The organism is Streptomyces sp. Pv4-95 (assembly GCF_045782725.1).
Taxonomy (GTDB): Bacteria; Actinomycetota; Actinomycetes; order Streptomycetales; family Streptomycetaceae; genus Streptomyces.
Window position 1 is genome coordinate 5,785,541 of sequence record NZ_CP127172.1, and the last position, 113,162, is coordinate 5,898,702.

The 113,162-nt window shown below is 72.4% G+C and carries 100 protein-coding genes, 1 tRNA gene, 2 pseudogenes and 1 riboswitch (2 of these 104 running past the window's edge); of the genes and pseudogenes, 42 read left to right on the top strand and 61 right to left on the bottom strand.

Features of this window, described 5'->3' with window-relative positions; all coding sequences use genetic code 11:
• From QOM21_RS25330 to QOM21_RS25345, 4 genes and pseudogenes are all read left to right on the top strand, one after another.
• Nucleotides 1-210 carry the 3' portion of a LacI family DNA-binding transcriptional regulator gene (locus tag QOM21_RS25330; protein ID WP_407555802.1) on the top strand. 792 nt of this gene lie to the left of the window's left edge, so only the last 210 of its 1,002 coding nucleotides appear in the window; the start codon falls outside the window, past its left edge; its stop codon occupies nt 208-210.
• Nucleotides 211-277: 67 nt separating this feature from the next.
• Nucleotides 278-1,957, top strand: coding sequence for a sugar ABC transporter ATP-binding protein (locus QOM21_RS25335; RefSeq protein ID WP_407553323.1), 1,680 nt, complete (start codon nt 278-280; stop codon nt 1,955-1,957).
• Nucleotides 1,950-3,871, top strand: a pseudogene (locus QOM21_RS25340) (substrate-binding domain-containing protein). The gene QOM21_RS25335 and the pseudogene QOM21_RS25340 overlap by 8 nt, the downstream one beginning before the upstream one ends.
• Nucleotides 3,872-3,939: 68 nt before the next feature.
• A complete protein-coding gene (locus QOM21_RS25345) occupies nt 3,940-4,848 on the top strand; it encodes a ribokinase (protein ID WP_407555804.1) in 909 nt (302 codons plus the stop codon).
• Nucleotides 4,849-4,914: 66 nt separating this feature from the next.
• Here the strand turns inward: QOM21_RS25345 and QOM21_RS25350 are convergent, their stop codons facing one another.
• From QOM21_RS25350 to QOM21_RS25365, 4 genes are all read right to left on the bottom strand, one after another.
• The gene (locus QOM21_RS25350; RefSeq protein ID WP_407553324.1) at nt 4,915-5,826 is read right to left on the bottom strand and encodes an ornithine cyclodeaminase family protein; all 912 of its coding nucleotides are present in this window, start codon (nt 5,824-5,826) and stop codon (nt 4,915-4,917) included.
• A complete protein-coding gene (locus QOM21_RS25355; protein WP_407553325.1) occupies nt 5,826-7,256 on the bottom strand; it encodes a nitrilase-related carbon-nitrogen hydrolase in 1,431 nt (476 codons plus the stop codon). The genes QOM21_RS25350 and QOM21_RS25355 overlap by 1 nt, the downstream gene beginning before the upstream one ends.
• Before the next feature lie 79 nt (nt 7,257-7,335).
• A complete protein-coding gene (locus QOM21_RS25360) occupies nt 7,336-8,670 on the bottom strand; it encodes a pyroglutamyl peptidase (protein WP_407553326.1) in 1,335 nt (444 codons plus the stop codon).
• Between the two features lie 109 nt (nt 8,671-8,779).
• Entirely contained in the window at nt 8,780-9,436 is a 657-nt protein-coding gene (locus QOM21_RS25365) for a TetR/AcrR family transcriptional regulator (RefSeq protein WP_407553327.1), read from the bottom strand.
• 131 nt (nt 9,437-9,567) lie between these two features.
• On the opposite strand from QOM21_RS25365, the gene QOM21_RS25370 reads away from it, so the two are divergent.
• Entirely contained in the window at nt 9,568-12,084 is a 2,517-nt protein-coding gene (locus QOM21_RS25370) for a beta-glucosidase family protein (protein ID WP_407553328.1), read from the top strand.
• Between the two features lie 42 nt (nt 12,085-12,126).
• Here the strand turns inward: QOM21_RS25370 and QOM21_RS25375 are convergent, their stop codons facing one another.
• From QOM21_RS25375 to QOM21_RS25385, 3 genes are all read right to left on the bottom strand, one after another.
• Nucleotides 12,127-12,828 carry a DUF4097 family beta strand repeat-containing protein gene (locus QOM21_RS25375; RefSeq protein ID WP_407553329.1) on the bottom strand — a complete coding sequence of 234 codons (702 nt, stop codon included), beginning with the start codon at nt 12,826-12,828 and terminating at the stop codon, nt 12,127-12,129.
• 106 nt (nt 12,829-12,934) lie between these two features.
• On the bottom strand, nt 12,935-13,996 hold the full coding sequence (locus QOM21_RS25380) for an aldose epimerase family protein (RefSeq protein ID WP_407553330.1): 1,062 nt from the start codon (nt 13,994-13,996) through the stop codon (nt 12,935-12,937).
• 50 nt (nt 13,997-14,046) lie between these two features.
• Nucleotides 14,047-14,973 carry an SGNH/GDSL hydrolase family protein gene (locus QOM21_RS25385; protein WP_407553331.1) on the bottom strand — a complete coding sequence of 309 codons (927 nt, stop codon included), beginning with the start codon at nt 14,971-14,973 and terminating at the stop codon, nt 14,047-14,049.
• A gap of 325 nt (nt 14,974-15,298) precedes the next feature.
• Here QOM21_RS25385 and QOM21_RS25390 point away from each other — a divergent pair, with 325 nt between their 5' ends.
• Both QOM21_RS25390 and QOM21_RS25395 read left to right on the top strand, forming a co-directional pair.
• Nucleotides 15,299-15,793: a DUF3145 domain-containing protein gene (locus QOM21_RS25390; protein ID WP_393891995.1), complete on the top strand. Its 495-nt coding sequence runs from the start codon at nt 15,299-15,301 to the stop codon at nt 15,791-15,793.
• A 75-nt stretch (nt 15,794-15,868) separates the two neighbouring features.
• On the top strand, nt 15,869-16,744 hold the full coding sequence (locus QOM21_RS25395; RefSeq protein WP_407553332.1) for an NAD(P)-dependent oxidoreductase: 876 nt from the start codon (nt 15,869-15,871) through the stop codon (nt 16,742-16,744).
• 73 nt (nt 16,745-16,817) lie between these two features.
• Here QOM21_RS25395 and QOM21_RS25400 read toward each other — a convergent pair whose 3' ends face one another.
• The 5 genes from QOM21_RS25400 to QOM21_RS25420 form a co-directional block, all read right to left on the bottom strand.
• Nucleotides 16,818-18,083, bottom strand: coding sequence for a beta-ketoacyl-[acyl-carrier-protein] synthase family protein (locus tag QOM21_RS25400; RefSeq protein WP_407553333.1), 1,266 nt, complete (start codon nt 18,081-18,083; stop codon nt 16,818-16,820).
• Between the two features lie 77 nt (nt 18,084-18,160).
• A complete protein-coding gene (locus QOM21_RS25405; protein WP_018088056.1) occupies nt 18,161-18,409 on the bottom strand; it encodes an acyl carrier protein in 249 nt (82 codons plus the stop codon).
• A gap of 101 nt (nt 18,410-18,510) precedes the next feature.
• Nucleotides 18,511-19,557 (bottom strand): ketoacyl-ACP synthase III, encoded by a 1,047-nt coding sequence (locus QOM21_RS25410; RefSeq protein WP_407553334.1) that lies wholly within the window; start codon nt 19,555-19,557, stop codon nt 18,511-18,513.
• Nucleotides 19,558-19,570: 13 nt separating this feature from the next.
• Entirely contained in the window at nt 19,571-20,542 is a 972-nt protein-coding gene (locus QOM21_RS25415) for an ACP S-malonyltransferase (RefSeq protein ID WP_407553335.1), read from the bottom strand.
• 89 nt (nt 20,543-20,631) lie between these two features.
• Complete coding sequence (locus QOM21_RS25420) at nt 20,632-21,816, bottom strand: PucR family transcriptional regulator (protein ID WP_407553336.1); 1,185 nt, start codon at nt 21,814-21,816, stop codon at nt 20,632-20,634.
• Nucleotides 21,817-21,873: 57 nt separating this feature from the next.
• Here QOM21_RS25420 and QOM21_RS25425 point away from each other — a divergent pair, with 57 nt between their 5' ends.
• On the top strand, nt 21,874-22,545 hold the full coding sequence (locus QOM21_RS25425) for a pirin family protein (protein WP_407553337.1): 672 nt from the start codon (nt 21,874-21,876) through the stop codon (nt 22,543-22,545).
• Between the two features lie 79 nt (nt 22,546-22,624).
• Here the strand turns inward: QOM21_RS25425 and QOM21_RS25430 are convergent, their stop codons facing one another.
• Nucleotides 22,625-23,452 (bottom strand): serine hydrolase domain-containing protein, encoded by an 828-nt coding sequence (locus QOM21_RS25430; protein ID WP_407553338.1) that lies wholly within the window; start codon nt 23,450-23,452, stop codon nt 22,625-22,627.
• A gap of 176 nt (nt 23,453-23,628) precedes the next feature.
• On the opposite strand from QOM21_RS25430, the gene QOM21_RS25435 reads away from it, so the two are divergent.
• The gene (locus QOM21_RS25435; RefSeq protein WP_407553339.1) at nt 23,629-24,150 is read left to right on the top strand and encodes a MerR family transcriptional regulator; all 522 of its coding nucleotides are present in this window, start codon (nt 23,629-23,631) and stop codon (nt 24,148-24,150) included.
• Nucleotides 24,151-24,156: 6 nt separating this feature from the next.
• A complete protein-coding gene (locus QOM21_RS25440; RefSeq protein WP_407553340.1) occupies nt 24,157-25,173 on the top strand; it encodes an aldo/keto reductase in 1,017 nt (338 codons plus the stop codon).
• An 89-nt stretch (nt 25,174-25,262) separates the two neighbouring features.
• Here QOM21_RS25440 and QOM21_RS25445 read toward each other — a convergent pair whose 3' ends face one another.
• The 7 genes from QOM21_RS25445 to QOM21_RS25475 all read right to left on the bottom strand — a co-directional run bounded on the left by QOM21_RS25445 (nt 25,263) and on the right by QOM21_RS25475 (nt 33,306).
• On the bottom strand, nt 25,263-26,501 hold the full coding sequence (locus QOM21_RS25445) for an acyltransferase family protein (RefSeq protein ID WP_407553341.1): 1,239 nt from the start codon (nt 26,499-26,501) through the stop codon (nt 25,263-25,265).
• Nucleotides 26,502-26,558: 57 nt separating this feature from the next.
• Nucleotides 26,559-27,725, bottom strand: coding sequence for an alpha/beta hydrolase (locus tag QOM21_RS25450; RefSeq protein WP_407553342.1), 1,167 nt, complete (start codon nt 27,723-27,725; stop codon nt 26,559-26,561).
• Between the two features lie 187 nt (nt 27,726-27,912).
• Complete coding sequence (locus tag QOM21_RS25455; RefSeq protein WP_407553343.1) at nt 27,913-28,593, bottom strand: response regulator; 681 nt, start codon at nt 28,591-28,593, stop codon at nt 27,913-27,915.
• A 5-nt stretch (nt 28,594-28,598) separates the two neighbouring features.
• Nucleotides 28,599-29,987, bottom strand: coding sequence for a sensor histidine kinase (locus QOM21_RS25460; protein WP_407553344.1), 1,389 nt, complete (start codon nt 29,985-29,987; stop codon nt 28,599-28,601).
• A 125-nt stretch (nt 29,988-30,112) separates the two neighbouring features.
• Nucleotides 30,113-30,991 (bottom strand): DUF4429 domain-containing protein, encoded by an 879-nt coding sequence (locus QOM21_RS25465; RefSeq protein WP_407553345.1) that lies wholly within the window; start codon nt 30,989-30,991, stop codon nt 30,113-30,115.
• A gap of 189 nt (nt 30,992-31,180) precedes the next feature.
• Nucleotides 31,181-32,395, bottom strand: a complete 1,215-nt coding sequence (locus tag QOM21_RS25470; protein WP_407553346.1) for an alpha/beta hydrolase — start codon at nt 32,393-32,395, stop codon at nt 31,181-31,183.
• A 254-nt stretch (nt 32,396-32,649) separates the two neighbouring features.
• Complete coding sequence (locus QOM21_RS25475) at nt 32,650-33,306, bottom strand: TetR/AcrR family transcriptional regulator (protein WP_407553347.1); 657 nt, start codon at nt 33,304-33,306, stop codon at nt 32,650-32,652.
• A 115-nt stretch (nt 33,307-33,421) separates the two neighbouring features.
• Between QOM21_RS25475 and QOM21_RS25480 the strand changes: the two genes are divergently transcribed.
• Nucleotides 33,422-35,023: an MFS transporter gene (locus QOM21_RS25480; protein WP_407553348.1), complete on the top strand. Its 1,602-nt coding sequence runs from the start codon at nt 33,422-33,424 to the stop codon at nt 35,021-35,023.
• A gap of 583 nt (nt 35,024-35,606) precedes the next feature.
• A complete protein-coding gene (locus QOM21_RS25485; RefSeq protein ID WP_407553349.1) occupies nt 35,607-36,002 on the top strand; it encodes a peptidase inhibitor family I36 protein in 396 nt (131 codons plus the stop codon).
• A 133-nt stretch (nt 36,003-36,135) separates the two neighbouring features.
• On the opposite strand, the gene aceE is transcribed toward QOM21_RS25485, so the two are convergent.
• Nucleotides 36,136-38,868 (bottom strand): pyruvate dehydrogenase (acetyl-transferring), homodimeric type, encoded by a 2,733-nt coding sequence (gene aceE / locus QOM21_RS25490; RefSeq protein ID WP_407553350.1) that lies wholly within the window; start codon nt 38,866-38,868, stop codon nt 36,136-36,138.
• A 519-nt stretch (nt 38,869-39,387) separates the two neighbouring features.
• Here aceE and QOM21_RS25495 point away from each other — a divergent pair.
• The 6 genes from QOM21_RS25495 to QOM21_RS25520 all read left to right on the top strand — a co-directional run bounded on the left by QOM21_RS25495 (nt 39,388) and on the right by QOM21_RS25520 (nt 43,890).
• Complete coding sequence (locus QOM21_RS25495) at nt 39,388-39,828, top strand: DUF3052 domain-containing protein (RefSeq protein WP_398557800.1); 441 nt, start codon at nt 39,388-39,390, stop codon at nt 39,826-39,828.
• A 148-nt stretch (nt 39,829-39,976) separates the two neighbouring features.
• Nucleotides 39,977-40,435 carry a peroxiredoxin gene (locus QOM21_RS25500; protein ID WP_407553351.1) on the top strand — a complete coding sequence of 153 codons (459 nt, stop codon included), beginning with the start codon at nt 39,977-39,979 and terminating at the stop codon, nt 40,433-40,435.
• Nucleotides 40,436-40,600: 165 nt separating this feature from the next.
• On the top strand, nt 40,601-41,176 hold the full coding sequence (locus QOM21_RS25505; protein ID WP_393892015.1) for a TerD family protein: 576 nt from the start codon (nt 40,601-40,603) through the stop codon (nt 41,174-41,176).
• A gap of 125 nt (nt 41,177-41,301) precedes the next feature.
• Nucleotides 41,302-41,877: a TerD family protein gene (locus QOM21_RS25510; protein WP_407553352.1), complete on the top strand. Its 576-nt coding sequence runs from the start codon at nt 41,302-41,304 to the stop codon at nt 41,875-41,877.
• A gap of 55 nt (nt 41,878-41,932) precedes the next feature.
• Nucleotides 41,933-43,051, top strand: a complete 1,119-nt coding sequence (locus QOM21_RS25515) for a DUF475 domain-containing protein (protein ID WP_407553353.1) — start codon at nt 41,933-41,935, stop codon at nt 43,049-43,051.
• 89 nt (nt 43,052-43,140) lie between these two features.
• A complete protein-coding gene (locus QOM21_RS25520; protein WP_407553354.1) occupies nt 43,141-43,890 on the top strand; it encodes a Tellurium resistance in 750 nt (249 codons plus the stop codon).
• Between the two features lie 119 nt (nt 43,891-44,009).
• Here the strand turns inward: QOM21_RS25520 and QOM21_RS25525 are convergent, their stop codons facing one another.
• Nucleotides 44,010-45,182 (bottom strand): TerD family protein, encoded by a 1,173-nt coding sequence (locus QOM21_RS25525; protein ID WP_407553355.1) that lies wholly within the window; start codon nt 45,180-45,182, stop codon nt 44,010-44,012.
• A 253-nt stretch (nt 45,183-45,435) separates the two neighbouring features.
• Here QOM21_RS25525 and QOM21_RS25530 point away from each other — a divergent pair, with 253 nt between their 5' ends.
• The 4 genes from QOM21_RS25530 (at nt 45,436) to QOM21_RS25545 (ending at nt 50,970) form a co-directional block, all read left to right on the top strand.
• Nucleotides 45,436-46,602, top strand: coding sequence for an HpcH/HpaI aldolase/citrate lyase family protein (locus tag QOM21_RS25530; RefSeq protein WP_407553356.1), 1,167 nt, complete (start codon nt 45,436-45,438; stop codon nt 46,600-46,602).
• A 158-nt stretch (nt 46,603-46,760) separates the two neighbouring features.
• Nucleotides 46,761-49,322 carry a phosphoribosyltransferase gene (locus QOM21_RS25535; RefSeq protein WP_407553357.1) on the top strand — a complete coding sequence of 854 codons (2,562 nt, stop codon included), beginning with the start codon at nt 46,761-46,763 and terminating at the stop codon, nt 49,320-49,322.
• Nucleotides 49,322-50,143: an HAD family hydrolase gene (locus tag QOM21_RS25540; protein WP_407553358.1), complete on the top strand. Its 822-nt coding sequence runs from the start codon at nt 49,322-49,324 to the stop codon at nt 50,141-50,143. The genes QOM21_RS25535 and QOM21_RS25540 overlap by 1 nt, the downstream gene beginning before the upstream one ends.
• A gap of 203 nt (nt 50,144-50,346) precedes the next feature.
• Nucleotides 50,347-50,970 carry an O-methyltransferase gene (locus QOM21_RS25545; RefSeq protein ID WP_407555806.1) on the top strand — a complete coding sequence of 208 codons (624 nt, stop codon included), beginning with the start codon at nt 50,347-50,349 and terminating at the stop codon, nt 50,968-50,970.
• Between the two features lie 116 nt (nt 50,971-51,086).
• Here the strand turns inward: QOM21_RS25545 and QOM21_RS25550 are convergent, their stop codons facing one another.
• From QOM21_RS25550 to QOM21_RS25575, 6 genes are all read right to left on the bottom strand, one after another.
• A complete protein-coding gene (locus QOM21_RS25550; RefSeq protein WP_407553359.1) occupies nt 51,087-51,305 on the bottom strand; it encodes an FmdB family zinc ribbon protein in 219 nt (72 codons plus the stop codon).
• Nucleotides 51,306-51,330: 25 nt separating this feature from the next.
• A complete protein-coding gene (locus QOM21_RS25555) occupies nt 51,331-52,368 on the bottom strand; it encodes a sugar kinase (protein ID WP_407553360.1) in 1,038 nt (345 codons plus the stop codon).
• The gene (locus QOM21_RS25560; protein WP_407553361.1) at nt 52,365-53,000 is read right to left on the bottom strand and encodes a bifunctional 4-hydroxy-2-oxoglutarate aldolase/2-dehydro-3-deoxy-phosphogluconate aldolase; all 636 of its coding nucleotides are present in this window, start codon (nt 52,998-53,000) and stop codon (nt 52,365-52,367) included. Before QOM21_RS25560 ends, QOM21_RS25555 begins: the two co-directional genes overlap by 4 nt.
• Nucleotides 53,001-53,305: 305 nt before the next feature.
• On the bottom strand, nt 53,306-54,007 hold the full coding sequence (locus QOM21_RS25565) for a FadR/GntR family transcriptional regulator (protein WP_407553362.1): 702 nt from the start codon (nt 54,005-54,007) through the stop codon (nt 53,306-53,308).
• A 406-nt stretch (nt 54,008-54,413) separates the two neighbouring features.
• Nucleotides 54,414-55,148: a DUF4383 domain-containing protein gene (locus QOM21_RS25570; RefSeq protein ID WP_407553363.1), complete on the bottom strand. Its 735-nt coding sequence runs from the start codon at nt 55,146-55,148 to the stop codon at nt 54,414-54,416.
• A 638-nt stretch (nt 55,149-55,786) separates the two neighbouring features.
• Nucleotides 55,787-57,166 carry a hypothetical protein gene (locus QOM21_RS25575; protein ID WP_407553364.1) on the bottom strand — a complete coding sequence of 460 codons (1,380 nt, stop codon included), beginning with the start codon at nt 57,164-57,166 and terminating at the stop codon, nt 55,787-55,789.
• 142 nt (nt 57,167-57,308) lie between these two features.
• Between QOM21_RS25575 and QOM21_RS25580 the strand changes: the two genes are divergently transcribed.
• The 4 genes from QOM21_RS25580 to QOM21_RS25595 all read left to right on the top strand — a co-directional run bounded on the left by QOM21_RS25580 (nt 57,309) and on the right by QOM21_RS25595 (nt 60,105).
• Nucleotides 57,309-57,380 (top strand) — tRNA-Val (locus QOM21_RS25580).
• 267 nt (nt 57,381-57,647) lie between these two features.
• The gene (locus tag QOM21_RS25585; RefSeq protein WP_407555808.1) at nt 57,648-58,733 is read left to right on the top strand and encodes a DUF1152 domain-containing protein; all 1,086 of its coding nucleotides are present in this window, start codon (nt 57,648-57,650) and stop codon (nt 58,731-58,733) included.
• A gap of 264 nt (nt 58,734-58,997) precedes the next feature.
• Complete coding sequence (locus tag QOM21_RS25590; protein ID WP_407553365.1) at nt 58,998-59,549, top strand: DoxX family protein; 552 nt, start codon at nt 58,998-59,000, stop codon at nt 59,547-59,549.
• A 55-nt stretch (nt 59,550-59,604) separates the two neighbouring features.
• Nucleotides 59,605-60,105: a VOC family protein gene (locus QOM21_RS25595; RefSeq protein ID WP_407553366.1), complete on the top strand. Its 501-nt coding sequence runs from the start codon at nt 59,605-59,607 to the stop codon at nt 60,103-60,105.
• 292 nt (nt 60,106-60,397) lie between these two features.
• Here QOM21_RS25595 and QOM21_RS25600 read toward each other — a convergent pair whose 3' ends face one another.
• The gene (locus QOM21_RS25600) at nt 60,398-61,246 is read right to left on the bottom strand and encodes an alpha/beta fold hydrolase (RefSeq protein ID WP_407553367.1); all 849 of its coding nucleotides are present in this window, start codon (nt 61,244-61,246) and stop codon (nt 60,398-60,400) included.
• Entirely contained in the window at nt 61,243-61,842 is a 600-nt protein-coding gene (locus QOM21_RS25605) for a MarR family winged helix-turn-helix transcriptional regulator (protein ID WP_407553368.1), read from the bottom strand. The genes QOM21_RS25600 and QOM21_RS25605 overlap by 4 nt, the downstream gene beginning before the upstream one ends.
• Nucleotides 61,843-62,236: 394 nt before the next feature.
• On the opposite strand from QOM21_RS25605, the gene QOM21_RS25610 reads away from it, so the two are divergent.
• The gene (locus tag QOM21_RS25610; protein ID WP_407553369.1) at nt 62,237-62,632 is read left to right on the top strand and encodes a hypothetical protein; all 396 of its coding nucleotides are present in this window, start codon (nt 62,237-62,239) and stop codon (nt 62,630-62,632) included.
• A gap of 112 nt (nt 62,633-62,744) precedes the next feature.
• Here the strand turns inward: QOM21_RS25610 and QOM21_RS25615 are convergent, their stop codons facing one another.
• A complete protein-coding gene (locus tag QOM21_RS25615) occupies nt 62,745-63,401 on the bottom strand; it encodes a nucleoside/nucleotide kinase family protein (RefSeq protein WP_407553370.1) in 657 nt (218 codons plus the stop codon).
• 577 nt (nt 63,402-63,978) lie between these two features.
• A complete protein-coding gene (locus QOM21_RS25620) occupies nt 63,979-65,214 on the bottom strand; it encodes a methyltransferase (RefSeq protein WP_407553371.1) in 1,236 nt (411 codons plus the stop codon).
• Between the two features lie 237 nt (nt 65,215-65,451).
• Here QOM21_RS25620 and QOM21_RS25625 point away from each other — a divergent pair, with 237 nt between their 5' ends.
• The gene (locus QOM21_RS25625; RefSeq protein WP_407553372.1) at nt 65,452-66,402 is read left to right on the top strand and encodes a universal stress protein; all 951 of its coding nucleotides are present in this window, start codon (nt 65,452-65,454) and stop codon (nt 66,400-66,402) included.
• Between the two features lie 121 nt (nt 66,403-66,523).
• Here QOM21_RS25625 and QOM21_RS25630 read toward each other — a convergent pair whose 3' ends face one another.
• Nucleotides 66,524-67,156, bottom strand: coding sequence for a GNAT family N-acetyltransferase (locus tag QOM21_RS25630; RefSeq protein WP_407553373.1), 633 nt, complete (start codon nt 67,154-67,156; stop codon nt 66,524-66,526).
• A gap of 88 nt (nt 67,157-67,244) precedes the next feature.
• Nucleotides 67,245-67,859 carry a DedA family protein gene (locus QOM21_RS25635; protein ID WP_407553374.1) on the bottom strand — a complete coding sequence of 205 codons (615 nt, stop codon included), beginning with the start codon at nt 67,857-67,859 and terminating at the stop codon, nt 67,245-67,247.
• Nucleotides 67,860-68,412: 553 nt separating this feature from the next.
• Between QOM21_RS25635 and QOM21_RS25640 the strand changes: the two genes are divergently transcribed.
• Complete coding sequence (locus tag QOM21_RS25640) at nt 68,413-69,051, top strand: superoxide dismutase family protein (protein WP_407553375.1); 639 nt, start codon at nt 68,413-68,415, stop codon at nt 69,049-69,051.
• Between the two features lie 136 nt (nt 69,052-69,187).
• On the opposite strand, the gene QOM21_RS25645 is transcribed toward QOM21_RS25640, so the two are convergent.
• From QOM21_RS25645 to QOM21_RS25655, 3 genes are all read right to left on the bottom strand, one after another.
• Nucleotides 69,188-69,655 (bottom strand): DoxX family protein, encoded by a 468-nt coding sequence (locus tag QOM21_RS25645; RefSeq protein ID WP_407553376.1) that lies wholly within the window; start codon nt 69,653-69,655, stop codon nt 69,188-69,190.
• Between the two features lie 213 nt (nt 69,656-69,868).
• Nucleotides 69,869-71,698: an alkaline phosphatase D family protein gene (locus QOM21_RS25650; protein WP_407553377.1), complete on the bottom strand. Its 1,830-nt coding sequence runs from the start codon at nt 71,696-71,698 to the stop codon at nt 69,869-69,871.
• A gap of 195 nt (nt 71,699-71,893) precedes the next feature.
• A complete protein-coding gene (locus QOM21_RS25655; RefSeq protein WP_407553378.1) occupies nt 71,894-72,538 on the bottom strand; it encodes an HNH endonuclease family protein in 645 nt (214 codons plus the stop codon).
• Nucleotides 72,539-72,734: 196 nt separating this feature from the next.
• On the opposite strand from QOM21_RS25655, the gene QOM21_RS25660 reads away from it, so the two are divergent.
• Together QOM21_RS25660 and QOM21_RS25665 are read left to right on the top strand one after the other, a co-directional pair.
• Nucleotides 72,735-73,493: an ABC transporter permease gene (locus QOM21_RS25660; protein WP_407553379.1), complete on the top strand. Its 759-nt coding sequence runs from the start codon at nt 72,735-72,737 to the stop codon at nt 73,491-73,493.
• Nucleotides 73,494-73,681: 188 nt separating this feature from the next.
• Nucleotides 73,682-74,263, top strand: a complete 582-nt coding sequence (locus QOM21_RS25665; protein WP_407553380.1) for a TMEM165/GDT1 family protein — start codon at nt 73,682-73,684, stop codon at nt 74,261-74,263.
• A gap of 141 nt (nt 74,264-74,404) precedes the next feature.
• Here the strand turns inward: QOM21_RS25665 and QOM21_RS25670 are convergent, their stop codons facing one another.
• Both QOM21_RS25670 and QOM21_RS25675 read right to left on the bottom strand, forming a co-directional pair.
• Complete coding sequence (locus tag QOM21_RS25670) at nt 74,405-75,067, bottom strand: HAD-IA family hydrolase (RefSeq protein ID WP_407553381.1); 663 nt, start codon at nt 75,065-75,067, stop codon at nt 74,405-74,407.
• A 215-nt stretch (nt 75,068-75,282) separates the two neighbouring features.
• Nucleotides 75,283-76,164: a peptidoglycan-binding protein gene (locus tag QOM21_RS25675; RefSeq protein WP_407553382.1), complete on the bottom strand. Its 882-nt coding sequence runs from the start codon at nt 76,162-76,164 to the stop codon at nt 75,283-75,285.
• Between the two features lie 311 nt (nt 76,165-76,475).
• On the opposite strand from QOM21_RS25675, the gene QOM21_RS25680 reads away from it, so the two are divergent.
• Nucleotides 76,476-78,590 carry a DHA2 family efflux MFS transporter permease subunit gene (locus QOM21_RS25680; protein ID WP_407553383.1) on the top strand — a complete coding sequence of 705 codons (2,115 nt, stop codon included), beginning with the start codon at nt 76,476-76,478 and terminating at the stop codon, nt 78,588-78,590.
• Between the two features lie 34 nt (nt 78,591-78,624).
• Here the strand turns inward: QOM21_RS25680 and QOM21_RS25685 are convergent, their stop codons facing one another.
• The 6 genes from QOM21_RS25685 to QOM21_RS25710 form a co-directional block, all read right to left on the bottom strand.
• The gene (locus QOM21_RS25685) at nt 78,625-79,146 is read right to left on the bottom strand and encodes a GNAT family N-acetyltransferase (protein ID WP_407553384.1); all 522 of its coding nucleotides are present in this window, start codon (nt 79,144-79,146) and stop codon (nt 78,625-78,627) included.
• A 100-nt stretch (nt 79,147-79,246) separates the two neighbouring features.
• Complete coding sequence (locus tag QOM21_RS25690) at nt 79,247-79,576, bottom strand: antibiotic biosynthesis monooxygenase family protein (protein WP_407553385.1); 330 nt, start codon at nt 79,574-79,576, stop codon at nt 79,247-79,249.
• Nucleotides 79,577-79,653: 77 nt separating this feature from the next.
• Complete coding sequence (locus QOM21_RS25695; RefSeq protein ID WP_407553386.1) at nt 79,654-80,778, bottom strand: DUF2330 domain-containing protein; 1,125 nt, start codon at nt 80,776-80,778, stop codon at nt 79,654-79,656.
• A gap of 182 nt (nt 80,779-80,960) precedes the next feature.
• Nucleotides 80,961-82,316, bottom strand: coding sequence for a glycine betaine/L-proline transporter ProP (gene proP, locus QOM21_RS25700; RefSeq protein WP_407555809.1), 1,356 nt, complete (start codon nt 82,314-82,316; stop codon nt 80,961-80,963).
• A gap of 599 nt (nt 82,317-82,915) precedes the next feature.
• The gene (locus QOM21_RS25705; RefSeq protein ID WP_407553387.1) at nt 82,916-83,917 is read right to left on the bottom strand and encodes a CU044_5270 family protein; all 1,002 of its coding nucleotides are present in this window, start codon (nt 83,915-83,917) and stop codon (nt 82,916-82,918) included.
• Nucleotides 83,910-84,449 carry an RNA polymerase sigma factor gene (locus QOM21_RS25710; RefSeq protein WP_407553388.1) on the bottom strand — a complete coding sequence of 180 codons (540 nt, stop codon included), beginning with the start codon at nt 84,447-84,449 and terminating at the stop codon, nt 83,910-83,912. The genes QOM21_RS25705 and QOM21_RS25710 overlap by 8 nt, the downstream gene beginning before the upstream one ends.
• Before the next feature lie 137 nt (nt 84,450-84,586).
• Between QOM21_RS25710 and ctaD the strand changes: the two are divergent.
• Nucleotides 84,587-86,149: pseudogene (gene ctaD, locus QOM21_RS25715) on the top strand (cytochrome c oxidase subunit I); the annotation flags it as partial.
• 44 nt (nt 86,150-86,193) lie between these two features.
• Nucleotides 86,194-86,529 (top strand): hypothetical protein, encoded by a 336-nt coding sequence (locus QOM21_RS25720; protein ID WP_407555811.1) that lies wholly within the window; start codon nt 86,194-86,196, stop codon nt 86,527-86,529.
• Between the two features lie 84 nt (nt 86,530-86,613).
• Here QOM21_RS25720 and QOM21_RS25725 read toward each other — a convergent pair whose 3' ends face one another.
• From QOM21_RS25725 to QOM21_RS25745, 5 genes are all read right to left on the bottom strand, one after another.
• A complete protein-coding gene (locus QOM21_RS25725; protein WP_407553389.1) occupies nt 86,614-87,297 on the bottom strand; it encodes a hypothetical protein in 684 nt (227 codons plus the stop codon).
• Nucleotides 87,298-87,507: 210 nt separating this feature from the next.
• A complete protein-coding gene (locus tag QOM21_RS25730) occupies nt 87,508-88,029 on the bottom strand; it encodes a DUF6114 domain-containing protein (protein WP_407553390.1) in 522 nt (173 codons plus the stop codon).
• 1 nt (nt 88,030) lies between these two features.
• Complete coding sequence (locus tag QOM21_RS25735) at nt 88,031-88,651, bottom strand: DUF6230 family protein (RefSeq protein ID WP_407553391.1); 621 nt, start codon at nt 88,649-88,651, stop codon at nt 88,031-88,033.
• A 337-nt stretch (nt 88,652-88,988) separates the two neighbouring features.
• On the bottom strand, nt 88,989-89,744 hold the full coding sequence (locus QOM21_RS25740) for a MerR family transcriptional regulator (RefSeq protein WP_407555813.1): 756 nt from the start codon (nt 89,742-89,744) through the stop codon (nt 88,989-88,991).
• 143 nt (nt 89,745-89,887) lie between these two features.
• The gene (locus QOM21_RS25745; RefSeq protein WP_407553392.1) at nt 89,888-91,120 is read right to left on the bottom strand and encodes a cytochrome P450; all 1,233 of its coding nucleotides are present in this window, start codon (nt 91,118-91,120) and stop codon (nt 89,888-89,890) included.
• A 432-nt stretch (nt 91,121-91,552) separates the two neighbouring features.
• Between QOM21_RS25745 and QOM21_RS25750 the strand changes: the two genes are divergently transcribed.
• Nucleotides 91,553-92,722 (top strand): steroid 3-ketoacyl-CoA thiolase, encoded by a 1,170-nt coding sequence (locus tag QOM21_RS25750; RefSeq protein WP_407553393.1) that lies wholly within the window; start codon nt 91,553-91,555, stop codon nt 92,720-92,722.
• Between the two features lie 159 nt (nt 92,723-92,881).
• Nucleotides 92,882-94,030 carry a serine hydrolase domain-containing protein gene (locus tag QOM21_RS25755; protein ID WP_407553394.1) on the top strand — a complete coding sequence of 383 codons (1,149 nt, stop codon included), beginning with the start codon at nt 92,882-92,884 and terminating at the stop codon, nt 94,028-94,030.
• 248 nt (nt 94,031-94,278) lie between these two features.
• Here the strand turns inward: QOM21_RS25755 and QOM21_RS25760 are convergent, their stop codons facing one another.
• From QOM21_RS25760 to QOM21_RS25785, 6 genes are all read right to left on the bottom strand, one after another.
• Nucleotides 94,279-95,079: an ECF transporter S component gene (locus QOM21_RS25760; RefSeq protein ID WP_407555814.1), complete on the bottom strand. Its 801-nt coding sequence runs from the start codon at nt 95,077-95,079 to the stop codon at nt 94,279-94,281.
• 308 nt (nt 95,080-95,387) lie between these two features.
• Nucleotides 95,388-97,139 carry an ABC transporter ATP-binding protein gene (locus tag QOM21_RS25765; RefSeq protein ID WP_407553395.1) on the bottom strand — a complete coding sequence of 584 codons (1,752 nt, stop codon included), beginning with the start codon at nt 97,137-97,139 and terminating at the stop codon, nt 95,388-95,390.
• Nucleotides 97,136-98,389, bottom strand: coding sequence for a CbiQ family ECF transporter T component (locus QOM21_RS25770; protein WP_407555816.1), 1,254 nt, complete (start codon nt 98,387-98,389; stop codon nt 97,136-97,138). Before QOM21_RS25770 ends, QOM21_RS25765 begins: the two co-directional genes overlap by 4 nt.
• A complete protein-coding gene (locus tag QOM21_RS25775) occupies nt 98,386-99,135 on the bottom strand; it encodes an SCO2322 family protein (protein WP_407553396.1) in 750 nt (249 codons plus the stop codon). Before QOM21_RS25775 ends, QOM21_RS25770 begins: the two co-directional genes overlap by 4 nt.
• A complete protein-coding gene (locus QOM21_RS25780) occupies nt 99,135-100,454 on the bottom strand; it encodes a prenyltransferase/squalene oxidase repeat-containing protein (RefSeq protein WP_407553397.1) in 1,320 nt (439 codons plus the stop codon). Before QOM21_RS25780 ends, QOM21_RS25775 begins: the two co-directional genes overlap by 1 nt.
• Before the next feature lie 178 nt (nt 100,455-100,632).
• A riboswitch (cobalamin riboswitch) is annotated at nt 100,633-100,814 on the bottom strand.
• Between the two features lie 136 nt (nt 100,815-100,950).
• Entirely contained in the window at nt 100,951-102,093 is a 1,143-nt protein-coding gene (locus QOM21_RS25785) for an MBL fold metallo-hydrolase (RefSeq protein WP_407553398.1), read from the bottom strand.
• 265 nt (nt 102,094-102,358) lie between these two features.
• Here QOM21_RS25785 and QOM21_RS25790 point away from each other — a divergent pair, with 265 nt between their 5' ends.
• Nucleotides 102,359-103,810: an aldehyde dehydrogenase gene (locus QOM21_RS25790; RefSeq protein ID WP_407553399.1), complete on the top strand. Its 1,452-nt coding sequence runs from the start codon at nt 102,359-102,361 to the stop codon at nt 103,808-103,810.
• Nucleotides 103,810-104,043: a ferredoxin gene (locus QOM21_RS25795; protein WP_407553400.1), complete on the top strand. Its 234-nt coding sequence runs from the start codon at nt 103,810-103,812 to the stop codon at nt 104,041-104,043. The genes QOM21_RS25790 and QOM21_RS25795 overlap by 1 nt, the downstream gene beginning before the upstream one ends.
• On the opposite strand, the gene QOM21_RS25800 is transcribed toward QOM21_RS25795, so the two are convergent.
• The gene (locus QOM21_RS25800) at nt 104,016-104,714 is read right to left on the bottom strand and encodes a TetR family transcriptional regulator (RefSeq protein WP_407553401.1); all 699 of its coding nucleotides are present in this window, start codon (nt 104,712-104,714) and stop codon (nt 104,016-104,018) included. The two genes, QOM21_RS25795 and QOM21_RS25800, sit on opposite strands and share 28 nt — an antisense overlap.
• Before the next feature lie 239 nt (nt 104,715-104,953).
• Here QOM21_RS25800 and QOM21_RS25805 point away from each other — a divergent pair, with 239 nt between their 5' ends.
• The 4 genes from QOM21_RS25805 to QOM21_RS25820 all read left to right on the top strand — a co-directional run bounded on the left by QOM21_RS25805 (nt 104,954) and on the right by QOM21_RS25820 (nt 109,434).
• Nucleotides 104,954-106,366 carry a glycosyltransferase family 4 protein gene (locus QOM21_RS25805; RefSeq protein WP_407553402.1) on the top strand — a complete coding sequence of 471 codons (1,413 nt, stop codon included), beginning with the start codon at nt 104,954-104,956 and terminating at the stop codon, nt 106,364-106,366.
• 130 nt (nt 106,367-106,496) lie between these two features.
• Nucleotides 106,497-107,441 (top strand): class I SAM-dependent methyltransferase, encoded by a 945-nt coding sequence (locus QOM21_RS25810; RefSeq protein ID WP_407553403.1) that lies wholly within the window; start codon nt 106,497-106,499, stop codon nt 107,439-107,441.
• Nucleotides 107,438-108,511 carry a prenyltransferase gene (locus QOM21_RS25815; RefSeq protein WP_407553404.1) on the top strand — a complete coding sequence of 358 codons (1,074 nt, stop codon included), beginning with the start codon at nt 107,438-107,440 and terminating at the stop codon, nt 108,509-108,511. The genes QOM21_RS25810 and QOM21_RS25815 overlap by 4 nt, the downstream gene beginning before the upstream one ends.
• 119 nt (nt 108,512-108,630) lie before the next feature.
• The gene (locus QOM21_RS25820; RefSeq protein WP_407553405.1) at nt 108,631-109,434 is read left to right on the top strand and encodes a maleylpyruvate isomerase family mycothiol-dependent enzyme; all 804 of its coding nucleotides are present in this window, start codon (nt 108,631-108,633) and stop codon (nt 109,432-109,434) included.
• Between the two features lie 30 nt (nt 109,435-109,464).
• Here the strand turns inward: QOM21_RS25820 and QOM21_RS25825 are convergent, their stop codons facing one another.
• From QOM21_RS25825 to QOM21_RS25840, 4 genes are all read right to left on the bottom strand, one after another.
• A complete protein-coding gene (locus QOM21_RS25825) occupies nt 109,465-110,475 on the bottom strand; it encodes an LLM class F420-dependent oxidoreductase (protein ID WP_407553406.1) in 1,011 nt (336 codons plus the stop codon).
• 163 nt (nt 110,476-110,638) lie between these two features.
• Nucleotides 110,639-111,484 (bottom strand): hypothetical protein, encoded by an 846-nt coding sequence (locus QOM21_RS25830; RefSeq protein ID WP_407553407.1) that lies wholly within the window; start codon nt 111,482-111,484, stop codon nt 110,639-110,641.
• Nucleotides 111,485-111,678: 194 nt separating this feature from the next.
• Complete coding sequence (locus QOM21_RS25835; protein ID WP_407553408.1) at nt 111,679-112,653, bottom strand: N-acetylmuramoyl-L-alanine amidase; 975 nt, start codon at nt 112,651-112,653, stop codon at nt 111,679-111,681.
• A 19-nt stretch (nt 112,654-112,672) separates the two neighbouring features.
• On the bottom strand, nt 112,673-113,162 hold the 3' portion of the coding sequence (locus tag QOM21_RS25840) for a class I SAM-dependent methyltransferase (RefSeq protein ID WP_407553409.1). It continues 170 nt past the right edge of the window; only the last 490 of its 660 coding nucleotides appear in the window; the start codon falls outside the window, past its right edge; its stop codon occupies nt 112,673-112,675.

The window sequence follows — 113,162 nt, forward strand, 5'->3', positions numbered from 1 at the left end:
GACGACGTGGCGCTGGTGGTCTACGACGACGTGCCGTGGTTCACGCACACCGACCCGCCGCTGACCGCGATCGCCCAGCCCACCAGGGAACTGGGCAGGGCCGCCGTGCAGACCCTGCTGGAGCGCATCGAGGGCCGCCCCGGCGACTCGGTGCTGCTGCCGGCCCGGCTCGTGACGCGCCGCTCCTGCGGTGAGCCGCCCGCGCCGTGAACCGGGCACGGAAACCACCCGAGAACCACCCGAGAACGCACGACCGAGGAAGAGAGAGGGGCAGCGCATGACCGGCGTCAAGGACGACGTACCGGGCGGCCGCGAACTGCTGCGCGTGGAGGGGGTGACGAAGTCGTTCCCCGGGGTCCGTGCGCTGGACGGGGTGGACCTGAGCCTGCGCGCGGGCGAGGTGCACGTCCTGCTCGGCGAGAACGGGGCGGGCAAGAGCACGCTCATCAAGATGCTCTCCGGCGCCCACCGCCCCGACGCGGGCAGGATCCTCGCCGCCACCGGCGACCACGGCCCGGACGGCGCGGCGGACGGGCCGCGCGAGGTGCACATCCGCTCGGCGCAGGACGCGGAGCGCCTCGGTATCGCCACCATCTACCAGGAGTTCAACCTCGTCCCCGGCCTGACGGTCGCCGAGAACATCTTCCTCGGCCGGCAGCCGCGCACCGCGCTCGGCCTCGTCGACAGGAAGACCATGCGCACCCGCGCCGCCGCCCTGCTGCGGCGCGTACGCCTCGACGTCTCCCCGGACACACCGGTCGCCGCCCTCGGCATCGCCCGGCTCCAGATGGTGGAGATCGCCAAGGCCCTCAGTCTCGAAGCGCGCGTCCTGATCATGGACGAGCCGACCGCGGTGCTCACCTCCGAGGAGGTGGGGACGCTGTTCACCATCGTCCGGGAACTGCGCGCGTCCGGTGTCGGCGTCATCTTCATCACCCACCACCTCGACGAGATCGGCGTCCTCGGCGACCGGGTCACGGTGCTGCGCGACGGCCGCTCGGTCGGCGAGGTGCCCGCCGGCACCGACGAGGACGAGCTGATCCGGCTCATGGTCGGCCGGGACATCGCCGAGCAGTACCCGCGCGAGCGCCCGGAGGAGCCCGGAGCGCCGCTCCTGCGCGTGCGCGGCCTGACCCGGCACGGCGCGAAGGGTGCCAAGGGTGCACCGGCCCGGCCGGTCTTCGAGGACATCACCTTCGAGGTGCGGGCCGGCGAGGTCGTCGGCCTGGCCGGGCTGGTCGGTGCGGGCCGTACGGAGATCGCGCGGGCGATCTTCGGCGCGGACCGCTACGACGCCGGCACGGTCGAGGTCGACGGCAGGGAGCTGGCGCGCGGCGACGTCCGCGCCGCGATGCGCGCCGGGCTCGGCCTGGTGCCCGAGGACCGCAAGGGCCAGGGCCTGGTCCTTGACGCGTCGCTCCAGGACAACCTGACGCTGGCCAGGCTGGACCGCGATCTGCGGGGCGGTCTTGTGGACCGCGGGGGCCAGCGGCGTGCCGCGGCCGAGGTCGCACGGCAGCTGAAGGTCCGGATGAGCGGCCTGGGCCAGAGCACCCGCACGCTCTCCGGCGGCAACCAGCAGAAGATCGTCATCGGCAAATGGCTGCTGGCCGAGACCCGGCTGCTGATCCTCGACGAGCCGACCCGCGGTATCGACGTCGGCGCCAAGGTCGAGATCTACCAGCTCATCAACGAGTTGACGGCGGCGGGCTGCGCGGTGCTGATGATCTCCAGCGATCTGCCCGAGGTCCTCGGGATGAGCGACCGGGTGCTGGTGATGGCGCAGGGCCGGCTGGCCGGTGAACTCCCGGCCGGACAGGCCACCCAGGACGCGGTGATGGAACTGGCCGTCCAGTCCCCGAAGCCCGCCGTCCCCCGCCCGGCCGCCGCGTCCGCGGACGGCATACCCCACCCCGACGACCCACGTCAGAGCGCGATGGAGGGCTCCGATGACTGAGCTGCTGAAGACCCCCGAACGGACACCACCGCCCGCCGCCCGGGAGCCCGCGTTCGGGCAGTGGTTCAGCCGCGCCGTGCTGCGCAACGGACCGCTGGGCGGGCTGATCGCCCTGGTCGTGGTGATGGCGGTGCTGTCCAAGGACTTCCTCAACGGACAGAACCTCCTCAACGTCGGCGTGCAGGCGTCGGTCACCGCGATCCTCGCCTTCGGCGTCACGTTCGTGATCGTCTCGGCCGGTATCGACCTCTCCGTGGGCTCGGTCGCCGCGCTGTCCGCCACCGTGACCGCATGGGCGGCCTCCGGCGACGGCCTGCCCGTCGTCGTCGCGGTGCTGCTGGGCCTCGCGGTCGGCGCGGCGGCCGGACTGGTCTCCGGCGCGCTGGTCGCCTACGGCAAACTGCCCGCCTTCATCGCCACGTTGGCGATGCTCTCGGTGGGCCGCGGCCTGGCGCTGGTCATCTCCGGTGGCGCGCCGACCCCCTTCCCCACCTCCCTGAGTGCGCTCGGTGACACGCTCGGCGGCTGGCTGCCGGTGCCCGTCCTGGTGATGGCCGCCATGGGGCTGATCGCGGCCCTGGTGCTGGCCCGTACGTACTCCGGCCGCGCGATGTTCGCGATCGGCGGCAACGAGGAGGCGGCTCGCCTCTCCGGCATCAACGTCAAGCGCCGCAAGCTCGTCATCTACGCGCTGTCCGGCCTGTTCGCCGCGGTCGCCGGCATCGTCCTGGCGGCCCGGCTCACCTCCGCGCAGCCGCAGGCCGCCGGCGGCTACGAACTCGACGCCATCGCCGCCGTCGTCATCGGCGGGGCGAGCCTCTCCGGAGGCTCGGGCAAGGCGTCCGGCACGCTCATCGGCGCGCTGATCCTCGCCGTCCTGCGCAACGGCCTCAACCTGCTGAGCGTCTCGGCCTTCTGGCAGCAGGTGGCCACCGGGCTGGTCATCGCGCTCGCGGTGCTCCTGGACACGCTGCGGCGCCGGAGCGCCCGATGAGGGCCCGGATCATCAGGGCCCTCGCGGCGGGGTCGGCCGCGGTCGTCGCCCTCGGACTGGCCGGCTGTGACCGCGGTGGCGACACCGATCTGGGCCTCGCGCTCTCGACCCTGAACAACCCGTTCTTCGTGGGCATCAGGGAAGGCGCGCAGGCCGAGGCGGACGCCCGCGGACTGAAGATCAACATCACCGACGCGCAGAACGACCCCACCCAGCAGATCAACCAGATGGAGACGTTCACCAGCCAGGACGTCAAGGCGGCCATCATCAACCCGGTCGACTCCGACGCCGCCGTACCGGCCGTCGGGGTCGCCAACCGGGCCAAGGTGCCGGTGATCTCCATCGACCGCGGTGTCAACGGCGGCGAGGTCGGCTCGACCATCGCCTCCGACAACGTCGCCGGTGGCCGGCTCGCCGCCAGGACGCTGGCCGCGTCACTCGGCGGGAAGGGCAAGGTGGCCTTCCTGGAGGGCCAGCCCGGCACCTCCGCCGCACGGGAGCGCGGCCGGGGCTTCGAGGAGGCCATCAAGAAGTACCCCGGCATCGAGGTGGTCGCCCGGCAGCCCGCGGACTTCGACCGCACGAAGGGCATGGACGTGATGTCCAACATGCTCCAGGCGCACCGGGACATCGGCGGGGTGTTCGCCGCCAACGACGAGATGGCGCTGGGTGCGTCCAAGGCGCTCGGCGGCAGGTCCGGCAAGGACGTCAAGGTGGTGGCCTTCGACGGCACGCCGGACGGCATCACCGCCGTCCGCAAGGGCACCCTGACCGCGACCGTGGCCCAGCAGCCCGAACTCCTCGGCAAGCAGGCCGTGGACTGGGCGCTGAAGGCCGCTCACGGTGAGAAGCTGCCGACGTCGGTCAAGGTGCCTGTGGTGCTGGTGACGGCGGACAACGCCGCGAAGTTCGACGGCTGAGGACGGCGGTCCGGCACGGTTCCGGGCCGCCGGCGACAACGGGTGAGACGAAAATGGGAGAGCAGCACATGTACGACGTCCTGGTGGTCGGCTCGGCCAACGCGGACCTGACGGTACGGGTGGAGCGGCGGCCCGGCGCGGGCGAGACCGTGCTCGGCGCGGATCTGGTCGAATCGGCCGGCGGCAAGGGCGCCAACCAGGCCGCAGCGGCCGCCCGGCTCGGTGCCCGCACGGCGCTGCTGGCGCGGGTCGGCGGTGATGCCTACGGTGCGCTGCTGCTGGCCGCCCAGCGCTCGGCCGGCACGGACGTCGGACCGGTCATCGTGGACGAGACGGCGCGCACCGGCACCGCGATGATCATCGTGAGCCCCGACGGCGACAACAGCATCGTGGTCTCACCCGGTGCCAACGCCGCCCTCACCCCGCAGGACGTGGGCGCGGCCAAGGACATCATCGCCGGTTCCTCGGTGGTCTCGCTCCAGCTGGAGATCCCCATGGAGAGCGTGCGGGCGGCCGCAGCGCTGGCCGAGGAGGCAGGTACCCGCGTCGTCCTGAACCCCTCCCCGGCCCCGGACGACCTGGCCCCCGAACTGCTCGCGGCCGCCGACCCGTTGGTGGTCAACGAACACGAGGCACGGCGACTGTCCGGGCTCACCGACGGCAAGCCGTCGCAGTGGGCACAGGCCCTGCGGGAACGGGGTGCCCGCTCCGTCGTCATCACCCTCGGCGGCGACGGCGCGCTGGTGCTGGACGCCTCGGGAGTGAGCCGGGCGCCGGGCGTCGCGGTCAGGGCGGTCGACACCACCGGCGCGGGCGATGCCTTCACCGGCGCTCTGGCCACCCGCCTGGCCCGCGGCGACTCCCTGCCCGACGCGGCCCGCTTCGCGGTGCGCGTCGGCGCCGCCGCCGTCACCAAGCCGGGCGCCCAGCCCTCCTACCCGAGCCTGGCGGAGCTGGACGAACTCCCGGAAGGCTGAGCCGCGGTGGACCGGCGGCGGCGCGGGCCGGCCGCCGGCCCGCCTGCCGCAGGCACACGCATCGCGCTACGCCCCGCAGGCCCGCATCAGCGCGGCCGCCACCGCCACTTCCGTACCGGCCAGGCCGACGGACGAGAACAGCGTGATGTCCTCGTCAGCGGTACGGCCCGGGGCCGCCCCCGCCAGCACGCTGCCCAGTTCCGCCATCGGCGCGGGGCCCAGCAGGTGGTCGGCGCCGTAACGTCCGCACTGCGCAAGGGAGTCGGTGACGACGACCGCGGCGCGCCGGGCCAGCTCGGGCGGAATCTCGTAGCGGGTGGTCGTCTTGGGCCCCAGAGTGCTCAGGTGGGTGCCAGGGGCGATCCAGTCCGCGTCCAGGACCGGGGCCGGGCTGTTCGTCGCCACGATCACCACCTCACGGTCGCGCACCGCCTCGCGCGCCGAACCGGCCGCCCGCACCGCGAGCCCCAGTTCGGTGCGGGCCCGTTCCGCGAACCGTTCCGCACGCTCCGTCCGGCGCCCGAACACCGTCACCTCCGCGGGCCGGTGCGGGCCGGCGGACAGCGCCCACAGCTGCGTCCATGCCTGCGGTCCCGTCCCGATCAGCGCCAGCCGGGACGCGCCGGGGCGGGCCAGCGCCTCCACCGCCACCGCGCCGATCGCGCCGGTCCTGCGCGGCCCCAGCTCCCGGCCGTGCACCACCGCGGCCAGCTCCCCGCTCGCGCTGTCCCACACCGCCACCAGCTGGGCGCCGTGCCCCTGCGTGCCGTACGCCCGGAAGCCGTGCAGCCCGTCCCCGGCCAGCTCGCCGACGGTGAACACCAGTTCCGCGGAGCCGAGCGGGGCGTGCAGCCGCGGTGGCGCGGCCAGCCGGCCCGCGTGATGCTCCAGCAGTGCGTGCCGGACGGCCGCCACGGCGCTCGCCGGGTCGAGGCGGTCGCGGACCTCGGCGTCGCCGAGCAGCAGCGGCGCGGTCATCAGGCCGGCTCCTTCGGCCCGTACAGCGCGTGGTCGGCGCCGGTCATCAGGGCCCAGTAGCGGTCGCCGTAGGACCAGTGCCACCACTCGGTGGGGTAGTTGACCAGCCCTGCCGCGGCCAGGGCCGCGCTCAGCACCCGCCGGTTGGCGCGAGCGGCGGGCGACAGGCCGGGCGCGCCCGTGTAGCAGCCGCCGGCGCTCTCCTCGGGGGAGGCGTTGATCGGCGTCCCCATGTCGACCTCCCCGCCGTCGGCGGTCACGAGGGTGACGTCGACCGCGCCGCCCGCGCTGTGCGGCGCGATGTCCGGCGGGGAGACGTAGCGGCTCGCGGCCGAGTGCAGCCGGGCGGCGTCCCAGCCGGGGTGGGCGGCGCGCAGTTCGTGCGTGTACTCCTCGAAGTAGCGGCGCTGCAGGGCCGGTGGCCGGTAGCCCTCGACGAACTGCAGCCGCAGCCCGTCCGGCAGGGACGCCTGGGCCGCCAGCAGCCGTCGCAGCACCCCCTCGCGCAGCCGGGCGTAGGCACCGTCCTCCGGCGCCTCGTCCCCCTCGTCACCCGTGCCGCCCGCGTCGTCGGTCTCGGCCTTGAGGCCGGAGACGACGAGCGCGGGCGCCGCGGACCGTACGTCGAGCAGCGGTTCGCCGCACTCCTTGACGGGGATCGCGGCGACCGCCGGATCGGCCATCAACGTGATCCGGTCCCGCACATCGCTCAGCACCAGCTCCGCACCGCCGTCCGGGGCGGTCCGCGTTCCGCCGCCGGCCGCCGCCTCCCGCTCTCCGGTGGGCAGCCAGGTGCCGCTGAGCCCGCACCCCCGCCCGGCGCTGCCGACGCCGGCCCCGTTGGCGAGCACCACGTGCAGGCCGTGTTCGGCGGCCAGGTCCGCGTACCGCGCCACCCGGTCCGCCGAGCCGTGGAAGGAGGAGGCGAGGAACACCCGGCAGCCGTCCGCCGCGGCCCGCGCCGCCACCTCGGCACATCCCGTGTCGTAGCAGGTGGCGAGCGCGAACCGGATGCCGCCCAGGGTGAACCGGCCGTCGGCGGTGCCCGGGACGAAGAGGTCGTTCTCCGCCCCGAACAGATGGCGCTTGTCGTAGCGGGTGAGCAGTGCGCCGTCCGGTCCGAGGACGAACGAGGCGATGGTCGGCCCGGCACCGTCCGCGGCGGCGCGGCCCGGCGCGTTGACCACGGCGGCCACCCCCGCCGCCCGGCACGCCTGCCGCACAGGTTCCAGCCGCGGGTCGTCCGGCGCGACCGTGAGCCGCGGATCGGCGGCTATCGCCGGCAGGTCGTACTGCGTCAGGGCCAGTTCGGCGAAGACCACCAGACCGGCGCCGCGCGCCGCCGCCTCGGTGACGAGAGAGGCCATCCGTGCGGCGTTGGCCTCGATGTTGCCCGGGACCGGCGTGAACTGTGCGGCAGCAATGATCATCCGCCCATGATGCCCGGCACAGCGGGCGGGCGGGAGAGGCCGCGACCTCTGCAGGTTCCCGCCCGCCCGCGTTACCGGCCTACCGCCGTGCGCCTGCGTCCACCGCCGAGGCCGCCACCGTCACGATCTCCCGCACCTGCCCGGTGATCGCCGTCCGGTTGTGGACGAAGTCCGGGTCGGTCACCTCTCCGTCCGCCGGGTCGGTGTTGCCTGCGCCGAACGCCAGCACCGGCGTGTGCAGATGCCCGCCCGGGAGTGAAGGCCGCACCGCGTCCCGCAGCAGCGTCGCCCGGTAGGCGATCTCGTTGGACAGGTAGTTGCCGCCGCCCCCGGCGCGGGCGGCGGAACCCGGCGTCGGGCCGTCCGGCCGCTCGACCGGCGTGCTGCCACCGGCCGGTATCTCCGTGACGGTGGTGTGGTCGATCACCGGGAAGGGCCCGGTGCCCGCGGCGACGATCTGCCGGTAGGGCAGGCTGGTGGTCGTCCACTGCGGCTGCGGCCGCACCGTCGGCACGCCGTCCGGGATCGGGACGGTTTCGGTACGGGACACCCGCGCGTTGTCCGGATAGCCGCCGCGCCAGGCCCCGTTGGTCCGCTCGACGTCGAACCGGCCCGGCCCGCCCTGGCTGACGGTGGTGAACAGGTCCGCCTGCCGCGGCCCGCGCCGGACGTGCGGCAGCAGGGTGCGCTCCACGGTCTCCGCCAGGCCACTGTCCGAGGAGCGCGCGGGGCTCCCGGCGAAGTCCGCCCACCGCACGGGGAAGACTGCCGTCTCGATCCGTGCCGGGCGCCCGGACGCGGTGCGCACCGTCGTCCCGTCCAGGGCGAGCGCCGCGGCCCCCGACGGGTTGCTCCGGCGCGCGTCGGCGTCCAGCTGGAAGGGGTCGAAACCGGTCACGACCACCCGCAGAACGCGTCGGCCCGCGGGCAGGTCGATCGAGTCCTGACCGCGCGAGGTCCGCTCCAACGATCCCAGCAACGCGGCTCGTTGATCAGCCGACAGACCGAAGCCCGGCTGCCACGCCCGTAGTTCCCTGGTCATGGTGAGCCGGGCCCAGTACAGCGGCCGGTCGTCGTCCCGGCTCAGGTCCCCGCCCGCCGGACCGCGCCCCTGCACCCGGTCCACCGCCCGCTCCCACAGCGCGCGCCCTTCACCCGCGACGTACCGTTTCGCCTCCGGGTACGTCGTCACCTGTGCCAGTCCGCGGGCGAACTGCGGCTGCCACCGGTCGAATCCGCTGCGGCGCAGAATCTCCTGCGGGGCGGCCTGCGGCAGGCGTTCCTCCTCGACCGTGGCGGCGGAAGCACCCGTGGGGGAGCCAGGGGCCGCCGTGGCCGGGGCCGTCAGGGACAGGGGTGCGGCGGCGAGCAGCGCGACACCGAGCGCGCTCAGCCTGGTGCGTAGGGGTCTCATGGGGGTGAGTAAAGCCGGTGGGTGCCATGGGGCGGTAGGGGGCGGGGAGTTGGCGAACGGCCGCCGCTCCGGGCGGCCTCCCGGTGCCACCAGCCCGGCCGCCGACCGCTCAGGTGGCCTGCGGCGGGCCGTCGGGCTTCGCGGCCGGCTCCGCACCCGCACCGAGCAGCGCCAGGAAGTCCCGGAACGACGCCGGCATGTCGACGTTCTCCGGGTCCAGCAGCCACTGGAGCTGCAGTCCGTCCATCACGGCGACCAGCAGCGGCGCGGCCCGCTCCGGCGTCAGTCCCCCCGGCAGCACGTCGCCGAACTCCGACCGCAGCGCGTCCGCCAGTGCCTCCCGCACCGCCCGGAACCGGGACTCGAAGAACGCGCGGGCGGGGTGGCCCTCGGTGACGCTGTCGCCGGACAGGACCGTATAGGTGCGGACGAGGCCGGGGCGGGTGGCGTTGTAGTCGACGAGCTGCGCGAGGAGATCGGTGCTCCCGGCGCCGGAGGCCGCGGCGGCGGAGGCCAGGTCCCAGCGGTCGCGGGCCTCCAGGACGCCGACCAGCAGCAGCTCCTTGTTCGGGAAGTGGTGCAGCAGTCCTTGCTGGGTCAGCCCCGCACGCTCGGCGACGGCGGCCAGCGACGTGCTGCGGTAGCCCCGTTCGGCGATCAGCTCCATGGCGGCCCGCAGGATGGCCTCGCGCCGCTCGGCGCGCTGTGCCTCCCGCCCGCCGCCCCGCCGGGTGCCGCGGGGCGGGCTCTGCTCTCTCCCGGTCACCGGCCGAGCGTAACCCCGCAGAGGGACTGACCGGGGAGCACGGTAACGCTACGATAACGATGCCTACCACGCACTCGGTAGGTGCGGAAGGATGCGCCCGAGGGACCGCCCGCACACGCAGGGAGTGCCATATGTCCGACCAGCCCCACGCCGACCCCCGCGCCACCGCCGCGAACGGCCGCGCGGCCGCGCAGGCCGCGGCGGTGGAGAAGGCGCTCGCCGCGCTCGACCTCGACACCAAGGCCGCGCTGCTCTCCGGCCAGGACATGTGGACGCTGCCGGCCGTCCCCGCCATCGGGCTGCGGTCCATGGTGCTGTCCGACGGGCCCGTCGGGGTGCGCGGCCAGGAGTGGAGCGCGCGGGACCACTCGGTCGTGCTGCCCAGCCCCACGGCGCTGGCCGCGACCTGGGACCCCGCACTCGCCCGCCGCGCCGGACACCTCCTCGCCCAGGAAGCCCGCCGCAAGGGTGTCCACGTTCTGCTGGCCCCGACCGTCAACCTCCACCGCTCGCCCCTCGGCGGCCGCCACTTCGAGTGCTACTCCGAGGACCCGCTGCTCACCGGCGCGATCGGCAGCGGGTACGTCCGCGGCGTGCAGGAGGGCGGCGTCGGCACGACGGTCAAGCACTTCGTCGGCAACGACGCCGAGACCGACCGGCTCACCGTCGACAACCGCATCGCCCCGCGCCCCCTGCACGAGCTCTACCTCGCGCCCTTCGCGCACCTCGTCGAAAACGCCCGCCCCTGGGGCGTCATGACCGCCTACAACCAGGTCAACGGCTCGACGATGACCGAGCACCACCACCTCGTCAACGACGTCCTGCGCGGCGAATGGGGCTTCGACGGCTGCAACGTCTCCGACTGGACGGCCGCCCGCCACACCGTGCGCGCCCTGCGCGGGGGGCTCGACATCGCCATGCCCGGCCCCCGCACCGTCTTCGGGGCCCCGCTCGCCGCCGCCGTGCGCGCGGGGGAGGTGGCCGAGGCCGAGGTCGACGCCGCGGTCCGCCGGGTGCTGCTGCTCGCCGCCCGCACCGGCTGCCTGGCAGGAGTGCCCGCCGCGGTCGGCCCCGAGGACGTACCGCAGGGGATCGACGGCCCGGAGACGGCCCGCGAAATCGCCCGGCGCTCCTTCGTCCTGGTGCGGAACGAGCCGGTGGGCGTCGCGCGGCGGGCGCTGCCGATCGACGCGGCCGCCGTCCGCAAGGTCGCCGTCATCGGGGCGGCCGCCCGCGACGCCCGGGTGCTCGGCGGCGGCTCCGCCACGGTCTTCCCCGAGCGCGTCGTCTCCCCGCTGGCGGGGCTGTGCGCCGCGCTCCCCGACGACGTCGAGGTCACCTTCGCCGCCGGCGCGGACCCCCGCACCCGCGTCCCCCAGGCCCGCGACGGCTTCACGCTGCGCGTCCGCTACCTCACCGCGGACGGGCAGCTCCTCGTCGAGGAGCCCCGGTCCGACGGCGGGGTGATGGTGATGGGGAGCTTCCCCGAGGGCGTCACCCAGGAGACGCTCGGCGCGGTCGAACTGACCGGCAGCTTCACTCCCGAGGCCACCGGCAGCCACACCCTCGCCGTCTCCGGCACGGGCGCGCTGCGGCTGACCGTCGACGGCGCGGTCCTCTTCGACGACCGCTGCGCTCCCGAGGGCGGCGACCCCTTCGAAGCGTTCATGCATCCGGTCGAGCGGCGGGTGCGGGTGCCGCTGACGGCCGGTGAGCGGGTCGCGGTCACGCTGCGGTTCGTACCGGCCGGCCTGGGGCTCGGCTCGGACATCGACGCACTGAACTTCGCCCTCGGGCACCGCCCGCCGCGGGGCGACGCGGCGGACGGGATCGAGGAGGCGGTCCGCGCGGCGGCCGCCGCCGATGTCGCGGTGGTGGTCGTCGCGACCACCGAGGAGGTCGAGTCCGAGGGCTTCGACCGTACCCATCTGCGGCTGCCGGGCCGTCAGGACGAGCTGGTCACCCGGGTCGCGGCCGCCAACCCGCACACCGTCGTGGTGGTCAACTCCGGCTCCCCGGTGGAGCTTCCGTGGCGCGCGGCGGTCCCGGCGGTACTGCTGAGCTGGTTCCCCGGCCAGGAGGCCGGCGTGGCGCTGGCCGATGTCCTGCTCGGCGCCCACGAACCGGGCGGCCGCCTGCCCACCACCTGGCCGGCCCGCCTGGAGGACGCCCCGGTCACCCGCGTCACCCCCGAGGACGGCGCTCTCGCGTACTCCGAGGGCCTGTTCATCGGCTACCGGGCCTGGCAGCGGTCCGGGAAGGAACCCGCGTACGCCTTCGGCCACGGCCTGGGCTACACCGACTGGGAGTACGAAGCGCTGGAGGCCACCGCGGAGTCGGTCCGGGTCCGGCTGCGCAACACGGGGAGGCGGGCCGGCCGAGAGGTCGTGCAGATCTATCTGGCCCCGCTGGACAGCGGCATCCAGGAAGGCTTCGAACGGCCCGACCGCTGGCTGGCGGGCTTCGCCACCGTCGAGGCCGGCCCCGGAGAGAGCATCGAGACCGAGATCCCGCTGCCGCAGCGCGCCTTCGAGATCCGGCACCCGGAGGGCCGCTGGGTCCGGGTGCCGGGCGTCTACCGCGTCGAGGCGGCGCACAGCGTGGAGGACCCACGGCTGGCCGTGGAGATCACCGTCGGCGGGGAGTGAGGAGCGACGGCGTCGCCGGTCCCGCGGCGAACCACGCCCCGCTCAGGAGGGCACCACCGACACATCGCCGCCGCTGGTCTTCGCCTCCACGGTGTGCGCGGATCCGCCGTCGCTGGGGACGGCGACCTTGCGGCTGCCGCCGCTGGTGGAGGCGTCGACCGCGTAGGACCCCTTCGGCAGGCGGATGGTGACGTCCCCTCCGCTGCTCCTGCCCGACACCTCGTCGGGGACCGCCGTGAGGGCGACGTCGACGTGCCCGCCGCTGGTCTTCACCTTCGCCGTGCGGGCGGCGGAGTCCTCGACGGTGATGTCACCGCCGCTGGTCTCCGCCGCGATGCCGCCGGCGGCTCCCCGGACGGTGATGTCGCCGCCGCTGGTGTGCAGATCGACCGAGGCGCCGCGCGGCAGCAGCACCTTGTAACTCACCTCGCAGCGGCCCTCCGCGTCGTCACAGTCGTCGGCCGTCAGGGTGAGCCTGCCGCTCTTGAGCGAGTGCGTCGGGGCCGGCTTCCGCTCGTCGTAGACGTACTTCTCCGTCACCCTGACGGAGCCGCCGGCGTCCACCGGCACGATCTCGATGTCTCCGCCGTGCGTCGTCGTGGCCAGGGCGGTGACCGCGCCGTCCACACCGTAGGTACGCTCCGCCTTCGTGGCCGGGCCGAGGCTCGTCAGCGAGCAGCCGGTCATCAGGACGGCCGAGGCGGCGCACGGCAGGACGAGACGGAACGGGCGCAGGCGGGTCATGGCGAGAGGTCTCCCGGAGGCAGGCGGCTGAAGTGACCGCACCCATCCTTCAGCCCCCGCCCGCCCCGTTCGTCCCCGAAGCGGATGACCTTCACCGGCCCCACCCCTAGGGGTGGGCCGAGGCGTTCTCCGGGGTTCGGTGGTCCCGGGGCCGCGTCGAGAAGGTGTAGACGCTCTCCGAGCGGTAGGTCTCACCGGGGCGGAGGACGGTGCTGGGGTAGTCCGGGCGGTGCGGTGAGTCGGGGAAGTGCTGGGTCTCCAGCGCGAGCCCGGCCACCGGGCCGTACGGAGCCCCCGAGGCGCCGGTGAGGGAGCCGTCGAGATGGTCGGCGGTGTAGAGCTGGAGACCCGGTTCGGTGGTGGCCAGCTCCAACGCCCGGCCGGATACCGGGTCGTACAGCTCCGCGACGGTGCGGGGCGCGGCTGTCACCCCGCCGTCCAGGACGAAGTTGTGGTCGTAGGGGCGGCCGACCACGCGCGCCGCACGGAAGTCGAAGCGGGTACCGCCGACATCTGCCGGCTCGCCGCTCAGCGGGATGCCGGTGTCGTCGCCGGGCGTGTAGCGCGACGCGGCCAGGCGCAGCAGATGGCCCTCGGCGCTGTCACTGCCCTCACCCCCGAGGTTGAGGTAGGTGTGGTTGGTGAGGTTCACGACCGTCGGGGCATCGGTGCGCGCCCGGTAGGCGATGCGCAGCGCGTCGCCGCCGCTCACGGTGTACGTCACGCGTACGTCGAGACGGCCCGGGAAACCCTCCTCCCCGTCGGGGCTGACGCGGTGCAACTCCACGCCGTCCTCGACCGGCCGGGCGTCCCACACCTGGCGGGAGAAGCACCGCGGCCCGCCGTGCAGGCTGTGCGGCCCGGCGTTCGCGGCGAGCGAGTGGGTCCGGCCGTCGAGTGCGAAGGACGCCCCGGCGATCCGGTTCGCGTAGCGCCCGACCAGCGCGCCGAAGTACGAGCCGCCGTCCGCCGCGTAGGGCGCGAGACCGGCGAAACCCAGCGCCACCTGGCGGGACTTCCCGTCCCGGTCCGGGGTCTCGATGCTCTGCACGATGCCGCCGTACGTCAGGACCGCGACGCGCAGCCCGCCCGATTCCAGCGTCCAGCGGTGGACGGCGGTGCCGTCGTGCAGCGTGCCGAAGAGTTCCGTGCCGACCTGCGTGCTCATGGCCGCGAGCCTATGCCCGCCGGCGCGCCACCCGCTCTCCCGGGCCCGCTCTAGGCCGGCGCTTCCTCGCGGGTGATCGCGCGGTAGGCCAGCGCCGCCAGTTCCCGCTGGCCGTGCAGCCCCGGGTGGAACCAGTCCCAGGTGCTCAACTGCCGTCCGGTGAAGCGGTAGTCGAAGACGGAGGCGTCGAAGCGGCACAGCGGGTCCTCGCGGCACACGTCCCTGAGCGCGGTGTTGTACTCCATCACGCGGTCCCGGACCTCCAGGCGCCGGTCCTCCGCCGCCTTCGTCAGATCGTCCGGGTCACGCAGCATCGCCCCGCAGATCCCCAGCTTCCACACCTGCTTGCCCAGCTGGTTCTTGCGGCCCTCGGACCACAGCCGCAACAGGTCGGGTACCGCGGCGACATAGACCTGGGTGTGCGGCAGGGCGCGGCGCAGCTTCTTCATCGACGCCGCGAAGTCGGCGCGGAAGGAGGCCCGGGGCGTCATCGCGCGCACATCGTTGCGGCAGGCGTCGTTGGCACCGATGAGGACCGTGACGAGTTCGGGGTCGCGGCGGGCGGCCTGGTCCACCTGGTCCGGGAGGTCGCTCATCAGCGCGCCGGTCCTGGCGTAGTTCCAGCTGTGCTTGGCGGGGTTCTTCAGCAGCCGCCGGGCGAGGCTGTCGACCTTGGGGTCGGTACCCGTGGCCCAGGAGACCTCGGGGCAGTCGGAGAGCACCGTGCAGGCGTCGAAGCCGACCGTGATGGAGTCGCCGAGCGCGGCGATCGACCGGGGGGTGGTCTTCCAGACGGGCCCTGCCTTGACGGTCGGGTGTGTGACCGTCGAGCTGGCATGCGGAGAGGCGGAGTTGTCGTCGGAGGAGCAGCCGGCGAGGCTGACCAGCAGCGCGGCGCCGGTGGCGGCCGCGGTGAGGGGAACGCGGGCGGAGGGCCGGTCACGCCGAGGGCGAAAGCGCCGATCGATCTGCGTCATCCCCTGTCCCCTCAGGCGTGCGGGTGATATCTCTTCCGGTACCGACGGTACGTCACCCGGTCGATCGGCACCGCGCGGTAGCTTTGCCCCATGCCTGGCGGGCGGTGATCTGAAGGGCATGTGCAGTCGGCTCAGATAAATTACATCACGTCATTTCCTGTCCCTTTTGCGGCAAATTACGTCTCATGGTGTTTACTGTAGGTCACCTCGCATGCTGGTGCCGAAGTGATCACTGGGGCAGAATGTCAGCAGCTGTCCCGACCGCATCCGGAACGGGCACGAGGCCGCTGGGGAAGGCGAACCTCGAACCGCACTGGAGGTCCCGGTGACGACACGTGGAGTTCTGTACGTCCACTCCGCTCCGCGCGCGCTGTGCCCGCACGTCGAATGGGCCGTGGCGGGCGTCCTCGGCGTGCGCGTCAATCTCGACTGGATCCGCCAGCCGGCATCCCCCGGCACCTGGAGAGCGGAGTTCTCCTGGCAGGGCGAGGTGGGCACGGCCTCCAAGCTGGCCTCCGCGCTGCGCGGATGGCACCTGCTGCGCTTCGAGGTGACCGCGGAACCCTGCTCCACCGCCGAGGGCGAGCGCTACAGCGCCACCCCCGACCTGGGCATCTTCCACGCAGTCACGGGCATCCACGGCGACATCCTCATCCCCGAGGACCGGCTGCGGGCCGCCGTCGCCCGCTCGGCGCGCGGCGAAACCGAACTGGCCGCCGAGGTGTCCAAGCTGCTGGGCAAGCCCTGGGACGACGAGCTGGAGCCGTTCCGCTACGCCGGCGAGGGAGCCCCCGTCCGCTGGCTGCACCAGGTCGTCTGACGCCGCCTCCGGCGGGGCCGGCCCCGCCGGTGTCGCGCTTGCCTTCGAGCCCGCTCCACGCCATAGCGTGCGGCCATGGCTGACAACACCTCAGTGGCGGTGCTCGGCACCGGAATCATGGGCAGCGCGATGGCCCGTCACCTCGCCCGCGCCGGCCTGGACGTCCGCGCCTGGAACCGCACCCGCGCCAAGGCCGAACCGCTGGCCGCCGACGGGGTCCGCGTCACCGACACCCCGGGCGAGGCGGTGGACGGCGCTGCGGTCGTGCTCACGATGCTGCTCGACGGCCCCGCCGTGCTCGACGCCCTGCGGCAGGCCGTCCCCCGGCCGGCCGCCGGCACGCTGTGGCTCCAGATGAGCACGGTGGGGATCGACGGGATCGCCCCGCTCGCGACGTTCGCCCGGGAGCACGGGCTCGTGTTCGTGGACGCCCCCGTCCTGGGCACGAAAGCGCCCGCGGAGAAGGGTGAGTTGACGGTCCTGGCGGCCGGCCCCCCGGAGGTGCGGGTGCGGGCGGCGAAGATCTTCGACATCGTCGGGCGCGCCACGCAGTGGGTCGGCGAGGACGGTGCGGCCGGGGCCGCGAGCCGCCTCAAGCTGGTCCTCAACAGCTGGGTGCTGACCCTCATCAACGGCACCGGCGAGGCGCTCGCGCTCGCGGACGGGCTCGGCGTGAACCCGCGGGACTTCCTCGCCGCCGTCGCCGGCGGGCCGCTCGACGCGCCCTACCTGCACATGAAGGCCGAGCTGATCCTCTCCGGCGACTACCCGCCGAGCTTCACGGTGTCCGCGGCGCGCAAGGACGCCCGGCTGATCACCGAGGCGGCCCGGCAGGCCGGCGTACGGCTGGGGTTGGCGGAGGCGGCGGCGGAGCAGCTCCGGCGGTCGGAGGAACTCGGGCACGGCGAGGAGGACGGCGCGGCCGTGTACTTCGCCGCGGCCGGCGGCTGACCGGGGCGGCGGGACACGCCGAGGGCCCGCCCGGTCGGTGCGACCGGGCGGGCCCTCGGGACGTACTCAGCGATCAGATGGTGCGGAACGCCAGCACGACGTTGTGACCACCGAAGCCGAACGAGTCGTTCAGCGCGGCGATGCGGCCCTCGGCGGGGAGCTTGCGGGGCTCGTCGCGGACGATGTCCGCGTCGGCCTCCGGGTCGAGGTTCTCGATGTTGATCGTCGGCGGTGCCACCCGGTGGTACAGCGCCAGGATCGAGGCAACCGTCTCGACGCCGCCCGCGCCACCCAGGAGGTGGCCCGTCATCGACTTCGTACCGGAGATCGCCATGTGGTCGACGTCGTCGGCGAAGACCTTGCGCAGCGCCTTCAGCTCGGCCAGGTCGCCCTGCGGGGTCGAGGTGGCGTGCGCGTTGACGTGCACCAGCTCGGCCGGGTCCAGGTCACTGGAGTCGAGCAGGTTCTGCAGGGCGTGCGCGATGCCGTTGCCGGAGGGCTCGGGCTGCACGATGTCGTGGCTGTCGGCGGAGATGCCCTGGCCGACGGCCTCGGCGTAGACCCGGGCACCGCGCTTGGCGGCGTGCTCGGCCGACTCCAGCACGATGACGCCCGCGCCCTCACCGAGGACGAAGCCGTTGCGCGCCGAGTCGTAGGGGCGGGAGGCACCCTGCGGGTCGTCGTTGGACTTCGACATCGCCATCATGTTGCCGAACGCGGCGATCGGCAGCGGGTGGATGGCCGCTTCCGTACCACCCGCGACGACGATGTCGGCACGGCCCGTACGGATCATCTCGATGGCGTAGCCGATCGCCTCGGAACCGGACGCGCAGGCGCTGACCGGGGTGTGCACACCCGCGCGGGCGTTCACGTCCAGGCCGACGTTGGCGGACGGGCCGTTGGGCATCAGCATCGGCACGGTGTGCGGGGAGACGCGGCGTACGCCCTTCTCCTTCAGCACGTCGTACTGGCCGAGCAGGGTCGTCACGCCACCGATACCGGAGGCGATGACGGCGCCGAGCCGGTCGGGGTCGACGGAGGGGTCCTCACCGGCCCTGGCGGTGAAACCGGCGTCCGCCCACGCTTCGCGGGCCGCGATCAGCGCGAACTGCGCGGAGCGGTCCAGCTTGCGGGCCTGCGCCCGGGGGAGGACCTCCGACGGGTCCACGGCCGCCTGTGCGGCGATCTTGACGGGCAGGTCAGCGGCCCAGTCCTGATCGAGCGTGCCGACACCGGACTGACCGGCGAGCAGCGCCTCCCAGGTCGAAGCGCTGTCGCCACCCAGCGGTGTGGTTGCGCCGATACCGGTGACGACCACGGTGCGATTGGTCGCGTTCACGGGAATTCTTACTCCACGGGTAGAGGGGTCTGAATCGACGGCGCCACCGCGGGGTGGCGACATGCGCAGGGGCTGGATCAGCCCTGGTGCTTCAGGATGTACTCGGTCGCGTCGCCGACCGTCTTGAGGTTCTTGACGTCGTCGTCCGGGATCTTCACGTCGAAGCGCTCTTCGGCGGCGACGACGACCTCGACCATGGACAGCGAGTCGACATCCAGGTCATCGGTGAAGGACTTGTCCACCTGGACGTCCTCGGTGGGGATCCCGGCGATCTCGTTCACGATCTCGGCGAGACCGGCGACGATCTCTTCCTGGGTGGCGGCCATGATGGCGCTCCTTCATATAGGGGAAAAACTGCGGTTATGCGGTGAAGCCCTGTACAGCGGCCGAATCGTACGAAGACGTAGGGCGCTGCGCAGATCCTTGCCTAGGGGAGGGTAACGACCGTCGCGGCGTAGACGAGACCCGCCCCGAAGCCGATGACCAGCGCGGTGTCGCCGCTCTTGGCCTGTCCGGTCGCCAGCAGCCGCTCCATGGCGAGCGGAATCGAGGCGGCCGAGGTGTTGCCGGTGGTCTCCACGTCACGGGCGACCGTGACGCTCTCCGGCAGCTTGAGCGTCTTCACCATCGAGTCGATGATCCGCATGTTGGCCTGATGCGGAATGAAGACGTCCAGGTCTTCCGGGCTGACTCCGGCCGCGTCCAGCGCCTGCTGGGCGACCTTCGCCATCTCGAACACCGCCCACCGGAAGACGGCCTGCCCCTCCTGCGTGATGGCGGGGTAGCGGATGTCCTGCGGAGCGGTGCGCTGCTCCGGGCCCTCGCCGCCGGGCACCGGGGTGGTGCGGTAGGCGTCCCAGGCCACGGTCTGCTTGATCGTCTCGGACTTGTCGCCCTCCGAGCCCCAGACGGTCGGGCCGATCGCCGGCTCGCCGGCGGGGCCGACGATCACGGCGCCCGCGCCGTCACCGAAGAGGAAGGCCGTCGCGCGGTCCTCCAGGTCGGTCAGGTCCGAGAGCCGCTCCACGCCGATGACCAGGACGTACTCCGCCGAGCCGTCGGTGACCATGCCCTTGGCGAGCGTCAGGCCGTAGCCGAAGCCGGCGCAGCCCGCCGAGATGTCGAACGCGGCCGGCTTGCCCGCGCCGATGCGGTGGGCGATCTCGGTCGCGACGGCCGGGGTCTGCTTGAAGTGCGAGACCGTGGAGACGATCACGCCGCCGATCTGCTCGGGCGTGATGCCGGCGTCGGCGATGGCCTTGCCGGACGCCTCCACCGACATGGTGGCGACGGTCTCCTCCGGGCTCGCCCAGTGGCGGGTGGCGATGCCCGACCGCGAGCGGATCCACTCGTCGGAGGAGTCGATGTGCTTGAGGATCTCCTCGTTGGGCACCACGCGCGTCGGGCGGTAGCCGCCGACGCCCATGATCCGCGCGTACGGGGCACCCTTAGCGGGCTTGATCTTCGATGTCATGCGCGGGGCGCTCCTATTCGGCCGGTGCAGCGGTGTCGGCCCCTGCCTCAGCAGCGGATGTCACTTCGGCGATCAGCGCGCGCGCCGCGTCGAGGTCATCGGGCGTCTTGAGGGCGAGGGTCTGCACGCCGGGCAGGGCGCGCTTGGCGAGGCCCACGAGCGTGCCGCCCGGGCTCACCTCGATGAGCCCGGTGACGCCGAGCTCCTTGAAGGTCTCCATGCACAGATCCCAGCGCACGGGGTTGGCCACCTGGCCGACCAGCCGCGTCACCAGATCCTGGCCGGAGGTGACCACCTGCCCGTCCTTGTTGGAGACGTAGCGGGTGTGCGGATCGGCGACCGACACATCGGCGGTCGCGGATTCCAGGGTCGAGACAGCAGGCGCCATGTGGTGAGTATGGAACGCGCCGGCCACCTTCAACGGTACGACCCGACGGGTACCTTCCGGCTTGTCGTCGACCAGGGCGGCGATCTGCTCGGCCGTGCCCGCGGCGACGATCTGGCCCGCGCCGTTCATGTTGGCCGGGGTCAGCCCCAGCTTCTCCAGGTGCGGCAGGATCGCGGCCTCGTCGCCGCCGAGCAGCGCGGCCATGCCGGTCTCGGTGACGGCCGCGGCCTCGGCCATGGCCAGCCCGCGCTTGCGCACCAGCGACATCGCGGCGGCCTCGGAGAGCGTGCCGGCCAGCGCGGCGGCGGCGAGTTCGCCGACGCTGTGGCCGGCGGTGGCGCCGACCCGTGCGGTGAAGTCCTCGGCGGTGGCGAACAGCTGCCAGGAGGAGACCAGGGAGGCCGCCACCAGCAGCGGCTGGGCCACCGCGGTGTCGCGGATCTCGTCCGCGTCGGCCTTCGTGCCGTAGTGGACCAGGTCCAGGTCGATGGCGTCGGACCACTCACGGAGCCGGTCTTCGACACCGGGGAGGTCGAGCCAGGGGGTCAGGAAGCCGGGCGTCTGAGCGCCTTGGCCGGGAGCGACGAGTACGAGCACCCTCACACTCTCTCTTGCGGGAGGTCCCGCCCGCCCGTGGGGACAGGGACGAAGAACCATCGGGGTAATTGTTGGTGTCCGACAAAAGTCTAGAGTTGCGTCTCGCCGTCGGCCAGACGCCCCAGGATCAGGGCGATACGGAGGGTGAACGCGGAGCGCACATCCGATGGCGACCAGCCGGTGACGTCGGTCACACGTCGCAGCCGATAGCGCACGGTGTTGGGGTGCACGAACAACATCCGGGCGGCCCCCTCCAGGCTGCTCGCCTGCTCCAGGTAGACGCTCAGCGTCTCCAGGAGCGCCGACCCCGCCTCCTCCAGTGGTCTGTAGATCTCCTCCACCAGCTGGTCCCGCGCGACCGGGTCGGAGGCCATCGCGCGCTCGGGCAGCAGATCGTCGGCCAGGACCGGCCGCGGGGCGTCCGGCCAGGCGGCGCACGCCCGCAGTCCGGCGGCCGCGGCCTGCGCGGAGCGGGTCGCGGCCAGCAGGTCGGAGACCACCGGGCCGGCCACGACGGGGCCGGCGGCGTACGGGCCGATCAGTGACTTCGCGGCCTTGAGGGGGTTGTCCGAGCCGCCCGCGATCACCACCAGCCGGGTGCCGAGCACGCCGGTCAGCACCTGGAGCTTGGCGTGCCGGGCGGCCCGCCGGATCGCCTCGACGGTCAGTTCGCTGTCCCCGTCGGGGGCCGTGCCGAGCAGTACGCAGACGTGTTCGGGGGAGTTCCAGCCCAGTGCCGCCGCGCGGGAGACGGCGCCCTCGTCGGCCTCCCCGGACAGCACCGCGTTGACCACCAGGGACTCCAGCCGGGCGTCCCACGCGCCGCGCGCCTCGGCCGCCTGCGCGTAGACCTGGGCGGTGGCGAAGGCGATCTCCCGGGCGTAGACCAGCAGGGCCTCGCGCAGCACGGACTCATCGCCCGGCGCCGCGACCTCGTCGATCGCGGACTCCATGACCTCGATGGTGGTCCGCACCATCTCCACGGTCTGGCGCAGCGTGATCGCGCGGGTCAGCTCACGGGGCGCCGTGCCGAAGACGTCGGTGCTGATCGCCTGGGGCGTCTCGGGATGCCGGAACCACTCGGTGAACGCCGCGATACCGGCCTGCGCCACCAGTCCGATCCACGAGCGGTTCTCCGGTGGCATCGCGCGGTACCACGGCAGCGTGGCGTCCATGCGGGCGATGGCCGCGGCCGCCAGTTTGCCGGCCGACTGCTCCAGGCGGCGGAGGGTCGCGTAGTGCGGGTGCGCGTCGCGCGAAGCGGGTTCAGACACGGGACAAGCCTGCACTATCGGGGCGAGGGGGGTGTGCGGCGGGGCTACGGTGGCGGGATGATTCAGGTGCGCAGGGCCGAGGAACGCTACCGCGACAACGACACGGACGCCGGGATCGAGTCCCTGCACGCGTTCTCCTTCGGACCGCACTACGATCCCGACAATCTGCGCTTCGGCGCGTTGATCGCCTGCAACGAGGAGCGGCTGGCGCCCGGCGCCGGCTTCGACGAGCATCCGCACCGCGACACCGAGATCGTGACCTGGGTCGTCGAGGGCGAGCTGACGCACCGCGACTCCACGGGCAACGGGACGACGGTACGGCCCGGCGATCTCCAGCGGCTCAGCTCCGCGGGCGGTGTGCGGCACGTCGAGCGCAACGACGCGGACCGCCCGCTGCGCTTCGTCCAGATGTGGCTGACGCCGGACGCCGTCGGCGGGGACCCGTCGTACGAGGTGGTGCGCGGCATCGCCGACGGCACTCCCTACGCGGTTCCGGGCGCTGGCGCGATGCTGCACGTCCGGCGCCTCGCCGACGGTGAGCGCACCGCGGTCCCGGATGCCGCGCGGGCGTATGTGCACGTGGTGCGGGGCGGCGTACGCATCGGCGCGGAGCGGCTGGACGCCGGTGACGCGGCACGGATCACGGACGCGGACGGGCTGGAGCTGCGGGGCGTGGCCGAGGCCGAGTGCCTGATCTGGGAGATGGGTCCGGAGCCGAGCCACGGGTGAGGCGGGCCGGCGGATGCCGGTACGGCCGCGGGGCCCGGACGCCGTCAAAGGTGCGCGCGCCGGGCCCCGTGGCCGTCGCTCAGCCCAGTTCGGCGAGGACGGCGTCGGTCAGCGGCGGCCATGCCTCGACCGCCCACGGACCGAAGGCCCGGTCGGTCAGCGCGACGCAGGCCGCGCCGCGACCGTCCGCGCCCGCCTCCGGGTCGACCCACAGGAAGGTGCCGGACTGCCCGAAGTGGCCGAAGGTGCGCGGCGAGGAGAAGGCGCCCGTCCAGTGCGGTGCCTTGCCGTCGCGGATCTCGAACCCCAGGCCCCAGTCGTTGGGCCGCTGGTGGCCGTAGCCGGGCAGGACGCCGGTCACGCCGGGGAACGCCACCGACGTCGCCTCGGCGAGGGTCTGCGGGGCGAGCAGCCGCGGCGCCTGGAGCTCGGCGGCGAACCGGATCAGGTCGGCGACCGTGGAGACGCCGTCCTTGGCGGGCGAGCCGGGCAGCTCGGTGGCGGTCATGCCGAGCGGTTCGAGGACGGCTTCGTGGAGGTACTGCGCGAAGGGGATGTCGGTCGCCTTCGCGAGGTGGTCGCCCAGCACCTCGAAGCCGGAGTTGGAGTACAGCCTGCGGGTGCCCGGCTCGGCCGACGTGCGCTGCTCGTCGAAGGCCAGGCCGGAGGTGTGCGCGAGCAGATGACGCACCGTGGACCCCTCCGGTCCCGCCGGCTCGTCCAGCTCGACGGCGCCCTCCTCCACGGCCAGCAGCACGGCGTAGGCGGCGAGCGGCTTGGTGACGGACGCCAGCGGGAAGCGGTGGTCCAGGGGTCCGTAGGATCCGGCCACGGTGCCATCGGCACGTACGACGGCGGCCGCAGCGGTGGGCACCGGCCAGTTCTCGATCATCCGCAGGCTCAGCATGTGCCGAGCCTAACGCCCCCAATTCCCGGTCAAGTCTGCGCTTGCTTGGAGTGCACTCGAAGTCTCTAGCGTTGAAGACGTCGAGAGGATCCGGCGACCGGTGATCCGCACGCGGCAGCTCACAGGCGTCCCGGCGCGATGGGCGCGGGCGGAGGACCAGAAGGGGGAGACGCGGTATGACGGTGACACACAGCGAAACCGTGGTGAGCGGGGTGCCGGCGACCGAGGACCGGCAGGGGACGGCGCCCGGCCGCCCGGACGGACCGGGAGGCCCGGTGCGCGACTGCTCCGCACCTGCCGCCCATCCGCGGCCCGCCGGCCGTGACCAGTACACGATCAGCGAGGTGGCAGGCCACACCGGGCTGAGCGCCCACACCCTGCGCTGGTACGAGCGGATCGGCCTGATGCCGCACGTGGACCGCACGCACACCGGGCAGCGCCGCTTCACCAACCGTGACCTGGACTGGCTGAGCCTGGTGACCAAGCTGCGGCTGACCGGCATGCCGGTCGCGGACATGGTCCGCTACGCCGAGATGGTGCGGGCCGGCGAGTCCACCTTCGCCGCGCGTGAGCAGCTGCTGACCGCGCACCGCGAGGACGTACGGCAGCGCATCGCGGAGCTGCAGAGCACGCTGGACGTACTCGACTACAAGATCGACATCTATGCCGACGCCCGACGGGCGTCCGAGAGGTTCTGAGGCTCCATGGGTAGCGAGAAGATCGAGACGGTCGAGCTGGGGACCGGCGGCCCGCGGGTCGGGGTGCAGGGGCTCGGCTGCATGGGGATGAGCTTCGCCTACGGCCCGACCGACGCCGACGAGGCGCGGGCCACGCTGGAGCGCGCGCTGGAACTCGGCGTGACGCTCTACGACACCGCGGACGTGTACGGCATGGGGGAGAACGAGAAGTTCCTCGCCCCGTTCCTGAAGGAGCACCGCGACGAGGTGGTCCTCGCCACGAAGTTCGCACTGTCCTACGACCCAGACAACCCGGCGCAGCGCGTCATACGCAACGACCGCGCCTACATCCGGCAGTCCGTCGAGGCCAGCCTGCGGCGCCTCGGCGTGGACGCGATCGACCTGTACTACATGCACCGCCGCGATGCGCAGGTCCCGATCGAGGAGTCGGTCGGCGCGATGGCCGAGCTGGTCGCCGAGGGCAAGGTCAAGCACCTGGGGCTGAGCGAGGTGACCGGCTCCGAACTGCGTGCCGCGCAGGCGGTGCACCCGATCGCGGCCCTGCAGTCCGAGTGGTCGCTGTTCAGCCGTGACGTCGAGGACGGCGTGGTGGCGGCCGCGGCGGAGCTCGGCGTCGGCTTCGTCCCCTACTCGCCGCTCGGCCGCGGCTTTTTGACCGGCTCGTTCGTCAGCGCCGACAAGGAGCTGACCGAGGACGACTTCCGGCGTCAGCAGCCCCGCTTCACCGGCGACAACGCGACCGCCAACGCCGCCCTGCTGGAGCCGGTCCGCGAGGTCGCCAAGGCCCATGGCGCGACGCCCGGCCAGGTCGCGCTGGCATGGCTGCAGCAGCAGGCCGACGCCCGTGGGCCGGCCGTCGTGCCGATCCCCGGCACGCGCAAGCGCAGCCGGATCGAGGAGAACACCGCCGCCACGCGGATCGCGCTGAGCAAGGAGGACCTCGCGCTGCTGGAGCCGATCGCTGGACAGGTCGTCGGCGAGCGGTACGCGGACATGACGCACACCTCGGCCGGGCGGGAGTAACTCCGGCCCGCCGCCGGTACGTTCGGCTCTGCGCTCCGGCCTTCGCCGCCGTGACCCCCCGCCACCGCTGCCGCCCCGGTGGCGCGGGGTCACGCCAGCCCGAGGGCGAAGGCCCCGAAGCACGCGGCGAGGACGGCCGCCAGGGCCCGCCGGAAGCGGGTGGCACCCGTCCAGGGCGCCTCGAAACGCCGGGTGGCAGCGCCGATCAGGAGCAGCGCGGCGGCGAAGACCGGGAGCCAGGCGAGCCGGACGAGGACCCAGCCCGCGGTGTCGGGCGCCATCGTGAGGCCGGGCACCGTGCCGGCGAAGGACGCGGGCACCGCGGCCGAGAGCATCGCCGTCTGGTGCCAGCACAGAATCGTCATCGCCGAGAGGTTGATGACCACGACCGGGGCCCACAGGGCGGGCCTGCGCAGGAGCCGTGCGAGCCGGTCGCGGAGCAGGATCGCGGCGCCCGACTGCGCCGCGGCCAGCGCCAGGACCAGCAGCGACGGCGGGTGCGAATTGGTACGGGACGTACCGGGCACGCCGACCATGCTCGCCGGGTAGTGGAAGAACAGCAGCAGCGCGGCGAAGAGGGCGGCACCGCCGATCAGCAGCGACAGGGCGGTGCGTGCGCCGAGCCGCTTCTCTCCCCAGGAGACGCCGAGTTGGTAGGCGAACAGCCACCCGGGGAGCAGGTTGAGCAGGCTCAGCCAGGACGGCATCGCATCGGCGAGCGGTCCGTAGCGCAGCAGGTCGACGAGGGCGACCGCGGCGAGCAGCGGAGCCGCTGCCCAGGCGCCCCACCGCCCCGCGGCACGCAGGCAGTACGGCGTCAGTGCGGTGACCACCGCGTAGACCCCGACGAACCACAGGGGCTGGATGACCAGCGTCGCCCCGGTCCGCAGCGTCGGCTCCGGCACTCCCAGGGCGTACAGGACGGGGATCAGCATCGCCCAGAGGGCGGTGACCGCGAGCACCGGGCGGCCCAGCCGCAGCAGCCGGCCGCGCAGCCAGACACCGGTGGAGCCGCCCCGTTCCGTGTGGCGGCGCAGCGACAGCACCGAGGCGTGGCCGCCCACCAGGAAGAAGATCCCGAGCATCTGGAGCACCCAACTGGCGGGCGCGAGGAAGCCGGAGGCGGACAGCGGGCTCGCGTTGTGCAGCGCGCCCTGCGCGTCGAGGGTGAACCCGCCGAGCAGCCAGTGGCCGGTGGGCACGGCGAGCAGCGCCAGGGCGCGCAGGCCGTCGAGGGCGCGGTCGCGATGTGCGGGGGTGCGGTCCTCGATCGCGTGGACCGCGCCGCGGACCGTACGGCGCAATGGAGTACCAAGTGCGGTGGCCATGAGGCGTCCTCGGGTGAGAAGTGACGGCGGGCGGTCGGAGACCGGCGCCGGGCGGGCTCAGCGCACGTCGGCGTAGTGGCCCAGGGCGATGGCGGCGAAGCTGCGGAGGGAGTCCGTACCGGGTACGAGGTAGCCGGTGTGGCCCTCGGCCCGTGCGGCGGAGACGTGCCGGGCGCCGAAGCCGGGCCCGGTCGGGTCCGCGCCGTGGCCCAGGCCCAGCAGTTCGACGTTCGGGATGTCGTCGATCCAGTCGGACGCGTCGCGGGCCGCCCAGACGTGTGCGGTGGTGCGCAGGTCCGCGACGCTGTCCCGGCGCATGCCGGGGGAGGCGAAGACGACCAGGTCGGAGAGGTCGCCGCGATCGAGCCGCGGTACGGCCAGCCCGCAGAGCACCGAGCCGTAGCTGTGGCAGAACATCGCGGGGGCGGGCGCGCCGACCGCGGCCAGGCCGGACAGGAAGCGGGCCAGCCGCGGCGCACCGGCCTCCGCGAGCCGACCGGTCGCGGCGTCCGGACCGACGCCGACCGGTGTGGTGTAGCCGACCCAGGCGATGACGGCGGTACGGGTGCGGGGGGCATCGGCCGTCATCCGCGCGCGCAGCGACCCGGCCATGCCGGTGGGGGTGCCGTACGGGTCCTTCGCCCGGTCGAAGGAGGCCAGGTCGATGTCCGAGCCGGGGACCACCACCGCGGTGCGCTGTGCGGTGGTCAAGTCGCCGTGCACCTCGGCCACTTGACCGCGGCCGCGCGGGTCGAAGGCGAGTATGTGCCGGCCGGGTGTGAGCAGGCCGGCGCAGCGGTCGGCCGCCTCCCTGGCCCGCTCGTGGTCCTGGAGGGTGGCCGCCGGGTCCTCGGCCAGGGCGAGCTGCCGGCGGCGTTCGGCACGCAGCGCCAGGGCGTTGGCCTCGTACCGCAGCGCTACGGGAGCGCCGTCGAGGTTGCCGACGGTCAGCGGGTGGCGGACCGCGAGGGCGTGCCGCTGACTGCCGGTCAGCGAGGCGAAGAAGCGGGCGACATCGGCGGGTTCGGCGCTCGCGGGATCCGGCAGCCGCACTCCCAGGGCGTGGTCCGCGCGCCAGGCGGCGGCGCCCGGCGCGGGTCCGGTGACGGCGGTCTGTGCCGATCCGGCCGCCCAGCCGCCGGTCGCGGCGGCGATGGCCGCGGCGACGGCGGCGGCGACGAGTGTGCGCCTGCGGCGTCGAGCGGTGGTGCGCGGCACGGACATGGTGGTGTCTCCCTCTTCCGTCGGTGGAACGGAGGGAAACGTAGAAAGCCGGTGGGTGACGGGGCGTCACACCGCGGAGCCAACTCCCGGGTGATACCGGGGTAGGGGGTGCCGCGGCCTCTCGTTCTCAGGGAGGACGGCCGTACGGGGGGAAGCCCTACGGGTCAGCCGCCCGGGGCGTGCCCCGTCACTGCTCGCCGGGCGTGACCAGCCCCGACTCGTAGGCGAAGATCACGGCCTGGGCGCGGTCGCGCAGCTCCAACTTCGCCAGCACACGCCCGATATGGGTCTTCACCGTCTGCTCGGCCAGGACCAGGGAGTCGGCGATCTCCTGGTTGGACAGGCCGCGCGCGATCAGCTCCAGGACCTCCGTCTCGCGAGGGGTCAGCCCGTTCAGCCGGAGCGCGACCCGGTCCTTGCGGGGAGCGGGCCTGCGGCGGGCGAAGTCGGCGATCAGCCGCCGGGTCACCGACGGTGCGAGCAGCGCCTCGCCGGCTGCCACGATACGCACCGCGGAGATCAGATCGGCCGGTGGCGCGTCCTTGAGAAGGAAGCCGGACGCCCCCGCCCGCAGCGCCTCGTAGACGTAGTCGTCGACGTCGAAGGTCGTCAGCATCAGCACCTTCGGGCGGTGGGTGACACCGGCCGGCGGATCGAGCAGCTGCCGGGCCGCTTCCAGCCCGTCCATCTCCGGCATCCGGACGTCCATCAGCACCACGTCGGGGTGCGTACGGCGACTCAGCTCCAGGCCCTGGACGCCGTCCGGGGCGTCGCCCACCACGTCGATGTCGCTCTGCGCGGCGAGCAGCGCGGCGAAGCCCGCCCGCACCATGGCCTGGTCGTCGACGATGATCACCCGAGTGGTCATGCGGATCAGGAATCCTTCGCTGGGAGGGGAGTTGCCGAGGGGGACGGCGCGGCGAGGGGGAGCCGGGCCGCGACGCGGAAGCCGCCGTCGGGCAGCGGCCCGGTGTCCAGCGAGCCGTCCAGCAGCCGCACCCGCTCCCGCATACCGACGAGACCGTGGCCGGTGCCGGTGGTCTCCAGCGGCGCGGACGGCGCGGGGGGAGCGGAGTTGACGACCAGCACGGTCAGCCAGGAACCGTCGGCCGTGGCGGTCACCGACACCCGGGTCGGCGCACCGGGGGCGTGCCGTACGACGTTGGCCAGCGCCTCCTGCACGATGCGGTACGCCGACAGATCCGCGGCCGGCTCCAGCGCCACCGGCTGCTCGGGCAGCGCCAACTCGACCGGTACACCCGCCCGCACGGTCCCCTCGACGAGCTTCGGCAGCTGGCCGAGGCCCGGCTGCGGGGTCTTCTCGGGGCCGCCGTGCCGCTCGCTCTCCTCGCTGCGCAGCACCCCCAGCAGCCGGCGCATCTCCGCCAGCGACTCCCGCGCGGTCGCGGCGATCGACCCGAACTCCTCCTGCGCCTCCTGGGGGATGCCGCTGATCCGGTAGGGCGCGCTGTCTGCCTGCACGGTGATCACCGACATGTGGTGGGCGACGACGTCGTGCAGTTCGCGGGCGATGCGGGTGCGCTCCTCCAGCAGCGTGCGGTGGGCGCGCTCGGCCTCGCTGATGGTCTCCTGCTCGATCAGCTTCCGCTGGGCGTCGCCCCGCTCCCGCAAGGTGGCGCCCATCAGGAGCGTCACGCCGCTGAGGACGAAGAGCAGCACCCAGGTGCCGGCCGTGCCCGCGTGGGCGAACAGCTCGAAGAGGAAGCCCACCACACCGGTCGTCAGCCAGACCGCGATGAGCGTGCGGCGGCGCTCGCGCAGCGACAGCGCGGCCATCAGCGCGAGATAGCCCACGATCACCATGGGCGGCCAGGGCCAGGCGTGGCCGGCGAGGCGGTCGGCGCCGAGGAGCATCACGGCGCACATGACATCCGCGGCGAAGATCACCCACCAGGCCTGCAGCGGCCGGCTCACCGCGAGCAGCAGCGGCACCGTCTGCGCGGTCGCGAGCCCGCCGGCCGGCCCGCCGCTCATGCCGTAGTCGTCGGTGAGGACCGTCACCGTCGTCGGCAGGAGGGAGATCGCGAACACGCACGCGACCAGGTACGGCAGCCGGCGCAGCCAGGGGTTCTGCACCGTGCCGAACAGGGGAGTGCCGGGGGTGGTCGGGGTCCCGAGTTCCACGGCGAGGACGCGCAGCGCCTGCCGCAGCGCGCGCAGGAGGCGGGCACGGGCCTGCCCGCGGCCGGTGGCGCGGGGAGGTTCGGCTGGGGCTGGGGTGGGGAGAGATCGTCGAGGCATCGCGAGTCCATCCAAGCGGACCGCGGCTGCCGGGGCGTCATACCAGGGTCGCGGCTTGCGCCCCGTACCACGGTATGACGTCCAGGCCCCGCGGCAGCGGCACCGGCCGGGTACTGGGGCGTGTCCTACAGCTCCGCGAGCAGATCGGCCTTCTTCGCGCTGAACTCGTCGTCCGTCAGCAGCCCCGCCTCGTGCAGATCGCCGAGGTGGCGTATCCGGTCGGCGATGTCGGCGGGGTCGCGCCGGGTGTCCCCGGCCCGGCGCATCGGCTCGCGGTCGGCGGTGTCCGCGACCGCGCCGGCGGCCCGTACGGCCTGCAGGACCGCGGCGGCGAACGGCAGCGACTCGTGCACCGGGCCGTAGCCCAGTCCGAAGACGACCGCGGCCGGGTCCTGATCGGCCTCGCCCGGGCCGTCGTCCCGGTCCCCGCGCCCCAGCAGCCGCAGATAGCCGTTGAAGATCTCCGGCGAGCGCCACTCGACCCCGGTCAGCTCGCCGACCGGGAAGCTCTGGTCACCGCTCTTCCACTTCGCCGAGGACGCCCCCGTCCAGAACCAGCGGAAGGCGACCGCGCTGCCGTCGAAGGAGGCCTTGGCGTCGTACGCCTTGAAGTGCATCGGAGGCTCCGGCGCGGCCACGAGATGGCGGTCGGCGGGCTTGTGGGCATCGGGGCCCAGCATGCCGCGCAGTTCGTCGCCGTAGAACTCCGCCAGCGTCTCGCGCTCGGCCGGCAGCACCAGCCGGTAGGGATCGGCGTCCTCCTTCAGCTGTCCGTCCGCCGCCTCCATCAAGGGATCGGCGCCGTGCCGCGGCACGGCGTGCAGCACTACCGTGCCGCGTCTGCCCTGGGACAGCTCGACAGACCTCAGCGCCTCGTACGGAATGCGTCGCTCGCCGAGCGCCTGGAACAGCCTCGGCCTGCGGATCCCCCGTTCGAAGCGGATGAGCACGGAGTCGGTGTCGAACTCCCAGACGGCGTGAAAACCGGCCAGCACATCACCCATGCGGCTCATCGTATGCGGGCGGTTGCCCACTCGTCCCCCTTCCGCACACCTTGCGCTACGCGCGTCCGCGACACCCGGCCCGTCCGCTTGTGCGTCCTCGTCGCCGCGACGGCACCGGATCGCGCGGGCACGGCCCGCCCCCGGGCGCCGGGCCGTGCCCGCGGACACCGGTCGTGCGGCACGGGGCCGTCAGACAAGGTCGGTGCTGCAGCGCGGGTCGTCGCCCGCGCAGTCGACGGAGTCGGCGGCACCGACCCCGACCAGGGCGAAGTTCTGCAGGCTGCGGGTGCCGGGCGCGAAGTAGCCGGCGTGTCCGACGGCGCCGTCGGCCGACAGGACGCGCGAGCCGAAGGCGGGATCGACCGGGTCCGCGCCGTGGCCGAGACCGCCCACTTCCAGATACGGCACGTCCGCGATCCAGTCGTCCGCGTCCCGCATCGCCCAGACCCGGGCCCGGGTGTCCAGACCGGAGAGGCTGTCGGCGCGCATCCCGGGGCTGCCCGCCACCGCGATGTCCTCGACGTTGGAGGGCAGGTTCCGGGCGGCGACGCCGCAGACCACGGACCCGTAGCTGTGGCAGAAGAGCGAGACCGGGCGGCCGTGGGGCAGCGACTGCACCAGGCCCTGCAGCCGGACCGCGCCGGCCGCCGCCATCTGGCCGGTGGCGGCCCCGACCCCGAGCCCGGCGGGCGAGGTGTAGTCGGCCCAGGCGATCACGGCGGTACGGGTCCCCGGGCGGGCTTCGCGCTCGGCGTCGTACAGGGAGCGCGCCATGCCCACGGGCGCGGTGGTGGCCCGTGCGGTGCGCTCGAAGGTCGAGAGGTTGGTGTCCACGCCGGGCACCACGACCGAGACCCGCTCCGCCCTGTCGAGGTTGCCGAAGACCTCGGCCGCCCGGCCGCCGCCGGCCGGATCGAAGGCGAGGATCTGCCGGCCGCTGGTCAGCATCGACTCCAGCCGGTGCATCAGCCGGCCCGCTTCCTGGCGGCCGACGGGCGTGAGCTTGCGGTCGCCCATGCGCTGCCGCTCCTCGGCGCGCTCATGGTCGATCGCCAGTCGGTTGGCCCGGTAGCGCAGCTGGACGGGGGCGCCGCCCATGTTGCCGACGACCAGCGGATAGCGGGTGGCGAGCTGCTTGCGCTCGGCGCGGTCCAGCGAGGAGAAGAAGGCCCGGAGCTTCGACGGGGAGGCGTCCGGGTCGGGGAGCGGACGGCCGTGGAAGGTGGCGTGCTGCCAGGCGGCCTTGGCGGTGGCCAGCGGGTTGGCGTCCTCCTTGCTGCCTCTGATGGCTGTCCAACCGGTCATCGCAAGCATCACGAACACCACCACCAGGGCGAGTGCGGCACGCCAGGCGGGGGACTGCAGAAAACCGGAGGAGGGGCCGAGCCCTGGGAAGGAAGTCACCGCGAGCCACCCTAGGAGACGCGGCAGGGTGGCCGCTGACCTGGTGAGTCATCTCACGTTTCACGGTGGGTATAACGACCAAATCGGACAGCGACCGTGGATTTGCGGTGCTCAGGCGTGCAGAAGCAGTCTCATTGAGCGGTGAAGCGATCACGCTGTGGCGGATGGCCGTTACGAGGGGTTGACGTGGTGCCGGCGGGTGGGCTCCGGGCGTGTCGGCCCGCCGGCCGTGTGAGGTGAACCGGCCGACCGGTTCACCGGCCCCGCCAGTCGTCCTCCATCGCCGGGCCGATGTGATCCAGGTAGGACCTCGTCAGCTCACGGATCGAGGCCACGCTGCAGTCCTGCCCCTCGCCCCACACCTTGCCGGCCACCCGCATCACCCCGCTGAACGCGGCGACCAGGACCCGCGGGCGCGGATCGACGTCCACATCCAGCCCCTCACGTCCCGCGATCAGCCCGGCGATCTGCTCCTCCAGCTCGGAGGAGCGCCGCAGATGGGCGGCGACCAGCGCGGGCGTCGACTCGATCATCCGGTAGGAGCGCATGTGCAGCTCCACCGGGACCACCGACTCGATCGCGCTGCCGATGTCGTCCCAGGCCACCATCACCGCGCTGCGCAGCGCGGTGAGCGGCGCCTCGCTCTGCGGGCGGGTGCGCAGCTCCTGGAGGAAGCGGGCCTCCACCATCTCCTGGACGGCGAAGACGACCTCTTCCTTGTTGGCGAAATACCGGAAGTAGGTGCGCTGGGAGACGTCCACCGCCTCCGCGATCTCGTCGATCGTCGTCGCGTCATAGCCCTGTTCGGTGAACAGCTCCAGCGCGGCGCGGATCAGCGCGTCGCGGGTGCGCTGCTTCTTTCGTTCGCGCAGCCCGCCCTGGGGTGCCGCCTGCGGCGTCGGGGTCGCCATCCTGCGCCGCCTTTCGGAGGTGTTATCGCTGCTCAGGATACCTGTGAGCTAAATGACAGCTACCGACTCATGAAACGCTTTGTCAACTGTCAGTGGCTGACATTAGCCTCTGGGTATGAGCTCTCAGACCCCGGTTGCCGAAGCCGCACCGGAACTTCCCGTACCGGAGCCCCGCAAGGGGCTGCGTGGCCATCCGTGGCTGACCCTCTTCTCCGTCGCCATCGGCGTCATGATGGTCGCCCTGGACGGCACCATCGTCGCGATCGCCAATCCGGCCATCAAGCAGGATCTGGGCGCCTCGCTCGCCGACGTGCAGTGGATAACCAACGGCTACATGCTCGCCCTGGCCGTCTCGCTGATCACGGCGGGCAAGCTCGGTGACCGCTTCGGCCACCGCCAGACCTTCCTCATCGGCATCCTCGGCTTCGCCCTCGCCTCCGGAGCCATCGGCTTCTCCGAGGAAGTGGCGCTGGTGATCACCTTCCGGGTGCTGCAGGGCCTCTTCGGCGCCCTGCTGATGCCGGCCGCGCTCGGCCTGCTGCGCGCGACCTTCCCGGCCGAGAAGCTCAACATGGCGATCGGCATCTGGGGCATGGTCATCGGCGCCTCCACCGCCGGCGGCCCGATCGTCGGCGGTCTGCTGGTCGAACACGTCAGCTGGCAGTCGGTCTTCTTCATCAACGTCCCCGTCGGCGTCCTCGCCCTGGTCCTCGGCGTGGTGATCCTCAAGGACCACCGCGCGCAGAACGCCCCGCGCTCCTTCGACATCCCGGGCATCGTGCTGCTCTCCGGCGCGATGTTCTGCCTCATCTGGCCGCTGATCAAGGCCACCGCGTGGGGCTGGGGCGACCTCAAGACCTGGGGCTTCCTGGCCGGCGCGATCGTCCTCTTCGCGCTGTTCGCCGTCCTGGAGACCAAGGTCCGCGAGCCGCTCATCCCGCTGCGGATGTTCCGCTCCCTGCCGCTCACCGCCGGCACGGTGCTGATGGTCCTGATGGCCTTCGCCTTCATGGGCGGCCTCTTCTTCGTGACGTTCTACCTCCAGAACGTGCACGGCATGAGCCCCGTCGACAGCGGACTGCACCTCCTCCCGCTCACCGGCATGATGATCGTCGGCTCGCCGCTCGCCGGCGCCGCGATCACCAAGTTCGGCCCGCGGGTGCCGCTGGTGGGCGGCATGCTGCTGACCGCCATCGCGATGTACGGCATGTCGGGCCTGGACACGCAGAGCAGCACCGGCCCGATGTCCCTGTGGTTCGCCCTGCTGGGCCTGGGCCTCGCGCCCGTCATGGTCGGCGCCACCGAGGTCATCGTCGGCAACGCCCCGCTGGAGCTCTCCGGTGTCGCCGGCGGACTGCAGCAGGCCGCGATGCAGGTCGGCGGCAGCCTCGGCACGGCCGTCCTGGGCGCGGTGATGGCCTCCCGCGTCGACGACCGGCTCCCCGGCAACTGGCAGTCGGCGGGCCTCCCGCCGGTCCCGCCCGCGCAGATGTCCCAGGCGGCCGACGCCGTCTCGGCGGGCATCGCGCCGGTGCCGAAGGGCACCCCGCCGGAGCTGGCCCAGAAGATCACCTCCGTCGCCCACGACACCTTCGTCTCGGGCATGGGACTGGCCTTCACCGTCGCCTGCGGCGTGGCGCTCGTCGCGGCTGTGGTCGCGACCCTCACCAAGCGCGGCGCGAACGCCGAGGCGGGCGCCGGAGCCGCCCACATCTGACCCGCTCCGCCCGGCAGCCGCGCTGAGCGGCAGCAGCCAGGAGCACCAGGCAACACCCGGCGCGCGGCCGACCGAGTCACCCTCGGCGGCCGCGCGCCTGCGCATTGCGCCGTGGGCACCCACCCACGACGCGGAAACAGGCAGCGCCTCCCGCCACGCTTCCGCGCGTCAACCCGACGTCGCGAGCCGTCGCCACCGCCCACCCGCCGCAAGCCCGGCGGCAGTTGGCCCCCGCCCTCGCCCGGAATCCCTCATCCGGATGACCCGTTCCGGGAACCGCACGCGCCGGCGCTCCTGCGCCCCTCCGGGCCCCGCGGGCGAACCGCCCTCCGGGCACCGGAGGAACGGTTTCTGCGGACCCGCCGGTCCCCACGGCACACGTCAACCCCGCGCCCCGGCGCGCCGGAATCGCCCGACCCGACCGTCCCCATCCCTGATCCGGGTGGGCTCTCCGCCACGGCCTTGGCAGCCGCGCCAGGCACCGTCGAAGCTCTGCGGGACGGCGGGCGACCGGTCCGCCGCACGACAACGACCACGACACGGACAACGTGGTCACACTCCACGGGGGAGAATTCCTGTGCGCATGCGTACGCTCCACACCACCGCGCTCGTCACCGGCCTCGCCGCGCTGGCCGCCGCGCTCACCGCTCCGTCCGCCCTCGGCGCGCCCGCCGCCCCGGGCGGCCGCACCGCCGCCTCCGGCGACTGTGCCGTCGGCCGGCTGTGTCTCTGGCCGGAGGCGGACTTCGGCGGCAAGCGGCAGACCCATGAACTCTCCGACACCGACATCGAGAGCTGCGTCCCGCTGCCCAAGGGGGCGGGCGCCGCCTCGCTCGCCAACCGCACCGGCCGGCCGGTCACCACCTATCAGAGCGTGGAGTGCGCCGAGACCGGCGAATTCGACACCTACCCGGGCGGCGGCAGCTGGGTGCCCCGGTCGCCGTACGAGGTGCGGGCGTTCAAGGTCTGGGAGCGCTGAGCGGCCCTCGGCGGGCGGCACCCGCACACCACCGCGCCCCCCGGCCGCGAGGAACGCGGGCCGGGGGGCGCGGGTGGAGGCGGTGCCGCAGCCGGATGGGGGCACCTCCCGGCGTTGGCCGGGGGAGGGCGGGTCAGGCGTCGCCGCCGGCCTCGCCCGCCTCGGCGGCCGAGACATCCAGCAGCTGGTAGCGGTCGATGGCCTGCTTCAGCAGCGAACGGTCGACCTTGCCCTCCCGGGCGAGCTCGGTGAGCACGCCCAGCACGATCGACTGCGCGTCGATGTGGAAGAAGCGGCGGGCCGCGCCACGGGTGTCGGCGAAGCCGAAGCCGTCGGCGCCCAGCGACTGGTACGTACCGGGGACCCAGCGGGCGATCTGGTCCGGGACGGCGCGCATCCAGTCCGAGACCGCGACCTTCGGGCCCTCGGCGCCCTGGAGCTTGTGCGTCACATACGGGACGCGCTGCTCCTCCTCCGGGTGCAGAAGGTTGTGCTCCTCGGCCTCGACGGCGTCGCGCCGCAGCTCGTTCCAGGAGGTCGCCGACCAGACGTCCGCCTTGACGTTCCACTCGTCCGCGAGGATCCGCTGGGCCTCGATGGCCCACGGCACCGCGACACCCGAGGCGAGGATCTGCGCGGCGTGCTCGCCCTTCTCGGCGCGCGCCACGCGGTGCAGGCCCTTGAGGATGCCCTCGACATCCGCGTCGGCCGGCTCCGCCGGGTGCTGGGTCGGCTCGTTGTAGACGGTCAGGTAGTAGAAGATGTCCTCGGAGTTCTCGCCGTACATCCTCCGCAGACCGTCCTTGACGATGTGCGCGATCTCGTAGCCGTAGGCCGGGTCGTAGGCGACACAGGCCGGGTTCGTCGACGCCAGCAGCTGGGAGTGGCCGTCGGCGTGCTGCAGACCCTCACCCGTCAGCGTCGTACGGCCCGCGGTGGCGCCGAGCACGAAGCCGCGCGCGAGCTGGTCGGCCATCTGCCAGAACTGGTCACCGGTGCGCTGGAACCCGAACATCGAGTAGAAGACGTAGACCGGGATCAGCGGCTCGCCGTGCGTGGCGTAGGCGGAGCCCGCCGCGATCAGCGAGGCCGTGCAGCCCGCCTCGGTGATGCCGTCGTGCAGCATCTGGCCGGTCGGCGACTCCTTGTAGGCCAGGAGCAGTTCACGGTCGACCGACTCGTACTGCTGGCCCAGCGGGTTGTAGATCTTCGCCGACGGGAAGAAGGCGTCCATACCGAAGGTGCGGTACTCGTCGGGCGCGATCGGCACGAAGCGCTTGCCGATCTCCTTGTCCCGCATCAGGTCCTTCAGCACGCGGACGAACGCCATGGTCGTGGCGATCTTCTGCTGCCCCGAGCCCTTCTTGGCGGCCGCGTACATCTTGTCGTCCGGCAGCTGCAGCGGCTTGCTGCGCACCACACGGGTCGGTACGTAGCCGCCCAGCGAATTGCGCTGGTCGTGCATGTACTGGATCTCTTCGGAGTCCCGGCCCGGGTGGTAATAGGGCGGGACGCCGCTCTCCAGATCCTTGTCCGCGATCGGCAGGCGCAGCCGGTCACGGAAGGCCTTGAGGTCGTCGACCGTCAGCTTCTTCATCTGGTGGGTCGCGTTGCGGCCCTCGAAGTTCGGGCCGAGCGTCCAGCCCTTGACGGTCTGCGCGAGGATCACCGTCGGCTGACCCTTGTGGGCCTTGGCCGCCGCGTACGCCGCGTAGATCTTCTTGTGGTCGTGACCGCCGCGGCCCAGGTGCAGGATCTGGTCGTCGGTCATGTTCGCGACCATGGCGCGCAGCCGCTGGTCGTCGCCGAAGAAGTGCCGGCGGATGTAGTCACCGGTCTCGGTGGCGTACGTCTGGAACTGTCCGTCGGGCGTGCTGTTGAGCTTGTTGACGAGGATGCCGTCGCGGTCCTGGGCGAGCAGCGGGTCCCAGCTGCGGTCCCACACCAGCTTGATGACGTTCCAGCCGGCGCCGCGGAACTGCGACTCCAGCTCCTGCATGATCTTGCCGTTGCCGCGGACCGGGCCGTCCAGCCGCTGGAGGTTGCAGTTGACGACGAAGGTCAGGTTGTCCAGGCCCTCGCGGGCGGCGATGGACAGCTGGCCGAGCGACTCGGGCTCGTCCATCTCGCCGTCACCGAGGTAGGCCCAGACGTGCGACTTGGAGGTGTCGGCGATGCCGCGGGCCTCCATGTAGCGGTTCATGCGGGCCTGGTAGATCGCGCCGAGGGGGCCGAGGCCCATCGAGACGGTCGGGAACTCCCAGAAGTCCGGCATCAGCCGCGGGTGCGGGTAGCTGGACAGGCCGTTCGGGGCCTTCGACTTCTCCTGGCGGAAGGCGTCGAGCTGCGGCTCGGAGAGCCGGTCGAGAAGGAAGGCGCGGGCGTACACGCCCGGCGAGGCGTGGCCCTGGAAGAAGATCTGGTCGCCGCCGTCGCCCTCGTCCTTGCCCCGGAAGAAGTGGTTGAAGCCCACGTCGTAGAGAGAGGCGGAGGAGGCGAACGTGGCGATGTGGCCGCCGACGCCGATGCCGGGGCGCTGGGCCCGGGAGACCATGACGGCGGCGTTCCACCGGGTCGCGTTCAGGACCTTGCGCTCGATCTCCTCGTTGCCGGGGAAGAACGGCTCGTCCTTGGTCGCGATGGTGTTGACGTAGTCCGTGCTGCGCATCTCGGGCACGGCCACGCGCTTCTCGCGGGCGCGCTCGATCAGGCGGAGCATGAGGTAGCGGGCACGTTCCCGGCCTCGCTCATCGACGGCTGCGTCGAGCGAGTCGAGCCATTCCTGGGTCTCTTCGGGATCGAAGTCCGGGACCTGGCTGGGAAGGCCGCCAATGATGATCGGGTTTCGATCGGATCCGGAAGCCACGCTGTTCCTTCGTGTTCGGGTCGTGTCGTGCTCTGCACCCGATTGATGCTGCGCACGCGGACGAATGCTGTCTCTACCTTGGTGTCGCGCCGTCTTCCATCGTGTACCGAGTCACTGGGATACGTCACCTCTACTGATGGGTAACCACCCTCTGAGAGATGGGCGCGGAAAAGGCCGATTTCTCAGGTCGGCCAAATCGCAACCATACGCCCATGTCGAAAGTGCTTCGCGTACGGCAGTGCGGCTCCCGAATGCCGGTCCGTTCGGCCCCCGGCACCCCCCGAAGGGCCCAGCCGCGCGCAAGTACCCCACAAACCCGGCAGAACGCTGTGGCGTGAATCACTTCGGGCTGTCCTGGTGGGGTCGTAGTTGCGGCGAGACGCGTCCAATCGTCACCGTTTCGGCGGTCTCGGCCGCCGGGTACTTGCGCGATCCGCCCGGCCCGTGTGGACTACGCCCAATGCTCCGCGCACGCGCGGGGTTCAAAAGCATTTTCCGAAACATGACAGGAGGCAATCCGTGAGCGCGACCGCGGACCACGCGGAGGAGCGGACCAACCCTGCCGCCAGGCTGGGGTTCGAGCCCGGACAGGTGGTCCAGGAGATCGGCTACGACGACGACGTCGAGCAGGAACTCCGAGAAGGCATTGAGGCCGTGATTGGCCAGGAAATCGTCGATGAGGACTACGACGACGTCGCCGACGTCGTCCTGCTGTGGTTCCGTGACGAAGACGGCGACCTCACGGACGCGCTGGTGGACGCCATCGGGCTGATCGAGGAAGGCGGCATGATCTGGCTGCTGACCCCGAAGACCGGCCGCGAGGGCTACGTCGAGCCGAGCGACATCAATGAGGCCGCGCAGACCGCGGGTCTGTCCCAGACCAAGAGCATCAACGCGGGCAAGGACTGGACCGGCAGCCGACTGGTCACGCCCAAGGGGGCGAAGTCCGGCAAGCGCTGATCCGTACCACCTCGACGTTCCACACCGAGCCCCCTCCGGCCTGTTCCGGAGGGGGCTCGGCCCCGTTACCGAGGGGTTTTCCGGCCCGTCGGGCCCGGCGCGTAGGGTTGGGCGCGTCCTGTTGCGAGTGAGCGGAAGGAAGCACCCCATGGCGATCGAGGTCGGCACGAAGGCTCCGGATTTCGAGCTGAAGAACCAGCACGGTGAGCTGGTCAAGCTCTCCGACTTCCGCGGCGAGAAGGCCGTCGTCCTCCTCTTCTACCCCTTCGCCTTCACCGGTGTGTGCACCGGCGAGCTGTGCGCTCTCCGTGACGAGCTGCCGCGTTTCGCCAACGACGACGTCCAGCTGCTGGCCGTCTCCAACGACTCCCCCTTCTCGCTGCGCGTCTTCGCCGAGCAGGAGGGCCTGGAGTACCCGCTGCTGTCGGACTTCTGGCCGCACGGCGAGGCCTCGCGGGCGTACGGGGTCTTCGACGAGGAGAAGGGCTGCGCGGTGCGCGGCACCTTCATCATCGACAAGGAGGGCGTGGTGCGCTGGACGGTCGTCAACGGCCTGCCCGACGCCCGCGACCTGAAGGACTACATCACCGCGCTCGACGCCCTCTGATCCTGGCGGGCTGCGGCCGGGGAGGCCCCGGACCGGCATCCGTGTGCAACCGCGTGCGATATCTGCAATCGGTGGGAACCGGTCACTAGGATCAATTCGTTGATCTGATGCCATGCACGATGGGGGCGCAATCTTTATGTACCCCTCGAATCTATGGGAGGACTCGTGGGAGTCAGCCTCAGCAAGGGCGGCAACGTCTCGCTGACGAAGGAAGCCCCCAATCTGACCGCCGTCCTCGTCGGTCTGGGCTGGGACGCGCGTACGACCACCGGTACCGACTTCGACCTGGACGCCAGTGCCCTGCTGGCGAACGATCAGGGCAAGGTCGGCAGCGACCAGAACTTCGTCTTCTTCAACAACCTGAAGAGCCCGGACGGTTCGGTCGAGCACACCGGTGACAACACCACCGGTGAGGGCGAGGGCGACGACGAGGCCATCAAGGTGAACCTCGCCGGGGTGCCGGCCGATGTCCACAAGATCGTGTTCCCGGTGTCGATCTACGACGCCGAGAACCGCCAGCAGAGCTTCGGCCAGGTGCGCAACGCCTACATCCGCGTGGTCAACCAGGCCGACGGCAACGAGCTGGCGCGCTACGACCTCAGCGAGGACGCCTCGACCGAGACCGCCATGGTCTTCGGCGAGCTGTACCGCAACGGCGCGGAGTGGAAGTTCCGCGCCATCGGTCAGGGCTACGCCTCGGGCCTGCGCGGCATCGCGCAGGACTTCGGCGTCAACGTCTGACCGAGCACCACTGAAGCGTCCGGCGCCGTACGCCCCAGGAGGGGAGTGCGGCGCCGTACGCGCTTGCAAGGGACGCGGGCCGTGCGTGGGCACGGCCCGCACCGACACCGGGGAGGAAGCAAACTATGGGCGTCACGCTTGCCAAGGGGGGCAATGTCTCCCTGTCCAAGGCCGCTCCGAATCTCACGCAGATCATGGTCGGCCTCGGCTGGGACGCGCGCTCCACGACCGGAGCGCCTTTCGATCTCGATGCCAGCGCGCTGCTGTGCGGATCGGGCCGGGTGCTGGGGGACGAGTACTTCGTCTTCTACAACAACCTCAAGAGCCCCGAGGGCTCCGTCGAGCACACCGGTGACAACCTCACCGGCGAGGGCGAGGGCGACGACGAGTCGATCCTCGTGGACCTTCCCCAGGTCCCCGAGGCGGTCGACAAGATCGTCTTTCCGGTCTCGATCCATGAGGCCGAAGTGCGCGGCCAGAGCTTCGGCCAGGTCAGCAACGCCTTCATCCGCGTCGTCAACCAGGCCGACGGCAGCGAACTCGCGCGCTACGACCTCAGCGAGGACGCCTCCAGCGAAACCGCAATGATCTTCGGCGAGCTGTACCGCTACAACGGCGAGTGGAAGTTCAGGGCGGTGGGCCAGGGGTACGCGTCGGGGCTGCGAGGCATCGCTCTAGACTTCGGGGTCAACGTTTCGTAAAAGACACCGCGCGCTGCGCGCGGGGGACCCCAAACAGCGAGGGATTGGGTAGGCAGTGCTCCTGAAAACCTTTGGCTGGTCGTTCGCCGTCACGGTGCTCGGCCTGGCTCTGGCCGGCGTGCTCTGGGGGTGGCGGGGGCTCGCGATTGTCGGGATCCTCTCCATCCTGGAGATCTCGCTCTCGTTCGACAACGCCGTCATCAACGCCGGCATCCTGCGCAAGATGAACGCCTTCTGGCAGAAGATCTTCCTGACCATCGGCATTCTCATCGCGGTCTTCGGCATGCGGCTGGTCTTCCCGGTCGTCATCGTCGCGATCACCGCGAAACTGGGGCCGATCGAGGCAGTCAATCTCGCCATCAACGACAAGGCGCATTACGAGGAGCTGGTCACCAGCGCGCACCCGGCCATCGCGGCCTTCGGTGGCATCTTCCTGCTGATGATCTTCCTCGACTTCATCTTCGAGGAACGCGACTACAAGTGGCTGGCGTGGCTGGAGAAGCCGCTGGGCAAGCTGGGCAAGCTCGACACCCTGTCCGTCATCATCGCCCTGGTCGCCCTGCTGGTGACCGCCATGACGCTTGCCACCGACGTCCCGCACGGCGGTGACAAGAGCGCCACGGTCCTGCTGTCCGGCGTCGCCGGCCTCATCACCTACCTCGTCGTCGGCGGAGTCTCCGGGTTCTTCGAGGACAAGCTGGAGGAGGAAGAGGAAGCCGAGGAGGCGGCAGCGGCCAAGAAGGGCGGCACCGGTGCGGCCGTCGGCCTGGCCGGCAAGGCCGCGTTCTTCATGTTCCTCTACCTCGAGGTCATCGACGCGTCCTTCTCCTTCGACGGTGTCATCGGCGCGTTCGCCATCACCAACGACATCTTCGAGATGGCGCTGGGTCTGGGCATCGGCGCGATGTACATCCGCTCGCTGACGGTCTACCTCGTCCGCCAGGGGACCCTGGACGACTACGTCTACCTGGAGCACGGCGCGCACTACGCGATCGGCGCGCTCGCCGTCATCCTCCTCGTCACGATCAAGTACGAGATCAACGAGGTCATCACCGGCCTTGTGGGCCTGGTGCTGATCGGAGCGTCCTTCTGGTCCTCGGTGGTGCGCAACAAGCGCGAGGGGAAACCGGGGGACACACCGGGGGAGAAGGCGGAAGTCACGTCCGGAGTGTGATTACGCGGCGCTGATTGAGGAACGCTCTCTGCGGGGCGGCCACCGGGGTGCAGACCTCGGGGCCGCCCCGCGGCAGTAGGGGCCGAGCAATGGGGTGGGGCAAGGTGTCGTTCCTGGAGAACTGGTGGCGCGGTGGCGCGCCGAAGTACGACAACGGCGGAGCGTCGTACGTCGTCGAGCTGACGAAACGCAATCCGGTCGTCTCGCTGACCAAGCAGGGCGCGGCCAGCGGGCATCTGCGGGTCAATCTGCACTGGCAGATGCGGACCTCCGACCTCGGTGAGCGCAGCGGGGGACGCAAGGGTTTATGGCGGAATCCGGGCAAGTTGTTCAAACCGGAGATCGTGCAGGCCCAGGGCCCGGCCGTGGTCAAGATCGACCTGGATCTGGCCTGTCTGTACGAACTCAAGGACGGCACCAAGGGTGTGGTGCAGCCGCTGGGCAACTTCCTCGGCGATCTCAACGCCTCGCCCTATGTGCAGCTCAGTGGCGACGACCGGTTCGGCTCACCGTCCGGCGAGACGCTGTACATCAACATGGACCACCGCGACGAGATCAAGCGGCTGCTGATCTTCGTCTACATCTACGACGGGACGCCCGCGTTCGACCGTACGCATGCCGTCGTGACGCTCTACCCGAGCACCGGGCCCCGGATGGAGATCAGGCTCGACGAGCGAGCTCCGCAGGCCCGTTCCTGCGCCATCTTCATGCTGGAGAACAACAAGGGCGAGCTGACCGTGCGGCGCGAGGTCAAGTACGTCTACGGCTTCCAGGCGGAGTTGGACCGGCTGTACGGCTGGGGGCTGCATTGGGGCCGGGGGTACAAGTCGAAGGTCTGAGGCCCGGTGCTCAGCGGAGCGCCTGCGGGGCGGTGCGCGAGCGGCCCGGCTGCTCCGGCCGGAACGCCGTCCCGGGGGCTCGTGGCCTGCCCGGGACGGCTGCTCCGCGGGTACCCCCGTCAGCGGCGTTGGAACTGCGGCCCCTGGGGCGGCAGGACGAACGACGGGTCCGGCACGAACGGCTGCGGCGCCGGCTGGCCATATGTCGCACCGGGGTACGGCTGCTGCTGTGGCGGCGGGGGCTGCTGCGGATAGCCGTACGCGGACGGCTGCGGCTGGTACTGCGGTTGCCCGGGCGGCGGCCCCGGATAGCCGTAACCGGGCTGGGCGGGGGGCTGCGCCGGTGGCGGCGGGAAGTTCTGCGGATAGCCGTAGCCGTCGGTGGGCTGCGGCGGAAGGGTCTGCGGCGGGGCGGCAGGCGGGGCTGCGGAGACCGGCTCCGCCCCCGGGTCGGCCATATGTTGGGTGACGGCGTCCGGATCCGGCGCCGGATAGGACTGCGCGTCCGCCGCGACGGGCGGGCTGACGGCTTCCTCGGGCCAGGCGCTCGGCGGCGGCGACGAGGGGACCGCGGGGGCGCCCTGAGAGGGAATGCCGGCCGGGACTTCGGGCCCGCCCTGCGCCGGTCCGGGGGCGTTAGGCCCGTCGGCCGCCGGCTGCTCGCTGCCGGGTTCCTGGCCGGGGGTCACCGCGACCGTCGCGTCCGGGTCCGCCTCCGCTTCCTGCCGGGCCGTACGCCCGGAGGACGGGTCGCCCTCCACCGAGATCCCGAACTCGGTGGCCAGACCGACCAGCCCGGTCTCGTACCCCTGGCCCAGCGCGCGGAACTTCCAGCTGTCCGCGCGGCGGTACAGTTCCCCGCAGATCAGCGCCGTCTCGTCGCCCGTCTCGGGCACCACGTCGAACACCGCGAGCGGCTCCCCGTCAGTTACTGCGGCGTCGTACAGCAGCACCCGGAGATCCGGCACCAGCGAGAACGCGCCACCATCCGTCGACGCGGTGAGCACCACCCGGTCCACTGCCGGGTCGAGGGTGGCCAGATCCGCCTCGATGGTCTCCGTCAGGCTGTCGGCGAGACGGGTCTTGGGCAGATGCCGGACCAGCCCGCTCGGGTGCCGCGGCTGGTTGTAGAAGATGAAGTCCTCGTCGGAGCGCACGCTTCCCTCGGGACCCACCAAGAGAGCCGAGGCATCGACATCCGGGACGCCGGCGCCGGGTGTCCAGCGCAGGACGGCCCGTACGGCCGTGGCGTCGAGGGGTACGTTCGACCCTTTCAACATCGCGTGCGTCATGCCGTAATCCTGCCTTCCCGGAGGTCGCAGGGACAACGCGGGGGCCCGACCGGCGTGGCAGGGGGCGCGCGCACCGGTCCCCGGGCGCCTCGGGGCCGCCGGGGTCGTGGACATCTGGGCGACTTGGGCGGGTTACGAGATTTTCATGCGCCGGGGAACTAATGACACCCCGGCGCACGTACGATTACCGGCTGGATCCAGACAGCGAGACGCAGTGGGCGTGACCGGGTCCCGCCTGTATACGGGGAGTTGTATGCGTCATTTTGGGCACCTTGCGCCCGACACTCGCAAGGCACTGTTCCACCAGGAGCCCGCGGAGTTCACTCCCGACTCCCCGGCCCGCATTCTCGCGGCCGCCCTCGGTGCGACGCTCTACAGCCCTGCCACCCGCCCGCGTCTGGCCGCCGACATTCTCAAGCAGGCCGGGCACGGCGTGCGGTCCATGGTCCTGTGCCTGGAGGACTCCATAGGCGACGGTGATGTGCAGGCCGGCGAGGCCAACCTCGTCCGGCAGTTCGCCGCGCTCGACGAGGAGGCGGCCTCCGGCGCCGACCTCCCGCTGCTGTTCATCAGGGTCCGCACGCCCGGTCAGATACCGGATCTGGTGGACCGCATCGGCCCGGCCGTGCGGCGGTTGTCCGGGTTCGTCCTGCCGAAGTTCACCGAGGAGCGCGGCGTGCCGTTCCTGGAGGCGCTGGCCTCGGCCGAGTCGGCGTGCGGCCGGCGGCTGTTCGCCATGCCGGTCCTCGAATCCCCGCAGCTGCTGCACCTGGAGACCCGCGCGCAGACCCTGCAAGGCATAGCCAGGACCGTCGGGGCGCACCGCGAACGGGTCCTGGCGCTGCGGCTGGGTGTCACGGACTTCTGCTCCGCCTACGGCCTGCGCAGGGCGCCGGACATGACCGCGTACGACGTCCACATCGTCGCCTCCGTGATCTCCGACGTGGTGAATGTGCTGGGACGCGCGGACGGCACGGGCTTCACCATCACCGGCCCCGTGTGGGAGTACTTCCGCCTCCACGAGCGCATGTTCAAGCCACAGCTGCGCCGCAGCCCCTTCCTCGGCCGGGCCGAGGAATTGCGTACGGCGCTGATCGAGCACGACATGGACGGCCTGCTGCGCGAGATCGAGCTGGACCGCGCCAACGGGCTGCAGGGCAAGACCTGCATCCACCCCTCGCACGTCGCGCCGGTCCACGCCCTTTCGGTCGTCAGCCACGAGGAGTTCAGCGACGCCGGGGACATCCTGCGGCCCGAGCGGTGCGACGGCGGAGTGCTGCGCTCCGCCTACACGAACAAGATGAACGAGGTGAAACCGCACCGCGCCTGGGCGGAGCGGACCCTGCTGCGGGCGGAGGCCTTCGGCGTGGCGCGGGAGGGGGTCGGCTTCGTGGAGCTGCTGACCGCGAGCCTCCCCTAGGCCCGGCCCCTGGCGCCCCCCACGGGACGGGGAGCAGGGTGGAGCGGACCGCGACGTACGACGGCGCCGGCGACGGCGGCGCGTCCGCGGCGGACGGTGTGACGGATGAAGCCCCGGCCGGGACGGCGGGGAGCAGGCCGCGGAAGGCGGCGAGCGATATGACGGAGGAGACAAAGCGCGTGGTGTGGACAGGAGAGTGGGTCGCCGAGCGGCTCGGGGTCTCGCTGAGCGGCGGGGACGAGCTGCCGGAGCTGCTGGGGCTCGCGTTGCGGCGCAACCCCAAGCGGGCCCATCTGCTCGTGTCGAACGTCCTGGGCAAACACGTCCCGCAGCGCCCGGGAGCCGTGCACGGCGCCGGCTTCGGTCTGGGGCGCCGGGTGCGCGAGCTGCTGGGCGAGGAGGCCGCCGCCCGCTCCGTCGTCCTGGGATACGCCGAGACCGCCACCGGCCTGGGGCACTCCGTCGCCGACGGTCTGGCTCTCGCCCCGTATCTGCACTCCACCCGCCGTCCCGTGGCGGGCGTCGAGGCGGTGGGCGGTTTCGAGGAGGAGCACAGCCACGCGACGTCCCATCTGCTGCTCCCGGAGGACCCGGCCCTCCTCGCCGGGGACGGCCCGCTGGTGCTCGTCGACGACGAGTTCTCCACCGGCAGGACGGTGCTCAACACCATCAAGTCGCTGCACGCGCGCTTCCCGCGGGACCGGTATGTCGTGGTCGCGCTTGTCGACATGCGCTCCGACGAGGACCGCAGCAGGCTGGAGAAGTTCGCGGCGGAACTGGGCGCCCGCGTCGACCTCGTGGCCCTGGCGGCGGGCGGTGTGCGGCTGCCGCCGGCCGTCCTGGAGCGCGGGCAGGAGCTCGTGGCCGCCCATGAGGCCGCTGCGGCACAGGGGGCGGCGAAGGCCGGTGCGCCCGTACGCCGGGCGCCCGCCGTACGGGTCGACCTCGACTGGCCCGCCGGGCTGCCGGACGGCGGCCGGCACGGCTTCACGCCCGCCCACCGCGAGCGCCTGGAGGCCGCCCTGCCGGACGTGGCCGCCCGGCTCGCGGCGCAGCTGGACGGCGCCCGGCGCATCCTCGTTCTCGGCAACGAGGAGCTGATGTACGCGCCGCTGCGGATCGCCGAGGCGCTGGACGCGCGGCTCGGCGGCGTGGCCGGGGACGCGTCGGTCTCCTTCTCGACCACCACCCGCTCGCCGGTGCTCGCGGTCGACGATCCCGGCTACGCGATACGGACCCGCCTGTCCTTCCCCGCCCATGACGGGCCGGCCGACGGCCCGGGGGAGCGGTACGCCTACAACGTGGCGGCCGGCGCCGACCCGGACCGCGGCTTCGACGCCATCGTGGCCGTCGTGGATTCCAGTGGCGACCGCACCGAACTGCACGCCACCGGCGGCCTGCTGGACCGCCTCGCCGAGCACACCGACCGACTGCTCCTGGCCGTCGTCCCCTCGTACGCCCCGCAGGCCGCGGCACCGTCGGGGCAGCCCCGCGGGACGGCCGGCCGGGCCGCGCACGAGACCGCAGCACCCCACCCCTCGCGACGACAGGCTCCTTCCATGCCGCTGCCCGAGCCGCTGCGCGGCCCCGCGTTCTCCTCGTACGCTCCCGACGAGGTCGGCTGGCTGCTCCAGGACCTCTCCGACGTCACGCTGGAAGCGCCCACGGAGGAGCGCGAGGAGGCCATCCAGCGAGGCGGCGCCCACTACGCCGAGTCGCTGCCCGTCGAATACCAGCCGAGCGAGCAGTACCAGGCCCTGTTCCACAGCGCGCTGCGGACCTCCGCCCGCCGGATCGCGCGGGCGGTCGGCGCCGTCACCGACACGGTGCTCGCCGAACGGCAGCGCCCCGGAGCCCCCCAGGCGCGGCCGGTACTCGTCTCGCTGGCCCGCGCCGGCACACCCGTCGGGGTGCTGATGCGCCGCTGGGCACAGCACGCACACGGCCTCGACCTGCCGCACTACGCCGTCTCGATCGTGCGCGGCCGGGGCATCGACACCACAGCACTGCGCTGGCTCGCGGCGCACCACGACCCGGCGGACGTCGTCTTCGTGGACGGCTGGACCGGCAAGGGCGCCATCACCCGCGAACTCGCCCAGGCACTCGCGGACTTCCCGGGCTTCGACCCGCGGATCGCCGTCCTCGCCGACCCGGGCGGCTGCGTGGAGACCTACGGCACCCGCGACGACTTCCTCATCCCGTCGGCCTGTCTGAACTCCACCGTCTCCGGGCTCATATCGCGCACCGTGCTGCGCGACGACCTGGTCGGCCCGGACGACTTCCACGGCGCCAAGTTCTACCGGGAGCTGGCCGGCACCGACGTGTCGCGCGACTTCCTGGACGCGATCGGCGCGCACTTCGACGACGTCGCCGAGGAGGTCGCCGGGGACGTCAGGGAACTGGCCGCTGCCGACCGGGCCCCCACCTGGGCGGGCTGGGCCGCCGTCGAACGGATCAGCGCCGCTTACGGCATCGACGACGTCAACCTCGTCAAGCCCGGCGTCGGTGAGACCACCCGCGTGCTGCTGCGCCGGGTCCCCTGGAAGATCCTCGCCAAGCGGGGCGCGGGCGCCGACCTCGACCATGTGCGCCTGCTGGCCGAACAGCGCGGCGTGCCCGTCGAAGAGGTCGGCGAACTCCCGTACAGCTGCGTGGGGTTGATCCATCCGAGGTTCACCCGCGGGGCGACCGGCGCCGACGGCAAGGCGGTGGCCTCCTGATGAGCGTGATCGTCGCGAGCGACCTCGACCGCACCCTGATCTACTCCGCCGCCGCGCTGGCCCTGGACATGCCCGACGCCCAGGCCCCACGGCTGCTGTGCGTCGAGGTCTACGAGAGCAAGCCGCTGTCCTTCATGACGGAGACGGCGGCAGCCCTGCTCGCCGAGCTGGCCGCCGGCACCACCTTCGTGCCGACCACCACGCGCACCCGCGAACAGTACGGCCGCATCCATCTCCCAGGACCGGCACCGGAGTTCGCCATCTGCGCCAACGGCGGGCACCTTCTCGTGCGGGGCGAGTCGGACCAGGACTGGCAGCGCACCGTCGCGGAGCGGCTCGCGTCGCACTGCGCACCCCTCGACGAGGTCCGCGCCCACCTCGTCCGCACCGCGGAACCGTCCTGGCTGCTCAAGGAGCGCGTGGCCGAGGACCTCTTCGCCTACCTCGTCGTGGAGCGGTCCCTGCTCCCGGAGACCTGGGTCAAGGACCTCACCGGCTGGGCCGAGGAGCGCGGCTGGACGGTCTCCCTGCAGGGCCGCAAGATCTACGCCGTGCCGAAGCCGCTGACCAAGAGCGCCGCCGTGGCCGAGGTGGCGCGCCGTACGGGGGCGTCCGAGGTCCTCGCGGCCGGTGATTCGCTGCTCGACGCCGATCTGCTGCTCGGCGCGGACCGCGGCTGGCGGCCCGGCCACGGCGAGTTGGCGGACTCCGGCTGGCAGGCGCCACACGTCACGGCACTCCAGGAGCGCGGGGCCGCGGCGGGCGAGGAGATCGTACGGGCCTTCCTGAGCGGTGCGTCGGCGGTGGAGGGCAGCGGCTGACACGGGCACGCGGGGGTCGGGTACGAGCCGGGGGCGGGGCAGTTGGCCCGCACCCGGCTCGTGGCGGCGAAGGGCGGCTCCAGGGCTCGGCTAATCTCGCCGGGGCGGTCGACCGAGCCGAATCCGGATGTCGGCCGGCCCCGCTGTCCGGCATCGAAGGAGAGTCAGTGACCGAGTCGAAGAGCACGCCGATCACGGCGGAGATGTATGACTACGTCCTCGCCCACAACCCGCCGCTGGACCCCGTTCAGCGGGAACTCGTGGAGACCACCCACCGGCAGTTCCCCGAGTCGGCCGGTATGCAGTCGGCGGAGGAGCAAGGGCCGCTGCTCGCGTTCCTGGTGCGGCTGATCGGGGCGCGGCGGGTCGTCGAGGTCGGGACGTTCACCGGGTTCTCCGCCCTGTCCATGGCCCAAGCGCTGCCCGCGGACGGCACGTTGATCGCCTGCGACGTGTCCGAGGAGTGGACCGCGTACGGCCGCGAGGCGTGGGCCAGGGCCGGGGTCGCGGACCGTATCGACCTGCGGATCGCCCCCGCGCTGGAGACTCTCGCGGCCCTCCCGGCGGAGCCGCACCTCGATCTCGCCTACCTCGACGCGGACAAGGGCGGCTACATCGCGTACTGGGAGGAACTGGTGCCGCGGCTGCGGCCCGGCGGTCTGATCGTCGCGGACAACGTCCTCTTCCACGGCGGCGTCGTCGACCCGGAGGCGACCGGTTCGGCGCGGGCCATCCAGGAGTTCAACGACCATGTCGCGGCCGACAAGCGGATGGAGGCGGTCATGCTCACCGTCGCGGACGGGGTGACGGTGGCGCGCAAGCGGTGAGCTTCAGCCGTCGGCGTCAGCCCTCGGTCGGTGGCTGAGGGCTGGGCCCGGAACGGCTGCCCCGGGGACGACCGACCCGAGGCGACCGTCCCGGCACCGCTGCCCCGGCTACGTGACTAGCCGCAGCAGCCGCCTCCGCAGCAGCCGCCCCCGCCGCCCCCGCCACCGCTCGGGGCGGGAGCGGACGCGGAGCCGCCGACGGCGACCGCGGACAGCAGCTTGACGGTGTCCTCGTGGCCATCGGGGCAGACGGCCGGGGCCGAGGACTCGGCCATGGGACGGTTCAGCTCGAAGGTGGAGCCACAGGGGCGGCACCGGTACTCGTAGCGAGGCATGGCCACAGATTAGCCGCGACGCCGCTCAGCGCACGACGGTCCCGGGTGGCGCGCCCAGCATGCTCAGCTCCGCCCTGGTGGGCGCGCCCTCCCAGTCACCGTGGGAGGCCACCGCGAACGCGCCGGTGGTCACCGCTCGCTCGAGGCGCCCGGCCGGCTCCTCGCCGTCGAGCAGGGACGAGAGGTAGCCGGCGACGAAGGCATCGCCCGCCCCGACCGGGTCCACGGGCCGTACGGATTTCGCGGGCCGGTCCGAGCTGCCGTCCCGGGTGAAGACCCTCGCTCCGTCCGCTCCGAGTTTGACGACGACCTCCTTGACGCCGAGGTCGAGCAGCAGCCGCGCCTGAGCGGGGAGCGGACCGGCCACTCCCGCTTCGTCGGTGTCCTGCGGCAGGCACAGGAGGAGTTCGTCGTCGGAGGCGATCAGGATGTCCACATACGGGATCCAGGTGCGCAGGACACGGGACGCCTCGTCGGCGGCCCACAGACGGGCGCGGTAGTTGACGTCGAGACAGACCAGGCTGCCCGCCTGCTGCGCGAGTTGGAGCGCGAGGAGGGCCGCCGAGGCCGCGGTGGGGCTCAGCGCCGGGGTGATGCCGGTCAGGTGCAGGACACGGGGCGGTGCGACGGCGAAGGCGCGTTCCACGGCGCTTTCCGTCAGCCGCGAGCCCGCCGACCCGGCCCGGTAGTAGTGCACCCGGGTGACCTCGGGGAGCCGCGGCTCGAAGAGGATCAGCCCGGTGGGCGCCTCCGGGTCGGCCGAGGCGACCGAGACATCGACGCCCTCGGCGCGCAGCGTACGAAGGACCAGCTCGCCGGCCTCGTCGTCGCCGACCGCCCCGCCCCAGCGGACGGCGTGGCCGAGCCTGGCCAGTCCGATGGCGACGTTGCTCTCCGCGCCGGCGACGGAGACCTGCATCGTGCCGCCGAGCTTCAGCGGGCCGCTGCCGCGCAGAGCGACCATCGTCTCGCCGAAGGTGAGGACCCCCGGGTGCTGAGCGCCTTCCCGGGGTGAAGACCCCGCGGTCCCCGGCTCGGTGGACCGGTCAGAACCCCTGGTCATCGGGCACACACCGCCTTGAACTCCGCCGCGCGCTTGCGCAGCGCGGCCAGGTCGCCGCCGTCCGCGGCGTCTCCGATCAGGGGCGACCCGACGCCGACCGCCACCGCTCCGGCGGCGAGGTACGCGCGCGCGGCGGCCGCGTCGACCCCGCCGACCGGCACGAACGGCAGATCAGGGAAGGGGGCGCGGAGCGCCTGGAGATAGGCGGGACCGCCCACCGACGCCGGGAACAGCTTCAGGGCCGATGCGCCCAGCGCGTTCGCCGCGATCACTTCGGACGGTGTCATCACACCGGCGAGGGTCGGCAGCCCGCGGCGTACGGACTCTTCCAGGCCGGCGCCCAGACCGGGCGTGACCATGAGGTTCGCCCCGGCATCGGCGGCGCGACGGGCGTCGTCGGCGGTCAGGACGGTACCGGCGCCGAGCCAGGCCCCGTCGCCGAGAGCGGCACGCGCCCGCTCGATGACGGCGAGGGCGTCGCTTCCGCTGAGGGAGATCTCGACCAGCGGAACGCCCTCCTCCGCCAGCGCCATGACCGTACGGAACGATGCCTCCGCATCCGTGCCCCGAATGATGGCGACCAGTCGCTCGTCCCGCAGTGCGGTGCCGAAGCCCGCGGTAGTGAAGTCCATGACCCTTCCTGTTTCCGGTGTCGGTGTGGTGTGCCCGGAGATGGTGTCCCGGGGTCGGTGTGTCCCGGGACTGCCGGCGTGCGCTGTGGTGGCGTCCGCTGTGGTGGTTTCCGGTGGTGGTTGCGGTTCCGCGGGTAACCCCGTGTATCTCCCACGGGTATACAGGGTCGGATAAGTGTGGGTACCACGGGGTCCCGTCCGGACCCCTCCGCGAGCTCCGCGATGGGGCGAGGCCGGGGGCGTGCGCCCGTGGACACCCGCCACCCGCAGGTGGCTGCCTGCGGGTGGCGAGCGCGGACCGGCGCCTACGGGTGATCACGGGCGGACATGTCCAGCAGTTCGAGCATTGCCATGTAGGCACCGTCGACATCCCGGTCCCGCACCGCCTCGACGACCGCGGCGTGCGCCGCGTACGGGTGCTCGGACGCGCCGTTGGCGTGCACGGCCCGGTCCCGCTGGATGATCACGGGCACGATCACCCGGTACATCTGGGCGTAGAAGCGATTGTTCGACGCGATCAGCATCGCGGTGTGAAAGGAGGCGTCGGCGCGTACGAGCAGCACGGCGTCGCTGTCGGTCGCCGCCATCGCGCTCAACGCGGCATTCAGCGCGGCGAGGTCGTCGTCGGTACGGCGCTCCGCCGCCAGAGCGGCCGCGGCGGGCTCGATGGAACGGCGGAGTTCGAGCACGTCGGCGAAGAAGTCGGACGACGGGCCGGCCGCCAGCTTCCAGCGCAGCACATCGGCGTCCAGGAGATTCCACTCGTCCCGGGGGCGGACGACCGCGCCGTGCTCCTGACGAGTGCCGAGCAGCCCCTTCGTGGTCAGCACCTTGATGGCTTCACGCAGGACGGTCTGGCTGAGGTCCAGCTCCGCCATCAGCTCCGGGGCGGAGAGCGTCTCTCCCTCTCCGTATGTGCCGTTGACGATCCGCTGCGCGAGCGCTTCCACCGCCGCGCCGTGAACAGTGCGGCCCGTGGAGGAGGCTGCATCTCCCAACTGCCTCATGCTTCTCCCTGATCTCCCTGATCTCCCTGGTCTCCTGGTCTCTCTGGTATCCCTGGTCTCTCTGATCCGTGGTTCCCACCGGCGTCACTGGCGCGCCGCCTGCCCGAGTGGTGACGCGCCGCGCCACATGTCCGCCGACATGTATGCGGTCACGGATGCCGATGCGTCGGCGACGCCTCGTGCGCTCCGCGAACGATCATTCACGCGTGGGCGGTACCGGCTACCGGCTACCGGCCACTGGCAATCCGGTCACCGGTCACCGGTCCCCCTGAACGATCGGCGGGGCGGCGGCAAGTGCTCACGACCTGCCTGCCGCCGGTCGGCCTGCCTGACGCCACGCCGCCCACATGCCGGCCGGGACCTGGCGCCGGGAACCGAGGCCGAGGGGGGCGGCGGGCCGAATCGGTCAGCTGCCGGGGGAGTCGCCGGAACCTCCCGGGGGTGCGCCCCGTGTTCCCGAGGCTGCGGAGCTGCCCGCCCGTCCGATCACGCCGCCGCGCGCGGGGGGACCGTGAGCGGCCGTACCCGCTCCCTCCTGCACCCGCAGGAGCGCGGCCCGCTTGGCCGCTGCCACTCCGCCCTCGGGCTGCAACCGCGCCCTGGCCAGCCGTTCCGCTTCCTCGGGATGCCTGGTGCGCCAGTACGGGTTGTCGTTCGGCAAACCGCCGCTGACCCGTCCGTACATGCCGAAGACCAGCAGCATCAGCCCCACCAGGAAGCTGAACACCACGTTCTGGATCTCGAAGGCGAGGAAGTTCGCATCCGTTTCCAGCAGCGCCAGATTCACGAATCCGCTCAGCAGGAAGAGGAGGCCGAACACGATGTTCAGAGTGGAGGCGAAATTGCCGCCGATCACCATGCCGCCGAAGAGCAGGCCGCCGACGACGATCGAGAGCACGCTCAGCGCGCCGTTGGTGTTCAGCCCGGCCACGGTGTCGCCGCCGGTATCGAAGAACCCGATCTTGTCGATCAGACCGAGGACGCCGAAGACCACCAGCACCACGCCCATCAGCCCGGCGCCGACGCGGTAGACCCGGCTGAGCCGGTGGTCCACCGGCAGATGTTCGTCGAGGCGTGTGTGGCGCGGCTTGCCGTGGAACGGCTTAGAGGGCCTGTGCAGGCCAGTAGCCCCAGTCACCATGTCCGGCCTCCTTCGCGCAGGTTTGCCGCCTGGGCCGTTCTGCTCTCCAGGATCCGCCACGCCGCCGCATCACGCCATCGCGCCATCTTCCGCCCGACCACCCCGCACGCTCACCGGTCCCCACCGCACCACTCACAGAACGCCGACCACACGAACCGAAGGCACCGACCACTGCCGGCGCCCCTCGTGCCCGAGCCACACACGCCGCCCGGCCATACGGGCCGGACCAGGCCACACACGCCGACCGCCACACGGGACGGCACACACCGACCGACGATCTGAAGCCGGCCTGCCTGCACCGGGGCCTGGGCGAGCCTGGGGCACATCGGACGGGCTGCCGCAGGGCGGGCCGGGCGGGCCACGCCCTGCGGGCTGCGCTGGGCCGGCCTACAGGCTCAGCGGCCACGCCGTACGGGCCCCGCGCCGGCGCTACACGCCCAGCGGCCACGCCGCGCAGGGACGGGCCTGAGCCGCCTGCGCTGGGCGGGCAACACAGGGGCCTCCGCGCTGGGCCGTACGCGCCCAGCGACCCACGGGACCCTCCGAGCGCACACCGGCCATGCCAGCCGCCCGCGTCGAGCCGGTCAGCCAGCCCCTACACCGACGACGACCGCCCACTCAGCCGACCGACCGCTCCATCATCCGCCCGCGCCGCCCCGCGCCTCGCGGATTTCCTGCACCACCCGGGCCGCCGTCTGCCGAATCGCCTCGGTTTCGGTCAGGAAGTGCCACCAGTCCGGGTGGCGGCCTTCCAGCCCCTCGACCGCGCGGTCCAGCCGCGCCACGGCGTCGTCCAGGGGGCCGGCATGCCGTGGGTCGGGGGTGCTGCGTCCGGCCATCGCCAGCCGCTGGGCGTCGCGGATCGCGAAGCGGGTCCTGTCGACCTCGTTCTGCCGGTCGAAGGACACCGAGTCGAGCCGCTGCAGACGGTCACCGGCCGCCGAGACCGCCTCGTCCGTGGTGTTCAGCAGGGCCCGCACGGTCGCCAGCCGGCTCGTGGCGTCCGCCCAGCGCTGTTCGTCCCGCGCCTGCTGCGCCTCCCGCAGCTTGATCTCGGCCTGCTGAACGGAGTTCGCGGCCTGCTCCGGTACGTGCTGCAGATCCTGCCAGCACGCCGCGCTGTAACGCCGCCGCAGCTCACTGAGCACCGGATCGACCTTCCCGGCACGCGTCGTGATCGCCTGCGCGCGGGTCCGCAACGACACCAGCCGCTTGTCGATCTCCGCCGCCGTCTCCGGCAGTCGCTCCGCCTCCGTCCGTACGTCCTCGGCCTTGCGCAGCACCTCGTCGGCGCGCCGGATCGTGTCCTGCACGCCGTGCTGCCCCGCGCCCTGATTGAGCTTGGTCAGCTCCGGCGCCAGCGCCGCCAAGCGGGCCGCCAACTCGTCCGCCTTCAGCCCCTGCGCCCGGACCGCGTCCAGCGCGTTGCTCGCCGCGAGCAGCGCCTGCCGCGCCCGCTCCACAGCGGGGGCGAGCCGCGCCAGCTGCGTCTCGGCGGTGTCCAGCAGCGGCCCCAGCCCCTGCGCGAACCGGTCCAGCTCCTGCTTGACGCGCTCCAGCTCCTCCTTGGCCCGCGTCAGATCGGCCCGCGCCCGCGCCACCGCGGCGCCGTCCAGGTCGTCCCGGTCCAGGTCGTGGGTGTCGACGGCGGTGATGTAGCCCTGACTCACCTCGTCGATCCGCCGCCCGAAACCCGCGTAGTCCTCCGCGGCCTTGCGTGCCCGGGGCGAACTGTCCACCGCGGTGATCGTCTCTATCGAGATCCGCAGATCCCGCTGCGCGGTATCCAGCTCGTAGAACGCCGCCGCCGCGGCATCCTTCGCGGCCTGCGCATCCGCCCGCTGACTCTCCCCGCGCCCGAACCAGCGACGGGTGCCCCCACCGGCGAACGAGGCCGGCGCCATCGCCACCATCAAGGGCAATGGCAGCAACATCAGCGCCACCACATCCCGGACCTGGCCCCCGCGGGATCTACGGCGTGCTCGCTGCTCGTGCGGCTGCGCGTGTGTCGCCGTCACATCCCTCTCCCGATCGGATCGCCCCAGAACCGACTCACATTCTCCCACTCAACGGAAACGAACACACCGGCCGGTAAGTTCACACTTCGAGCACTGGTTTGCAGTTCAGCCCTGGTGGCAAGGTAGTCTGTCGGCTCGGCAAGGGCGCATAGCTCAGCGGTAGAGCGCTGCTCTTACAAAGCAGATGTCACAGGTTCAAATCCTGTTGTGCCCACTCCTTGCGTTGAACGACAAAGGCCCAGGTCATCCGATGTGGATTCGGATACCTGGGCCTTGATCGTTTTCTTGGCGTGTCGCGCGCGCCAGGATTGGGTGCCGGTCGTGCGTTGTGTGGCCTGTTGTCGCCCGTCCCAGCTGCTGCCCTCCGCGTGGTCATGCCCTTATGCCGGGCGGGGTGTCGGGCGGTCCGGGACGCTTTTGAGTGCCGCCGCGCGGTCCGGCGGCGGGGGGTTTGGGATCGTACGCTGGGACAGTGACCCGCTTGTTCGTGGCTGCTGGAGGGGGCGGTGACGCTGTCGCCGCCGCGATGCTGGACGCGGGTCTGTACGGCGGGGAGAGCCCCGCCACGGTCTTCACCTTTGCCTGGGATCGGCTGTTGCCCGATGCCGCGCCGGGCCCGAGAGGGCCGGAGGACTTCACGGGGCTGCGGCCCCTCACCCCGAGTGTGTGGACCGTCCCCGCCGAAGCGGTGCCGATCGCTCCGGCCAGCTCGACGCTGCCCGGCCTGGCGGCGGAACTCCCGCATTCCCTTGCGCTGATCGATCCGCACCACGGTGCGGAGGGGATTGTCCGTCAACTCGAAGAGCTGATAAGGCACTTGGACCCTGATTCCGTGGATCTCCTGGATGTGGGCGGCGATATCCTCGCCCAGGGCAGCGAGTCCACTCTCCGTAGCCCGCTCGCCGATGCCCTCACCCTCGCGGCGTGCTGCGAACTCAACTTCCCCGTACGGCTCCTGGTCGCCGGCCCCGGCCTCGACGGCGAGCTTCCCGCCGAGGCGCTGCGCGACCGACTGGGCCCCGTCGCCCTGACGCTCACCGCGGAGCATGTGGAGCCCGTCGGCTCGGCGCTGGAGTGGCACCCTTCGGAGGCGGCGGCGTTGCTCGCAGCGACGGCGCGAGGTGCGCGGGGGCTGTGCGAGGTCAGGGGTGATGGTCTCCCTGTACCGCTCACGGACGAAGGGGCTGCCGTTTACGAGGCGGACCTTGAGGAAGCCCTCGACCGGAATGAACTCGCCGGTGCCATTCTCGCAACGGAGAACCTGAGCGAGGTGGAGCAGTACAGCCGCGACATCTGCGGCTTCTCCGAAATCGACCAGGAGCGGGGTGCCGCAGGTCGGCCGGCCGGCAGGTCTGTCCAGGAGCTCGACCCGGAGGTCGTGCTGCGTCAGCTCGACGCCTTCGAGTCCGATGCCCGGGCCCGCGGGATCACCCACACCACGTTCCCTCGGCTTGCCGAGGCTTTCGGCCTAGGTGGCAAGCACGACCCGGGCCTCAAGGGAATGCTGCTCGGGCGCCGCCCGGAGCGGTATGCGTCGCCGATCTGGCGTGTGGCGCCGGGAGTGTGAGACGGCGCTTGTGAAGCCCCCTGGGGAGCGCTCGGGGAGCCCCTCGTGGTGCCCCTCGTGGGTCGTGCTCGCCTCGGATTTTGTTTGTGCCCGCTCAGGTCTTGTTCCTCGCCCCGGTCGTCTCGGTTCGCCTCGGTCGTCCGGTGGTCCGTCGGCGTGGTTGTCCGGGGTCGGGGTGCTGTGTATCGTCGCAAAGGTGACTTGAACTTTCAAGTAACTGCCCGCGGCCGGTCGGCCCCACCCTCACGGGAAAGAGCGCTCCCCATGACGTCCCCTCTAGGCACTCTGCGAACCGTCAGCATCGGCACGGAGGCGCACCGCGCCCCGTCCACGCACGGCTACGACGCCGGTCTGTTGCTTCTGCGGCTCGCGCTCGGCGTGACGATGGCCCTGCACGGTGCGCAGAAGCTCTTCGGCTGGTTCGGTGGGCCGGGCCTGGACGGCACAGGGCAGTTCTTCACGATGAGTGGCTATCCGTCGGGGCGGACGATGGCTGTCGTGGCCGGGCTCAGCGAGACGCTCGGCGGCCTGGGGCTCGTGTTCGGCCTGCTCACGCCGCTCGCGGCAGCCGCGGTCGTCGGCACGATGATCAATGCTCTGGCCGTTAAGTGGGGTGGCGGTTTCTTCGCTCCCAAGGGTGTGGAGTACGAACTGCTGCTGACAGCGGGGGCCGCCGCTCTGGCGCTCACCGGTCCCGGCCGTTACGCCGCCGACCGTCTGCTGCCTGCTCTGCGCGCGCACCGGCTCGTGTACGGCGTCGCCGCTCTGGTGCTCGGAGTGGTGGTCGCCGGAGGCGTGCTGCTCGTCCGCAAATAGCAGGTGCTTGTGCCGCTGGGCCGCGGGAGCGGTGCGGCAGGAGATCGGAGGACTCATGTCCGTACGACGTCTTAATCACGCGGTGCTCTATGTCCGCGATGTGGCGCGATCCGTCGCCTTTTACGCCGACGCTCTCGGGCTCGCGCTGGACACCGAGATCCCCGGGCGGGCTGCGTTTCTGAGCGCGCCGGGATCGCTCAACGATCACGATTTGGGGTTGTTCGCGGTAGGGGCGGATGCGCCGGGGCCGGAGGCCGGTCGGGTGGGTCTCTATCACCTGGCATGGGAGGTCGGGACGCTCGGTGAACTCGCCGCGACCCGGACGCGGCTCACCGCCCACGGGGCGCTGGTCGGCTCCACTGATCATCGCGTCTCCAAGTCCCTGTACGCGAAGGATCCGGACGGCAACGAATTCGAGGTGATGTGGCGGGTTCCGCGGGAGGACTGGCCGGGGCCGGATGAACCGGACAGGCTGCGTCCGCTCGATCTGGCGGCGGAGTTGGAGCGCTGGGGCCCCGACCTGGTGACCGGCGCCGCGGCGGGGGACGCCACCTGAGGGTGCGGGCGATGAAGGCGCGGCGGGCCCGGAGAGGGGGCGCCGCTGTGAGGGCCGGCGGGTCGTGTCGGGGTGGCTGGGGCGCGTATGGCCAGGGGGTTGGGTATTCGTCGGCGCCAGGTGGGCTGCCGGGGGCTCAGCCTCCGCCATCCGCCGTCCGACTTCTGTCGGTCGCCAGTTGATGAGTGATGCCGCCGATGTGGTCTCGCGAGCGGTCGACGTTGATGAGGCCCGCCCTGTCGTGGTCGAGGGCCGTCTCGGGGCCGGTCCGCCGTTTTTCCTTGTGGCCCGGTCAGTAGGGCAAGGACGACAGGAAGGCATGCAATTCCTGGTCGAACAGCGCGGTGTTCTCCAAATTGACCATGTGGGCGGCGCCCGGTATCCGCACTCTTCGGGCGCCGGGGACGGCCAGTGTGATCGCGTGGGCGTTGGCGGAGATGTCGGTGCTGTCGAGGTCGCCGTCGAGCACGAGCGTCGGCACCCGGAGCTCACCGAGTCTTGCTGCCGCACCGACCTCGACGGGTCTGCCCGCGCCAAGCCCGTCGGCGTGTACCTCGATATTGGCCTCGGCCGAGGCGCGCAGGCGCTCGCGCAATCCGGGGTGTACGGCGGACGGATCACGGTGCGGCCCGTCCACCCACATCCGCAGGAAGTGCTCGACGTATCGCTCGACGCCGTCCGGTGTGCCGATCGCCGCCACCTGTTCCTTGATGTGCGACAGGAGGAACGGGTCGGTGAAGGGGCGCCCGCTGATCCCCGGTGAGGCGAGCGCCAGCGCCGTCACCCGCCCCGGGTGGGCGAGCGCGGTGTCGAGCGCGACCCGGGCGCCGTGCGACAGCCCGACGAGGACGGCGCGCGGGACGTCGAGTGCGTCGAGGAGGGCCGCCAGGTCGTCGTGGTTGGCGTAGTCCCCGGTGATGGTGGAGGAGAGGCCGTGGCCCCGGGAGTCGTAACGGATGGCGCGCAGGCCGGAGTTCACGAGCCAGGCGAACTGTTCGTCCCACATGTGCTGGTCGAGCATGCCGCCGTGCAGCAGGACCACGGCGGGGCCCGAACCGGCCGTTTCGTAGAACAGCTCGCCGTCCTCGATCTCCACGAGGCCGTTGTCGATCTCGGACCAGGCACTGATTCCGTTGGTCATTCCGTGAGCCGTCCTTCGTGTGGCACCTGCGGTGGTGCTGGTGAAACTGGAGTCGCTTGCGGGCTGCGATGACTGCCCGAGTTATCGGGATTGCCGGTTTCCTCCGGTGGGACGCGCGAGCCGGCTGCCAGGTGCCGGAATTCCTCGCCCATTCGGTCGAGCACCCGCAGGGCCGTGGCGATCTCCTCCGCGGTGAGGTCCGCCAGCCCACGCCGAAGCCCGGCGCTCTCGGATGCCTGGATCCCGCGCATCATTTCGGAGCCCTCGGTGGTGAGGCGGATCAGGGAGGAGCGGCGGTGGGCGGGGTTGGGGGCGGTGACCACAAGGCCCAGCTCTGCCGTGTGGTTCACCCAGCGTTGTACCGGCTGCCGGTCGAGCCCCAGGGTGCGGGCCAACTGCGGCACGGTGCGGGGGCCTTCGGTGCGCAGCGCGTCCAGCAGTGCGTGTTCACCTGCGGTTATGCCGGTGCCCACCAGCTCGCGCTCCACCGAGCGGACGGCCGCGCGGTGGAGGGGGCGCAGGCGCTGGACGACGCCGTGCAGAAGGTCCTCGGTGGTGGTCTGGCCGCTCTCGTTACCCGCCTCAACGACACTCATGGTGTCATGATGACATCGCCGGTGTCGTTTGGGAAGGGGTGGATGCGGGCGGGGGGGGGGGGGGGGGGGGGGGGGGGGGGGGGGGGGGGGGGGGGGGGGGGGGGGGGGGGTGGGGGGGGGGGGGGGGGGGGGGGGGGGGGGGGGGGGGGGGGGGGGGGGGTGGAGGGGGGGGTTGGAGGGCCTGGAGTTGGGGGGGTTGCGCGGGTGCGGGGGATTTGTGCATTCCTGTGGGGAAGACGCGGTTACGTGGCTGAAGGTTGGCTTTCGTGATGATTGAGTGCGGATGCGTTCGTGTGTGGAGGGGCGGGGCTGTGGTTGCCTCGGTGGAGCGCGAGATGTGGAGCGCGAGAGGTGAGACGCGAAACGTGAGACGAAAGGTGAGGGTGGACGGCGGATGAAGGTTGGTCTCTTGAGGGCGGTGGGGGCGGCGACGGCGGTCTACGGGATCGCGGTGACGGCGCTGCCCGACCTGTTGGCCCGGCCCTCGGGGCTGGTGGACGACGAGGGGAAGAGCGAGCCGGCGACCCGGATTTCGCTGCGTCCGCTCGGCTGGCGCGATGCGGCGAGCGGGCTCGCGATGGTCTTGGCGCCGGCCGGACCTGCGCTGCGTACGGCCGCTTGTGTGCGCCTCGCCGCCGACTTCGGGGACGCGGTCCTCCTCGGCGCGACGCTGCCGGACCGCGCACGGAAGAAGGCGGTCGCGGTGTCCGTCGGATGGGGAGCGCTGTCGCTCGTCGGACTGCTCGCGAAGGAGCGGCAGCCACGGGAGGGGCGGCCACAGGGGGAGTGAGAGGCGCCGGCCCCGGGAGCTTCGCCGGTCCCGGGGCGCATCGGCCGCCCCGGGTGTGAGGGGCGGGTGGCCACGGAGCAGGCAGGACGTGCGAGGAGCGTGCAGCGGGGCGCTATTCGGCCAGTGGGGGAGGAGCCGTTTCGGGCGTGAAGGTGACGATGAGGTCGGCGTGGGTTCGAGTCGACGCCACCACGCGGGCGTTGGCCTCGTCCGACGCGTGAACGAACCGCTCGGCCTCCGCATGCGGCCGGCCGAATCGTTCGTGGCGGTCGATCAGCCGCCTGACCCGCTCCGACGTCTCCAGCTCCACGTACCAGACCTCGTCGAGCAGTGTGCGGACCCGGGCCCACGGCGGGGAGTCCAGGAGGAGGTAGTTGCCTTCGGTGACGACGAGCGGCACGTCGGGCGTCACGGGGATGCTTCCGGCGACGGGTTCCTCGATACGACGGTCGAAGGCCGGCGCGTAGACGGTGACCTCGGGTTCCGGGGAGCGTAGGCGCGCCAGCAGGGCCGCGTAGCCGGCGGAGTCGAAGGTGTCCGGCGCGCCCTTGCGGTCGCGGCGGCCCAGCCGCTGCAACTCCGCCTCCGCGAGGTGGAAACCGTCCATCGGGACGAGCGCGGCCTGCTCGGCCAGCTCCGCGACGAGACGGGCGGCGAGCGTGGACTTGCCCGCGCCGGGCGGCCCGGTGATGCCGAGCATTCGACGGCGGTCGGCGGTCGCGGTGGCAGCGAGGCGGCGGGCGCGGGCGAGAAGCTGCTGGGCGTCCATGGTGGTCCATCGTGCACGATCGGCGAGGGGTCCTGACGTGGGAGGGGTGCCGGGCGTCGGGTGCCCCGGGGGCGGGTGCAGGGCCGGGCGCTGGCACAGGGGTGCGGTGCGTCGCCAACTCCGCTGCTGCTGGGGGAGGGAGGCCGCCACCGCCAAGAGCACCCGGCCGACGCGGGTGAGGCAGTGAAGCCGGTGATGAGGTCGGGTGCGCCGGCTCGGTACGGGGGATGGCCCGGTGGTGGCTCGGTGCGGGTGATGATGCGGTGCGGGTGCTCGTGCCCTTCTGGAGCGGCATCTGGGCGTGGGTACGGCGGGCCAATGCACGGCTTTGCGGGCCGAGAGGGAGCAGGCCGCCCCAGGTATCGGCCGCCCCCGTTCGTCCGACGCCTGCCGGAGCCGAGCCAGGGGGGCCACGCCAGGCGCCCGATATCAGGCGCCGGACGCAAGGCGCCGCACGTCAGGCGCCGCACGTCAGGCGTCGGAACCCAGCCCCCGGATGCCGGATGCCGGACGCCAGGTGTCCGGGGCTCGGCGCCAGTTGGGGCTGGGTAGCCGGGGGACGGCGCCGGGCGGTGGTTCAGGTGGTCGCGCCCAGCCGCCACAGGGAGGTGACCTCGGCGGCGCGGGCGACGTGCAGGGGGTCGGAGGTGTCTTGGGCGCGCGGGTGGCGGGGCAGGATGTCGAGGCGGTCCCGAACGGTCAGGCCGGCCTTGGCGAAGGCGTCGAGGAGTTCGGCGTGCGGCCGCAGCCCGAGGTGTTCGGCGAAATCGGACAGGATCAGCCAGCCTTCCCCGCCCGGGGTCAGGTGGTCCGCGAGGCCGTTGAGGAAGCCGTGCAGCATCCGGTTCCCCGGGTCGTACACGGCGTGCTCCACAGGGGAGGTCGGTTTGGCCGGTACCCAGGGCGGGTTGCAGACGATCAGCGGGGCCCGGCCGGCGGGGAACAGGTCGGCCTCGATGACCTCCACCTGCCCGGCGACGCCGAGCAGTTCGGTGTTCTCGCGGGCGCACGCCAGCGCGCGCGGGTCCTGGTCGGTGGCGACGATGCGCCGCACCCCGCGCCGGGCGAGCACCGCGGCCAGCACGCCGGTGCCGGTCCCGATGTCGAAGGCCAGCTCCTCGCTGGGCAGCGGCGCCTCGGCCACCAGGTCGACGTACTCGCCGCGGGCGGGCGAGAAGACGCCGTAGTGGGGGTGGATCCGGTCGCCGCCGAGCGCCGGGATCGCCACGCCCTTCTTGCGCCATTCGCTCGCACCGATCAGGCCGAGCAACTCACGCAGCGATACGACGAAAGCCACCTCGGAGGCGGGGGCGGGGGCTGACGCGGATACGGGGGCGGGCGCGGCGTCCCCTGCGGTCTCGGCCGAGCGCTCCGGCGCCGTCGACTGCTGCGCCGTCGGCCGCTCCGGCGGGCCGTAAGCCTGCGCGCACGCCTCCCGGACGTCGGGGGCCCGGTGCAGTGGGACGGCGTAGGTCGCGTCGAGCGGGATCAGGAGCATGCCCAGGATGCGGGCCCGTTGGTTCTGCGCGGCCCGGTGCAGGTGGAAAGCCTGGGTGACGTCCGAGGGGGGCGCCTTGCGCGGGCGGCGGTCGATGCGGCGGGCCAGCGCCGTCAGCAGCTGGCGCGCGTTGTGGAAGTCGCCCCGCCACAGCAGCGCGGTGCCCTCGCAGGCGAGCTTGTACGCGTCGTCGGCTTTCGTGCGGTCGTCCGCGATGACGAGGCGGCGGGGCGGCGGCGCGCCGTTCTCGGAACGCCAAAGGGCGGAGCGGGCCTCGTCGGCCTCGGTCCATTCGACGACCGGGGGTGAGTTCACCGAAATGTGCCTCGCGTTAGTGGTTCGACCCCCTTCCGCGCGCCGCTGCGGCGGATTCCCGGCGGCCCGGGTGAGCGCGGCGGGGGCAGCGCCCGTGCGGGTGGTGGGTGGGGGTGGTGACGGTCGACTCTACTCCGTGCCGGACGTGGCTCTTTAGCTCGCTGTCCTCGCCACCCGGGCGGGAGCAGGATGGAGACAGCCATTCCCCACGCTCACCGCACGTCACAGGAGGCGTCCATGGACACCCGTCCGATCATCGTCGGGGTGGACGGCTCCGTGGACAGCGAGCGTGCGCTTCGCTGGGCGGTGGAGGCGGCCCGGCTGCGGTCTGCGCCCCTGCAGGTGGTGCACATCCAGCCATACCCGGCCTCCTCGCGAGCCGCTGCGGAGGAGGAAGGCACCGGAGATCCGGTGCTGGACGACCTGCGGGCGGCCGCGGTGGCGCAGAGCCTGCCGGAGGTCGAGTTCCGTGGTCTCAGCGGGCTGACCGAAGAGCTGCTGCCCGCGCTCGGTGACGAGGGGCAGCTGCTCGTCCTGGGCTCGCGGGGCCGCGGTGGCCTGGCCGGCCTGCTGCTCGGCTCCAACGGACTCGCGTGCGCGGCTCGGGCCGCTTGTCCGGTCGTGGTCGTCCCGCACCCTGAACGGGGCGGCACCCGGCGGGGGCCGGGCGGGGAGGACGGTGGCGGGGCCAGTGGCGGTCCGGCAGCGGAACGCGCCGGACCGCAGCTGACGCTCGGCGTGGAGGTGTCCGCCGAGGAGCACGGCGCGATCGGCTTCGCCTTCGCCGAGGCGAGCCGCCGGGGCGCGTGGCTGAAAGTCGTCTCCGGTTACACCTGGCCGATGCTGATGCCGGCGTCCTTCGAATACGCCGCGGCCTACGAGACCACGCAGCAGGAGTACGAGGACGCGCTGGGCACCCAGCTGGTGGATGCACTGGCGCCGCACCGCGTGCGTCATCCCGGCGTCGATGTCGAGGTGCAGTTGCGCAACGCGGACGCCGTCGGGCAGTTGGTCGAGGCGTCCCGGGCCGGCGAACTTCTCGTGGTGGCACGGCACGCCCGCCGGTTCCCGGTCGGTCGGCGTCTCGGCTCGGTGGCGCATGCGGTCCTGCTGCACGCCCGGTGTCCGGTCGCGGTCGTGCCGGACGCCGCACGGGCGGACGGCGGCCACGGACCCCCGATCGTTTGACGCTGCCCGCTGCCCGCTGCCCGCTGCCCGCTGCCCGCCGGCAGGCCGCCAACTCGCCCCGAGGTCTCCATCGGGGCCTCACGACCCGGGCCTCACGACCCGCGTCTCACGACCCGCGACGTCAGCTGATGCCGAAGGCCGTCGCGTAGCGCACCGTGCCGCGTGGTGGAGTCGAGCCGTCCAGGGAGAGCGCCAGGAACGCCTCGTCCGGCCAGGGCTGCGGAGGCAGAATGCCGAACCGGGGGGCGGCCGGGGTGAAGCCGAAGCGCGGGTAGTACGGCGGGTGGCCGAGGACGATCGCGGTCCGCTCGCCGGCCGCGCGCGCGGCCTCCAGCAGCGCCCGGATCACCGCGCTGCCGGCCCCCGACCGCTGGTATCGAGGAAGCACCCCGCACGGCGCGAGGGCGACAGCGGGGGCGTCGTCGACATGGCAGCGGGTCAGCAGAGCGTGGGCGACGGGGGTGCCGTCGGGAGCCTCGGCGACGAACGACAGGCCGGGCAGCCAGGCCGCCGGATCGCGGCGCAAGGCGTCCACGAGATCCGCTTCCTCCGCACCCTCGAAGGCCGCGAGGTTGATACGGCGCACGGCCGCGATGTCCTCGGAGGTCTCGGGGCGCGGACGCCAGGTGATGGCGCCGTCGGACGGATCCGCCGCCGAGCCCGGGGCGACCGTGCCGCCGGTACTGCCCGTGCCGCCAGGGCTACCCGTGCCGCCCGCGTTGCCTGAACTCCCCGTACCGCTCGCACTGCTCATGCCGTTCAGCTTCGCACCGGGGACCGACAACCGGCCACGGGATATTCCGGCTTCGCGCGCTCTCAAGCCGGCCGCGGGCCACGCTCCGTCAGTGGGCGGCGTGGCGTTCCGGGCGGCGCATCAGGAAGACCGCGGCCGATCCGGCGGCGAAGAGGGCGAAGACGGAGAGCGCGGTGCTGATCCAGGAGGTGCCGAGCCACTGGCCGCCGAAGTAGCCAAGGCTCACGCTGTACGCGGCCCAGGCGAGGCCGGCCAGCGCCGACCAGGGGAGGAATTCGCGCACCGTGCGGTGTGCGACTCCGGCGCCGAGGCTGACCACCGACCGGCCCGCGGGGGCGAAGCGGGCCAGGACGACGATGCCGCCGCCCCCTCGGGTGAGCGCCGCGCCGAGTCGCTTCTGCGCCGCGGCCAGGCGGCGCGAGCGGCCGATGGCACGGTCGAAGCGGTCGCCGCCGCGCCAGGCCAGCCGGTAGGCGACCATGTCGCCGAGCACCGAGGCGGACGCCGCGCACAGCACCAGCGCGAACATCTCCGCCAGGTGGGCGCCGCTGTGCACGGACGCGGTGACATCGACGGCCCCGACCGCGTCAGCGGCGGAGCGGGTCCCGGCGGCGGTGGTGGCCGCGGCGATCACCAGGACACCGCTCGGCAGGATCGGGACGAAGACGTCGAGAACGACCGAGAGGCTGACGATCAAATACACCCACGGGGTGCCACTGAGGGACCCCAGGTTTTCCCACAACGTCTTGACTCCCGGTCCGAACCCCGCCGCGACGTCGCGCGGGGCGGCAGGGGCGGCTCTACAGCCATACAGCGTACGCCTGGCGATGGCCGCTGGGCGGCGTGGGGTGGTTTGTGTAGTACGTGTCACGGCCCGGTGAGTGTGCGGGGTCACACGCGTCCGCCCATCGCGCCCCGTCCCTGTAGTGGCATTTCGTCCGGCGCCGCCGCATCCCGTCGCTGTACCGCCCCTTCGTCCGCCGCCACATCCCGTCGGCATGCCGCTGCCTGCCGCCGCACCCCGTCGGCGGCACCGGCGCCCGCCCCCGGCGTCGGTCGCGAGGTCGAATTTCACCCGTTTCCCCGCCCTGTCACCCGGGTGCGCGGCGCGCCTGGGCGGACTGCCGAGAACGGTGTGAGCTGTACGAGTCAAAGGCGCGTGCGGCGGGGTTCAGGTCTGCGGACCGCCCTCCGCGCGCCGTGTGCTGAGGCGTCAGGTGCGGGGCACGGCGCGGATCGGAGCGGAGGGACGGGCGATGGTGGCAGCGCGAGGGGTGCGGGGCAGGGGGGCGGCGGCCGCCATGGCGTGGGCCGTGGCTTCGGTGGCGGTGGTGACGGCGGCCTCTCCCGCGGTGGCGGAACGCCGCGTGCGCCCGGTCTGGCTGCACACGCACGGACGCTTCGCGCCGCCCAAGGCGCTCATTCCGTCCGACGCCCTGACCTACAACCAGCAGATGGTCCCGGCGGGCGCGGGGATCTCCGTCGGTGAGTTCGCCGTGCGCCGGTCCACGCTGGTCTCGCTGCGGGTGGACGGGCTGCGCCCCGGGCACTCCTACGGCGCGCATGTGCACAGCAAGCCGTGCGGGGCCGTGCCCGAGGACTCCGGGCCGAACTACCAGGACGTCGCGGACCCCCGGCAGCCGTCCACCGACCCCGTCTACGCCAACGCGCTCAACGAGGTCTGGCTGGACTTCACCACCAACGACAAGGGGAACGGCGCCGCGGTCACCCGGCAGGCTTGGCGGTTCCGGCCCGGTGCGGCCCGGTCGGTCGTGATCCACGAGCGCCGCACCGCGACGGGGCCAGGGGAAGCGGGGGACGCGGGCGAGCGGCTTGCCTGCTTCACCGTGATGTTCGAGCGGCCGGGGTGGTACCGGGCGGGCGGCGCGCGCTGACGCACGCTCCACCGGCCACCTCCGGCGTCCGGGCCGCGCCGACCCGTCCCCGCCCCGAAACGCCGCACGGCCCGTTCGGCAGGGACGCCGAACGGGCCGTGCGGGGCCGGAGCGAGCGGTCTCCGGCCGGAGTGCGTCAGGCGGCGCTGGGCTCGCGCTGCGGGGTCGCCACCTGCTCCTCGGGCCGGCGGGCACCGAAGAAGAGCCGGTCGAGCGACCAGGCGCCGGGGCCGACGAACACGATCAGCAGGAACGCCCAGCAGAACATCGCGGAGGGCTCGCCGCCGTTCTGTATCGGCCACAGCGCCGAACCCTGGTGGCTGGAGAAGTACGCGTACGCCATCGAGCCCGAGCTGATGAAGGCCGCGCCGCGGGTGCCCAGGCCGAGCATCACCAGGGCGCCGCCGACGAGCTGGATGACCGCGGCGTACCAGCCGGGCCAGGAACCTGCCGGGACGGTGGAGCCGTTGCCCATCGCCCCGCCGAGGACGCCGAAGAGCGAGGCGGCGCCGTGGCAGGCGAAGAGCAGTCCGACGACGATGCGGAAGAGCGCGAGCGCGTGCGGGGTGGCTCTCTGCGTGAGGGAGCTCAGGGGAGCGGACATGTGGGGGACTCCTACGGTTTCTGGGAGGACGGCAACCGATGGAGCACAGGTTAGGGACACCTAACCAGTACTTGCAAGTTCAAACGTTGGCCAAGCGGGGAGACTGTCCCGGTAGGTCCCGTAGGTCCGGCAGTATCGGGGGAGGTTCGCGAGCGGTCCACCTCCGCCGCCCGCCGCCCGCCGCCCGCCGCCCGCCGCCCGCCGCTCGGCCCGTCAGTCGTCGGCGGGGACGGTGCCCGCGAGGCCCTCGCCCTCCTCGGCGACGCGCGAACCGGTCAGGGAATCGCTCCATACCGTCACAAGGCGGACGCCGTCTTCCTTCTCCCGGCGGGTCTGGTCCAGCCGGAGACGCGCCGCGCGGCCGTGCACCGTCAGCGTCATCAGCTGATTGCCGAACCACGGGCCGCCGGTGCGCCGCCACTTGACCGGCGGCGGGCCGAGCCGTCCGTGCCGGGCGAACACCTTCCCCAGCCATCGGCCGGCCCGGCTCCAGCCGAAGCGGAAACCGGCCTGTATCGAGGCGGGGATGCTGTTGTGGACGGGGGAGCAGGTCAGCTGCAGGACCCGGCTGGTGGGCCGGCGGCCGTGCGGCGTACGGACCTCGTCGGGACCGTCCGGGGCGCCCTTGACGGTGCGGGTGCGCCAGCGCGGTTCCGCGACGTACGCGTGGTGGACGTCGCCGGACAGCACGCAGATCGTGGCCGGCGCGCCGTCTCCGGACCCGGCCTCGGCGATCAGGTCACCGAGCGCGGCGAAAGACTCCGGGAACGCCGACCAGTGCTCCAGGTCGGCCCGCTGCCGCAGGGACTCGCTGTGGCGGGCCCAGCGCGGGCCGCGTTCCCCGGCGCACAGCGCGGCGTTCCAGCCCTCCGCGGCGTGGATGAGATGGGGCAGCAGCCACGGCAGCGAGCTGCCGATCAGCAGGTGGTCGTAGGAGCCGTGCCCGTCCAGCACCTGCTGGCGCAGCCAGTCCGCCTCGCCCTTGTCGAGCATCGACCGGCTGCCCTCCTCCAGGACGCGGTTGGCGCGGGTGTCGATCATGACGAGGCGTACCCGGCCGAGGTCGCGGCGGTAGCTCCAGCGCGCGGTGGTCGGGTCGGCGTCCGCGGCGGCGGCGAACTCCCGCACCGCGTCCGTCCCGTCGGGCACCGCCCGGACCCGGCCGTAGACCTCGTCGGCGGCCAGTTCGGCGGGCGACAGATTGCCCAGGTGCTGGTGGACCCAGTACGACATCAGGCCGCCCTGGATCCGGTCGCGCCACCACGAGGTCGCCCGGATCTCGGCGCGCCAGGCCGCGGAGGTGTTCCAGTCGTCGATGATGTCGTGGTCGTCGAAGATCATGCAGCTGGGGACCGTGGAGAGCAGCCAGCGGACCTCGGGGTCGAGCCAGGACTCGTAATAGAGGTGGGTGTACTCCTCGAAGTCGGCGACCTGCTTCCACGGCGGCTCGGTGACGTCCCGGTGCCGGGCCAGCAGGCGTGCGGTCGCCTCCGAGGTCTGGTCGGCGTAGACCTGGTCGCCCAACAGCAGCAGGACATCGGGTCGTTCGTCCTGGGGGTGGGCGCCCAGCCTGGCGGCGAGGGTGTCCAGCGCGTCCGGGCCGACCGGGTCGTGCGCGGCCCGGGAGGGGGTCGCCGACCAGCGGCAGGAGCCGAAGGCGATGCGCAGCCCGCCGTCGGAAGGGGAGCCGGAAGGGGAGTCGGAGGGCGCGTCCGTCGCGCGGTCCGTGCCTCCGGGGGGCGCGGAGCCGTCCGGCCGGGCCGGGAGGGCGCGGATCGTACTGACGGGGAAGTGGCTGCCGGGCAGCGGCCAGACCCGCTGGTCGTCCAGCAGGACCTCGTAGGGCGTCTCGCTGCCCGGTGTCAGGCCGGTCACCGGGACGAGCGCGTAGTGGTGCCCGGCCACCTGCCAGGTGCGGTCCACGCCGCCCTCCCCGCTGTCGCAGCGGATGCTGACCTCGCACGGGCGGTCGGTCTCCACCCACACCGTCGCGCTCTCGGCGTCGACGTACCGCAGCAGCGGCCCCAAGCGCAGTCCGGCCATCGGTGCCCTCCCTCGTGCGGGCGTGGTGCCCGTACCTCGCGATCAGAGCCGCCGTGGTCAGCCACGGCGTGGTCAGAGGATAGGAGGAGACGGCGCGCGGCGGGGGCGCGGGCGGCGGCGTGCCCGTCGGCCGGTGCTCCGGCCGACGGGCGGGCGCACCGCGTCACCCTTGGGGAGGCGGTGAGCGGTGGCCGCTCAGCAGGCGTCGAGGATCTTCTTGAGGGCGGCCTTCTCCGGGGCGTCCGCGGTCATGCCGTACTCGTGCTTCACCCACACCCACATCCGGGCGTACTCGCAGTGGTACGACGTCTTCGGGGGCAGCCACTCGGCCGGGTCCTTGTCGCCCTTCTCCTGGTTGAGGTTGTCGGTGACGGCGATCAGCTGGGAGTGCGTGAGGTCGTTGGCGAGCTCCTGACGGCGCTCGGTGGTCCACTGCGCGGCGCCGGACTTCCATGCCTCTGACAGCGGTATGACGTGGTCGATGTCCAGGTCGGACGCCTGGGTCCAGGTCGCGTCGTCGTAGGCCGAGACCCACTTGCCGCTCACCGCCGCGCAGCTGCCGTCCTGCTGTACGTCCGTGCCGTCGCGCTTGAGCACCACTTCACGGGTGTTGCAGCTGTCACCCTGCTCGATCCAGTGCGGGAACTTGTCGCGGCTGTAGCCGTCCTGCGGGCCCTCGGCCTGCTCCTTGATCTCACCGAGGTACGTACGGGCGGTGGCCGCGCTCGGCGGGCTGGGCGGTGCGGCCTGGGCGGTCTGCCCGCTCAGCATCAGCGTGCAGACCAGCGCGGCGGCCGATCCCGCGGCGACGGACACGCGACGCGCGTAGACCTTTGACATCGGAACTCCCTTGAAGTGGGGGGAAGTTGACGTGCGGTGCGCGCCCATGGTGGCGAGGTGGGGTTTCCACACGATGGGCACCAGGTAACAGAGTGGCGACATGCTCACGTCAGTACAAGGGTCTGACGCCCCGCCATGTGCGCGCCAGGGCATTTCGGTTGGGATGCTCCCGCGCGCACGCCCCTACAGTGAGCGCGTGCTGCTGCCGGTGAATGTCACTCTCGGGGTCGTCCTGGCCGTCCTGCTGGTCGTCGCCGTGGCCGTCGTCGCGCTGGCGCGTCTGGGGCACGCCCGCGCCGTCGCCGTCGCCGGGCTGCGCGCCGCCGTCCAGCTGACCGCCGTCTCCTACCTCATCGGCTGGGTCGTCAGCGCGGTGCCGTGGCTGCTGTGTTTCCTGCTGCTGATGTTCGTGGTGGCGACGCGGACCGCGGGCCGCCGCATCACCAAGAACCGCACCTGGTGGTGGGCTTCGGTGCCGATCGCCGCGGGAGTGGTGCCGGTCGTCGGGGTCCTGCTGCTGACGGGTCTGGTGCCGCCGCGCGGCCTCGCCCTGATCCCCGTCGCCGGCATCCTCATCGGCGGCGCACTGACCGCCACCGTGCTCGGGGGGCGGCGCGCACTCGATGAGCTGGAGACCCGGCGCGGCGAGGTCGAGGCGGGGCTCGCGCTCGGCCTCCAGGAGCGGGACGCCCGGATGGAGGTCGCCCGCCCCGCCGCCTCGGACGCGCTGCTGCCGGGACTCGACCAGACCCGCACCGTGGGTCTGGTCACACTCCCCGGCGCGTTCGTCGGGATGCTGCTGGGCGGCGCCTCGCCCGTACAGGCCGGTGCGGTGCAGCTGTTCGTGCTGGTCGCGCTGCTCGCGGTGCAGGCGGCGGCCTGTGCGGTGGTGCTGGAGCTGGTGGCGTGCGGACGGATCCACCGCGTACCCTTGACGCCAGCAGAAGGGGAGTAGCTCTTCGCCGGACCGTCGACATACTGCCCTCCCTCGTGGAGAGCCGGCGCCCGGAGGCCCGTCAGCACCGCGGATCGCGGCGACGGGCCAGCGAGACCTTCGGCCGCAGTGTCTGACGCTGCCGTGCCGAAGCGATCCCTCTTTCCGGGCTTTTCGGTGCGGCCCGACCGATCGAGGTATTCAGCCCCGTGTTCAGCTTCACCGTCGCAGCCGTCGTCTTCGGCGTCGTCTTTCTCGCCGAGCTGCCCGACAAGACCGCCCTCGCCGGGCTGATGCTCGGCACCCGCTATCGCGCTTCCTACGTCTTCGTCGGGGTCGCCGCCGCGTTCCTGGTCCATGTCGCGCTCGCCATCGCCGCGGGCAGCGTGCTCACCCTGCTCCCGCACCGCTTGGTGCAGGCGGTCGTGGGCGTCCTCTTCCTGGCCGGCGCGGCCGTCCTGCTGTTCAAGAAGGACGACGAGGAGGAAGAGGTCAAGAAGCCCGCCGACCAGAGCTTTTGGAAGGTCTCCGGGGCGGGATTCATGATGATCCTGGTGGCCGAGTTCGGTGACCTGACGCAGATCATGACGGCCAACCTCGCCGCCCGTTACGACGACCCGGTCTCGGTCGGCGTCGGCGCCGTGCTGGCCCTCTGGGCCGTGGCGGGTCTCGGCATCCTGGGCGGCCGCACGCTGATGAAGTACGTGCCGCTCAAGCTGATCACCAAGGTCGCGGCCGGCGTCATGATCCTGCTGGCCGGTTTCAGCCTGTACGAGGCCATCGCGGGCTGACGGGCCGGGCCCGGCCGCGCCCGTTCCCGGATGTCGCATGCGAAAGGGCCCGGCCGCCGTGGAAGGCGGGCCGGGCCCTTGTCGTGTGTCGCGGGTGCCCGGGCTTCCCGCCGGGCGGTCGCGCGTCCGAGCCGGTCCGGCTCAGGGCGCCAGATGCAGAGCGATGGTGCCGTCGGACAGCGCCTCGACGCGGATCTGGGTGAGGTCGCGGACGTGCGCCGTGGGGGCGAAGGCGGCGGCGCGGTCGCCGACGCCGACGACGCGCATGCCCGCCGCGCGGCCGGCCGCGATACCGGCCTCGGAGTCCTCGAAGACGAGGCAGTCCTCTGGGGCGTACCCCAGCTCGGCCGCACCCTTGAGGAAGCCCTCCGGGTCGGGCTTGCTGGCGCTCACGCACTCCGCGGTGATCCGTACGGACGGCATGGCGAGCCCGGCCGCGCCCATGCGGGCGTCCGAGAGGGCGATGTCGGCGGAGGTCACCAGGGCGTGCGGGAGGCCGGCGATCGCGTTCATGAAGGCGGGGGCGCCCGGGACCGGCACCACGCCGTCGGTGTCGGCGGTCTCCTGCTCCAGCATCCGGCGGTTGTCCGCCATGTTGAGTTCCATCGGGCGGTCCGGGAGCAGCGCGGCCATGGTGGCCCAGCCCTGACGGCCGTGCACGACCTTGAGGACGTCCTCCACCGGCAGTTCCCGCTCGGCCGCCCAGCGCCGCCAGCAGCGCTCGACGACGGCCTCGGAGTTCACGATCGTGCTGTCCATGTCCAGCAGCAGTGCGCGGGCGGTGAGCGTGGTGGTGGCCGTCATCGGCGGGCTCCTGAGCGCTACGGGCGGGCGCTGATCGAACAGCGGCGGGCCGAGAACCCGATCGGTCCCGGCCGAGAACACAAGCGGTCCCGCCCGCCGGTCAGGGAAAACGGGCGGAACCACTTTGTTCCTACACGATACAAAACGTTTCCGGGTGCCGACAACCGGCCCTGGTCAGAGGCGGACGGGATGGTCCCGTGGGCGCCTGCCGGCGGCTACGGCTCGCGGGTCCGCGACTCCAGGGATGCGCGGGTGGCTGTGCCGTACACCCCGTCCGGGTCGCCGAGCACGCCGTAGGTCTGCTGATACCGGGAGACCGCGGAGCGGACGCCCGCGTCGTACCGGCCGTCGTCGTCGCCGACGTAGAGGGCCAGCTGCCTCAGACGGTCCTGCAACTCCGCGACCTCGGGGCCGCTGGACCCTTCGCGCAGCACGATCGGCCCCGTCGGCGGGGCGCTCGGCCCCTCACCGCCGGGGGCCGCCGTGACGCTGCCGGACGCCCGGGTCGGTACGGGCGGGCGCGGTGTGGAGGTCCGGTACAGCTCCGGCGTGCTGTCGGGGGCCGCGCGTGTGCTGACCTCCCGGGACACCGGAGGTGACGAGGCGGGGGAGGGGCTCGCGCCGCCCGTCGGGGGGTGCGCGTCGCCGCCGGTCGGGAAGGCCGCGGTGGGGGCGGAGGTGCCTTGGTCGGGCAGCGCGGCCTCATGGCGTTCCCCGCCGGACAGCGCGTCGCCGGCGATGAGCACGACGGCGGCGGCCACGGCCGCGCCGGCGACCGCCAGCACGGCGGGGACGGTACGTCGGCCGCGGGGGCCGGGCGGTGGGCCGCCGGGTGCTGTCGGGTCCGCCTCGGCCGGCGCCGAGGTGAACGTCCTGGAGGTCGGCCCGGCGCGGCGCCGGAGCGCGGGGGCATGAGCGGTGGCGGGCGGTGTGTCGGCGGGGCGGGTGTCGGCGGGCGGTGCGGGGGCGGGCGGTACGTCGGCGGACGTTGCCTCGACCGGCCGTGCCGGGGCGGACGCTGCTGCCCCGTACGTCCCATGAGCCCCGGCCGCCTCATCCGTGCCGTCCGTGTCCCCGTCCGCCTCGCGTAACGACACGTATGGCCGTATGTGCAGCGGATCAAAGTCCTCGGCGCCGGCCGCCGCGCACAGGCAGGAGGGCCGGCCGTCTCCTCGTGCGGGTGCGAAGCAGTGCGGGCATGTTCCTGCCGTCACGAGCGGTCCCCTCCCTGGCGGTCCTCGAACCGGCAGCGATTATCCAGAGGCGGCCGGGGTCCGCACAGGCACTCCGCAACATCCGTCAGGTGTCCCTCGCGTGACGGCCGGGCGGCCGGGACCGCCGGACCGTCTCTCGGCGGGCCGTATCGGGTGATTGCCACCAGGATGGATGAAAGCTCCGAAGGGCCGCCGTGACAGGAGAGGACGGCCCGGAACAGAGGGAGACGTACATGGCGCAGGACGCCGGCGCACCTGCGGTTCCCGGCGAGGGCCAGTCCACACGGACGGTCCTCGTCGCGATCGGCGCGCTGTTGCTCGGCATGCTCATCGCGGCCCTGGACCAGACGATCGTGGCCACCGCGCTGCCCACGATCGTCAGCGAGCTGGGCGGCCTGGACCATCTGTCCTGGGTGGTCACCGCCTACCTCCTGGCGTCGACCGCGGCGACTCCCCTGTGGGGCAAGCTCGGTGACCAGTACGGCCGCAAGAGGCTGTTCCAGACCGCCATCGTGATCTTCCTGGTGGGCTCGGTGCTGTGCGGCGTCGCGCAGAACATGCCGCAACTCATCGGCTTCCGGGCGCTCCAGGGCCTGGGCGGCGGCGGCCTGATCGTGCTGTCCATGGCGATCGTCGGCGACATCGTGCCGCCCCGCGAACGCGGCAAGTACCAGGGCCTCTTCGGTGCCGTCTTCGGCGGTACGAGCGTCCTCGGGCCGCTCCTGGGCGGGGTGTTCGTCGACCACCTCAGCTGGCGCTGGGTCTTCTACATCAACCTCCCCATCGGCGTCATCGCCCTCGCCGTCATCGCCGCCGTGCTGCACATCCCGGTCCGCCGCACCCCGCACCGGATCGACTACCTCGGTACCGCCCTGATCGCCGCCGTCGCCGCGTCCCTCGTGCTGATGACCTCGCTCGGCGGGGTCAGCTTCCCGTGGGGCTCCTGGCAGATCATCGGGCTCGGCGTCCTCGGTGCGGTGCTGCTCGTCGCGTTCGTCGCCGTCGAACGCCGGGCCGCCGAACCGGTCCTGCCGCTGCGCCTGTTCACGCTCCGCACGTTCTCCCTCTGCGCGGTCATCGGATTCGTCATCGGCTTCGCGATGTTCGGATCGATGACGTATCTGCCGACGTTCCTCCAGGTCGTCCAGGGGGTGTCGCCGACGCTGTCCGGGGTGCACATGCTGCCCATGGTGCTCGGCATGCTGATCGCGTCCACCGGCTCCGGGCAGATCGTCAGCCGCACCGGGCGCTACAAGGTCTTCCCGATCTCCGGCACCGCGGTGGTGGCCATCGGCCTGCTGTTGCTGCACCAGCTCGACCCGGCCAGCAGCGTCGCCGCGATGAGCGCCTACTTCTTCGTCTTCGGCTTCGGGCTCGGCCTGGTCATGCAGGTGCTGGTGCTCATCGTGCAGAACGCCGTCCCGTACCAGGACCTGGGCGTGGCCACCTCCGGGGCGACGTTCTTCCGCTCCATCGGCGCCTCCTTCGGCGTCTCCATCTTCGGCACGATCTTCGCCAACAAGCTGGGGCCGCGGATCTCCGCGGCCCTCGCCGGGCAGCAACTGCCGCCCGGCGTCGACCCGTCGGGTCTCGCGGAGGACCCGCGGACCGTGGCGCGGCTCCCGGCCGGGCAGGCGACCGGGGTGCTCAACGCCTACTCCGTCTCGATCACGGATGTCTTCCTCTACGCCGTGCCGGTCGTCCTCGTCGCGTTCGTACTGGCCTGGTTCCTCAAGGAGGAGCCGCTGCGGGGCAGCGTCACCGCGCCGGACACCAGCGAGGTGGTCTCCTCCAACCCCGTCGAGCGCTCCTCACGCGACGAATGCGCCCGCGCGCTGTCCAAACTCGGCAGCCTGGAGGGCCGCAAGCACATCTACGAGAAGATCACCGCACGGGCCGGCCTGGACCTCAGACCGGCGGCGAGCTGGCTGGTGCTGCGGATGTACCGCTACGGCTCGGTGGAGCCCGGCCTGCTCGCCGAGCGCAGCACCGTGCCGCACGGGGTGATCTCCGAGGCCGTCCGCCAGGTCGAGGTGCGCGGACTGGCCGCACGCGAAGGGCTGTTGCTGCTGCTCACCGACCGCGGGCGGGAGACGGCGAGCCGGCTTTCGGACGCCCGGCAGGAGTCGCTCGCGGAACTGCTGGGGGACTGGTGGACGCGGGACCGGCCGACCGATCTCACCGAACTCGTCGCGGAGTTGACCAAGGAGCTGTGCGGGTCGGACGGGGAGGAACCGCACCACGAGGACGCCCGCCGAGCGGTGCCGCGCACGCCGCCGTCGCCGCGCCCCCCGGACCTCGCGAAGTGAGCGGCGGGCCGGGGCGGGAGTTCGACGGAGCCCTCTAGGGAGGCGGCAGCCGCTTCTCGAAGTAGATCTCGGCGTAGTCGTCGTGGTGGTAGGGCGCGATCTCGACGAAGCCGTGCCGCTCGTAGAGCGCGATGGCCTCCACCAGGTCGCGGCGGGTGTCCAGCCGGATCCGGTCGGCACCCAGGCCGGCGGCGGCCCGTTCGGCGGCCGTGAGCAGTCCGCCGGCGGCGCCCGTGCCCCGCCGGTCGGCCCGCAGGAACATCTGCTTGAGTTCCGCGGTGCGCGGGTCCAGCAGCCGCACCCCGGCGCACCCGGCAGGGGTGCCGTCGTACCGGGCGACCAGCAGCAGACCGTTCGGCGGCGCCAGATGGTCCGCCGGATACGCCGCCAGTCCCTGCTCGATCTCCTGCGGCGTCGAGCGGCGTCCCTGGTGCAGCGTGAAGTACCGGTCGGCGACCTCGGTGTAGTACTCCCGCAACAGGGCCCTGGCGTCGGGCGAGTGGAACGGCTCGACGGCGACGGCCCACGGAGGGGGCAGCGGAACAGCGTCACTCATGACGCCATTGTGGCGGCGGGTGCGCGGCGGCCCGTACGCGGCCCGTGCCGCCTCCCGAGGGCCGTGGGGCGGGCGGGTCACCGCGCCCGCCCCGACAGGGTCAGCCCTGCTTGGGGCCCGTCTGCTGCACGACCTCGAAGGACCACAGTGTGGAGCCGGACGCGGCGGGCTTGGGCCGCTCGCCGCCCTCGGCGCCGCCGCCCTGGTGCGCGGCCTTCATCGGGCCCTCCATCCATGCCTGGAAGGACTCCTCGTCGCGCCAGCGGGTGTAGACGAGGTACTGGTCGGTGCCCTCGACGGGGCGCAGCAGCTCGAACCACTCGAAGCCGTCCGAGCTGTCGACCGTTCCGGCCCGGGCACTGAAGCGCTTCTCCAGGACCTCACGCTGCTCGGCCGGCACGGTCAGTGCGTTGATCTTCACGATGCTCATGGGAACCATCGTGCCGCATGGTGCATAACGGATGCCGTCCAGGTCCTCCGGCCGGCACGGCGGCGGGAGTCGGCGGGTCACACGGGGAGATGGGGGAGCCGTCCCGGTGGCCGGGGCGCGGTCCGGCGGCGGCGCAGCAGCACGATCAGGACGACCGTCGGCGGCAGCGCCGACACGGCGCCCACCGCGAGGACCCACGCGGGCAGGGAGCCCACCTTCAGCAGGACGTCCTCGTACTGCACCCGCTGGAACGGCGTGTCCGCGGCCGCGCGTCGCAGCTCGTGGTCGCCGCTGATCCGTTGCGGCCGCGGGAACTGCTGGTCGAGGGCGGTGAGGTAGGTGTCGCCGCGGCCGGTGAGGCGGCGTACGGCCTTCGTGGGCCGGATCCGGCCGGCGAAGAAGACCTCCGGGGGCGACCCGCCGATGGAGCTGCGTGGCTCCATCCGGTGCGACGCCAGCACATACAGGCCAAGTGACTGCGGTGTGGTGGCGAGCCGGGAGAGCCGCATGGGGTAGATGAGGCGCTCGCTGGGGAAGGACAGCCGGAGCGGTTCGAGGGTGCCGGACAGGGTGCGGTTGCGTTCGGCGGGGGCCAGCCGCACCGCGACGTACTCCCAGCGCTGCGCCACGTACGGGCGTAGTTCGGTCGCCAGGGACGCGGGGAGGCGGAACCCCTGGGAGGTCAGCCAGTCGCCCAGCGCGTCGGGGTCGGAGGCGGTCAGCCGCGCGACGTCGAAGGGGCCGAGGCGTTCCCGGCCGACCACCCCGACGCCCGGGCCCTGCGCGCCGGGCGCCGGGGCGGCCGCGCCGTCCATGTCCCCGCCGAACGGCCAGTCGCGGCCGCGGGGCCAGAAGTAGTGGCGCTGTTCGACAGCGGGAGAGGTCTCCGCGGCGAGCTGCCGGAAGAGGGCGGGGTCACCGAGTTCCACCTCGGCGCGGTGCGGCACCGGCATGATCCAGGCGGCGTCCGGCGCGGTGCCGTTCACCGTCAGACTCATGACGATCCGCTCGGTTCTGCCGTCCCACTGCACGACGGATGTCTCGCGGTCCACCGCCAGCGCGGTCTTCGGGTCGTGCACCATCGCCCCGCACCCACAGGCGTACGCCGGCCTGGCCAGGGACACCAGTTGCGCCGCCAGCAGGAACAGCACCATCCACAGGGCCCGTTGCCGCCCCCTCGTGCGCGCCGTCGCCACGCTCATGTCCGTCCCCCGTCGGTGACCTGCCGATCGAGGTGATCGGCACGGTCACAGACGGGCGGGACGCTCTCGCCGGTTCCGGCCGCCGCCGTCGGACGACGGGTGAGGCGGCCTTCCGGCGGGCCCGGCGGCCACCGGATCCGTCGGACCGCCGTGGAACGGGGGCCGCGGGGTTCGGGAAGCGGTCAGGCCGCCGAGCGGCGGGAGGCGCCGGCGAGTTCGCGGGCCTCCGCCTCGGTCTCCACCGCGGGCGGCGAGCCGGGCAGCGGCTTGCGGGCGCTCTCGGACATCAGCAGGACGGCGATGCCGCCGATGACGGCCGCCGCCATCATGTAGTAGGCGGGCATCATGCGGTCGCCGGTCGCGCCGATGAGGGCGGTGACCACCAGCGGCGTGGTGCCGCCGAAGAGCGATACGGAGATGTTGAAGCCGATCGACAGCGAGCCGTAGCGCATCTTCGTCGGGAACAGCGCGGGCAGCGTGGACGGCATCGTCGAGGTGAAGCAGACCAGCAGCAGGCCCAGCGCGGCCATGCCCAGCGCGATCGCGACCAGCGATCCCTGCCGGATCAGCAGCAGCGCGGGCACCGACAGCACCAGGAATCCGGCGCAGCCCGCCGCGATGACGGGGCGGCGGCCGAAGCGGTCGGTGAGCCGCCCGGCGAACGGCTGGACGCACATCATCACCACCATCACGGCGAGGACGACCAGCAGCCCGTGCGTCTCGTCGTACTTCAGCTCCGAGGTCAGATAGCTGGGCATGTACGACAGCAGCATGTAGTCGGTGACGTTGAAGACCAGGACGAGGCCGATGCACAGCAGCATCGCCCGCCACTGGCCGAAGATCATCTCGCGGATGCCGGCGCGCTTCTCCGCCTGCCGGCGCTCCTTCTCCTTCGTCCGTGCCTCCTTCTCCAGCCGGGCGAAGGCCGGGGTCTCCTCCAGCCGCATCCGCAGGTAGAGGCCGATGATGCCCATCGGGCCCGCGATCAGGAACGGGATCCGCCAGCCCCAGGAGTGCAGGTCGTCGGTGGACAGCAGCGCCGTCATCAGGGTGACCAGGCCGGCGCCGCCGACGTAGCCGGCCAGGGTGCCGAACTCCAGCCAGCTGCCGAGGAATCCGCGCTTCTTGTCGGGCGCGTACTCGGCGATGAAGGTGGCGGCGCCGCCGTACTCACCGCCGGTGGAGAAGCCCTGCACCAGACGAGCCACGAGCAGCAGGACGGGCGCTCCCACGCCGATGGAGGCGTAGGAGGGGATCAGGCCGATGGCGAAGGTGCCGGCCGCCATCATGATCATGGTGATCGCGAGGACCTTCTGCCGGCCGATCCGGTCACCCAGCGGACCGAAGACCATGCCGCCGAGAGGACGCACCAGGAACGCCGCCGCGAACGCCCCGAACGTCGACAGCAACTGCGCGGTCGGGTTCCCGGACGGGAAGAAGACGTGTCCGAGGGTGACCGCGATGTAGCTGTAGACGCCGAAGTCGAACCACTCCATCGCGTTGCCGAGGGCGGCGGCCGACACCGCGCGCTTGACCATCGCGGGATCGACGACGGTGGGCCCGCCCGCCGTCCGCTTCTCCAGGTCGGGTGCGGCCTTGTCTCGGCCGTCACCGTGGGTACCGGAACCGGGTGCGACGGGGGACTGCGTCGGCACGTGCTCGCTCGCCTGCGCTCTCTTGGAAGACGTCATGACAGTGCCCGCCACACAGTGGCGGGGCAAAGGTCGACCATAGGTGCAGACCGGACCATCACGGACAGTGCACGGATGACCCCGCAGGCGGCCGCGAACCGTTCCTCGCAAGGGAAACGCCGATTCCGGGCGCGGTCCGGCGGGGCGGCGGTTGTGATCCTTCTCGCGGTGACCGGCCGCAACCGGACCGCCCTGTGACCTGCGGCACCGTCGACGGGCCGGGGGCCCGGGCGCTCGCGGAACCCTCCCGGCGGCGGTATCCCAACGGCACCGCCGCACGTCACGCGCGCGAACGGCGCGGCGGTGCCGTACACCGCCGCGCCGATGGATCGTCGCGTTCCTCAAGGATCCGGCATACGGGCCCACCCCGCCACTCGGGGCGGGCACCGGGGCGGGCCGGTGCCGGGCGCGGGCGCGGGCGTACGGCCGGGGGGCGGCCAGACGCCTCACGGCATCCACGCCTCGTACGACAGCACCTCCCCGGAGCTGATCCTGAAATCGGGGAGGTCCTTGGTGAAGGTGATCTCGCTGCCCAGCAGCCGCCCGGATCGGGGGTCGAGGATCACCATCTGCCGGGTGGCGTCCAGAGCGCCGTCGGGCCCGTCGTAGACGTACGCCTGACCGTGGCGGCCCAGGCGGTCGGTGACCGGGCCGGCCGGGCGCAGCCCGCCGGTGCCGGCCAGCAGGCGGACGACGGCCGCGGTCTCGCGCGGCCCCGGGGTCCACTCCTGGAGGAACGAGGAGAGCGCCGAGAGGAGTTGTGGCGTCCGCGGGCCGCTGCCTCCGTAGTGCGCCGCGAGGTGCGCGCGGAGCGCCGCGGGCCCGGCCGGGGGCCGGCCGGCGGCGTTGTCCCCGGTGCGCGAACCGGCCGGATATGTGGTGCGCCGCAGCACCTTGCCGTTGTTGACGATGCGCCAGCTGCCGCCCGCGTCGTCGATGACCGTACGGCCGGGGTGCCGCGGGTCGGTGGCCGCCACCAGTTCCGCGCCGCCGCCGTCGGGCCGCCAGCGGGTGAGGCGCTCCTGCGGCACGGTGTCCGGGGGCGCCGCGTCCGGCCCCGCCTCCATGCTCAGGTACCAGGTCTGCAGATGGCTGCCGCGGCGCGGCCCGGCGTCCCTGCCCGCCGACCGCGCCACCTCCTCCGCCCGGCGCGCGAGCGCCTCCAGGGGCACGGATCCGGTGGCGCTGCGCGGGACGATCGGCGACGGAGCCGCGGCGGCGGGAGCGGCCCCGGCGCCGGAGAAGGTGTAGGCGAGCACGGCGACGAGGACGAGCACCGCGGCCTCGGCGCGCAGCACCAGGCGCCGCCGGGCCTGCCGCGCACGCTTGCTGGTCAGCAGGCGGTGCAGCGCGAACTCGGCGCGGGCATCCAGCGGACGGTCCCGCCAGGGGCCCGCGTCGGCCCGAACCGGATCGGCCGCACGCAGCACATCGAGTTCGTCAGTCATCGCGGTCGCCCCCTGTGCGTACGCTCACGGTCATCTGCATGCGGTCGATCTCCGAGCGAAGACGGCGCCTGGCGCGGTGCAGGCGCATGGCCGCCGCGCCGCTGCTGCAGTCCAGCACCACGGCCAGTTCCTCCAGGGTGAGTTCCTCCCAGGCGGTCAGCCGCAGGGCCTCCTGGTCGGCGGCGGAGAGGCGGCCGAGCGCCTCGTGCACCCAGGAGCCGGCCCGTTCCGCGTCCGGACTGTCCACGGTCTGCCGGCGGTGTGCCGCCTCGTGGTTGCCGAGCCGGTGCAGCAGCCGCCGGTAGCGGCCCATGCCCCGCACCGTGTTGGCGAGGCAGTTGCGGGCCACGCCGTACAGCCAGGGCAGCGGCGCGTCGGGGAGTTCGGTGCGGCGTCTCCAGGCTATGGAGAAGACCTCCGCCACCACTTCCTCGACCTCGTGTGCCTGCCCGTCCAGCCGCCGTGCCACGAAGCGGCTGACCGCCCAGTAGTGCGCGCGGTAGGCATCGGCGAAGGCTTCGTCCGTGCTCATGAACCGTTGATGTCCGGCATGGCCCCGATCTTCACACCTCGCGCGGTGAGACTTGCCACGCGCTTCCGCGGCGGTTCGCCGCGCCCTGCCGTGAAGTGCGCGACCTGTGCGGACACCTACCGGGCATGAGGCTTCCCGTGCAGTGGCTCACGACCACCGACCACAAGACCATCGGCACGCTCTACCTGGTCACGTCGTTCGCGTTCTTCTGCGTCGGCGGCCTGCTCGCGTTGCTGATGCGCGCCGAGCTGGCCCGCCCGGGCCATCAGATCGTGTCCAACGAGCAGTTCAACCAGGCGTTCACGATGCACGGCACGATCATGCTGCTGATGTTCGCGACGCCGCTGTTCGCCGGTTTCGCGAACTGGATCATGCCGCTGCAGATCGGCGCGCCCGATGTGGCGTTCCCGCGGCTGAACATGTTCGCCTACTGGCTCTACCTCTTCGGCTCGCTGATCGCGGTCGGCGGCTTCCTCACCCCGCAGGGTGCCGCGGACTTCGGCTGGTTCGCCTACGCACCGCTCTCCGACTCCGTGCGGTCACCCGGTATCGGCGCGGACATGTGGATCATGGGTCTGGCCTTCTCGGGTTTCGGCACGATCCTCGGTTCGGTCAACTTCATCACGACGATCATCTGCATGCGTGCCCCTGGCATGACGATGTTCCGGATGCCGATCTTCACGTGGAACGTGCTGCTGACCGGTGTGCTGGTTCTGCTGGCGTTCCCGGTGCTGGCGGCGGCGTTGTTCGCGCTGGAGGCGGACCGTAAATTCGGTGCGCATGTCTTCGACGCGGCCAATGGCGGCGCTCTGTTGTGGCAGCACCTGTTCTGGTTCTTCGGGCATCCGGAGGTGTACATCATCGCGTTGCCGTTCTTCGGCATCGTTTCCGAGGTCATTCCGGTGTTCGCGCGGAAGCCGATGTTCGGTTACATCGGTCTGATCGCGGCGACGATTTCGATTGCCGGTCTTTCGGTGACGGTCTGGGCGCACCACATGTATGTGACGGGCGGCGTGCTGTTGCCGTTCTTCTCCTTCATGACGTTCCTGATCGCGGTGCCGACGGGTGTGAAGTTCTTCAACTGGATCGGCACGATGTGGAAGGGCTCGTTGTCCTTCGAGACGCCGATGCTGTGGGTGATCGGCTTCCTGATCACGTTCACCTTCGGTGGTCTGACCGGTGTCATCCTGGCTTCGCCGCCGATGGACTTCCATGTGTCGGACTCGTACTTCGTGGTGGCGCACTTCCACTACGTGGTCTTCGGCACGGTGGTGTTCGCGATGTTCGCCGGCTTCCACTTCTGGTGGCCGAAGTTCACCGGCAAGATGCTCGACGAGCGGCTGGGCAAGATCACGTTCTGGACGCTGTTCATCGGCTTCCACGGCACGTTCCTCGTCCAGCACTGGCTCGGCGCCGAAGGCATGCTGCGCCGCATCCCGGACTATCTCGCCGCCGACGGATTCACCGCCCTGAACACCGTCTCGACGGTCTTCTCCTTCCTCCTCGGCAGCTCCCTGCTGCCGTTCTTCCTCAACGTCTGGAAGACCGCGAAATACGGTCGGAAGGTCGAGACGGACGACCCCTGGGGCTACGGCCGTTCGCTGGAATGGGCAACGTCCTGCCCGCCCCCGCGGCACAACTTCCGTACGCTGCCACGTATTCGTTCCGAATCCCCGGCGTTCGACCTCCACCACCCGGAGACCGTGCCTGAGGTCATGAGCGGGGCGCGCGTGTGAGTGAGGGAATGCGGATGGACGAAGCCATCAACGAGATCGAGGGATATCTGCTCTGGGAGGCGGAGAAGGACCGGGCCCGCACCCGCGCGGAGTCCTTCAGCGCCGGCCTGCCGTGGCTCACCGACACCCAGCGCGAAGAGGTCGAACGGCGGTATTGCCAGGACCAGCGCGAGACGTCGCGGGCCTACCTGGAGCGCATCGCGGTACGAAGTTCCGCCCTGCGGGCCGAATACGAAGAGGTGTACCGCGACCTGCGGCGGAGGCTGCTCACCGCCTGGGTGAGCGGGATGGCGGCCGTGGCGGTGCTGGTGGCGCTGGCCGCCGCCGGCCTCGCCGCGCGATGAGGCGCGGCGAGGCCGGGGCTGTCGTACGGCGTGCGCTCCGGTGTGACGGCCGCGGGCGGTGCGCCCGCGGCCGTCACACCTCGCTCAGCCGGTGACGGTGATCTGGGAGGCGGGGTCGGTGGTGTCGGTGACCTTGTAGGTGGCGTTGAACGTCGAGCTGGTCGCGCTGGTGGGACAGCCGAAACCGCCCACCACCTTCACCGGAACCGAGGCGTTGGTGAAGGTCAGCGTGGACGGCGCGCCGTTGGCCCAGGTGCCGTTCACCGTCGCCGCCCCGGTGGGCGCGGCGGTGACCGTGCACGACGCGAGGCCGCTGGTCTTGAGGACGAACCCGGCGGTGGGGATGGTCAGTCCCGCGGTCACCGGCGCGCCGTTCTGCATGGCGACGCCCCAGCTCCCGGTCGTGGTGACGGTCGCGCTGACGCCGGGCATGCTCGTGGTGCAGGACCCGTAGGTCGCCGGCGAGATGGAACTGCTCACCGGCCCGGACGCGTTCTGGTTTCCGGGCGCCGCCGGGACCTGCCCGCTGGAGGTCGAGGTGGTGCAGGTGACGGTCACCGATCCGGCCGTGAAGGTCGCCTTGCCGCTGAGAGTGGCGGTGAAGCCGTGACCGGCGGGGCTCACGGTCGTGGACGCGGCGGCCGCGGACGGGGCGTCGGCGGGCTGCGCCGTGGCGGAACCGGTAGCGGCCAGTGACAGTGCGACGGCCGCGACGATGCCCGTTCCGGCGGCGAACAGAGCGCGCGGACGGTGCGTGGGGTGCGTCATGCGGGTCTCCTTCTGAGGGGGATGCCGATGGTGCGGGGATGCGGGTGTGCGTGTGCGGACCCGAGCGCGCCGGGTCAACCGCTCGCGGCAGGTGACCGGGCACCGGGACACAGAGGGGTGAGCGCCGGGCGGCGCGCGTGCCGGCGCTCATCGAGCCGTACGGCAGCCTGATGGCGTGCGTACGGCGGGGCAGTTGCTGTGTGCGGGGGCTTACGACCCGGCGGGAGCCGGTGCGGACGGGGCCGCGGGCTCCTCAGGGGCAGGGTCGGCGGCGCCCGCGGGGTCCGCGGCCGGGATCGGCTGCCAGGCGAAGATCATCGCCCCGCCGAAAATCCCCAGGACGGTGCCGATCAGGAACCCGCCGAGGTTGGACATCACCAGTGCGGCCGCCGCGCACAGGACCGTGAGGACGCCCGCGAGCCCGCGGTAGTGCGGCGCGAACCACGCCGACAGGCCCATCAGGATCATCACCAGCCCCATCAGCACCGACGGGATACCGGCGATGCCCTGCTGGAGCATGATCTTCAGCGGTGCCAGCGGGAGCGCGCAGATCTCCACGCCGGCGAGGACGGCGGCCAGTCCGCCCCAGAAGGGACGGCCCTTGCGCCAGCGTCGCCACCGCGCCCACCCGCCGGGACGGGCGGGCTCCTCGTCACGGGCGGGTGGTGCGGGACGGGCGCCCGGCGCGGGCTCCGTCAGCGGTCCGGTTCCCCGGTCGGCGGCGGCCGCCATCTCAGAAGCATTCCTTCTTGCCCTTGGAGACCTTCATGCTCAGGCCGGAGAGCTTGAAGGTGCCCGCGTTGGTCGCCCAGGCGGTCTGCCGCAGGTTGCTGATGGTGACGTCGTCGGCCTGCTGGGCGAAGAGATCCTGCATGCCCTGCGCGCTGTCGGGGCCCTTGTCCAGAGTGGAGGCGTCCCGGCCGATCTCGATCCGGTGGAAGGAGGCGTTGCCGGACAACTGGGTGGCGTCGACGAAGAGATCGGCCGCCTCGACGGGCTTGCCCTTGGTGCCGGCGCTGAGGTTGAGCGAGATGTCGCCGATGACCGGTAGACGGGTGACGACCGACTGGCACAGGTTGTTCAGCTCCGCCGACTTGATCGCGGTGACGGCGACCGGCAGGAGCTCGCCCCTGGCGTTGGCGTCCACGCTGCCGTACTGGGCGAAGCCGTCGCCCTTGAGGCTGTCGGCCGAGACCTTGAACTGCTGCCCCGAGACGGCGAACGAGGCGGCGAGGGCCCCGTTGGCCAGAGCGATGCCCAGGGCGGCGGTGCCGGCGAGGGCCGGGACGGAGAGCACGGCGAACTTCCGCCAGCTGATGCGTCCCGTGACATGTCTGCCGTGTGCGTCCTTCATGACGTGTGTCCCCTTCGAAGAGCGGTGGGTCGCGCTGTCGAAACGTGTGGGGGGAGTGCGTGGTGCTGCGTTACGGGCCGTGCGAGCGGCGGCGGAGCGCGGGCGAGCGACGGAAGCGTGGGGCCGGGGCGGGCAGGCCGTCGGACGCCCGGCTCCCGAGCGGCCGGGCGCGGCACGGCTGAGCCGCAGCCGGCAATACATGGGGGAGATCGTGCGGCTCTGTCGTACGCGGTGAAGAGCTGTGCGTGATTGTGCTGAACTGCCGAGTGTTACTGGCGAGTTGAATGTAAGTCTGCCAATGACCGCTGGCAAGGTTGCGAGAGCGACCGTTTTCGGACTACTGCGGCCCGGGGTCCTCGTCGCGGCTGAGGATCTCCCCCAGCTCGGCCCGCACCCGGCGCTCCATGGCCCGCGCGAATTCGGCGCTGACCACGTCACCTGCCACCGGCCGCAGCGATTCCACCGCCTGGGCGATGCGCTGGAGTTCGGCCGGGGAACGGTGGTCGAGGCCCGCGGCGCCGATCACATGCCTGCGGATCACCTCGACGAACCGGTCCGCCAACTCCGCCGCCCTGGACTGCGCGAACTCGCCGGCCTCCAGCACCACCGAGAGCGGGACGCCCTCCTTGACCAGGGCGAGTGTCCCGTCGAGAAGGCGGCGGCTGACATGGGTGACGGTGTCCCCGTCGACCGTGAGGTACCCCAGCTCGACGGCCCGCCGGATGGCGGCGTCGGTCGCCTCGTGGCCGAACATCGCCGCCAGGTCCTCCAGCGCGATCTCCACGGGCTCCTCACGGGACCATTCCCGGGTCATGGCCTCCTCCAGACCGAGGAGTTCGGCGACGCCGCTGCCCTGCTCCCAGGCCGCGATCAGCTCCGCGATACCGCTCACCGCGTAGCCGCGGTCGAGGAGGTCGGAGATCACCCGGAGCCGGGCGAGGTGCTCCTGGGTGTACCAGGTGACCCGGCCCTCGCGGCGGGGCGGCGGCAGCAGACCGCGCTCCTGGTAGTACCGCAGATTGCGCACCTTGACGCCGGCGGCCTGCGCCAACTCCGCGACACGGTATTCCTGTTGGCGCTCAGGTACGTCCATCACCCAGGAAAGTCTAGGCGCTTCCGGGCCTCATCCGGGTGACTTCCGGACGCGGAGCGGGCGCCCGACGCCGACCGTGGGGCGCCCGCCCGTCGTGGGTCGGGCGGGCGCTCCCCGCGGTGGAACGGGCGCCCGGTTTCCGGTCAGCCGTAGTGCACCTGCAACTCCTTGACGCCGTTGAGCCAGGCCGAGCGGAGCCGGCGCGGCTCGCCCGCCAGGGAGATGTCGGGCAGCGCGTCCGCGATGGCGCCGAAGATCAGGTTGATCTCCAGCACCGCGAGGGACTTGCCGAGGCAGAAGTGCGGCCCCCCGCCGCCGAAGCCGAGGTGCGGGTTGGGGTCGCGGGTGATGTCGAAGCGCTCGGGGTGGTCGAAGACCTCGGGGTCGTGGTTGGCGGAGGAGTAGAAGATCCCGACGCGCTGCCCCTTCTTGATCTGCGCACCGCCCAGTTCGGTGTCCTGGGTGGCGGTGCGCTGGAAGGAGACCACCGGCGTCGCCCAGCGCACGATCTCCTCCGCGGCGGTCGCGGGGCGCTCGCGCTTGTAGAGCTCCCACTGGTCGGGGTGGGTGAGGAAGGCATGCATGCCGTGCGTGATCGCGTTGCGGGTCGTCTCGTTGCCCGCGACCGCCAGCAGCAGGACGAAGAAGCCGAATTCGTCGGAGCCGAGGTTCCCTTCGTTCTCCGCCGACACCAGCCGGCTGACGATGTCCTTGGCGGGGCACTCCTTGCGCGCCGCGGCGAGGTTCATCGCGTACGAGATCAGCTCCATGGCCGCGTTGGTGCCGACCTCTTCGGTGATGGCCAGTTCGGGGTCGTCGTAGGCGATCATCTTGTTCGACCAGTCGAAGATCCGGGCCCGGTCCTCCTGCGGGATGCCGATGAGCTCGGCGATGGCCTGGAGGGGCAGTTCGCAGGCGATGTCCGTGACGAAGTCCCCGGTGGCCTTCTGCCGCGCCTCGGCGACGATGCGCGCCGCGCGCAGGCGGAGGGCGTCCTCCAGGGCGCGGATGGAGCGCGGGGTGAAACCGCGCTGGACGATCTGGCGGACCCGGGTGTGCTCGGGCGGGTCCATGTTCAGCATGATCAGTTTCTGCACGTCGATCTGGTCGCGGGTCATGGACGCGTTGAACCGGATGATCGAGGTGTTGAGATGCGCGGAGAAGATCTCCGGCCTGGTGGAGACCTCCTTCACGTCCTCGTGGCGGGTGACGACCCAGTAGCCGTCGTCGTCGAAGCCGGCGATGCCGTGCGGCTGGTCGTTCCACCACACGGGCGCGGTCTGCCGGAGCTGGGCGAACTCCGGCAGCGGTACGCGGTTCTGGTAGACGTCGGGGTCGGTGAAGTCGAACCCTTCGGGCAGGGCGGGGCATGGCATCGGCGACTCCTGGTCCGGTCCGGCCCGGGACCGGACCCCGATCCGTGTCCGGTCCGGGGCCGATCCGGGTCTGACGGTTCTGGCAGCCGGCGCGAATCCGGCCCGTCCGCCGGCTCCCGGGGCAGTTGAGCTGACGAACCATCAGTTATGAGTGGCGCTGAAGGTAGTAACGAGTTCTACAAGTGGCAAGGGTCGCGGCGGCACCTCTTGCGGGGCAAGGGGGCATCGAAGCCCGCGCGCGGGGTAAGGCTGACGGGTCGACAAGTATGCGTCGTAGTCGGCCATACGGGGTCGGGCGTCGGACAAGGGGCTTGCAGACCCCTTGCGCCCGCGAGGGCGCCTCATAAGACTGTTCGCAGAACTAGAACGCGTACTAGTTCTTGTTCCGTGGGGCCGGGGCGCCCGCGGACGCGAGGAGAGGACGAGTCAGTCATGGCCGCGGAACCCGTCATCGTCGAAGCCGTACGCACCCCCATCGGCAAGCGCGGAGGTGCGCTCGCCAACCTCCACCCCGCCTACCTCCTGGGCGAGACGTACCGCGAACTCCTCGCCCGCACGGGCATCCAGCCGGACTGCGTCGAACAGGTCGTCGGCGGCACCGTCACCCACGCCGGCGAGCAGTCCATGAACCCGGCGCGCAACGCCTGGCTCGCCATGGGCCTGCCCTACGAGACCGCGGCGACCACCGTCGACTGCCAGTGCGGCTCCTCCCAGCAGGCCAACCACATGGTGGCCAACATGATCGCGGGCGGCGTCATCGACGTCGGCATCGGCTGCGGCGTCGAGGCGATGTCCCGGGTACCGCTGGGCAGCGGCTCCAAGCACGGACCCGGCAAGCCCTGGCCCGACGAGTGGAGCGTCGATCTGCCCAACCAGTTCGAGGCGGCCGAACGCATCGCCCGCAAACGGGGACTGAGCCGCGAGAACGTCGACTCCCTCGGGCTGATCTCCCAGGAACGAGCCGCCGCGGCCTGGGCCGAGGAACGCTTCAAACGCGAGACGTTCGCGGTCCAGGTCCCCACCACCGAGGAGGAGCAGGCCGCGGGCCAGGGCATGTGGCGGCTGGTCGACCGGGACGAGGGCCTGCGGGACACCACCATGGACGCGCTCGGCGGCCTCAAGCCCGTCATGCCCACGGCCGTCCACACCGCCGGCAACTCCTCACAGATCTCCGACGGGGCCGCCGCGGTCATGTGGGCCTCCAAGCGCATGGCACGCGCCCTCAAGCTCAAACCGCGGGCCCGTATCGTCGCCCAGGCACTGGTCGGCTCCGACCCCCACTTCCATCTGGACGGGCCCATCGACGCCACCCGCGCGGTGCTGGGCAAGGCCGGGATGTCCCTCAACGACATCGACCTGGTCGAGATCAACGAAGCATTCGCGTCCGTCGTGCTGTCCTGGGCGCAGGTCTTCTCACAGGACCTGGAGAAAGTGAACGTCAACGGCGGCGCCATCGCGCTCGGCCACCCCGTCGGAGCCACCGGCGCCCGCCTCATCACCACCGCCCTCCACGAACTGGAACGCAGGGACAAGGAGTTCGCCCTGATCACCATGTGCGCGGGCGGCGCGCTGGCCACGGGCACGATCATCCAGCGGTTGTGAGGCGGCCGGGACCCGGTCCACGTCGAGTGGTTGCCGGGCCGGCGCGCCACGGCTGAGGGGCAGGTCCGGTGCCGACGCGCCGGGACCGCACGGGGCCGATGAGTCCGCGCCGCTCCGGCAGTCTGCCTTCTGAACGTACCTTCAGGAAGGCGGAAACCGATGACGAACCTGCGCGAGACCCTGGGGAGACACGTCCGCGACGGATCGGTGCCCGGCGCGGTGACTCTGGTCGCCCGCGGCGACGAGGTCGAGGTGCAGGCCGTCGGCTCGGCCGACATCGAGGGCAGCGCCCCGATGGCCAGGGACTCGATCTTCCGCGTCGCCTCGATCACCAAGCCCGTCACCGCCGCGGCCGCCATGATGCTGGTCGACGACGGCCGCATCGCCCTGGACGACCCCGTCGGGCCGTGGCTGCCGGAGCTGGCGTCCCCCGTGGTCGTCCGCGACCCGGCCGGCCCCGTCGACGATGTCGTCCCCGCCGAGCGGGCGATCACCGTCGCCGACCTCCTCACCTTCCGCGCCGGCTACGGCTTCCCGTCGGACTTCTCGCTGCCCGCGGTCGAGCTGCTGGTCAGCGAACTGAAGCAGGGGCCGCCCCAGCCCCAGCGGATCGCCGCGCCGGACGACTGGATGGCGGCGCTGTCCCGCATCCCCCTGCTGCACCAGCCGGGCCGCGCATGGCTCTACAACGCCTGCTCCGACATCCTCGGCGTACTGATCGCCAGGGCCTCGGGCCGTTCCCTCCTCGAGTTCTTCGCCGAGCGGCTGTTCGAGCCGCTCGGCATGACCGACACCGGCTTCGCGGTGCCCGCCGCCGACCGCGACCGCTTCACCAGCTTCTACCGGCCCGACGCTGCGGGCGGTCTGCAGCCGGTCGACGCCCCGGACGGCCAGTGGAGCAGCATCCCGGCCTTCCCGTCCGGCGCAGGCGGACTGGTCTCGACCGTCGACGACCTGCACTCCTTCGCCCGGATGCTGCTCGACGAGGGAACCGCCGACGGCCGCCGGCTGCTGTCGCCCAGCTCGGTGCGGCAGATGACCACCGACCACCTCACCCCGTCCCAACGCGAAGCGAGCGCGCTGTTCCTGGAGGGCCAGGGCTGGGGGTACGGCGGCTCGGTCGACGTCGTGGCCGTCGACCCGTGGAACGTGCCGGGCCGCTACGGCTGGGTCGGCGGCACCGGAACGGCGGCGCACCTCACCCCGTCCACCGGCGCGGTCACGATCCTGCTCACCCAATGCGAGATGACCAACCCGAGCCCGCCCACCGTGATGCGGGACTTCTGGAGGTACGCGGCGGGAGCGTGAGCCGGGCCGCGCCGGGCCGGAGCGCGGCTCGGTGCGCTGCCGCGTACCCAGCGCGGTGGCTCGTGCAGGGGGTGGTCGGATCGGCCGGGGCGGGGACCCTGACGTGATCTACGGGTAGGGCAGGGGGCGTTGGGGGGAAACCCGGATACCGCGCCGTGCGAGACGTCCGTACGGTCATTGGCAGGGGAAGAAAGAGGGAGGAAGAGGGCGGAACGGGGGAGGCGGCCGAAGGGGGACGGCCGGGCGGGTCAGGGAGGAGGTGCCGTGGAGGTGAAGGAGACGGGGGTGTCGAAGGCGGCGCGGCGGGTGGCGCGGCGGAGGGCTCTGAGGACGGTGCCGCCCAGAGTGACGGTGAGGACCATGGTCACCAGGGCGCGCGGGACATCCCAGCCGAGGGAGGTGGCCAGGCAGTAGGTGAGATAGCGGACGAGGTTGTCGTGCAGGGGGTCGCCGGGGACGAACGACACACCGGACGCCATGCCGCCGAGATAGGGCCAGCCCTGGAGGTTCATGACCAGGCCGTAGAGGACGGCGGCGACGCCTCCGTAAGCGGCGAGGAGGGCCAGTTCGCGGCGGCCGCGCAGGCGGTCCGGGCCCGGCAGCAGGCCCGCGCCCATGGAAACCCATCCCATGGTCAGCATCTGGAAGGGCATCCAGGGGCCGACGCCGCCGGTCAGCAGGGCGGACGCGAACATCGCCACGGACCCCAGGACGAAGCCGAATCCGGGCCCCAGCACCCGTCCCGCCAGGACCATCAGGAAGAACATCGGCTCGATGCCCGCGGTACCCGCTCCGAGGGGCCGCAGGGCGGCGCCCGCCGCGGCGAGGACGCCGAGCATCGCGATGGCCTTCGCGTCCAGGCCGGTGTCGGCGATGGTGGCCACGACGACGGCCAGCAGCATCGGCAGCAGCGCCGCGAAGAGCCACGGCGCGTCCTTGGAATGAGCGAGTCCGGAAGCCGAGTCGGCGAGCAGGGGCCATCCGAACGCCATCACACCGCAGGCCGAGACGAGAACCAGGGCGGCCACGGACCGCGGCCCCAGGCGCACGGCACGGGCCCGGCGCCCGGGCGCGGCCGGCCTGCCCGTGCCCGGGTGGTGGGGGCGGTCCTGGCGGTGCGGGCCGAGTGGGCGGCGGAGCCGACCGAGGTGACGCAGGCCGAAGCGGTGCTGGCCGAGGGGGCGCTGACCGGTCTCACGCAGACCGGTGTGACCTGGGCCGGTGTGGCGCTGGCCGAGGCGGTGCAGGCCGAGGGGGTGCGGGCGGTCCGGCTCACGTTGCGGGGGTGGGGGCGGGGGAGGGGGGAGGGGGCCCCCGGGTGGCCCCTCGGGGTGGTCTGGCGTCGGGTGTGCGGCGTTCATGCGGTGGCCTCCAGGGCGTGGGCCACCTGGGGGACCGTCAGCCATGGCAGCGGCGCGAGGACCTTTGCGACCTGGGGGGCGAAGGAGGGCGACGCGAGCACGACCTCGTCGGTGGGCCCGTCGGCGACGATCTCGCCGTCGGCCAGGATGACGACGCGGTGGGCGAGTTCGGCGGCCAGTTCCACGTCGTGGGTGGCCAGAACGACGGCGTGCCCCTCGTCGGCCAGCGCGCGCAGCACCTCGATCAGGCGGGCCTTGGCGGCGTAGTCGAGGCCGCGGGTGGGCTCGTCGAGAAGGAGCAGCGGCGGCCGGGCGGTCAGGACGACCGCGAGGGCCAGCGCGAGGCGTTGGCCCTCGGACAGATCGCGGGGGTGGACGGAGTCCGGTACGTCGGGCAGGAGGCGGGTGACGAGGTCCCGGCAGGTGCCCGCGGGCGCGTCCGCGTCGTCGTCGGCGGCGGCGCATTCGGCGGCGACGGTATCGGCGTACAGCAGGTCGCGGGGTTCCTGGGGGACCAGCCCGACGTGGCGCAGGAGGGTGCGGGGGCGGGTGCGGTGCGGGGTGGCGTCGCCGACCCGGACCGTGCCGGAGGACGGTTCGTGCATGCCGACGAGGGTGGCGAGCAGGGTGGACTTGCCCGCACCGTTACGGCCCATCAAGGCAAGGGTCTCGCCGGGGTGGACGGTGAGGTCCACCCCGTACAGGACGTCGCTACGGCCCCGCTGGACGGTGACCTTGGAGACTACGGCGGCCGGGGCGGCCGGGGCACCAGTGGCTGCGGGGGTGGCAGCGACGGCTCCTGATCCGCCGGTACGGGGTCCGGCCGTACCCCGTCCCTCCGTACCCCGTCCCTCGGTGCCTCGTCCGCCCGTGCTTGGCCCGTACGAGCCCGTTCCGCTCGCGGTTGCCTTCGTGCCGCGTGCCGGCTCCAGCTGCTGGAGGTGGTCGCGGAGAGGGGCGGCCCTGCGGCGCGCGTCGCGTACGGAGAGGGGGAGGGGCGACCACTGGGCGAGGCGGCCCAGGGCGACGACCGGGGGGTGCACCGGGGAGACGGCCATGATCTGCGCGGGGTCGCCGAGGACCGGGGCCGCGCCGGGTGCGGGCAGCAGGATCACCTGGTCCGCGTACTGCACCACCCGCTCCAGGCGGTGTTCGGCCAGCAGCACCGTCGTCCCGAGGTCGTGCACGAGACGCTGGAGCACCGCCAGCACCTCCTCGGCGGCGGCCGGGTCCAGGGCCGAGGTCGGTTCGTCCAGGACGAGGACCTTGGGATGGGTGGTCAGCACGGAGCCGATCGCCACCCGCTGCATCTGGCCACCGGAAAGGGTGGTGAGGGCGCGGTCACGCAGGTCGGCAAGGCCCAGCAGATCGAGGGTCTCCTCGACGCGGCGGCGCATCACGTCCGGGGCGAGGCCGAGCGATTCCATGCCGTAGGCGAGTTCGTCCTCGACGGTGTCGGTGACGAAGTGGGCCCGCGGGTCCTGGCCCACGGTGCCGACCACATCGGCCAGTTCACGCGGCCGGTGGGTGCGGGTGTCGCGGCCGTCGACGGTGACCCGGCCGTGCAGGGTGCCCCCGGTGAAGTGCGGTACGAGTCCGCAGACGGCGTTCAGCACCGTCGACTTGCCGACGCCGGAGGGTCCGACGAGAAGACACAGTTCCCCTTCGGGAACGGTCAGGTCGACGTCCCGCACGGCGGGCTCGGTGGCGTCCCCGTAAGTGACCGACACCTGCTCGAACCGGATCACTGGGTGGACTCCCTCTGTGACGTGGGCGATTGCGACGATTGCGACGACTGCGGGGACTGCGGCGACCTCGGGGCCCGGAGCGGCCTCGGGGAGCGGGCCGGCTCCTTCGACGCACCGGGGGTGCGAGCGCCGCGGGGCCCGTCGCCCGGCCCGGCACGTTCGGACGAGGTGCGGGGCGGCAGGGGAGCGACGAACGCGGGCAGCAGGCCCATCAGTACGCCGAGGGCCGGCCAGAGCGGGAGGACGGGTGCGGTGAGCGGGACGACGGGTGGCTGGAGGGCGCCGGGCGCGACGGTGTCCGCCCGGATCATCAGGGCCGCCACGGCGATACCGGAGCCGGCCACCAGCCAGGCGCGGACGCCCCAGCGCTCCGGCCGGTAGCGGGTGCGTACCGAGCGGCGGCCGCCGAGCCACAACCCGCCCAGTGCGGCGGCGAGTCCGGCGAGCAGGAGGGGAAGACCGTAGCCGGCGCCGGACCCGGCCAGCAGCCCGTAGGTCCCGGCGCAGACGCCCAGCAGGCCGCCGAGGGTGAGGGCCGAGGTGGTGTGCCGGACCGCGCGTGGTACCCGGGCGGTGCGGCCGTAGCCGCGGGCGTCCATCGCGGCGGCCAGCGCGACCGAGCGTTCCAGCGCCCCTTCCAGCACGGGCAGTCCGACCTGGAGGAGGGCTTTGAAGCCGCGGTCGGGTCGGCCGCGCAGCCGTCGGGCGGCGCGCAGCCGCTGCACATCGGCCACCAGGTTCGGTGCGAACGTCATCGCGACGACGACCGCGACGCCCGCCTCGTAGAGGGCCCCGGGCAGGGACTTCAGCATCCGGGCGGGGTTGGCGAGGGCGTTCGCGGCGCCGACGCAGATGAGGAGGGCGGCCAGCTTCAGGCCGTCGTAGAGGGCGAAGAGCATGCCCTCGGCGGTGACCCGGCCGCCGATCCGGACGCCTTGTGCCCAGTCGGGGAGCGGTACTTCGGGCAATGTGACCAGGAGGTGGGTTCCGGGGATCGGCGAGCCCAGGACGAAGGCGAAGACCAGCCGGACGGCGATCACGAACAGGCCGAGCTTGGCGAACGCGCCGTACGAACGGGCCCAGGGCGCGTCCGTGCGGCGGGCAGCGACGACATAGCCCGCGACTCCGACCAGCATCCCGAGCAGCAGCGGATTGGTGGTGCGCGAGGCCGCGGCCGCCAGGCCGAGCGCCCACAGCCACCACGCTCCGGCGTGCAGCGCGGTGGTACGGGTCGCGCGCGGGGCGCTCATCCGCGCCGGCGGCGCGCCTGCCACACGGCCGCCGCTCCCAGCGCGAAGACGGCCGCGCCGCCACCGAGCAGTCCGGCGGACGGGCCGCCGTCCTCGCGGCCGCCCCCGGTGCCCGAACCCTGCCCCGCCGACCGGCCCGAGGCCGCGTCCCCGGAGCCCGCGTCGGCTGTGTCCTCGCCGCCTGCCGGGTCCTGCGCCCCCTTGCCGCCCGAACCGTCGACCTGGTCCGCGCACCCCGACCGCGGGTAGTCGGCGATGGCGCACAGCAGGGCGTGGGAGTCGTAGCGCAGCGGCCCGGCGACCGCGGCCAGCGCCTCGCCCGCCGAGGCGTCCTCGGGGACCACGGCACAGTGCGTCCGCGGCTTCGGCGGCCGCTCCCCGCCGGCCGCGTCCGCCGCGCTGCCGAAGTCGATGACGACGCCGACCCGCTTGCTGTTGTCCTTGGCCGGAGTGCCCTGGCAGATCGCGTCGAAGTCGGCGGCCGTGCGCGGACCGGCGGCCGCGGCGGAGTCGGCGCTCACGGTGAACCGGAAGCCCTCGACGGCACCGTCGGCAGGCCGCATGGTGGCCGGCCCCTCGGTCGCGTACGCCCAGGAGCCACCTGAGCCGCCCGTGCCACCGGAGCCGCCCGCCTTGCTGTTCCAGAAGGACCAGTAGCGGTACTCCTGTGCCTGGGCGGGCGTGGCGGCCAGACCGGTGACGCTGCCGGCCAGCAGGAGGGCGCAGGCGATACGGGGGAAGCGCATCAGAGGGAGTTCTTCTTCATGCGGCCGCTCAGCAGGAAGCCGATACCGGCGCCGATGGCGAGCCCGATGCCGACGATCCACCAGACGCTGATGCCGCTTCCGCCGTCCTCCTTGTCCTTCGCGTCGGCGTTCTTCCCCTGCCCGGCGGCCGGTGCGGGGCCGGTGGCGTTGAGGGCGGCCACCAGGTCGGTGCCGCCGAAGGCGCGCGGGTCGGCGCCCGTGGCGTGCGCGGCGAGCACCAGCTGGGCGTACGCCGCCGGGCCGTTCTGCTTCGCCCAGTCCGCCGCGTGCTGCTCCAGCCACTTCAGGGGCTTCTGCGCGGCCGTGCCGTGCGCCCCCGCGGCCAGCGCGAGGACGGTGTCGGCGGTGTTGCCGACGTCCGGCTGGTCCTCCGCGCCCGGCATCGCGGACAGCAGGTGCTGCCCGTTCGCGTCGAGCTGCGCGACGAGGTAGGCGTCCGCGCCCCTGGCCGCCGCCTTCCGGGCACCGGCGTCCGCGCTGCCGCGGTCGTCGCCGCCCTGGCCGTCCTTACCCTCGTCCTTGCAGGTCAGCGGGCGTATGGGGGCGTGGGAGTCGTTGCCCGCCGGCGCGACGACGAAGCCCTTGCCCAAGGCGCCCAGCGCGGCGGCAGCGGTGGCGTCGGCGTTCGGCGCCAGGACGCCGTCCTTGGGCTGGTAGGCGAAGGCACCGCGCTCCGCGGACTTCGCCGCACAGCTCAGCTGGAAGGTCAGCAGCGCGTCGTAGGGGGACTTGCCGCCCTTGCCCGACGTCACGGTGACCGGATCCGCGCCCGCCGCGGCGAGTGCGCCGATGACGACGGAGGTGGAGTTGGCGTCGCTGGGCGAGCCGGCCGTCGAGCCCCATCCGCCGTCCTTGTTCTGCACCGACCTCAGCCAGCCCAAGGCCTTCTTCACCGCGTCACCGTGCCCGCCGAGCGCGGCCAGGGCCTGCACCGCGGCGCCCGTCTGGTTGGTGTCCCGCATCGTCTTGGCGGCACACGGTTTCGCCGGGTCGGCCCGGAAGGCGGCGAACGATCCGTCGGCGCACTGCTGCCCGGTGAGCCAGTCGACCGCGGACGCCGCGGGCCGCAGGCCCACCGTGTCCTGCGCGAGCAGGGCGAGCGACTGCCGCCACACTCCGTCGTACTCCGGGGAGGCGGCGCCGTACAGGCCGGCGGGCAGTTTCGCGGGGGAGGGCGACGGGGCCGCCGGTGCGGCGGAGTCGGCGAACGCGGCCGGGGCGGCGGCCGTGCCCAGCACCGCCGCCGTGGCCAGGGCCACGGCGGCGCGGCGTGCCAGGACGGCGAAGGATGGAGCCATGGGGGCCAGGGGAGCCATGGGGTCGGTGCCTCTCGGGTCGGTTCGCAGCGGTGTACGCAGCCGCGCTCGGCCGGCCACCCGCGCGCCCGGTCGTCGGGTCCGCGCGGTGGCACCGGGCTCAGCTCCGTATACCTCGACGGTGCCGCGCACCGGCCGTCCGTGGGTGGGGCCGGGGCGGGAGCCTTGGTCGTGCGCCAGCGGGTGCTCCGGCTCGTACGGCCGTGCGAGCCGCGAGAGCGTCGCGGTGCGCGGGTGGGCCGTCCTCACGGTTGCGGGTCAGCGCCGGATTTTCACCGGCTTCCCCCGATAGGCACGGATGAAGTTGTCCCGCACACCTTAACCGGCGCCCGCAAGGGACTCGCTCGCACGTACGGATAGGGGCGGGCCCCGCAGCCCGGGGCGGGCCCCCGTGTGCGGGAGCCGGAGCGGGGCGCGGGGCCCTGCCCCGCTGCGGTCCCCGGTGACCGCGGGGCGCGGGCGGCTGCCCGGCGGGGATTCACACCGCTCGGTACGTCACCGGGTCGGAGCCGGGGACCGGCTCGGCGTGCCCGAGTTTCACCAGGCGGCGCAGGTGGGCCTCGGCTTCCGAGACGGCGATGTTGCGGGAGCCGTAGGGGATCTGCTCCCAGGGGCGGTTCCACTCCATCGCCACCGCGAGCTGCCAGGGCGTGAGGGGTTCGCGGAGCAGTGCTCTCAGTCCGGAGAGGCGCTCCTCGTGGTGGGTGAGGAGTTCCCGCACCCGCCCGTCCGCGTCGGCGAACGCGTGCTGATGGGCGGGCAGCACCTCGGCCGGGGCGAGTCTGCCGATCCGCTCCAGGGAGTCGAGGTAGTCGCCCAGCGGGTCGGTGACCGTGGCGTCGTCCGGGTCCTCGTACAGCCCGACGTGCGGGGTGATGCCGGGGAGGAGGTGGTCGCCGGAGAAGAGCCGGCCGAAGCCGGAGGCCCCACCGGCCGCGGCCCCGGCCGCCGTCCTCCCGGCCCCCGCACCCGTGCCCCGCAGGTAGCCGGCCCCCGCACCCCCGGCCCCCGCACCCCCGGCCCCCGCGCCCCGCCCCGGGTGCTCCTCCTCCAGGTGCAGGCAGACGTGTCCCGGGGTGTGCCCCGGCGTCCAGATCGCGCGCAGCCGGCGCCCCGGGAGGTCGAGCAGCTCACCGGGGGCGATGTCGCGGTCCGGCAGGGCGGGCCGCCGGTTGGGCAGTGACCGGGCGCCGCGTTTGGCGCGGGCCGCCCGCAGGGGCGCGAGGTGGTCCTCGGGCGCACCCGCCGTCGTGAGTTTGGCGGTCAGGTAGTCGAGCCACCGGCCCGGCTCCGCGTCGCGAGCGCGGCGGACCATGGCCGTGTCGGCGGCGTGCATCGCGATCCAGGCCCCGGACACCTCACGGACCTTGGCGGAGAGCCCGTGGTGGTCGGGGTGGTGATGGGTGATCAGGACGCCGTGCAGGTCGGTGAGGGCGAAGCCGCACGCCTCTACGCCGGCGGCAAGGGTGTCCCAGGAGTGCGGGTCGTCCCAGCCGGTGTCGATGAGTACCGGGCCGCGGTCGGTCTCCAGGAGGTGGACGAGGGTGTGGCCGAGCGGATTGTCCGGGATGGGGACGGCGATGCTCCACACCCCGCCCCTGTGGTCGGTCACCTGTGTCATCCCGGTCCCCTCTCGGTGTGGGCATGCCCGTTCACTATAACTAGAACGAGTTCCAGTGCGGCCTGAAGTGGGCTTTCCGGTGGTGGAGTTGAGGTGGTGGGGCGGTTTCGCGGTTGCTGGACGCGGGGTCGGCGGTGCGGTGATTGTGTGTGCGCCGTGGACTCCTGCAAAGGGAACTGGTATCAGTTTCTGATGCAGCGTCAGGTGTCGGCGGGGCGTGCACGCCCGCCGGCCGAGGGCGGCCAACCCGCGGGAGGCGGCAGCGATGAGCGACCTCGTCGAGCACGGAAAGCTCTACATAGGCGGTGAGTTGGTCGACCCGGCCGGCCGCGACACGATCGAGGTCGTCTCGCCGCACACCGAGCAGGTCATCGGCCGGGTGCCGCACGCCTCCCGGGCCGATGTCGACCGCGCGGTGGCCGCGGCCCGCACGTCCTTCGACTCCGGGGTCTGGGCGCAGGCCCCGCTGACGGAGCGGATCGCCGTGGTGACCCGCATCAAGGACGCCTTCGCCGCGCGCAGCGAGGAGATCGCCCGGGTCATCAGCTCGGAGAACGGCACTCCCGTCACCTCCGGTGTGATGGTGCAGTCGCTGGCGGCGATGCTGGTGTGGGACGCGGCCCTGGCCGTGGCCCGTGACTTCCCGTTCGAGGAGCGGCGGGCCGGCCTGCTGGGCCCGCTGCTGGTCCGCCGGGAGCCGGCCGGGGTGGTCGCGGCCGTCGTGCCGTGGAACGTCCCGCAGTTCACCGCCGCCGCCAAGCTCGCCCCGGCCCTGCTGGCCGGCTGCTCGGTGGTGTTGAAGGTGTCCCCCGAGACCCCGCTGGACGCCTACCTCCTCGCCGAGATCGTGACCGAGGCCGGGCTGCCGGAGGGCGTGCTGTCGATCCTGCCCGCGGACCGGGAGGTCAGCGAGTACCTGGTCGGGCACCCGGGCGTGGACAAGGTCTCGTTCACCGGGTCGGTGGCGGCGGGCAAGCGGGTCATGGAGGTCGCGGCCCGCAACCTCAGCCGCGTCACGCTGGAGCTGGGCGGCAAGTCCGCCGCGGTGATCCTGCCGGACGCGGACCTGGAGGCGGCGGTGGCCGGCATCGTGCCGTTCGCCTGGATGATCAACGGCCAGGCGTGTGTGGCCCAGACGCGGATCCTCGCGCCGCGCAGTCGCTACGACGAGATCGCCGAGCGGTTCACCGCGGCGGCCGGTGCGCTGACCGTCGGCGACCCGCTGGATCCGGCCACCGAACTCGGCCCGCTGGTCGCCCGGCGCCAGCAGCAGCGCTCGCTGGACTACATCGCGCTCGGCCAGCAGGAAGGTGCCAAGGTCCTGACCGGCGGCGGACGGCCCGAGGGGCAGCCGACGGGCTGGTACGTCGAGCCGACGCTCTTCGGCGAGGTCGCCAACTCCATGCGGATCGCCCGCGAGGAGATCTTCGGCCCGGTCATCTGCCTGCTGCCCTACGAGGACGAGGCCGAGGCGGTGCGGATCGCCAACGACTCGGATTACGGCCTCTCCGGCTCGGTGTGGACCGCCGACGTCGAGCGAGGCATCGACATCGCGCGGCAGGTGCGCACCGGCACGTACTCGGTCAACACCTTCAGCATCGACATGCTCGGCCCGTTCGGCGGCTACAAGAACTCCGGCATCGGGCGGGAGTTCGGGCCGGAGGGGTTCGGCGAGTATCTGGAGCACAAGATGATCCACCTGCCGGCGGGTGCCTGATGGGGGACCGCTGGCGGGTGGAGGTGGACCGGAGCGTGTGCATCGGGTCCGGGATGTGCGTCGGGGCGGCACCCGACGGCTTCCGTCTCGACTCCGCCCGGCAGTCGCATCCGGTGGCGCCGGAGGGGGACCCCGCCGAGAGCGTGCTGGCAGCGGCCGAGGGGTGCCCGGTCGAGGCGATCCTCATCACCGTGGCGGACAGCGGTCAGCCGGTCTTCCCGCCCGAGGAGTGAGCGGCCGTCCCCGAGCCGGACCCCGACTTCGCCCCGGGCCGCGGTCCCGGCTCCGGTGCGGTGATGTCGATCAGCCGGCAGACCGTCTCGATGTCGATCTTCACCTGGGCGATCGAGGCCCGCCCGGACAGCCAGGTGATCAGCGCCGAGTGCCAGGTGTGCTCGATGACCCGCACCGCGGACAACTGGTCGGGGGTGGCGGGCCCGTCCAGGTTCATCGCGTCCAGGATGATCGCGGTGGTCAGCCGGGAGACGGTGTCCACCTCGGGGCTGACGGAGCGGTCGGCGAAGGTCAGCGCGCGCACCATCGCGTCCGCGAGGTGCGGTTCGCGCTGGAGGGCTCGGAACGCCCGCATCAGGGTCTGGGCGACCCGTTTGCCCGGGTCCTCCTCCGACGGCGGGCGCTTGCGCAGCGTCTCGTGCATGTGCTGGAGCTGGTCCTGCATGGTCGCGACCAGCAGGTGCACCTTGGAGGGGAAGTAGCGGTAGAGGGTGCCGAGCGCGACGCCCGAGGACTCGGCGACCTCGCGCATCTGTACGGCGTCGAACCCGCCACGGCCGGCCAGCCGGGCGCTGGTGTGCAGGATGCGGCGGCGGCGGGCCTCCTGACGTTCGGTCAGGGGAGGACTCGCGGGAGGCGCCGGGTCGGCCGCCCTGGATTCCGTAGTCATATATCCCATTCCGTGGCATTGCGTCCGCGATGCGGTGAGTGCCGGTGGTGTGATCGGCACAGCATGGCAGGGGGGCGGGTCGTGGCGCGAATCACCTGGTGCGACTCTTTCCGCGGGGGGCTCGGCCGGTAGATTCGAAGCTTCCTGAACTGATCAGTAGCCGATCAGTTCTGAAACTTGTTCTAGATTACCGCCAGCGGTTACGCTCCGGCGAAAGTCCAGTGAGAAGGGGGCCGAGCGTGACCGCAGAGGCCGTCCAGGCAGCCGCGCCTCGCCCCGCAGAGGCCCCCTCGGCCTCCGCCCCGGAGAACGGCGACGGACCCCTGCGCATCGCGATGCTCACCTACAAGGGGAACCCTTTCTGCGGTGGTCAAGGCGTCTACGTACGCCATCTCTCGCGCGAACTGGCCCGCCTCGGGCACGCCGTTGAGGTCATCGGCGCCCAGCCCTACCCCGTCCTCGACGACGGGGTGACGCTGACCGAGCTGCCCAGCCTCGACCTCTACCGGCAGCCCGACCCGTTCCGCACTCCCGGGCTCCGCGAGTTCCGCAGCTGGATCGACGCCGTCGAGGTCGGCACGATGTGGACCGGCGGGTTCCCCGAACCGCTCACCTTCTCCCTCCGGGCCCGGCGTCACCTCGCCGCCCGGCGGGGCGAGTTCGACGTCGTGCACGACAACCAGACGCTCGGGTACGGCCTGCTCGGCGGCCCGCGCGCGATCGGCGCCCCGCTGGTCACCACGATCCACCACCCCATCACCGTCGACCGGCGGCTGGACCTGGAAGCCGCCGAAGGCCGGCTGCGCCGCGCCTCGGTGCGCCGCTGGTACGGCTTCACCCGGATGCAGAAGCGGGTCGCCCGCCGGCTGCCGTCCGTGCTGACCGTCTCCGGCTCCTCCCGCCAGGAGATCGTCGACGACCTCGGCGTGGCCGACGGCCGGATCCACGTCGTGCACATCGGCGCCGACACCGACCTCTTCTCGCCCGACCCGTCCGTCCCCGAGGTACCGGGCCGGATCGTGACGACCTCCAGCGCCGACGTGCCGCTCAAGGGCCTGGTCCACCTCGTCGAGGCGCTCGCCAAGGTCCGTACCGAGAACCCCGACGCGCATCTGGTGGTGGTCGGCAAGCGCGCCGACGACGGGCCGGTCGCCGCGGCCATCGAACGCCACGGCCTCGCGCACGCCATCGAGTTCGTCAAGGGCATCAGCGACAGCGAACTCGTCGACCTGGTGCGCGGTGCGCAGATCGCCTGTGTGCCCTCCCTCTACGAGGGCTTCTCGCTCCCGGCGGCCGAGGCGATGGCCACCGGCACCCCGCTGCTGGCCACCACCGGCGGCGCCATCCCCGAAGTCGCCGGCACCGACGGTGAGACCTGCCTGGCGGTGCCCCCGGGCGACGCCGGCGCACTGGCGACCGGGCTTCTCCGCCTCCTGGGGGACGCCCCGTTGCGCAGCCGGCTCGGCGCGGCGGGCCGTGAGCGGGTGCTGACCCGCTTCACCTGGCGGCAGGCCGCCCTCGGCACCGCCGAGCGCTACCGCGAGGCGATCGCCCTCCAGGCGGACCACGCCGCCGCCGCTGCCCGCGGCCGGGGGGCGGCCGGGGGCGCCGCCGGGACCGCGGCCGCCCCGAGCCCCGCCGGACGCGCCTAGTGCCGGGCCCGACCGCGCCTCCGGGCGTGCGCGCAGGTGCGCGGGACGTCGGCCGCCACCCCCGCACCCCGTACCCCACCGCTTTCCGCAGCCACCACCGCCATGAACCGCCGGACGAAAGCTGAACGCCGTGCTGACCGTCGACTTTTCCCGTTTCCCGCTCGCCCCGGGCGACCGCGTACTCGACCTGGGCTGCGGCGCGGGCCGGCACGCCTTCGAGTGTTACCGACGCGGCGCGCAGGTCGTCGCCCTCGACCAGAACGGCGAGGAGATCCGCGAGGTCGCCAAGTGGTTCGCCGCGATGGAGGAGGCCGGCGAGGTCCCGGCGGGTGCCACCGCCACCGCGATGGAGGGGGACGCGCTCGCCCTGCCGTTCCCCGACGACAGCTTCGACGTCGTGATCATCTCCGAGGTGATGGAGCACATCCCCGACGACAAGGGAGTGCTCGCCGAGATGGTGCGGGTGCTGCGCCCCGGTGGCCGGATCGCCGTCACCGTCCCGCGCTACGGCCCGGAGAAGATCTGCTGGGCACTCAGCGACGCCTACCACGAGGTCGAGGGCGGCCACATCCGGATCTACCGCGGTGACGAACTGCTCGGCAAGATGCGCGAGGCGGGCCTGGAGCCCTACGGCACGCATCACGCGCACGGCCTGCACAGCCCCTACTGGTGGCTGAAGTGCGCCTTCGGGGTGGACAAGGACGGCGACGACGCCCCGCTGCCGGTGAAGGCGTACCACAAGCTGCTGGTCTGGGACATCATGAAGAAGCCGCTGGCCACCCGGCTCGCGGAGCAGGCGCTCAACCCCGTCATCGGCAAGAGCTTCGTGGCCTACGCCACCAAGCCACGCCTGCCCGAGCAGGACGCCGCGACGGCCGCCGCGACGACCCCCGAGCCAGCGAAGGCCGCGGCCAAGGCTCCGGCCAAGACCGCCAAGGCCACCAAGGCTCCCGCCAAGACCGCCGCGAAGGCCACCAAGTCCACGGCCAAGCCGACCAAGTCCACGGCCGGGCCCGCCAAGCGCGCCGCGAAGTCCGCCACGTCCGCCGAGTCCACCCCGGGAGCCGCCAAGTGACAAGTCCCGGGCGTACCGAACGCCTGGTCCTGCCGGGCGTGCTCACCGCAGAACAGGCTGCCCTCACGGTCGCCGGCATCATGGCGATCCAGCGCGAGGACGGCGCGATCCCCTGGTTCCGCGGGCACCACCTCGATCCGTGGGACCACACCGAGGCCGCCATGGCCCTGGACGCGGCCGGCGAGCACGAGCGCGCCGAGGCCGCGTACGACTGGCTGGTGCGCACCCAGAACAAGGACGGTTCCTGGTACGCGGCCTACGCCGACGGAGACGCCGAGGCGCCCACCGACCGCGGCCGGGAGACCAACTTCTGCGCCTACATCGCGGTCGGCGTCTGGCACCACTTCCTGTCCACCGGCGACGAGACGTTCCTCGACCGCATGTGGCCCGCGGTCTTCGCGGCCATCGAGTACGTCCTGGAACTCCAGCAGCCGGGTGGCGAGATCGGCTGGAAGCGGGAGGACGACGGCACCCCCGTCACCGACGCGCTGCTGACCGGATCGTCCTCGGTCTACCAGGCCCTGCGCTGCGCCCTCGCCCTCGCCGACCAGCGCGAGGAGCCGCAGCCCGACTGGGAACTGGCCGCCGGGCGCCTCGGCCACGCGATTCGCCGGCACCCCGAGCGGTTCCTGGACAAGGCCCGCTACTCCATGGACTGGTACTACCCGGTCCTGGGCGGCGCGGTGCGCGGCGCGGACGCCAGGGAACGGATCGACGCGGAGTGGGAGCGCTTCGTCGTGCCGGGACTCGGTGTGCGCTGTGTGCTGCCCAACCCGTGGGTCACCGGCGGTGAGAGCGCCGAACTGGCCCTCGCCCTCTGGGCGATGGGGGAGTCCGAGCGTGCCGTGCAGATCCTCAAGTGGATGCAGCACCTGCGCTCGGAGGACGGCATGTACTGGACCGGCTACGTCTTCGACGACGACGCGATCTGGCCCCGTGAACTGACCTCCTGGACCGCCGGATCGCTGCTGCTCGCGGTGGCCGCCCTCGGAGGCGACGAGGCCACCACGTCGGTCTTCGGCGGCGAGTGGCTGCCCACCGGCCTCGACCCGGACTGCTGCCGCGCCTAGGCCGCCGGTGCCGCCCGGGAGAGGAACCCGGGCGGCACCGGGGCGGCCCGGCCCCGGGGGCATGCCGCGGCCCGCAATTTGACGAGCCGCGCGGGCCGGCCGCGCACTACTGTGCGGCCATGACTCTCCGCGGCTCCCTCTCCCATGAGCGCTACTGCGCCGAACTCCTCGCCGAGACCGACAGATTCAGGGCGCTCGTACGCACCGGCGATCTCGCCGCCAAGGTACCGACCTGCCCCGCGTGGACGCTGGCCGATCTCGCCCGGCACGTGGGCGGCGCGCACCGCTGGGCCGGAGTGCTGGTCGCCACCCGCGCCACCGGGAACGTCGAGGACGAGGACGTCCCGCTGGGCGACGGCCCCGAAGGTGATGACGCCGCCGCCCTGGACGCCTGGCTCGCCGAGGGCATCGAGCACACCGTACGGGCGCTGCGCGAGGCCGGTCCCGAGGCCGAGGTGTGGACCTGGTCGCCGGTGCGGCGGGCGCGGTTCTGGGCCCGCAGGATGACCCACGAGACGGCGATCCACCGGGCCGACGCGGCCCTGGCGACCGACGCCGGCTACGCGCTCGCACCCGAGGTGGCGGCCGACTGCCTGGAGGAATGGCTCCAGTTGTGCGCCCTGCCGGAGATGGCCGCGCGGCAGGCGGACGCCGATGACCCGCTGTTCGGCCCCGGCCGCAGCATCCACCTGCACGCCACCGACACCGCGCCCGAGCTGAACGCCGAATGGGTCCTCGACCTCACCGGCGACCGGTTCGTCCACCGCCGCAGCCACGAGAAGGCCGCCGTCGCGCTGCGCGGCCCGCTCACCGACCTCCTGATGGTCCTCTACCGCAGGCTGCCCGCCGACAGCGACCGCGTCGAGGTGTTCGGCGACCGCGCACTGCTCGACCTGTGGCTGGAGCGGGCGTCCTTCGAATGAGCCGTGCGGGCCGTGCAGCCCCCGGGAGCGTCAGGAGTTGAGCTCGGCCAGTACTCGCAGGGTGTGCGGGTCGGGAGCGGTGACCAACAGGTCGGTGACCGGCCCCGCCCGCCACGACTCCAGCCGCTGAGCGATACGTTCACGCGGCCCCACCAGCGAGATCTCGTCGGCGAACGCGTCCGGGACGGCAAGCACCGCCTCCTCCTTGCGGCCCTGGAGGAAGAGTTCCTGCACCTGCCGGGCCTCCTCCTCGAAGCCCATCCGCGCCATCAGATCGGCATGGAAGTTGCGGGTCGCATGCCCCATGCCGCCGATGTAGAAGCCGAGCATCGCCTTGACCGGCAGCAGCCCCTCGCTGACGTCGTCGCAGACCACGGCGCGCGCCATCGGGGCGATGAGGAAGCCGTCCGGGGCGTCCTCCAGGGATGCCCGGTAGACCTCGGTGCGCAGCGGTGACCAGTACAGCGGCAGCCAGCCGTCCGCGATGCGGGTGGTCTGGGCGATGTTCCTGGGGCCCTCCGCGCCCAGCAGAACCGGCAGTTCGGCGCGCAGGGGGTGCGTGATGGGCTTGAGCGCCCGGCCCAGGCCGGTGCCGTCCGCGCCGCGGTAGGGGTGCGGATGGAAGAGCCCGTCGGCCTCCACCGGGCCCTCGCGGCGCAGCACCTGCCGGATCACGTCCACGTACTCCCGTGTCGCGGTCAGCGGGCTCTTGGGGAACGGCCGCCCGTACCACCCCTCGACGACCTGCGGGCCCGAAAGGCCCAGCCCCAGCAGGACCCGGCCGCCGGAGAGATGGTCGAGGGTGAGGGCGTGCATCGCGGTGGCGGTGGGGGTGCGCGCGGCCATCTGCGCGATGCCGGTGCCGAGTTTGATCCGTGAGGTGTGCGCGGCGATCCAGGTGAGCGCGGTGAACGCGTCCGAGCCCCAGGACTCCGCGGTCCACACCGAGTCGTAGCCCAGGCGCTCCGCCTCGCGGGCGAGTTCGAGATGCCGGGGGTCGGGGCCGCGGCCCCAGTAGCCCAGCGCCAGCCCGAGTCGCATGCCCGCCCCTCTCCGCCGGTGTGTCCGTCCGCGTCCACCGCAACATGCTGACGGTGTGTCAGGTCGGTGCGGTCCGGCGACTGTACGACCCGGCGGCGGACAGCGCAACGGCCCCCCGCCCGCGAGGGCGAGGGGCCGCGAAAGGACCGCTGTGCGTCCGGCGTCAGCCGCGCTGGATGCCGGTGGTGTCCTGCAGGACGCCGCGCCGGCCGTCCTGGGTCTGCGCGATCAGGGCCTGGCCGCGCTGCTCCACCGCGAGGTACCAGGTGCCGGGCGCCAGTTCGGCGATCGGCTGGGGCGAACCGTCCTCGCCGTACAGCGGGCGCGCGACGGGCACCGCGAACCAGAACGGCGCGAAGTCGGCCGGGCCGCCGGCCGCCGGGGTCGCGCCCTGCGGGCCGCCGGCCGTGGCACCGGCCGGTGCCTGCTGACCGCCGTAGGACTGCGGGTCGGGCTGCTGCTGGCCGCCCGGGTAGCCGTAGCCCTGGCCCGCGGGCTGCTGCTGCGCGCCGGGGTAGCCGTAGCCGGGGTTGGGGCCCGTGCCGTACGGGGACGGGGTCTGCGGCTTCGGGGGGCCGACCAGGGCGGCCTTGAGGGCGGGCACCAGCGGGGTGGCGACGGCCGCGCCGGCCAGGGCGAACGCGCCGATCAGGCCGAGGATCAGACCGGCGGAGGCGCCCTCACTGTCGATGATCGCCCAGAACGAGGTCCACGCCGCGAAGATGGCCAGCGAGACGCCGACCTGCTGGAGTTCGAGTCCGGCGACCTTGCGCGGCTGCGGCAGGGCGCGGGAGACCACGATCAGGGCGGCGGCGATGACACCGGCGAGGTAGACGCTCATCAGCAGGGACAGGGCGTCCCAGGCGTTCGGGCCGGAGGTCGACTCGGGGCAGAACTTGCCGACGCAGGTGTCGCCGGTCGAGTAGAGCTCGAGGAACGAGGCGATGAACAGCAACACCGCTGCTCCGATCACCACGCCGTCGCCTCGAGTGAGGGAGCGGATGTTCACGTAAGGGTCCTTTGTCGGTTTCGTGGTTCTGGTCGTCGCTGTCGCTGTCGCTGGCGCGCGGTGCGAGGCACGGGCGGTGGCCCCCATCGTAAAGGGGAACCTATCGTCGAATCCGCCGGGCCGTCGTGTTGGTTTCGGGAGGGTTTCGGCCGCGGTATCTCCGGCCGTATCGGCGGGCGCCGCACCGGCCGCTGTCAGTGCGTCAAGAAGTCCGTAATGCCCTCGGTGATCCCGCGCGCCGCCTTTTGCCGCCACTGTGCGTCGGTCAATTGCGCGGCGTCCTTCGCGTCGCGCATATTGCCGCACTCCAGGAACACCTTGGGCACCTTCGAGAGGTTGAGGCCGCCGAGATCGGAGCGCACGTCCAGGCCGGTGCCGCCGCCGATGTAATTGGAGGGCGCACTTCCGGTTACTGCCACGAACCGGCCGGCCAGCCGCTCGCCCAGTTCCCGCGAGGGTGCCACGATCGCCGAGGTGTCCGCGGCGCCGGCGGTGACGCGGGAGGGCAGGATGACGTGGAAGCCGCGGTTGCCCGCCCCCGAGCCGTCGGCGTGCAGGGAGACGACGGCATCGGCGTGGGCCTTGTTGCCGGTGGCGGCGCGCTCGTCGACGCACGGCCCGTAGGGGCGGTCGCCGTCCTGGGTGAACACGACCTCGGCGCCCCGGTCCTGCAGGAGGGTGCGGGTGCGGCGGGCGAGGTCGAGGGTGAAGGCGGCCTCGGCGTAACCGTCGTCGGTGGAGGTGCCGGTGGTGTCGCACTCCTTGCGCGCGTTGCCGATGTCGACCTGTCGCGCGATCTCCCGGCCGTGGTCGCGGTTGCGCGGATTGTGCCCGGGGTCGATCACCACGACCTTGCCCTTGAGGCTGCCGCCCGCTCGCGGGGTGCCGGATCCGCCGGCCTTCCCGCCGTCCGACCCGTCCCCTTCCTTTCCCTTGTCGGGCTCGGCGTGCGGGCCGCCGGTGCCGCCGTGCCCGGCCTTGCCGCCGGAGCCGCCGCTCGATGACGTGCTCGGGGCCGGCTGCGCGCCTGGTGGCGGCGCGCCGCCGGTGTCGCCCGAGGACCGCCAGAGCAGCCAGCCGGCCGCGCAGGCGGCCACCAGGACGGCCAGCGTCACGGCGAGGGCGCGGCGCAGGCGGCGGTGCGGGGGAAAAGTGCTGCCGTTGGACACGTCAGCGATCGTAGCCCGCTCAGATGCCGGGGCCGGTGCGCCGCAGGACGTGCAGCGACCCGTGCTCGGAGATCTCCGTGAAGGCGCCGGAGTCCAGGGCCCTGCGGTAGACGCGGTACGGGGCCTGGCCGCCGTCCGCCGGGTCCGCGAAGACATCGTGGATGACGAGCAGTCCGCCGGGGGCGACGTGCGGGGCCCAGCCCTCGTAGTCGGCGGTGGCGTGCTCGTCGGTGTGTCCGCCGTCGATGAAGACCAGGCCGACCGGGGCCTGCCAGAGGGCCGCGGCCTGCGGTGACCGGCCGACCAGGGCGATCACCTGCTCCTCCAGGCCGGCCGCGTGCAGGGTCCGGCGGAAGGTGGGCAGGGTGTCCATCCGGCCGACCTCGGGGTCGACGACCGTCGGGTCGTGGTACTCCCAGCCCGGCTGCTGCTCCTCGCTGCCCCGGTGGTGGTCGACGGTGACGGCCATCACGCCCGCGCCGCGCGCGGCGTCCGCGAGCAGGATCGTC

Coding starts and splice junctions, on each gene's coding strand:
- QOM21_RS25720 (WP_407555811.1), top strand. CDS start 86,194: ATGCGGATGGACGAAGCCATCAACGAGATCGAGGGATATCTGCTCTGG.
- QOM21_RS25615 (WP_407553370.1), bottom strand. CDS start 63,401: ATGGACGCCCAGCAGCTTCTCGCCCGCGCCCGCCGCCTCGCTGCCACC.
- QOM21_RS25460 (WP_407553344.1), bottom strand. CDS start 29,987: ATGCCTCGACGATCTCTCCCCACCCCAGCCCCAGCCGAACCTCCCCGC.
- QOM21_RS25755 (WP_407553394.1), top strand. CDS start 92,882: ATGACGAACCTGCGCGAGACCCTGGGGAGACACGTCCGCGACGGATCG.
- QOM21_RS25670 (WP_407553381.1), bottom strand. CDS start 75,067: ATGACGGCCACCACCACGCTCACCGCCCGCGCACTGCTGCTGGACATG.
- QOM21_RS25475 (WP_407553347.1), bottom strand. CDS start 33,306: ATGGCGACCCCGACGCCGCAGGCGGCACCCCAGGGCGGGCTGCGCGAA.
- QOM21_RS25445 (WP_407553341.1), bottom strand. CDS start 26,501: ATGGCCACCGCACTTGGTACTCCATTGCGCCGTACGGTCCGCGGCGCG.
- QOM21_RS25825 (WP_407553406.1), bottom strand. CDS start 110,475: ATGCGACTCGGGCTGGCGCTGGGCTACTGGGGCCGCGGCCCCGACCCC.
- QOM21_RS25370 (WP_407553328.1), top strand. CDS start 9,568: ATGTCCGACCAGCCCCACGCCGACCCCCGCGCCACCGCCGCGAACGGC.
- QOM21_RS25560 (WP_407553361.1), bottom strand. CDS start 53,000: ATGGACTTCACTACCGCGGGCTTCGGCACCGCACTGCGGGACGAGCGA.
- QOM21_RS25345 (WP_407555804.1), top strand. CDS start 3,940: ATGTACGACGTCCTGGTGGTCGGCTCGGCCAACGCGGACCTGACGGTA.
- QOM21_RS25600 (WP_407553367.1), bottom strand. CDS start 61,246: ATGACCAACGGAATCAGTGCCTGGTCCGAGATCGACAACGGCCTCGTG.
- QOM21_RS25425 (WP_407553337.1), top strand. CDS start 21,874: ATGATTCAGGTGCGCAGGGCCGAGGAACGCTACCGCGACAACGACACG.
- QOM21_RS25800 (WP_407553401.1), bottom strand. CDS start 104,714: ATGACTACGGAATCCAGGGCGGCCGACCCGGCGCCTCCCGCGAGTCCT.
- QOM21_RS25605 (WP_407553368.1), bottom strand. CDS start 61,842: ATGAGTGTCGTTGAGGCGGGTAACGAGAGCGGCCAGACCACCACCGAG.
- QOM21_RS25395 (WP_407553332.1), top strand. CDS start 15,869: ATGGCTGACAACACCTCAGTGGCGGTGCTCGGCACCGGAATCATGGGC.
- QOM21_RS25455 (WP_407553343.1), bottom strand. CDS start 28,593: ATGACCACTCGGGTGATCATCGTCGACGACCAGGCCATGGTGCGGGCG.
- QOM21_RS25740 (WP_407555813.1), bottom strand. CDS start 89,744: ATGGACGTACCTGAGCGCCAACAGGAATACCGTGTCGCGGAGTTGGCG.
- QOM21_RS25525 (WP_407553355.1), bottom strand. CDS start 45,182: ATGACGCACGCGATGTTGAAAGGGTCGAACGTACCCCTCGACGCCACG.
- QOM21_RS25745 (WP_407553392.1), bottom strand. CDS start 91,120: ATGCCATGCCCCGCCCTGCCCGAAGGGTTCGACTTCACCGACCCCGAC.
- QOM21_RS25790 (WP_407553399.1), top strand. CDS start 102,359: ATGAGCGACCTCGTCGAGCACGGAAAGCTCTACATAGGCGGTGAGTTG.
- QOM21_RS25540 (WP_407553358.1), top strand. CDS start 49,322: ATGAGCGTGATCGTCGCGAGCGACCTCGACCGCACCCTGATCTACTCC.
- QOM21_RS25770 (WP_407555816.1), bottom strand. CDS start 98,389: ATGAGCGCCCCGCGCGCGACCCGTACCACCGCGCTGCACGCCGGAGCG.
- QOM21_RS25640 (WP_407553375.1), top strand. CDS start 68,413: ATGGTGGCAGCGCGAGGGGTGCGGGGCAGGGGGGCGGCGGCCGCCATG.
- QOM21_RS25645 (WP_407553376.1), bottom strand. CDS start 69,655: ATGTCCGCTCCCCTGAGCTCCCTCACGCAGAGAGCCACCCCGCACGCG.
- QOM21_RS25610 (WP_407553369.1), top strand. CDS start 62,237: ATGAAGGTTGGTCTCTTGAGGGCGGTGGGGGCGGCGACGGCGGTCTAC.
- QOM21_RS25735 (WP_407553391.1), bottom strand. CDS start 88,651: ATGAAGGACGCACACGGCAGACATGTCACGGGACGCATCAGCTGGCGG.
- proP (WP_407555809.1), bottom strand. CDS start 82,316: ATGGTCAAGCGCGCGGTGTCGGCCGCCGCCCTCGGCAACGCGATGGAG.
- QOM21_RS25565 (WP_407553362.1), bottom strand. CDS start 54,007: ATGAGGCAGTTGGGAGATGCAGCCTCCTCCACGGGCCGCACTGTTCAC.
- QOM21_RS25780 (WP_407553397.1), bottom strand. CDS start 100,454: ATGGCTCCATCCTTCGCCGTCCTGGCACGCCGCGCCGCCGTGGCCCTG.
- QOM21_RS25570 (WP_407553363.1), bottom strand. CDS start 55,148: ATGGTGACTGGGGCTACTGGCCTGCACAGGCCCTCTAAGCCGTTCCAC.
- QOM21_RS25690 (WP_407553385.1), bottom strand. CDS start 79,576: ATGAGCATCGTGAAGATCAACGCACTGACCGTGCCGGCCGAGCAGCGT.
- QOM21_RS25530 (WP_407553356.1), top strand. CDS start 45,436: ATGCGTCATTTTGGGCACCTTGCGCCCGACACTCGCAAGGCACTGTTC.
- QOM21_RS25520 (WP_407553354.1), top strand. CDS start 43,141: ATGGGGTGGGGCAAGGTGTCGTTCCTGGAGAACTGGTGGCGCGGTGGC.
- QOM21_RS25535 (WP_407553357.1), top strand. CDS start 46,761: ATGACGGAGGAGACAAAGCGCGTGGTGTGGACAGGAGAGTGGGTCGCC.
- QOM21_RS25440 (WP_407553340.1), top strand. CDS start 24,157: ATGGGTAGCGAGAAGATCGAGACGGTCGAGCTGGGGACCGGCGGCCCG.
- QOM21_RS25435 (WP_407553339.1), top strand. CDS start 23,629: ATGACGGTGACACACAGCGAAACCGTGGTGAGCGGGGTGCCGGCGACC.
- QOM21_RS25785 (WP_407553398.1), bottom strand. CDS start 102,093: ATGACACAGGTGACCGACCACAGGGGCGGGGTGTGGAGCATCGCCGTC.
- QOM21_RS25465 (WP_407553345.1), bottom strand. CDS start 30,991: ATGGGTGATGTGCTGGCCGGTTTTCACGCCGTCTGGGAGTTCGACACC.
- QOM21_RS25350 (WP_407553324.1), bottom strand. CDS start 5,826: ATGACCGCGCCGCTGCTGCTCGGCGACGCCGAGGTCCGCGACCGCCTC.
- QOM21_RS25405 (WP_018088056.1), bottom strand. CDS start 18,409: ATGGCCGCCACCCAGGAAGAGATCGTCGCCGGTCTCGCCGAGATCGTG.
- QOM21_RS25385 (WP_407553331.1), bottom strand. CDS start 14,973: ATGACGCAGATCGATCGGCGCTTTCGCCCTCGGCGTGACCGGCCCTCC.
- QOM21_RS25480 (WP_407553348.1), top strand. CDS start 33,422: ATGAGCTCTCAGACCCCGGTTGCCGAAGCCGCACCGGAACTTCCCGTA.
- QOM21_RS25795 (WP_407553400.1), top strand. CDS start 103,810: ATGGGGGACCGCTGGCGGGTGGAGGTGGACCGGAGCGTGTGCATCGGG.
- QOM21_RS25775 (WP_407553396.1), bottom strand. CDS start 99,135: ATGCGCTTCCCCCGTATCGCCTGCGCCCTCCTGCTGGCCGGCAGCGTC.
- QOM21_RS25750 (WP_407553393.1), top strand. CDS start 91,553: ATGGCCGCGGAACCCGTCATCGTCGAAGCCGTACGCACCCCCATCGGC.
- QOM21_RS25655 (WP_407553378.1), bottom strand. CDS start 72,538: ATGTCAAAGGTCTACGCGCGTCGCGTGTCCGTCGCCGCGGGATCGGCC.
- QOM21_RS25410 (WP_407553334.1), bottom strand. CDS start 19,557: ATGACATCGAAGATCAAGCCCGCTAAGGGTGCCCCGTACGCGCGGATC.
- QOM21_RS25595 (WP_407553366.1), top strand. CDS start 59,605: ATGTCCGTACGACGTCTTAATCACGCGGTGCTCTATGTCCGCGATGTG.
- QOM21_RS25695 (WP_407553386.1), bottom strand. CDS start 80,778: ATGAGCGTGGCGACGGCGCGCACGAGGGGGCGGCAACGGGCCCTGTGG.
- QOM21_RS25630 (WP_407553373.1), bottom strand. CDS start 67,156: ATGAGCAGTGCGAGCGGTACGGGGAGTTCAGGCAACGCGGGCGGCACG.
- QOM21_RS25820 (WP_407553405.1), top strand. CDS start 108,631: ATGACTCTCCGCGGCTCCCTCTCCCATGAGCGCTACTGCGCCGAACTC.
- QOM21_RS25450 (WP_407553342.1), bottom strand. CDS start 27,725: ATGTCCGTGCCGCGCACCACCGCTCGACGCCGCAGGCGCACACTCGTC.
- QOM21_RS25590 (WP_407553365.1), top strand. CDS start 58,998: ATGACGTCCCCTCTAGGCACTCTGCGAACCGTCAGCATCGGCACGGAG.
- QOM21_RS25335 (WP_407553323.1), top strand. CDS start 278: ATGACCGGCGTCAAGGACGACGTACCGGGCGGCCGCGAACTGCTGCGC.
- QOM21_RS25430 (WP_407553338.1), bottom strand. CDS start 23,452: ATGCTGAGCCTGCGGATGATCGAGAACTGGCCGGTGCCCACCGCTGCG.
- QOM21_RS25360 (WP_407553326.1), bottom strand. CDS start 8,670: ATGAGACCCCTACGCACCAGGCTGAGCGCGCTCGGTGTCGCGCTGCTC.
- QOM21_RS25380 (WP_407553330.1), bottom strand. CDS start 13,996: ATGAGCACGCAGGTCGGCACGGAACTCTTCGGCACGCTGCACGACGGC.
- QOM21_RS25625 (WP_407553372.1), top strand. CDS start 65,452: ATGGACACCCGTCCGATCATCGTCGGGGTGGACGGCTCCGTGGACAGC.
- QOM21_RS25550 (WP_407553359.1), bottom strand. CDS start 51,305: ATGCCTCGCTACGAGTACCGGTGCCGCCCCTGTGGCTCCACCTTCGAG.
- QOM21_RS25555 (WP_407553360.1), bottom strand. CDS start 52,368: ATGACCAGGGGTTCTGACCGGTCCACCGAGCCGGGGACCGCGGGGTCT.
- QOM21_RS25510 (WP_407553352.1), top strand. CDS start 41,302: ATGGGCGTCACGCTTGCCAAGGGGGGCAATGTCTCCCTGTCCAAGGCC.
- QOM21_RS25705 (WP_407553387.1), bottom strand. CDS start 83,917: ATGACTGACGAACTCGATGTGCTGCGTGCGGCCGATCCGGTTCGGGCC.
- QOM21_RS25500 (WP_407553351.1), top strand. CDS start 39,977: ATGGCGATCGAGGTCGGCACGAAGGCTCCGGATTTCGAGCTGAAGAAC.
- QOM21_RS25710 (WP_407553388.1), bottom strand. CDS start 84,449: ATGAGCACGGACGAAGCCTTCGCCGATGCCTACCGCGCGCACTACTGG.
- QOM21_RS25485 (WP_407553349.1), top strand. CDS start 35,607: ATGCGTACGCTCCACACCACCGCGCTCGTCACCGGCCTCGCCGCGCTG.
- QOM21_RS25375 (WP_407553329.1), bottom strand. CDS start 12,828: ATGACCCGCCTGCGCCCGTTCCGTCTCGTCCTGCCGTGCGCCGCCTCG.
- QOM21_RS25730 (WP_407553390.1), bottom strand. CDS start 88,029: ATGGCGGCCGCCGCCGACCGGGGAACCGGACCGCTGACGGAGCCCGCG.
- QOM21_RS25355 (WP_407553325.1), bottom strand. CDS start 7,256: ATGATCATTGCTGCCGCACAGTTCACGCCGGTCCCGGGCAACATCGAG.
- QOM21_RS25545 (WP_407555806.1), top strand. CDS start 50,347: ATGTATGACTACGTCCTCGCCCACAACCCGCCGCTGGACCCCGTTCAG.
- QOM21_RS25725 (WP_407553389.1), bottom strand. CDS start 87,297: ATGACGCACCCCACGCACCGTCCGCGCGCTCTGTTCGCCGCCGGAACG.
- QOM21_RS25650 (WP_407553377.1), bottom strand. CDS start 71,698: ATGGCCGGACTGCGCTTGGGGCCGCTGCTGCGGTACGTCGACGCCGAG.
- QOM21_RS25685 (WP_407553384.1), bottom strand. CDS start 79,146: ATGAGTGACGCTGTTCCGCTGCCCCCTCCGTGGGCCGTCGCCGTCGAG.